The sequence below is a fragment of the Zwartia hollandica genome (genome assembly GCF_019923725.1).
Classification (GTDB): Bacteria; Pseudomonadota; Gammaproteobacteria; order Burkholderiales; family Burkholderiaceae_B; genus Zwartia; species Zwartia hollandica.
Map to the genome: position 1 here is coordinate 664,109 of NZ_JAHXRI010000010.1, position 83,118 is coordinate 747,226.

An 83,118-nucleotide genomic window follows, 5' to 3' on the forward strand; every position below is an offset into this window, starting at 1 on the left:
CCGGTTGGCAACCCAAACACGTTGTCTTGCGCGACGAGTCGGGAGCACTAATTGCCGCAATACCTCTTTATGCGAAAAGCCACTCGTATGGTGAGTTCGTCTTTGACTGGGCATGGGCAGAGGCTTACGAGCGCCACGGCCTCGCCTACTATCCAAAGTGGCTAAGTGCGATCCCGTTTACACCAGTACCAGGTGCAAGGCTACTCTGTGCCCCAAAGAACCGAGCGCTTGCGGCACGCGCGTTGGTGCAATGGGCTAAAGAAAGCAAACTCTCCTCCCTGCATGTCCTCTACACCTCGCCAGAGGACCAAGAGGCGCTTTGTGCAGCAGGGTGCATGCCTCGCACGCATACCCAGTTCCACTGGCTAAACAAGGGCTGGGAGAGTTTCGACGACTTTCTCTCGAGCCTAACCCAGAGCAAGCGTAAAAAAATTCGTGCTGAGCGTCGTAAAGTAAAAGACGCTGGGGTCACCACCCGCGTGTTGACCGGCAGCGAGATCCAAGCAGCCGACTGGGAGTTTTTTTATCAGTGCTACGCAAACACGTATGCTCTACGAGGCAACCCTCCGTATTTAACACCCGCTTTTTTTACTTGGGTCGGACATACACTTTCCGAGCATTGTGTCGTGACCCTCGCCTACCGAGACAACAAACCCATCGCCGCCTCACTGCTCTGGCTAGATACCGTCAACGGACAGCGCAAACTGTATGGACGATACTGGGGGGCAGTCGAGCATGTCGACTGCCTCCACTTTGAACTGGCCTACTACACCCCCCTTGAGTGGGCGCTCTCGCACGACATCGCAGTGATAGAAGGTGGGGCCCAAGGCGAGCACAAACTTGCGCGAGGGTTCGAGCCCGTACAGACTTTGTCGGCGCACTGGTTGGCCCACTCAGGATTCGCCGATGCGGTCGAAAAGTTCCTGGAGAAAGAGCGTACGGGGGTCAATCAATATATCGGCGCCCTAAAATCGCCTTTTCGGGCGGAAATCGGCGACTGATCAAGGCTTTACAGAAGCCTCCCGACTTGCGCTAGAGCCAAAATTTGTGCATAATCCCGTTTCTTCGCTAACGACACACTGCGGGCTGTATGCCGAGTGCCAAAATCGAAGGCAGTCCCTCCAAAGCGCTATCAGTTCGGTTCTTTAGTGGTCTGTGCTGAAATTTTTGGGGGTATAGCTCAGCTGGGAGAGCGCTTGCATGGCATGCAAGAGGTCAGCGGTTCGATCCCGCTTACCTCCACCAGTTAAAGCGAAGAATGCATTAGTCCTGTCCCCTTCGTCTAGAGGCCTAGGACATCACCCTTTCACGGTGAGTACAGGGGTTCGAATCCCCTAGGGGACGCCAGTTTTCTGGTTCGTTTAGTAGGCAGTAACCGCTGCGGAGCGGTAGTTCAGTTGGTTAGAATACCGGCCTGTCACGCCGGGGGTCGCGGGTTCGAGTCCCGTCCGCTCCGCCACAAATCAATGAGAACCCTAGCCGATGCGCTGGGGTTTTTTCTTTTTCAGCGGCATATTCAAATGCTTGGCTTTAATATTGGGTCATCTATCGCGATTCGGGGGTTGTCTATCCCAGAGCCACGTAGTGGTAACCTAATAGCCGTTAACGATGTGCACACAACAGTGCACGACAGTCTTTATTTATAGGGTGGATGACATGCTACTGAAAAAACTACTAATAACAGCGCTGACCGGTCTAGTCTGCGTAATGGCAGGCGGGGTTCAGGCTCAGGGTGACTTTCCAAACAAGCCCGTCAAAATCATCGTCCCTTTTCCTCCTGGACAAGCGACTGATATCGTTGCACGCTTATTAGCAGACGGTCTGACAAAGGTTTGGGGCCAACAAGTCATCGTTGACAACCGCGCAAGCACCATCGCCGGTATGCTCGCTGGCAAAACTGCACCGAATGATGGCTACACACTAACGTTTGGTACAAGCGGTTCGATCGGAGTCAACCCAAGTCTGTATCCAAAATTGCCCTACGATCCACAAAAAGACTTTGTGATGGTTAACGGTGTGTTTATCGTGCCCTTAATGATCATTGCACACCCCTCGTCGCCCTTCAACACGCTAGGCGAATTAATCGCTGGTGCAAAGAAGAATCCGAACGCGTTAAACGTCGGCTATGCTGGTATCGGCACTTCGCAACACCTGACAGGCGAGCTTTTCAAGAGTACGGCTGGTATTGACTTTACCGGTGTGGCTTACAAAGGTAGCGGTCCTGCAATGACAGACCTGCTCGGTGGGCAAATTACGCTCTCCGTCGACAGCCTGGCCTCTGCCTTGCCACAAATCAAAGCTGGAAAAATCAAAGCGATTGCGATGACAAGCGAAAAGCGCGTCCCGCAGCTACCTGATGTCCCGACGGTCGCGGAGCTTGGCTTTCCTGGGTTTGAGGGTAGCGGCTGGGGCGGTTTGATTGCACCAGCAGGTACCCCACCCGCGATTGTGGAAAAGATTAGTGCTGATGTGCGCAAGCTCGTCAATGACCCTGACTTCCAGAAACGAATCATCGATCGCGGTGCAATCCCTGATCCGCGTGATGCGAAAGAGTGGACAAAGTTTGTCAATGCCGAAATCGTGAAGTGGGCTGGTGTTATTAAGCAGGCCAACATTAAGGTCGACTAAATAGATGAACACTCAGCGCACAAACTACTGCCTGCGCCCGCTTTGGACGACGGCATGTGCGTTAGCTGCGCTGACACTCACACCACTTTCGCATGCGTACGCTCCACTCAATACAGACGATGCAGGTACCGTCGGACACAAGACGAACCAAGTCGAACTGTACGGCAGCTTTGCCAAAGAGTACGGTGCGGGGGGTGAGCAAATCGATCCAACGAGCGCAACTGTCGATTACGAAGGGGGAGGTGCCGTACGCGCTGCACCGTTTACCTACACGCGAGGCATCACCGATGAGCTTGATGCATTTGTTGGTGCAACTTACTACGGCAGCCCCAAAGGCAGTTTCTCTTCCATCACCAATTACTCTTTTGGCCTGAAATGGCGGTTTTACGGCGATGGGGAGACTGGGCTAAATCTCGCGATCAAGCCACAAGTGATTCTTCCCGCGACAAGCGCGCAGCAAAACTATGGGGTAGGGAACGCAGCACTTAACTACGGCGTGATTGCGATTGCCTCGTATTTTTGGGAAGAGGCGGAGTTGCACGCCAACGTTGCGTACCTGCGTGCCCCTTACAACACAAGTCAATCGGTTGGTTTTAGTAACGATCCGAATCGAACAAATCTCTATTCGGTTTCGCTCGCGCCGGTATGGCGTGTTACACCGCAGTTCAAACTGGCTTTAGATGCGGGCATCAACACGAATCCCGTCGTTGCAGATCAGTCCTTCATCAATTACGGTATGGTCGCAGCGATTTATTCGCCTACAAAAACGCTCGATCTCGGTTTGTCATTTCAGCGCTACGCAGCTAATTTTGGTAGCGTATTTTCTGGGTCGGGAGCGTATACAAATCGCATTCAAGCAGGCGTCACCTGGCGCTTTGACTAACGACACCATCGCAATTCTTTGGGCCAATAAAAAATGCCACATCGAGCTTACTCGTGTGGCATTTTTTACAGCCTAACTATTTAGATCGCTTTGAGCATTGAAGCAGCGTCACTGACTTCGTACTTGCCAGCCGCTTCGATATGCAGAACCTTGACTACGCCGTCAACAATGTACGCAGCATAACGTTGCGAACGAACTCCCATGCCACGGGCAGTGAGGTCAAGCTCAAGACCGAGCGCTTTTGTCCACTGTGCAGCACCGTCACCCATCATGCGGACTTTGCTACCCACTTTCTGGTCACGTCCCCAAGCACCCATGACGAACGCATCGTTCACAGCAACGCACCACACTTCATCAACGCCTTTTGCTTTGATAGCGGCGTTATGCTCGACATAGCTAGGCACATGCTTGGCGGAGCACGTTGGTGTAAAGGCGCCTGGCAAGGCGAACATTAAGATCTTTTTGCCTTTGACCAAATCAGCAACTTGGAAGTTGTTTGGGCCAAGAGTGCAACCTGCTGTTTCTGTTTCAATGAATTCTGTGAGTGTTGCGTCGGGCACTCGGTCGCCAACTTTGATTGTCATGAGCTCTCTCCTCGGGCATCACGGGCAGCGATGGCTGCCACACTTGAACCCAGCTAGACCGCTATCATAAGCCAGTCAGGCAAGAAATGAGTCTGCTCCCGCTGCTCATTCCCACATGAGTAGCGGGGTTATATTTGATGACGAAGAACTACTTGGTAGGCTTAGGCTCGTCTTTCACCCGGTACACCAACACTGGCATATGCGTCAAAGCTAAAACCTTGGTTGTCACACTACCTAGAAGCAGTCGCGACAAGCCACTACGACCATGGCTACCGATAAAGATCATGTCACAACCGTAGTCCTGTGCCGCTTGCACAATCCCATCAGCAATATTGAAGTTCGAGACAGCGTGCACAGTCGCTTTGACATTCGCCGTGTCCGCTCGATCTAGAATCGACTTTAGATACTTTTTAGCTTGCTCGGCATTGGCTTGCTCGTAATCAGTATCTGAGACTGCATACGCTGCTGACATCCCATCGAAACCAATCGTCGCAGCAAAAGGCTGCGTGACGTAGAGCGCTACAACTTCGGCGCCAGTCGCCCGGGCGTAGCTAATCCCAGCATTCGCCGACTGCACAGATAAAGGTGAGCCGTCGGTAGGAATCAATACTTTTTTAAACATGGCCAGACCCCTTTAAATAGAAATTAACAGTTTCATACTAAACGGGTCGCTACAACAATTCCAGCAACATTTGCGCTGGAGTTGACGCAAATCAACCGTTTCCGGTTGCGGCCCGATACAACACCGTACAGCGGGTGCCCGAACGGCAATAAGCCAGCACAGGCGCAGGCATTGTGTGCAATAGCTCAGCAAAACGAGCCACATCATCTTGGGTCATCGCACCGCTGACCACTGGCTGATACTCCACCCGCAAACCTGCTTCGCGCGCAGCTGCTGAAACCTGCTCAGCCGTTGGCTGATCCGGGCCCGCTTCATAGTCCGGGCGGTTAATGATGACGCTTTTAAACCCAGCGGCCGCAACCGCTGCCATATCAGAGGGCTGCAACTGCGGCGCTACAGCGAAATCAGGGGTGATGGAATTAATGGGCGTCGACACGAAACAGCTCCGAGAGAAATAGGCTAGATCAAGCTAGCGTTGTAAGTGAGCATTAAAGATAAGACTGAGCAATACTTACTAGTATACGCAGCGAAAGCCAATATAGACGACATAGACGTCTATATGCTTGTACTGCATGCCCTCCAACCGCATTTGCGAGGGACCATACCACCAAGAACCGCCTCCAGTCAGGCGGCTATCACCTTGTGCATCTGCTAGCCATTCCCAGGCGTTGGCTCCCATATCAAACAGTCCGTTGACGCCCCTACGCGTTTTACCAACCGGCGCGTGACGCTCCCAGCCGTCACCGGCACCTTGCGTATTCGCTCCCTCGGGCGAATCGCCCGTTGGGTAGGGATACGTTTTGCCACGCACAAAAGGGGCGGGGGGATTCAAGCGTTGTTCGGTATAGGCTGCGCGCATCCACTCCTGTTTGGTCGGTAGCCGCCCACCCGCATCTTGGCAGAAGGCCTGCGCTTCGTCCCATTTGATGTGTACGGCCGGCTCGTCGGGTGCACCGGGGCTGCCAAAGGGCGCACGCCAGTTCCAGCCGGTTCGCTTTTGCCAACCCATCACATATTCAAAGCCACCGCCGCTGCGCTCAGCCTCGGTCACCACGGCTTTGCGTTTGGCATATTCGGCAAAGCGCCCAATACTGACTTCAGTTTCGTCAATCTTATAGTCGCCCATCTCCACGCGGACATTGGTTGGCTGTGCCGCAACGGCAGGCCACACAAAGCAAACCGACACAACAGTTACGCCACACCAAGAGTATAGGGATCGAAGTAATTTCATGGTCAAGATCAGATAAGTTGGTGACAGCTCGAATTTGAGCGATACTTTGCGAAACACATTGCAACATCAGTACAAATGTATCTCAAAACACCCTGGAGACAAAAATGATTTTGGTTGGCCGCTATGCATCCCCTTTTGTTCGACGCGTTGGCGTCGTTCTGCAAACCCTTGGAACCCCTTACGAGCATAAGGTTTTGTCGACAGCCAAAGACGTTGAAGCAATCAAAAGCTACAACCCCATCGCCAAAGTACCCGTACTGGTTCTTGAGAATGGCGAGCACCTCATTGAAAGCGCGGCGATTATCGAAGCGATTCTGGAGATGACACCCAACCAAAAATTGTTGGCACCAAGTGGCGCCGCGCGTCGTCACACCCTGCAGCACTGCGCGATTATGACGAGCGGTTTGGATAAATCTATTCAAATTATTTATGAACCACTTAAGCGACCCGCAGAAAAAGTCCATGAACCCTTCTTGGATGGCCTGCGTGCACAGGTCCGTGCCAGCCTAGAAATTCTAGAAGGGCTTGCAGCCAAGGGAACATTCCCGGGCGGTGCTCAAGCGAATCTCGCCGACATCACTGTTGCGGTGGGTTGGTTCTTCCTAAACAAAATGATGCCCAAGGTTGCTGCACCAGAGCAGTTCCCAAATCTGGTGGCGCTCTCTGCGCGCTGCGAAGCCTTACCGGCCTTTAAAGCGTGCCAATTAGAGGGCTAGAAACGTCTCTGACGATGCCCCAGTCATGACAAGTAAAACATTCCATGGCTGGTGGATGGTGGCGGGCTGCATGGCTGTTGCCATCGTGGCCTGGTCATTCGCCCTATATGGCCCAAGCGTCTACCTACACACGATCAGTCAAACGCATGACTGGTCCATCGGGTTGGTGTCGTCCGCACTTACGCTTTCATTTTTAGTCAATGCCTCGGTGTTGAGCTTTGTCGGCAGCGCGATCGCCAAGCACGGTCCGCGCATTGTCATGGCGCTCGGAGCTGCGATTATGGCCTCGGGCTTTATCGCGATGAGTCAGATTTCCAAGATCTGGCACGTCTATGCCTCTTTTGCTCTGATGGGTCTAGGCTGGTCCTGTCTCTCCACCACCGCGATCACTTCCTCGCTCGCCCCATGGTTCGAAAGGCACCAAGGTCGTGCAGTCTCTACCGCAATGCTAGGAGCCAGCATTGGGGGCATGGTGGGCGTACCAACCCTTCTCGCCCTGATCACCTGGCTGGGCTTCAATGCCGCAATACTCGTTGTTGCTCTGATTGTGCTCACGACCGTTTGGTCTGTCAGCTTCTTCATTCTGCGTCACCGCCCACAAGATCTAGGCCTATATCCAGACGGTGAAACACCCGCCCCACAGGCGGGTAAGCCGGCCGCGCGGACCTGGTCACGCACCGAGGCGCTTCGGACACTGGCGCTCCGCAGCGTCGCCCTCACCTTCGGCTTAGCTCTGATGGTGCAAATAGGCTTTCTGACACACCAAGTGTCACTGCTCTTGCCTGCGCTTGGCCAAGCTGCTACAGCAGTCTGCATCACTGCGGCAGCCATGCTTGCCTTCGTCGGTAGAATTCTCTTAGCTAAATTTTCTGATCGTCTCGATGTGCGTCAGATCGCCTTTGCGGTCTTACTGACCGCCGGTGCGAGCCTTGGCCTAGGATTCCTTTTTACAGAGCAGGTATGGGCACTTATCCTATGCGTACTTGGCTACGGCTTCACGGCGGGTAACATCACGACACTCTCTCCTGTCATCGTGCGACGTGAATTTGGTGCAGCTTCCTTTGGTGCCATCTTCGGAATCACGGCAATGTTGACGCAACTCATGTCAGCGATGGGACCGGCTTTTTTTGGATTACTGTATGACCTTAGCGGGAGCTATCGTTTACCTCTAGGTCTTGCCGCTTTACTTAATATTGTTGCGGCAATTGTCATTATGATTGGCCGTCAATCGTTGCCAGTAATCAGTAAAGAGGTCTCTGCTGCACCGTGAAACTAAACGCGTCGCTCGTACCAAGGTTTAGTCTGATTGACTACTTTTACGACGACGAGCATCAGCGGCACTTCAATCAACACACCCACAACCGTGGCAAGTGCTGCCCCCGACTGAAAACCAAACAAACTGATCGCCGCTGCCACAGCAAGCTCAAAAAAATTAGAGGCACCGATGAGTGCCGAGGGACAAGCCACACTATGTTGCTCGCCTAACCTACGATTCAACCAATAGGCTAGACCTGCATTCAATACAACTTGGAGCAGAATCGGGACAGCCAACAAGGCAATAATGAGCGGCTGTTCAACAATCGATTGCCCCTGAAAAGCGAAGAGTAAGACAAGTGTCGCGAGCAGTGCGACCACGGACCACTTACCCAATGCCGTCATCGTTCGGTCAAACGCCGCCTCTCCCTTAGAGACAAGCCATCGACGCCAAAGCTGCGCTAACAAAACAGGTACCACGATATAAAGTACAACAGAGATAATCAACGTATCCCAGGGCGCCGTGATTGCAGAGATTCCGAGCAACAGCGCGACCAAGGGAGCAAAAGCAAACACCATGATCGTGTCGTTCAAGGCCACTTGAGACAAGGTGAATATTGGATCCCCGCCTGTCAGCCGACTCCAGACAAACACCATTGCTGTACAAGGTGCGGCGGCCAATAAAATGAGCCCTGCAATGTAACTATCGATTTGCTCTGCTGGTAGCCACGGTGCAAAAGCGTGCCGAATAAAGAGCCAGGCAAGTAACGCCATTGAAAACGGCTTGACTAGCCAATTCACAAATAGGGTGACACCGATCCCTTTGACATGCTGACGCACCTGACCGAGCGCTGCAAAATCAATCTTGATCAGCATGGGAATAATCATGACCCAAATCAAGAAGCCAACCGGCAGATTGACTTGTGCGAGTTCCAGTGCCGCAATCGCCTGAAATACACTTGGAGCTAACTGCCCCAGGGCAATACCGACAACGATACAAAGAAATACCCACAGGGTCAGGTATCGCTCAAATACATTCATGCAGAACCTTTCAGGCGCGCGTAGTTGGTAAAAATAGGGTGATTAGCCAGCATAGTACTAGCATCACCGCAGAACCCACCAAAGCCGCCAAAAGCCCTCCCCATTGATACAGCAAGCCCGACAAGAGTGTCCCGATTAAACGCCCTGCTGCATTCGCAGCGTAGTAAAACCCTACGTCCTCGGCCGCCTTCTCGGACCCGGCATAGGCCAAAATCAGATACGAGTGCACAGACGAATTGACCGCAAAGGCAAAACCGAAGATACCAAGACCCACCACAACGACCCAGGTAAGATGCGGCACCGCGAATGCAACGGCGAGCGCCAACGCGATTGGCACCACAGCCAGGAGTCCTGACCATAATCTGGCTGCAGGAACTTCCGCGGTCAGCCCATCAGCGCTGCGCTTAACGAGTGATGGTGCGATGGCCTGAACCAAACCATAACCAATCGTCCACAGGGCCAGAAAGCCGCCAACCATGGTGAACGTCCATCCGGACGCATAAAGGAACACGGGCACACCGACAACAAACCAGACGTCTCGCGCACCAAACAACACGACGCGTGCAGCGGCCAGTAAATTGATAGCTCGGTTTTTTGCAAACAGCTCACGCGCAGACTTTGACGCACGACTCTTGCCCATCATCGGAGGTAAGGATAAGAGCACAGCGACTAATACGATTGCCAGCATCGCGGCCATGGCCCACAGTGCACCACGAAAGCCAAGCAGATCAAGTAACAAACCACCAAGAAAGAATCCGACACCCTTCATCGCATTCTTACTGCCGGTGAACCAGGCAACCCACTTGAATAACTGTCCCGACGCCTCGCCTGCTGTAATTTTGATTGCTGACTTACTTGCTGTTTTAGTTAGGTCTTTGGCGACGCCACAAACGCCTTGCGCCAGCACCACCCAGGCGACCGATAGGCCGGCTGCCCAATCGGGCGATAATATCGACAACAGTAGGAAGCCAATAATTTGCGTCGAGAGACCGACACTTAGCATCCGTGTGATGCCAAACCTTGCGGCAAGCCAACCTCCAATCAGATTCGCTAAAACGCCGGCAGCCTCGTACAACAAAAATAAGAAAGCAAGGGTAAAAGGCGAATAACCCAAGCGATAGAAATGCAGCAGTACCAGCATGCGCAACGCGCCATCGGTCAGCGTAAAGCCCCAGTACGCTGCCGTCACAATCCCATAATTACGTGCCCCAGCTGAAGACATCGCTTACAAACCCTTGCTATCAAGGATACACGCCAGATCTACCATCCGACAGGCATAGCCCATTTCATTGTCGTACCAGGCGTAAATCTTCAACAGCGTGCCGTCGGTGACCATTGTCGACAAAGCATCCACAATTGAGCTGCGTGTATCCCGTGCGTAATCCGCACTCACCAGAGGGCGCGTCTCAAACCCCAAGATACCAGCTAAGGGCCCAGCAGCAGCTTTAGCGAACAAAGCGTTGACCTCTTCTGCCGTGGTTTCGCGCTTGAGTTCAAAGACGCAATCCGTCAACGAAGCATTCAATACTGGAGCCCGAACCGCGTGGCCGTTCAGCTTTCCTTTCAGCTCAGGGTAAATCAACGCGATGGCTGTCGCGCTCCCTGTTGTCGTCGGCGCCAGACTCAACATTGCACTGCGCGCGCGGCGCAAATCTTTATGGGGCGCGTCAACGACCTGGTTCGTATTGGTGGGGTCATGAATGGTCGTGATCTGTCCGTGCCGAATGCCGATCGACTCATGAATCACTTTGACCACGGGTGCGAGGCAGTTCGTCGTGCACGACGCAGCCGTCACAATTTTGTATTGCGCGGGATCGTACAAATGGTCGTTCACACCCACCACAATATTCAAGACCTTACCAACCTTGACGGGCGCCGCAACGATCACGCGCTTGGCACCACGCTCGAGGTGTCCTTGAATCGTCTCGGGCGTTAAAAACTTTCCCGTGCATTCCAGCACCACGTCGACGCCATAATCCCCCCAAGGGATTTCTGCTGACGTCGCGTAGGAAGAGAATCCAAGCTTCTTGTCGTTGATTCGAATCGTTTGGGCATCGTCGGCTTGTATCTCTGCGCGCCAACGGCCCTGTACGCTATCAAATTCAAGCAAATGGGCAGTCGCCGCTGCGCCGCCCTTGATTTCATTTAAATGAACGACTTCCAGACGATTGCCCGACCGAGGATCATCAGACTGCCGTTCAGCAGCCCCAAAGGCCGACCGCAAAGCAAGGCGTCCAATCCGTCCAAGTCCGTTAATACCGACTTTCATTCTGACTCTCCCATGCTTTCGCTACGTGTTGAACGGTAGGTAACACTATTTCAGACTGAACTCTAGCAAGAGCATATGACGATTATGTGACAATACTCATTCTTAGTCTTTGATACCGAGTCCCGTCATGGTGCTACCCAGCGATCAAGTCGATCGACTTAACGAACTAGAAATGAAAATCGTCCTTGCGGACGATATGCTCGATCAACTTAATCAGACCATTTTTCGGCAACAGCAACAGATTGATGCCCTAGCTCAGGAAGTACGCACACTAAGGCAACAGCTTCCTCAGGATCGAAACACTTCGGGGACAACGCTCTTGGATGAGCTTCCCCCACACTACTAGCTTGGCTTGACAGGCTTGGCCATGACGCTCATGAACAAGTCGCTTTCTAACCAACCATTTAACCAGCGGCGCACCGCAGGAAACTCGGCGGTACTAAACCAGTTGGCATCGACCGCTGCGAATTGGCGAACGAATGGAAAAATTGCCACGTCACTCAAGCACGGATCTTGTCCACCAAGATATGGAAAGCGCACCAACCTAACTTCAAGATCATTAAGCAGCGCGAACCCAGCTTGTTCACGGTAATGCAATGACGAAAATTCTGGATAGCGTTCGGCATACTTATAGCGATCTAGCCAATGCTTGAAGTCTGTGTCGTTACGCTGAACTAAACCGAGCTGCTCTGTCTCTTCGGCTCGTTGCAGCCACCTCTGCGGATCGTTCTGCTTCAGGGCCCAGCGCATGATGTCTAGACTCTGCTCGATGACCAGACCGTCTGCGCACTGCAGGACCGGAACCGTGCCTTTGGGTGAAATAGCCAGCATCGCTTGAGGCTTGTCTCGCAAACTAATTTCAATTTGCTCGACCTCGATGTCAGCAACGCGCAACGCCATCCGCGCGCGCATGGCGTAAGGGCAACGACGATAAGAATAGAGAATCGCTTTAGACATCTAAACGATAGACCTTCGCCGCGGTTGCAAAAAATAACTGATGCTTCTGCGCCTCAGTATATGAGGCCGCAATGCGCTTGAACGCATTCCAAACCACATGGTAGTCGACAGACTCTCTATCAGGCGGGAAGTTGCTCTCAAACATACAGCGCTCAGGACCAAACTGCTCAATGCAATACTCGAAGAAGGGACCCCACGCTTGCGCCAGCACCTCAGACCCTGCGGGTCGTTCAAGCTTATTAAAGCCAAATCCAAGGTAACCCATACCCAGACCACCAAGCTTCACAAAAACATTCGGGCACTGAGCGAGGTCACGTAGTGCACTTCTCCATTGCTCATTGGTCTGTGCCTCATCGGCAAGGTAGGTCCGAGTCTTAGACAGCAAACCACCGATGTGATTCAGAATGATCGGGGTATTAGGAAACGCGCGCGCTAAATTACTAAGCTCTGGTATTTGGTGGTGATAAATCATCGCATCAAAACTCAGACCCCGTGATGCCAATTCAGCAAATCCGGCCCGAAAGTCCACATCAGCAAGTAAGCCCGGTGGAATTGCATAACGACCGTTATTTAGAGGCGGATCTGCATCCCATTTTGTAATGAGACGTACGCCGCGAAACCGCTCTGAAGCAGTGGCTATCTGAGCGTCTAACAATTCAGCAATGGCAGAACCATACGTTAAATCTGCTGTGCCGACGATGCCTGCTGCAACCTGCGCCACTCCGTAGGCCTGACTGGCTCCAATCGCTGCCATGCCATTTGCAAACTCGACCTCGCCAAGTCTGCTCATCATCTCAGGTCCATTCTTTCGATAATACGCACCACACTCAACAAACACCGACGCAAGAATGTTGTGACCCGCTTTTGTATCAGCGATGAACTCCGGGAATAAATACGTTTGGCCCGGCCGCTCCCACAGATGGTGGTGCGCATCGATAATCGGACGTTGCGGGTCAATAATGTCTTCGCGTAATAAGGCACGCCAAGCGGAATTATCTTTGAGGACGTGGGGCGCAGCAGGCGTGCCATCCGGATTAAGGCTTACACGCAAAGGCAATTTACTTGGCATCAAGATCCCCTTTATATTTTTTGAGTCGAGATAAAAATTGATATTGCTAAATTTATCAGGAATTTGACCTGCGCAAGAGACCAATGATCTATCGCACGCCCGCTCGCCAAGGGTCACTATGCCGAGGATTCGACACAAAGGCAAAGTCAGTAAGGCTTTCTAGAAATGCAACCAGGTCAACGACCTCCTCCTCGGTGACGTTAAAGCCTTGCAAAAACTCGCTGCGCAAAGGATTGGGCTGACCCTTGTCTGCTGAGGCGCGGCCTGCACGGGCATAATGACCACGGATCACTTCAGCCAAGCTTGGAATCGAACCATCGTGCATATAAGGTGCGGTCAACGCAATGTTGCGCAAGGTCGGAGTACGAAACTTACCGGTATCACCTGCGATACCGGTAATCTCGATAATTCCAGGGTTCGTCTGCGGATAGCCACCTTTACCGTCGACGTCATACAAGCCCGTATTGTGAAACCCAAGCTCAGGAAAGGGCATCCGACTATGCTGAATATTGTCATTGAAGTTCAACCCGCCATGACAGTGGTAGCACTCCATTTTTTCACCAAAAAATAGCGACTCGCCGCGCTTTGCGGAGGGACTCAAGGCATCTGCCTTGCCCTCATACCGGTAGTGATCGAAGGCGCTACTAAACGATACAAGGCTGCGTTGGAACGCGGCCAAGGCCTTCGTGACGGTTGATAGCGAGTAGAGCCCTGCATCCCCGAGGGTTGCCTCTTTTGGGAAAGCCTCGATAAACATTTTTTTGTAGCGCGGCTCTGACTTGAGTCTTTCGAATAGCAGTTCCTCGCGCCCAGCCATTCCCATTTCAACGGGGTGCTCACCAAAAATTGGAATGAGTGCTTGTATTTCCAAACTATTCAGATTTGGGTTCATCCAAGTCAGGACGGGCAAATAACCCGCATTCGCCAGCGACATTGCACTGCGTCCCCCAAGCTTACCGTCTACACCTTCGGACCGCGCCTTACCGTCAGTGAATGCTTTCTCTTGTCGATGACATGTCGCGCAAGACATCGACTCATCTGCAGACAATCGCTTGTCATAGAACAAATGTCTGCCTAGCTCAACTTTACCGAGCGACATCGGATTGTCTGGCGGCACAACAGGCTCTGGCGCCCAGGGGGCTAGGCCCCACTGGTATGCCACCTCGTGCCGGGATGAGGAGTCGGCTTGCGTGGTGCTTTGAGCAAATACAGACCAAACAAGCAAAATCACCGTTGCACAAGCGAGCAACACGCTTAATAGTCTCAGGTGAAACGATCCCGGCACTCTCATCACAATATCCCCAAGTTACTTTGCGCTAAAGAAGCGCTGGAGACCAGCGGCATGATTCTCGTAGGGAAGTCCCAGAGCCGCCATGATGGGTGGGCAATCCGCGTCTTTCAGAAAGCTCATGCAGCCTGGCGAAGTACCTGGGGTATTTACATCAACATTGGCACCTGCAAGTACTGCACCAATGTCTGCAACGATCGTTTGCTTGCTTAGGTCAAACTGTGGCAAGCTCACCGTGAGTCGATTAGGATTTGCGCAAGCGGTAGGTGCTGCAGTCTTTGATGGGGATGCGCACATTGTGCTTCCCAAGTGGACCGAGAACCCGGATGCAGCTCCACCTCCATGACCAGCGCCGTGCGCTGCGCCATGCCCGTGCGCAGCCGTGGTGCCAGCACTGGCCATATCCACCTTCAAAAACTTGTAGCCTCCCTGCCATGTCCAGAACATGGCTGTGCTACTCAGGGGTGCGGGGGCAGTCGTAGGATCGACATGGTTAAGCTTGAACGGCACGCCGAGGGTAAAGCGCACACCAGTATATTTACCGGGTGGAACCGTGCCACGCACAGAGGTGTTCGTGGGGACTGTGCCATTACGGCAAGGGCCTGTTGCATTTTCAAAGTCTAATAAAGCAACATTTTCTACCTGCCATGTCTTATCTTGCGTCAAGGTGAGAGCTGTTGCGCGACCTTGTGCGTCAAGAAGCTCTACCTCGCTCACGAAGAAGCGAAAATCGCTTGGTGTGATTGTCGACTTTGTGCTGCCAATATCTTTATAGCTCTGGCCACAAGAAAACGGTTGACCATTTACTTGCGCAGTGAACTTAATTTCAACGGGCTGCTGCTGCGCATGTGCCGTCGGCAAGCCAAGCCCACAACCCAATCCCAACATCACTGCGAGTGTATTTACGTATTTCATCATTATTCCTTAATGTTTATGTGTCTTTTCACCGGGGCGTGGTCTTTGCACCCAGACAACCACCTTGACCTTTCCGGCTTTTTCGAACGTCAGCGTCATATCAAAGCGATCACCCACTTTTAAGGGGCGCTTTAACTGACGCAATAGCACTTGGTAGCCCTCTTCAGCATCATGTCGAAATACGATCGACTGCCCAGGGGCAACCTGAATCGACTTCACATCGACCCAGGTAATTTCGTGATCGACTGAGTGTGTTTCGGTTCTGAACACGGACTCGGTTGCAACAGCTGTATCTGCCTTCTGCAACAAATCGGGTGTCGTGCCAGTGTTTTTTAATTCCTTGAAATACACGGCATATTCACCGAGTTTTTCAGGATTCTCCACTGCATAGGGATGATCGATCACGAGTGCGCCCACTTTATTTCCATGGGCATAGGCAGCACCCAGAAAGAAAAAGCAGGAACACAAGCAACCTAGCGAAACAAAGAAACGTCGTAGACGCATGATTCTCTCCAATCAAGCTCACCGCATCATCGCGCCTCGGTGAGGCGACGTGCGAGTTCAGACCGCTATCGCGGCAACGTATGAGGGCTTAGAGAGAAATGGGAGGTGCGCGTGGCGCATTGACGACCCAACGTGCCTGCGTATTCGGCAACGGTGAATCTGGATGAAGCGAAGGAAGTGCAGAGGAAGATGCCACTACACCCAAAAAATGTGCAGGCGGACGATCTAGAGAATGTACATTCAAGGCGCAGTATGCGCACTCTGATGACGATTGATCGCTAGAATGATTCGTCGACTCTGAGTCGACCCTGTCTAGCTTGATGAACTTCGTACCTGTCGTCGTACAAACTTCTACCAAGAAATCTTGGCCGGACGACTCAGACAACACCACATGGCTGAGGGCTGGCGCGCATAGATTAAACAGCATCACCAGCAAGGCAATGCTACTTAAAATACGTTTATGCGTGCGCAGCACCAAGTTCATAACCGAAGTATAGATCAGGATTTCTAGTCAGACTGGATTGGCTCAAGCGGACTATTTTTTTAGAATCATGGCCTTGATTTGGTCCAAGGTGACGTAGCCCTTCTTTTCGACATCAATTTTGCTGAACGACGAAGCAATACGAGGCATGCCGGCCTTCGCCTCTTCAAGCGTCAGTTTGCCATCCGCATTTTTGTCAGCTGCCGCAAAGCGTTCTTCTGCTTGCTTGACCTCATTTGCCTGACTAGTAGTCATTGTCTGGGCAACACTAGCGGCACCCAACGAAATGCCCATCAGGACGACTAGACTAGCTAAAGCAAGACGCATCTTCACAGTAGAACTCCAAGTGACAAAACAGAAGGATTGGACTGTAGCACTAGTCGCCCAGCGATCTCCGCCAAACTCCTCACTAAAACTACACTCAAATTTATTGAGCCATAGTTGCGGGTATATTAGGCAACGAGACAAACATACGTCAAACCCTTCTTGACCATTCACACTGGGCAACTGACCATCATGAAAATCACAAAAATCGAACCCTTGCACATCGGGCAATTCATGTTCGCCCGCATCAGTACCGACGCAGGCATCACCGGCTTTGGGGAAGCGGGCACCTGGGGCCATATCGAGGCCGCTGGTATCTGTATGAAGCGCTTCGCGGAATATCTTGAAGGTAAAGATCCCTTCCCAATCGAACACCACTGGAACGTGATGCATCGCTTTAGCTACTTCCAGGGCATGGCTGAAAATGCAGCCATTTCTGCCATCGACATGGCCTTGTGGGATATCAAGGGCAAGGCGCTTGGCGTACCGATTTACGAACTACTAGGTGGCGCCGCGCGGACCAAGGCGCGCATTTACGGTCATATCTACGAAAACACGATTGAGAAGATGTTGGTTGAATGCGAAGTCAAAATGAACGCGGGCTTTACGGCCTTTGGGCACCTCAATCCTTTTCTCGATGAAGGCAACGATAAGGTTTACTTCAAGACCCACATCAAGAAGATGCGCGATGCCATTGAAAATACCGAACGTATGCGAGCAGTCGTTGGCGATCGCGTCGATCTCTTGATAGAAATTCATCGTCGCCTCACACCGGCTGAAGCGATTGTCTTCGCGCACGGCATTGAGCATACGCACCCAATGTTTATCGAAGATCCCATTCGACCAGAAAGCAATGATGCGATGGCCCGCGTAGCAGAGAAAATTAATATCCCGATTGCTACAGGCGAACGCTTTTCAACAATCTATGAATTCCAAGCGCTCATGGCGCGAGGCGGTGTGGAATATGCACGCGTCGATCTGTGTTTATGCGGAGGCATTACGGGCGCTAAAAAAGTTGCTGCAATCGCCGAAGCGTATCAAGTCCAAATCGTGCCGCACAATCCGCTCTCACCTATCGGTCTTGCCGCCTGCCTACAAGTTGCCGCAGCCATTCCAAACTTTGCGATTCAAGAGTACGCAACAGGCTTCGAGGCGGGCACCTTCGAATCGCGCCCTGAACACTTGGGGAGCAATATCGTCGATAAAGTTCCATTACCAAAGGATGGCTTCGTCGATATTCCGACTGGCCCAGGGCTAGGCATGAATCTTTTGTCTGACGCGCAAAAGATTCGGCCACCCTTGTTAAAACCAATTTCGATGCGCCCGCACTTCGATGGGTTTATTGTCGATCAGTGATCCTTTAGACAGATAGAAAAATACCCGCTTATGCGGGTATTTTTCTACTTGCGGTGGTAGAAAGCAAATCCCTCTCGTACACGCTTGTCCGTTTTCCGAACGACCTTGCCATCTGAGTCGGTGTACTCGTACGTATTCTGCTGATCGTCCAACGTAATAATGCGAAACTGATCGGTTTTCCCAATGTAACTAGTTTTGTCTGATACACCTGCGATTGAATCGCATATCGTATTCAATCGAGAAGGATCATCGACATTGACGTTATCTTCTTTTAGATAGTCAGGCGTTAGTTTCTTGTTTCTTAAGGTCTGAAACTGAAGATTGCCTTGCATTGACCAATCAAATGCACTGCGTGCAACACAGGATACAACAGTCGAACCCATTGTCACCAGGTATTGTGTCTCCTGATTCATCGCACCGTTCGCGATGTAGTCTTGAACAGTAATGATTTCTATTTTTATGTTCTGCGCAGTCTGCGACTGCTGTATCAACCAGCGTCCCAGCATCTTGTTGAAGTACGGATTGTTATTTTGCGCCAAACTTGGCAGTGCCAGTAACGACAGTAGAACAAATGCAAGGACTGAGTGCATGCGATTCATTTAGAGTACTCCCAAGTCAAGAGAAGAGTGACGGCTAGTTAGAAACGCAAACACCACCAGACTTGCCGTACCCTGCCGGGCAACTCCCGCTTCCACCGTAGTATGCATAGCATGCGTTACTGTTGGCCACACATACACGTCCGCTTTGCCCATAATTGCTTGGACAACTTTGTCCCGACGGCACCACGAAGGCGTACCCTGCACCAGGGTTTGGTACACAGGTCGTGCCGCTCTGACCGTAGTTACTTGGGCAGCTCTGTCCGGAGGGTACTATCAAAGGCTGTGCCCTGGGCGCAGGATTTTTGCATGATGCATGGGCGGCAAAAGACAACACCAGTATCGAAACTGCCAATAGAGCTTTTTTCATTTAAATATCCCTTATTCAAAGTACGACACCCAGTCCTGTTGGGATCGTGTCCCCCACCTTCAACTGCAAATACGCAAGATCAAGCCACCGACCGAACTTTACACCAACCTCTGGCATCAGCCCCGTTTGCACAAAACCAAGTTTTAAATGTAACGCGATCGATTCTCGATTGCCCGCCTCAATTGCCGCGACCATCACGTGCTTCTTTAATTTTCGAGCACGTTCAATCAGTGCCGTCATCAACAAAAAACCGACTCCTGCCCCACGTCGATCGTGCCGCACATAAACCGAATGTTCGACGGTGTGTCGGTACCCGTCGAATGCTCGCCAATCGCCAAAACTTGCGTACCCAATCACCTTATCAGAGCCGTCAACGGCGACTAACACTGGATAGCCCTTGCCTTGACGCTCTAGTAGCCATGACTGGCGATTCGCTTCATCAACAAGCGTTTCATTCCAGATCGCCGTGGTGTGCTCCACCGCATCGTTATAAATAAGCATGATGCCCTGCGCATCATCGATGGTTGCATCACGAATATGCATTCCTTTTCCCCACATTTAATTGCCGAACTCGCGATTACGAAATAACGTAGAATTCTACTTGTATCGTTAGTAGCGGGAGAGCACACAGGCCTCATGAGCACTGCTGTCGCCGAAGGAGCAACCGCCCCGGAAACTCTCAGGCACAAGGAACCGCTACTTCTTTGACACTCTGAAGAGTTGCCCAGCCGCACAGCCCGGCACACCGAAGGAGCAAGCGTTAATCGAGGCTTAGCTTCCGAGACGCGAATCTCTCAGGTCCTGCACAGAGGGGGCGCACACTTGAATCGCAAGTGCGCTCACCTTTATTCGTGCGCAAGGACTATTCCCATGCTTAACAAGATCGCTGTCATTGGTGGCGGCATCACTGGTGTCACCACAGCTTACGCGCTCGTCAAAAGAGGCTTTGATGTCACACTCTACGAAAGCCATCGCTACGCCGGGATGGAGACCTCGTTTGCGAACGGAGGCCAACTGTCTGCCTCTAACGCCGAGGTCTGGAACCACTGGTCCACAGTCCTAAAGGGGCTTAAGTGGATGTTCAACCGCAGCGCTCCGCTGTTAGTTAATCCTAACCCGAGTTGGCACAAACTCAGCTGGTTTACGGAATTCTTGGCAGCCATCCCACAGTACAAACAGAACACCATCAAAACCACGCAACTAGCCATCGCCGCGCGCAAGTACCTGTTTGACTGGGCTACCCAAGAGAACATCTCTTTCAATCACCAAACAAAAGGGATCTTGCACATCTATCGTGACAAACATAGCTTTGATCACGCGCAGTCCGTTAATTGCTTACTCCAGCAGGGTGGACTCGAGCGCCGCGCGGTCACCCCGCTCGAAATGCGTAGCATCGAGCCCACACTTGCGGGAAAGTACTACGGGGGGTTCTTCACAGCAGACGACTCAACTGGCGACATTCACAAATTTACGACTGGACTGGCCGCAGCGATTGAACGCTTAGGCGTCAAATGTAACTATAGCCATGAGGTCATACGCCTTGTGCATGTTGATTCAGGCGTTCTGGTGCGCGCAAAGGCCGAGGCAGGAGATACAACTAATCGCTTTGATGGCGTCGTCTTATGTGGTGGAACCGCGAGCCGAGCGCTAGGCGCACAACTGGGCGACCGAATCAATATCTACCCAGTCAAGGGATACTCGATCACCGTGAATCTCAATGATCCCGCGAGCCAGAGCGGTGCGCCACAGGTTAGTTTGCTAGACGACGAAACAAAACTCGTCACGAGCCGTTTAGGCAGCGATCGCTTTCGGGTGGCAGGTACCGCTGAGTTTAACGGCACCAACCGCGACATCCGTGCGGATCGCATTGAGCCACTTGTTCGCTGGGTACACCAGTGCTTTCCGCGCATCAACACCCGCCATGTCATACCTTGGGCCGGTTTACGTCCGATGCTACCCAACATGCTTCCCAAAGTGGGGCCAGGCAAAAAACCTAATGTTTTTTACAATACCGGGCACGGTCATCTAGGCTGGACGCTCTCGGCAATCACCGCCGAGGCGATCGCGTCTTGCATCCAACAGGCAAAGGGCTTAGATAGCTCGCGTTACTGCTGAACAATCCCCGCCTGCGCAATCGTATCAGCATACTTCTTGCGTAAGTCCCGGAGCATGACTTGCATCTCTGGGACTGTATTGGTTGAAACGCTGAATCCCAGCGCCTCAATCTGCTTGATATTCGCAGGGTCGCGAACAATCTCCGTCACATCCTTATTGATTTTGTCCAGGATCGCAGTTGGTGTGCCCTTAGGCGCCAGTATTCCTTGCCAGCTTTCGATATTAACGGCTGGGTACCCTGACTCCGCCATCGTTGGCACCTCAGGGAAAACAGGTGAGCGATAGTTGGTCGTCACCGCCAAGGCACGCAACTTGCCAGCCTTAATTTGCTCAGTGACAGCAGCCAAGGTGATGATTGTGGCATTCACGTGTCCGGCCATCGTATCCAAGGCAGCAGGCGCGCCACCTTTGTATGGGATGTAGTTGACTTTAATATCCGCTGCGCTGGCGAGCACCTCGTGCGCGATATGGGCAATGCCACCACTTGTCGGCAATGCCAGCGTAAGCTTGCCGGGATTTGCTTTGGCGAAGTCAACATAGTCTTTAAATGTTTGCGCCTGAAAGCCCGGATTAGACACAAGCACCTGCGGATTGACGACCAAGCGCATCACGCCGCTCAGGTCTTCTGCGGTGTAGGGCGGGTTTTTGAGCAGAATGGTATTGAGCACGATCGCATCGCTGTGGAGCACGAGCGTGTAACCATCAGGCTTTGCACGAGCGACTTGTGCCGCACCAATCGCACCACCTGCACCCGTAATATTCTCAACTATTACCGTTTGACCCCAAGCGCTACTAAGTTTTTCTGCGATCAGGCGGGCAATCTTATCCGTACTACCGCCCGCAGAGACAGGAACGATAATTCGCACGGAACGCTGTGGGTAGGATTCCGTTTGCGCAACGACAGCGCCGCAAAAACCTACCGACAAAAAACAAGCAAATAACACTCCGTATGCTTTCTTTAAAAACAGGCTACTCAACATGACCTCTCCCGAGCGTTCAATTATTTCGACTAGAGCACGTTTCTAAAACACATACCGCTTACCCACGGCAGTTGGCGCTAAGACTTTATCCCCAAAAACATTTGCCATTGCAGCAATCGCGCGCCAACCCGTGCAGTGACCTGCACCGATTAACTTCAAGCCAAATTGTTTTAAACCCTCTACCGTTTCAGGAATGATCGCTTCGTTTGCTCCTGACAAATGAAAGCCACCGAAGACAGCATGGATCGGAATGTCAGGAAAGCGATCTCTCGCATCATGCAGTACGTTAATGATGCCTGCATGTGAACATGCAGAAAAAATAACAAGTCCTTTGTCTTTAACTTTTACTCCCAACCAACGCTCATCGACGAGCATCTCGTCCTTCTCCCACTGGCCATCTGCATTTTTACGTACTTGACCAGGAAGTCCACGCTCAAACGCAGTGCGTCGCGGGATTTCACCGCTAACCGCGAACATATCATTGAGTAGCGATACCGGCTCGCGATACAAAGCAACCTCTGCTCCAGCGGCTGTAAGCTGCTCGACACTAGGAACATCGATCATTTCGCGGTACTTACCGTTAGGCAAAGTCGCTGCGCGTTTATGAAACATGTCTGGGTGCCCGTAAAACGGTACGGTTTTACTCCCATTTCGCTGTCGAATGGCGTTCAATGCCAACAACAGTGCGCCCGCATGATCCCAGTGACCATGGGACAGCACGACCGACTGAACCTTACCGAGGTCAACACCCAAACGACTCACATTTCGCTCAAAGGCGTACTCTTCAGGGCCTGTGTCGAACAAGACTGTTCGCTCTGTATCGCCTTTACGAGCAGTGATCAAACAAGATAGACCATGGGCTGCGCAACATAGACAGAGGCCGGCCATCATTTGTCCGCCTCGACTAAATAGTCCCATCGCTTCGCTAGTCACGCCGGCCGGCGTAGTTGAGAGCATATCTGTCGTGTTATCCACAAGGATATGTATTTCTAACGCATCCACCGCATCTAGCATCATGTCGACAGCCCCAGCTTGTATTGAGCGAATATCTTTTTTACCGCAGATTTTCTACATTCAGGGAATGTTTTTGATGCTCGACGAAGCAATGCGTTTTTTTGAGCAAAAAAAATGACTTACTCTTGAAAGAGTAAGTCACTGTTTTACTTGGTGGGTCGGGGGAGACTCGAACTCCCGACCAACGGATTAAAAGTCCGCTGCTCTAACCAACTGAGCTACCGACCCCAAGCCCTACATTATGACTTTTTCATTATTGGCTGTCAAACCGAGGGGTGTGCAGCAAAAATTGACTCAAACTTAGTACCTAGTGTCAGCAAAAGGCTGTCCTCATTCAGAGCAGAAACAAACTGCACGCCTAAGGGCATGCCTGCATCGCCTTTAGCGAAAGGCAATGTTAAGCAAGGAACCCCAAGCGTTGTCCAGGCCCGGTTAAACGTCGACATACCAGTGCCAGTTGATTTAAGAGGCGCTTGCCCGGGGGCACCAAGCGTCAACACCGCATCAACATCTAACATCGCCCGCGCAAACAACGCTTTGCACTTCTCCACGTGTAATAGTTCTTTTTTGAACTGCTCATCCGTAATCAGCAAACCGGTTTCAATTAACTTAACAGTCGAGGCACCTAAGTTTGCAGCCTGAGTGCGATAGACCACCTCGTAAGACCGCGCCGCATCGTAGGCCATGATGAGGCGATTCGATTGACCAAGCGCAAGAAAGTCCTTCGCTGGCAAGTCGATGTCGACGATTTGCACGCCAGCGGCTTGAAGTACGTCTCGCGCACGCTCGAGCGCGCGTAACGCATCGGGATCGGCTTGAGGAGCTTCAGGGGAGGGGTACCAGGCAACACGAGGCTTGGCGGGGGCTTGAGCCCGTGCATCTTGTTCAAGTAGCACGGATGACAACAACCGAATGTCGGTCATTGAGCGAGCCATCAACCCGATGGTGTCCATCGTAACGGACAGCGGACCAACGCCCTCTAGCGAAACCTTGCCGTGTGTGGGTTTGAAGCCAACGATGCCGCAGTAGGTGGCAGGACGAATCGTCGATCCGCCTGTTTGCGAACCCAGCGCCATCGTCACCATATCGTCTGCAACGGCTGCCGCCGAACCACTCGAGGAGCCACCCGGTGTGCGGTCAATGCAGTGGGGGTTGGTCGTGGGGCCCGCGTGCTGGTGAGCAAACTCTGTTGTCACCGTCTTACCTATAATCAACGCCCCCGCAGCTCGCAGCTTTGCAACAGCGTACGCATCATGCTGCGGCCTGTGGTTGGCAAAGGCCGCAGAGCCGTAGGTTGTGGGCATATCATATGTATCAAAGATATCTTTGATACCAACAGTGACTCCTGCCAACGGCAGGGCAGACGTATCTGCCGGCAATGCGGCGAACTGCTCGCGAACCTGCTGCGCATCATGCCAAGACCAGGCGCGTACCTGCGGTTCGCGCGAGGCGATCCGGGCAAGTTGTTCTTCTAAAATCTGCGATCTAGTGAGCGCTGTCACTTAGCGTGCTCGCGAGATGCGCACCTCAGCGCCGCGTCGCTTGACTTCCAAGCCCTCAGAGGGAAGGATACGCAAGCCTTCAAGGCCCTTGATGTAGCTTGAGCCCTGCATCTGCATGACACGAATCTTATTGCGCATCACAACGGGGTTGTGCACCGGCATACCAAACATCCAGACCTCGTCCAGAATGCGTGCCGAATTAAATTCGCCCGTGTGGCTGGCAGTCGGACCCAAGCAGAGCATGTGTCCTTCTCGGCCAAATACAGGCAAAGCGTCTAACGCACAGGAGACCGTCCACGTGGTGCCGCCCTCATAGCGCCAGCCTGTGTTTAGATCCCACCACGCATCGCCTTGCGGCAAATACACTTGAATTTCCTTACCTGGCTTCATCGCCGGCGCAACCAGCAGTGCTGGACCAAGCATATATTGTGTATCCCAGCGCTGTGCCTCAGCATCTGCGGGGAACGAGAGCGCCATGGAACGCTGCACTGGCAGGCCTGTGCGTGCTGAATCTTCAATCGCACCAAGAACGTACGGAATCAAGCGATAGCGCCATTGCAACCAAGACTGCACGTGCGCACGCGTTGCTTCGTCAAACGCAGTAGGCAATAAATCGGGATGCGCTTGAAAAGCCAGATTGGCAGAAAATACCGCCATGCCTAGCCACCGCAGATACAGCTCTGGCGTCATATCCGCCGTTGGCATTGCTGCGTTGCCCAAGGCATGCATTTGAACTGGGATACCGCTTGCGCCAATCGATAAGGCAGTGCGCAGCGTATGCTGCAAACCACCCCATGTGTTAGGTACACGGGGTGCGCTTTGCCACAACAGGCGCTGCGCACCCGCAAACAAATCAGAACTAAAAACAACACCCTCTGGCGGCACTTTATGACCAGCTGCCGCATCAAACAATGCACGACGCGCTAATGCTGGGTAGAGCGAACGCAACACCGCACCACTTTCGCCACCGCGCGCAACAATATGATCCGGGAAATCAAACTGCACATCACAGGCCGTTGCCCCGACACCCTCTTCAGCAAGATGACGGTGGCGCTCTGACCAAGTCTTCATTGCATCGCGATGAGTTAAATCCAAGAGACCAAACGGCTTTCCCTGCGTCGCAGGAACGCCCGCAAAAACATGCGCCTCCCCGCTTTCACCCACAAGTAACCAGCCTCGGTCTTCTAGCTCGGCAAAGATCGTCGATTCAACCAGCGCTGCTGGGATTGTATGCATACACAAATGGGTCGCATGCTTGCCAAATTGTGCCAATAATTGTTTCGGACTCGGGAAACGCTCGGCATCCCACTCGGGCAGCAACTTCGAATCCTGATAAGTCCAGGCGGCTGGCGGCAACAGCAACACACCATCGACTGCCAGACTTAAGCGTCGAAATTCTGCAATGAGCTCAGCCGTCTGAGAAGCGTTATGGCTCGTGTGCTGCTCAACCCAGACACCCATCGACCACAAAACGGGCTGACCAGCACGACCCGTGAGCTGCGTGTACTGGTTCAAAATTTCAGTGGGCTCGCCAGCAAAGATGAACACATCAAGCGTTTCATCTTCCACGGCGATCATGTACTGTGCCGCGGACTCGGCGCCTAAATCATGCTCTACGCGGCCGAGGGTGTTGACATAAACACCCCAGCCATTAGGGCTCCAAGCCAGGGGCAAAGCGCGATGGTCTGGCGCATCAGACACAATCGTTTCACCACGCCGATCGAGATCCCCTGGAGTCTCGCCTAAACCAAATATCTTGTCAGTACGCTTGAGATCAAAGCCCAGCGACCAAAGCTCTTCCGAGCGAGCAACGCCAGACTCGCAAAGCGTTAAGGCTGTTTTGCCAAGTCGGTGCAAATGCAGTTTGAATGGATTCACAGAGATATCTAGACTCACATCTCCTTGCACAAGCCGCCAACCCTTCAGTGCGCCTTTGAGCGGCTCGAGAATAGCTTCGCCTATCGCCTCTGGCCGAGCAAGCAACACTTCTGCATGCGCACGCGCTCGTGCGCCGGGCAGAATATCTGCGGCGACAGCGTCGGGGCGACCGCAGCGAATCCGGAACACGCCAGGCGCATGCGGTTCAACCACGAGTCTCATTCCCGCACCTGCATCGAATACGAGCTTGGTAGGCAAAGTATCGACTAGTTTGAGTGAATCTAGGTGCATGTTTAGCGCGTGGGTATAAAAGCGACCAAAGGCGCTATTTTGACGGATTTAAGTATTTTAAATTGTGAAACTGGCTTAAATCTGACTAATTTTGTCAATTATATCGGTTTCCAATGGCAGAGGTTCAGCATTTAGGGTTGCTGCGACCAAATCTCCCGCCAGACTTGACCAGGTTAGCCCGCGAGATGCAAGCCCTGTAATGGCCCAAAGGCCCGTATGTTGGCCTATAGCACCCACCGCAGGGAGGCGTCCGGGCAACACGGCTCGCCAGCCCGCCCATCCTAAGATTGCGCCATGACCAGCCTGCTCTTGCAATAGCGGCGTACCAACTAGACCCTCAGTTCGCTTTAAATTTTCTCTCGCCCCAGCGTCAGTCACAGAGACCACCTCGGCCCCGTGCAAATAGCTACTTCCCGTGACGCAATATCCATCCACAGCCGGAAGTACATATCCGTCACCGGAAACAATACAACGCGGCCCACCCGCGAGCAGCCCCTCCGGAACATAGGTCACCTCGCCCCCCAGCCGATGCATCATGCGTAAGCGCGCATGCTCAGACAGCAGCCCGCTGGCACTCAAAATATCTTGTGTCGCATGCGCTGCAGCGACCACCACCACACGGGACTCATCGAACACCTCACCCGCTGCATCTAACACTTGCCAAACCTCGCCGCGCCGCACGATACGTTGAACGCGCCTCTTGCGTCGCAAAATGTTGGGGCCGTTGAGCAGCTGGTCGAGGAACAATTCGGGCTGTACACGTACGGCCATAGGAAAATAAATGCCGCCTCGCTGCAAATGGATGCCTGCGATCGCACTTGCCTGGCTTGCATCGACGAATTTTGCCCAAGCCTCGGGTAGGTTCAAGCCTGCAACCACAGATTCTAAGTCCACAATTCGCCCGGACCTTCGAGATAACTGCAAAGCACCACAGCAATCAAACGCCTCTCCCGTCAAATGACCCCAGCGCCGATGGCCGAGCAAGGTCCCCGCCCGTGACAACCGCGCGCGGATATCATCTTCACGGGTAAGCATCGGAGTCAGTGCCGCCGCGAGATGTCCTCGGTGTGGCGCTTGTTCGGCTCCGCTGGCCTCATACACGGTCACAGCCCAGCCCCGCAGAGATAGCGCGTGCGCAACACTCGCACCAGCAAACCCTCCACCCACGACAACGACGTGCTGGTGGCCTTCATGAAGCCCCGACGAAACAGCCGATTGCGCGCCCTCACCGCGTGACCACACGCCTCCTCGAGCTGTGCCCTGTCCCCAGAGCGCTGAGGCTTGCTCACTAAAATTTTCGCGTAGCTTAGTCGCTGACATCAATAGCCTGACAAGCTTACCTCCCGGCGCTAACAGTCGTGTCGCCGCAGCAAGCAATGGCTCAAGCTTTACATCAGGGTAGTCACGCGCTTCGGGAGGAAACACTACAGCGTCCGCACGGGCCGACACGCGTCCCAACATGATCGAGGCATCACCGACAGCCAGGGTTAGCGTCACGCGCAGCCGCTCAAACTCCAGACGGTGCACACCCAAGAGATTCAACGGCCATGCCTCGACCAGCTCTTGTACAAACGGCTGTATGTCTGCAGGGCACGTTTGCAGTAAGCGCGCTTGAAGCTCTTGAGCCGGGCAAAGTTCAGGTAGCAGGCCAACAACGTGGAGACGTCGACTCCTCTGCGGTTCTAGACGCCATGCATGCCAAAGGTGTAAAAACAGATGCCCTTCGCCAAAGGCAGTGTCAATAATGGTGTAGTCGCTGCGGCCAACCCAAACTTGAGGCACTCCAAGCCCAGCAAATACAGCAGCAAAGGACGTCATCAGGATCGCAGGGCACGACGCAAAATTTTCCCAACATTGCTTTTGGGAAGCTCTGTCCGAAACTCAATCGTACGCGGACACTTATAGCGACTAAGGTCGCGCGCGCACCATTCTTCTACAGCGTCTTCGCTCAACAACGGATCCGAGGGGACGACGAACAGCTTCACCGCCTCACCCGTTGAGCTGTCAGGCACACCGACTGCCGCACATTCCAACACACCAGGATGGCTAGACACGACGGCCTCTACCTCACTGGGGTACACATTAAAACCAGACACAACAATCAAATCTTTTTTTCGATCAACCAAGAACACATAACCTTGAGCATCTATATAGCCAATGTCCCCTGTCAGGAAAAATCCATCTGGAGTCCTCGCTGCGTCTGTCTCTTCTTGTGCGTTCCAGTAGCCTCGCATGACTTGGGGTCCTCGCACAGCGATTTCACCACGCTCACCCGTCGCGACCGGCACGCCTTGCTCGTCAACAATACAGATCTCTGTGGATGGCAATGGCAATCCGATACTGCCAGAGTAAGCTGACGCATTCGTCGGATTGGCTGAGACCACCGGAGAGGTCTCGGATAACCCGTATCCTTCAATTAAGGGGCGCCCCGTCACAGCGACCCAGCGCTCTGCGACAGCCTGGTGAATCGCCATGCCACCCCCAAAAGCTAGGCGTAAGTGCCGGAAATCAAGCTTCGCGAATTGTGCTTCATTGAGCAAGGCATTGAACAAAGTGTTCACGCCAGGCAACACGTGTGGCGGGTCTTTGCGCCAGGCATACAACAATGACGCACGATCACGCGGGTTAATCACCAAGACGCTTTTCATGCCCGCGTGCAGCGCATACAAACCACACACCGTCATCGCAAACACGTGATAAAGCGGCAAAGCCGTGAGCATGGTCAGCGGCCGAGGCAATAGATCGCCGAGTGCGGGTTGCGCCACTGCCTGGACTTGCAAAACATTCGTCACTAGATTGCGATGCGTGAGCATGGCCGCGCGGGGTGAGCCCGTGGTGCCTCCCGTGTATTGCAAAGCCGCGAGATCATCCATCGAAAGATCAGGCGCCTGCCAGGACAAATCCCTACCTAGCCTCAGCACAAACCGCCACGGCCAAGCCCCAACCATCGGCTTTTTAGGTCCCAGCTTCTTAATGTGCCGCGCACCAAAATTAATGACACTGGATTTAAATGGTCCCAGCATGTCCCCGGGGGACACGACTACGCGATGCAGTAGCCCTTCACAATCCGTCACTTGCTCCAGCGTATCAGCCACGCTTTCAAACACCACGATGACGCTCGCCCCACTGTCGCGCAACTGCACGCCCAACTCTCGGGGTGTGCACAGTGGGTTCACATTAACCACGACGCAGCCCGCTTTGAGCGTACCCAACAAGGCAACGGGATAGGCCAAGACGTTAGGCATCATTAGCGCCACGCGTGCGCCCGATTCCAACTTCAGCGATTGCAACCATTTGGCAAAGGATGTTGCCTCTTCGTCAAGTTTTGCATAGGTCAGAGGCACACCAAAGGACTGCACCGCAGTGCGGGGACCGTACCGCTCACAGGCCTGCTCCAGCAAATCCACCAGAGAGACATAGCCGTCTGTTGAAATCGTCGCTGGGACACCTTCCGGATAACTGTTAATCCATGCTGACTTCATGGTCTATCGCCAATTCAAGTTATGGGTTTAAAACGTTATTTTCATCGATAATACTGGTAGACATCGTTGATTAAAGTGAATTGCATGAAACTTCTTGAGCCCTTTTTGAGCTGGCAGTCCGAAATGCAGGCAATTCGGCGCGATATCCACGCCCACCCAGAGCTCTGCTACGAAGAACAGCGCACAGCAGATTTAGTCGCGGAAACGCTACAAAAGTGGGGAATCCCCATTCACCGTGGCCTCGGTGGAACGGGCGTGGTGGGCATCATCACCGGACGCACGCCGGGAAAGAATGCAATCGGTTTGCGAGCCGACATCGATGCGCTCCCCATGCAGGAGCTCAACACCTTCGAACATGCCAGTCGCCACGCCGGGAAAATGCATGGATGCGGCCACGATGGTCACACTGCGATGTTACTCAACGCGGCACGTTACTTGGCCGAAACCAAAAACTTTGACGGAACGGTCTACGCTATTTTCCAGCCTGCTGAGGAAGGTGGTGCCGGCGCCAAGCGCATGATGGACGATGGGCTATTTACTAAATTTCCCATGCAAGCGGTTTTCGGGATGCATAACTGGCCTGGCCTCCCCGTCGGAGAGTTCGGCGTTACCGCGGGCCCCATCATGGGCTCGAGTAACCGCTTCTCGATTAAAGTCCGAGGCAAAGGCGGCCACGGCGCCATGCCTCACTTAGGGGTCGATCCCGTCATGACTGCAGTGCAAATTGCCCAAGCGCTTCAGACCATCATCACACGTAACCGACATCCCCTAGAGGCGGCTGTGTTGAGCATTACGCAGATTCATGCTGGCAGCGCAGACAACGTCATCCCGACTGACGCAGTGATGGCCGGTACCGTGCGGACCTTTACCCTAGAGACACTAGATCTCATCGAAAGACGTATGCGTGAGGTGGCACAGCACACGGCAGCAGCGATGGGTGCCGAAGTGGATTTCACCTTTCACCGGGTGTATCCCCCAACCATTAATCACCCGGCTGAAACTGCATTTTGCGTAGACGTCATGAGAGAAATCGTTGGCGATGCGCAAGTGAACGATCATGTCGTACCAACGATGGGTGCAGAGGACTTCGCTTTCATGCTGCAAGAGGTGCCTGGCTGCTATGTTTGGATCGGTAACGGCATGGGGGAACATCGGGACGCAGGTCACGGTCTGGGTCCATGCATGCTGCACAACGGCTCCTACGACTTCAATGACGACTTGTTGCCCTTAGGGGCAACCTACTGGGTCAAGCTCGCCGAAAACTGGTTCAAGCGATAAGGCGCAGATCGGAGTAGTATCTCGGTCAATTCTTAAACAGCCGGCCTCTCTCGCATGTCCCAACCTGCCCTCGCAAGCGCATCCCCTTGGCGCGACAAACTCAACGGTATGCTTTTTGTTGGGCTTTTAGCCGCTGCTGTTGTTCAGCTGGCCGGCATCCCCTTCGTGAAGACACTTGGTTTTAGTCCTTTGGTCATAGGGATCGTCTGCGGCATGTTGTATGGCAATTTTTTACGTGGAACCATGCCGGCCGAATGGGGTGCTGGCGTCCACTTCACTGCCCGCAGATTATTGCGGGTAGCCGTGGCGTTTTACGGCCTAAATATCAGCGTTCAGCAAATCATCGAGGTTGGGTTGCCCGGGCTGATCGTATCGGTTGGAATCGTGGTGGGCATTCTGGTTCTGGGCACCTGGATCGGCACCCGCGTGCTCAAACTCGATCGGGATACTGCCATGTTAACTGCCTCGGGCAGTGCCGTCTGCGGAGCAGCCGCAGTCTTGGCTTTTGAGTCCACGCTCAAATCTGACCCACACAAAAGTGCCGTTGCTGTGGCCACCGTGGTTCTGTTTGGCACGATCTCTATGTTCTTGTACCCCTTGCTATACCAAGCTGGCTGGATCGACATGGATACGCGGGCCTTTGGTATTTTCTTGGGAGGCGCAGTGCATGAGGTCGCGCAAGTCGTAGCTTCTGCCAGCAATATTGATCCAGCCACCACAGAGATTGCGACAATCGTCAAGATGACGCGTGTGGCGCTGTTAATCCCTATTTTGCTTTTAGTGGGGCTATGGCTCCAACGCACAGCGATCGCTGCAGCAGCACCGGGCGAAAAGAAACCGAGTCTACCCATCCCATGGTTCGCTATCGGCTTTCTGGTGCTTGCGTTGATCCATTCCGCAGGGGTCATCCCCCAGAATGTTCTGGAAGTACTCCGCGCGCTCGATATTTTCGTTCTGACCATGGCCATGACAGCGCTCGGAATCGAGACGCGCTTTGCCAAAATGCGCCAAGCCGGACCCCGTGTCATGGCACTGGGTGCGATCTTGTTTATACTGCTCGCATGCGGCGGCTATGCATTGGTCAAAATCGTGACCTGAGTCGGCATAGCTTGAGCCACACGCAGTTATTGACCCCCTCGTTGGCACGGGCTCCCCATGACGCAAATAACTCCTGACGTGCCCGTCACTGCTCGGCGACTTGACCCCGAGGACGCTCAGCTCGCACTCGCGAAAGTGCAAGAGCTATTGCAACGCCATGAACTCGTTGAAAACCTCGTCCACCGTCAAGAGGAAAACGATCAGCGCGCTAATTTAGTCGAAGGCTTACTGCAACGGCAGCACGATGCAGAGCTCACTGCGCTGGTCAACGACCTACACCCGGCGGACATCGCTTTCATCTTAAGCTCTGTTCCCAACCTAGAGCGCCAAATGATTTGGCGGTTGGTGAGCGCCGAACATGATGCGGACGTTTTGCTTGAGGTCGATGACTGGGTACGTGAGTCGCTCATCGAAGCGATGGATCGTAAAGATCTCGTCGCGGCGACCGGCAACATGGATGCCGATGAACTCGCGGACCTAGCGCCCGACTTACCCGCCGACGTGGTGGCGGAAGTACAAAAGGGTCTGACGATCGAAGAGCGGGCACGTTTGATTGAAGCCATGGGTTACCCAGAAGATAGCGTGGGTGGCATCATGGACTTCGAGATGGTGCGCGTCCGTGAAGACGTCACTCTTGAAGTAGTGCTGCGCTATCTCAGACGCCTACCCGAACTACCTGACCATACTGACCAGATTTTTGTTGTAAATCGCTCGGACAAACTGTTGGGTACGCTCACCCTATCTGCACTCCTCGTCAACGAGCCCGAAGTTGATGTCAGTCAGGTAATGAGTACGGAATACCTGTCGCTCAGCCCCCTGGATTCCGACTCCGACGCCGCTGGTGCGTTCGAACGCTACGATCTGGTCTCGGCACCTGTTGTCGACGACCTAGGGCGTCTCGTTGGCCGCGTGACAATCGCCGAAGTGGTGGACGTGATCCGAGAAGACTCGGACGAACAAGCGCTGTCTCGCGCTGGTATGCAAGAGGAAGATATTTTTGCGCCAGTCACCATGGCACTGCGTAACCGAGCGCCCTGGCTTATCCTGAATTTATGTACCGCAGCGACTGCCTCTTTTGTGGCCTCGCTGTTTGAGGCTACCGTCAGCACGATCGTTGTACTGGCATTTTTAATGTCGATTGTGGCCGGTATTGGCGGGAACTCCGGCAATCAAACAATGACTTTGATCATCCGTGCTCTTGCTGTTGGTCGTATCACACCGAAAAATGTTTGGCCTTTGGTCAAGCGCGAGATGCTGGTCACCTTTTTAGTGGGACTGCTGGGTAGCACCATTGCTGCGGTCTTTGCTTGGCTTATTTCACATTCGGTTTCAATCGCACTCGTCATGATGGGTGCCATGATCTGCAATATGCTTGTAGGTGCCAGTATCGGGGTCCTGGTGCCGGTGGTGCGAGCGCGTTTAGGTAAAGATCCCGCCATGGGCTCGTCTGTACTGCTAACTTTTGCCACAGACTCCTTAGGCTTCTTTATCTTTTTAGGCTTAGCGACGTTGTTTTTGATCTAGCCGAGTCAGGCTTAATTCAATGTTTGCGCGGAAGCCAACACGCGATTGACGTGGGTGCCGATACGACCTACATCCATGCCATAGACGTGTATCGACACAGCAGGTTCTGCAGCCTGATTGCCCAAACGATGAATAAACTCAAGCCCAGCGTGCCCGCAAGCGCTATAGCCTGGCTCGCGAGTGAATTGACTGATCAAGTAGGCATGCCGTTGCGAGCTATCCCACTGATAAAAGCCTTCCGTTAACTCGCCAGCCAAAATACGGTAAGCGCACCAAGCGTAGTGTGCATGAATCGGACTACATTGCTTGGAGCCCCACACAAGACCCACTGCAGTGAAGCGCCCCAAAGGATCTGCATGCAATATGTGACGCGTGTAACTCTGCGTCGATCTGGGGAGCGCTAGAACTGCCGCACAAAGGTCTACCGCCGCCCTTCGTTCAAGCTGCTGGCCTATCGCTTGTCGCATTCGGTAAGGAACGAGATCAGGCTCACTCAAACAAGCGGCCTCGAGGTCCGCCGACAACCCAGGCACTACGCGATCAAGGAAAGAAATCGGCAAGTCAGCTTCCGGGGTTAATTCCAGGTTGACTTGCCGGTCAGCACGCAGCTGAGGGAGGAGACTAGACATGGCAATATGATAAATAGCCTTCTTAAGAAATAATTTGCTAATTTTGTTGTTTTTATTATTTAATTAGAAAATTTTTCTTAATTTAATAAAAAAATAAGATTAAAAATGCAAATAGATAAAAAAGACAGGGAAATACTGCGTTTAATGCAAGAAGATGCGAGTTTGTCTCTCGCCGACTTGGCCGCGGCGGTGAACCTAACTCCTACGCCTTGCTGGAGACGCATCCAAAAACTGCAAGCTGAGGGTGTCATTCAAAAGCAAGTCGCGATTTGTGATGCGCGCAAGCTAAACCTCGGGCTCACGACATTTGTGACGATCCGAACTAGCCAACATAACGAACAGTGGATGCAACGTTTTGTCGACGGCGCAACGAGCATCCCAGAAATTGTTGAAATCTATCGCTTGAGTGGCGATGCCGACTATTTGCTAAAAATTGTCGTGCCAGATATCGATCGCTATGACAGCGTCTACAAAAGACTGATTCGCTCTGTTGACCTCTTAGATGTGAGCTCAGCCTTTGCGATGGAGACCATCAAGTGCACCACTGCACTGCCGCTGGATTACGTGCAGTGAGTTTAGTCCCGAGTCTCCTGCGGAGACGGTTCGGCCATCCATGCCCGCATCAGTGTGTATGTGACAGCAAGAGCCACGGGACCAACGAAAATCCCAATCAAACCAAACCCAATCAAGCCGCCAATCACCCCTGCAAAAATCAATAACAAGGGGAGATCTGCTCCTCGCTTGATCAACATCGGTCGCAGAAAATTATCCAGACTCACCACAACCAAGCTCCAGACTAACAAAAATGTAGCCCAGCCCATGTTCCCTTCCCAGTACATCCAGGCGACTGCAGGAAACAACACAAGACTAGGACCCGCCTGGGCGATACAAAGCATCAACATCGCTGCCGACAAGACTGCAGCAAAGGGCACTCCCGCGATCACAAGCCCCAACCCGCCAAGCACAGTCTGGACGAGAGCGGTCACGCCTACTCCCAACGCCACCGCGCGAATCGCCTGACCGGCCAAGACAATCGCGTCTTCGCCTCTCTCGCCAGCCAAACGCTTACCAAAACCTCGCGCCATCGCTGCACCAGCCTCACCCGAGGCATACAAGATCGTAGCAATAACAACTACCAACAGAAACTGAATCAGCATTCCGCCCAAACCACCAAATTGCGACAGCAACCACTTTCCAGTCGAGCTTGCATAGGGCGTAATGTGGTCAAGTGCGCCCGAAGCTCCCCCATCAATGAAACCCTGCCAAGCCGTTGCAATTTTTTCACCAACATAAGGAATAGCCTCTACCCAATCAGGCGGGGGAGGTATTCCATTGTCCATCAACGTCTTCCAGAACGAAGTCAGTTGTTCAGAACGATCCGCGATTGTCGTAATGGCCCACCAAAGTGGGCCAACCAGCAGAAGCAGCATTCCAATTGACATGACGGCAACGGCAGGGGTACGACGTCCACCAAAAAGCCGCTCGAGTGCAATGAGCCAAGGCCAAGTAGCCACAACAACCATCGTGGCCCAAACCGTTGCAGCAAGGAAGGGACTAAGCACCCAAAGCGAGAGTGCGAGTAAACCGACGATAAAGAAAATTGCTAGGGTGCTGCGTGTCAAGTCATGTTGCATTGTCTGGATTCACCCTAGCTAACATCGCGTTATTTAAGCTGCCCGTGGCAGTGTTTGTATTTCTTACCACTACCGCAAGGACATGCGTCGTTGCGCCCAACCTTGGGAAGAATGTTTCGGACAGTCCCTGGGTGGTCCGAAGCCGGTGCTGCAGCCTGTTGCGCTAGCTGCTCAGCCTCTTGATACTCAGTGTGCTGGTATTGCACATTCTGCATTTGCACGGCTTGGGCCGCCTCTTGCTCTGCCTGTTGGATTTCTTCTTGTGTCTGAATCCGTACCGTCATTAGTAAGCGAATGACATCATCACGGATTCGATCCAACATGTTAGAGAACAACTCGAAGGCTTCGCGCTTGTATTCCTGCTTAGGATTCTTTTGCGCATAACCACGCAGGTGAATACCTTGACGCAAGTGATCCAGCGCCGACAGGTGCTCACGCCACTGCGTATCAATCACCTGCAGCATGACTGACCGCTCAAAACCCGCCCAAGACTCAGCACCCACCGTGTCAACTTTCTGACGGTAGGCTAAACGTGCAGCCTCAAGGACTTTTTCCAAGACGTCTTCATCATTAATGCTCTTGGTATCTTGGACCATCTGCGCGATTGGCAATGCAATTTGCCAGTCAGCTTCGAGCGCCATCTGTAAGGCATTGATATCCCACTGCTCTTCGACTGAACCTGGGGGTACATGCTTTGTCACCAAATCAGTAAACGTGCCATCACGTAGATTATCAACTGTCTCGGTGATTGCTTGCGCCTCGAGCACTTCGTTGCGCTGCGCATACAGCACTTTGCGCTGATCATTGGCAACATCGTCGTATTCGAGCAGTTGCTTACGCACATCAAAGTTACGACCTTCAACTTTTCGTTGGGCTGTCTCGATTGAACGAGACACCATACCGGCTTCGATCGGCTCGCCTTCCGGCAACTTCAATCGCTCCATAATTGCGCGCACGCGATCGCCAGCAAAAATACGCATCAGCGGATCTTCTAGCGACAAATAGAAACGCGACGAGCCTGGGTCGCCTTGTCGTCCAGCACGACCACGGAGCTGATTATCAATCCGGCGCGATTCGTGACGCTCGGTACCTATGATGCGCAGACCACCAGCGGCTTTAACGCTATCGTTCAGCGGTTGCCACTCCTGACGGATCGCATCAACCTGTAATTGCTTATCGGCGTCTGACAGAGACTCGTTGGCGCGTACTGTTTCAATCAGCTTTTCAATGCTACCGCCCAACACGATGTCAGTGCCACGACCCGCCATGTTCGTCGCAATCGTAATGTTTCCGGGCTTGCCCGCCTGCGCGACGATCTCAGCTTCGCGTGCGTGTTGCTTAGCGTTGAGCACTTCATGCCGCAGACCGGATGCCGTCAACATACCCGACAGCAATTCCGAGTTTTCGATACTCGTCGTTCCTACCAAGACCGGTTGCCCGCGCTCTTGGCAGTCGCGTATGTCTGCCTCAATCGCCTTGAACTTTTCTAATGCGGTTTTAAAGATTTGATCATTTTGATCGGCGCGCACCATTGGACGATTCGTGGGCACAATCACTGTTTCGAGACTGTAAATTTCTTGGAACTCATAAGCTTCTGTATCGGCCGTTCCGGTCATACCCGACAGCTTTTCGTACATCCGGAAGAAGTTCTGGAAGGTAATTGAAGCAAGCGTCTGGTTCTCAAGCTGAATCTTCGCACCTTCTTTTGCCTCGACGGCCTGATGCAAGCCATCAGACCAACGACGTCCGACCATCAAACGACCCGTGAACTCATCAACGATAACAACTTCGCCTTCTTGCACAACATAATGTTGATCACGATGGAATAAATTGTGTGCGCGCAACGATGCCATCAAATGGTGCATCAAACTAATATTACGTGGCTCATACAGTGACTGGCCCTCCGGCAACAACCCGAGGCGTGTCAGAATACCTTCCGCTTGCTCGTGCCCCGACTCGGACAAAAACACCTGGTGGTTTTTTTCATCGACCCAGTAATGTCCCTCTGGTTCTGGCTCTTGAGGCTTCGGCTCCGTGGCCATGCGAGTAAGCAACGGTGGCACTGCGTTCATGCGAACGTATAGTTCCGTGTGATCCTCTGCCTGACCAGAAATAATCAAAGGCGTACGGGCCTCATCGATCAGGATCGAATCCACCTCATCGACGATTGCGTAGACAAGCGAGCGCTGGCGTCGATCTTCGACACGGTACTCCATGTTGTCTCGCAGATAATCAAATCCAAATTCATTATTCGTGCCGTAAGTGATATCAGCACGGTAGGCTGCAATTTTTTCTTCGTTAGTCTGTTGAGGCACTACCACACCAACTGTCAGACCCAAGAAGTTATAGAGCCGGCCCATCCATTGCGCATCCCGCCTGGCCAAATAGTCGTTGACGGTGACCACATGCACGCCACGTCCACCTAGAGCATTCAAATAGACGGGCAAGGTTGCCATCAGCGTCTTACCTTCGCCTGTCCGCATTTCAGCGATCTTGCCCGAGTGTAAAACCATGCCGCCAATTAACTGCACATCGAAGTGACGCATCCCAAAGACACGCACACCGGCCTCCCGCACGACAGCAAAGGCCTCGGGTAGTATCGAGTCTAACGTGCTACCTGCTTCAATCCGTGATCGAAAGTCATCTGTTTTCGCCCGCAACTCCGCATCAGATAAGCCCTGCATCTGAGGTTCAAGCGCACTGATCTGATTGGCCTGGCGGCGCAATTGCTTCAGCAAGCGATCATTTCGTGTACCGAATATTTTTTTAAGCAGAGAAAGCATGCGTATGAGACCCGGGCAATTTTGCGTGACAAGCACACAAACTAAACTAAGAAAATATTAGCAAAACACCAAAAAAGACTGGCGGTAAGGTAGTCAGTTTAACGCAGGCGTGGTCGCCATGTAACACCGGAGGTTCCGACCGACACTGGCTGGGCTAGTGATTGCTCAGCAACCATCGGCTGCCCCGCTAGAAATACCCGCGGATCAAGAGGACGATCGTCTTGTCTGACCTCGAAGTGCAGATGTGGCCCCGTCGATAGCCCCGTTGAGCCAACTCGCGCGATCAACTGTCCACGCGTGACAAGCTGGCCCTCTTTCACCAGAACGACCTTGGCATGCGCATAGCGGGTGATCAAGCCTTCTCCATGATCAATTTCAACCATATTTCCAAAACCACGATGCTGCGCCACCGTGCGAACAACGCCACCCGATGCTGCACGGATCGGGGTGCCCTCAGGTGCGCTAAAGTCCAAGCCCTCGTGCATACTCATTTGTCCGTTAAACGGATTGCGTCGCCACCCGTAAGACGAGCTTAAATAGGGATAAGACTCAATTGGCATGGCCGTTGGCAGACGCGCGACCGTGGCCGCGCGCTCGGTGACAGCCAGATCAAGCATCGAGAAATAGTCACTTTGACGCGTCAACCGCGCTTGCACAGCGTTAATTTGGCTCTCAAGCTCTGACAATGGACGCACGTGCGGCCCCGGTGGCAATGGAACCCACAAATCGTCCAACACAACTGCCGCCTCAGGCGTCTCAGAGGCAACACTCACATCACCGTCGGGCAAACCTGCTACCTTGGCGACCCGCCGCCCCAGGCCGTCCAGACGCTTGATGGTCGCTTGTAACTCACCCACCTTTGTTGCCAGTAGGTGTACCGTCTGGTTATCCGCCGCAACACTCGCCGACGGGCTAGGCGCCATCGCTGCCACTACGAGTGCGGATGGCTGGGTCTCCGGCTGTAACTTCCAGACCAGGCGCTGCAAAACTGCGCCTGCGATCATTGCAGCAACCAGCAAGAGGGCAACAAGCACCACCAATCTACTTACGCTCAGCGTAATTGGTGCATACTGCCCTTGTCGAGACGGCATAATTATTAACTTCATTAACTTCCTTAACTTATGGCAAGTCCACCACCCCGCAAGACGCGCTCTGCATCCCCTTCAGGAAGCGCTCATTTGATCGGCTGGTTGGGCCATGACTCTCAAGCAGCGAGCGTTCTCGCAACTGCGCAAGCGCACCTAAAACTTCGAGCGGCAATCAGAGAAGCGATTCCTCCCGCAATGCGAGGCGCATTTGAAGTGATCAAACTCGAGCCGCACTGCTTGACACTCATGGTTTCGAGTGCCGCCTTCGCCGCAAAGTTCCGCCAAATTGCACCGAGAGTGACTGCTCACTTGCAATCGGCTGGCTGGAACGTAAATGAGATCAAACTACGCGTTCAAGGAGGGCTGGGGCTACCTGAAATCAAAAAACCAGAAAAAGAAGCCCGTGCGTTGGATCAAAAAGACCTGCAAGCGTTTGAAGAATTGAATAAAAATCTAAGACCGGGCCCACTCGCTGATGCGGTGGCTAGATTGCTAGCTCATCATCAGCCGAATCAACCGGAGGTTAAGCCAGCTTCCACTCTTGTCGAAACGCCGCAGGCGCCTCTGATACCGAAGAGTAAGTAACCAACTCCCAAGCATCTTGCTGAGCCAACAAGGCCCGAACAAGTTGATTATTAATTGCATGCCCGGATTTACACGCCACATAACGTGCAACAAGTGGCTTCCCGATTAGATACAAGTCACCGACCGCATCTAGGATTTTATGCTTGACGAACTCGTCGTCATAACGAAGCCCGTCGACATTCAAGACGCGATACTCGTCCATCACAATTGCATTGTCGAGACTGCCACCACGCGCCAAGCCCGCGGAGCGCAAAGCTTCGACTTCGTTTACAAAACCAAAGGTTCGAGCACGAGCAATTTCTTTCACATATGAGTGCGTCGCAAAATCAATCTCGGCGAAGCTCGCCGTTGAGTCGATTGCGGGATGCTGAAAGTCGATCGAGAACGCGAGGGAGAACCCTTCATGCGGCTCCAGACGCGCCCATTTCGCTTGATCTCCTTCGCCTTCGCGAATCTCCACAGGTTTGAGCACCCTTAAAAACTGCTTGGGTACAGCCTGCTCTTCAATACCGGCTGAGCGCAAGAGATATACAAAAGTCGCTGCGCTGCCATCCATGATGGGGACTTCTTCGGCGGTCAGATCGACATGCAGATTGTCGATTCCTAAGCCGGCTAACGCAGACATCAAGTGCTCGACCGTCGATACGCGCGCTGCACCCTGCCCAAGAACGGAAGCCATGCGTGTGTCTTTCACCATGCCCGCTTGAGCAGGTAAGTCCACGACTTCCGGTAAATCGATGCGGTGAAACACAATACCCGTGTTAGGCGCCGCTGGACGCAGGGTCAATTCAACCCGTCGGCCGGAATGAAGGCCAACGCCAGTGGTTTTTACGAGCTGTTTGATCGTGCGCTGGCGAAACATATAAGCAGGCTAGTCTCTTGAAATCTTAATGAATTGTACTTTTTTTTCACGGACATTGCACCGCACAATGCGCAAAATCCCTCCTCGAATACTCAGCCAAAACCACGCCCGAGCCTGGGGAGGGCCCGTGCGTGATGCCAACGCCCAACTAGGGCGCCGGCAAAGGGAGCAATCGATACTACTTAATCGGCTTGGCGACGCAGAAACGCAGGGATGTCGTAATGCTCCATCCCCGCAGTTTCCAATGCGCGAACCTGGGCCGAGGCTTGAGTACGCGGGTTACGCAATACCGATGGGACGGCAAAGTCCTGCTGCTGACCACCAACCGGCATATTGTCCGTGCCTGTGCGCTGGACTTCAAACGTTTCCACCCCCGGCACTATGTGCGGGCGACTTTGCGCACGACCCAAGCCCGTTGCCACAACCGTCACACGCAAGTTGTCTCCCATCGAATCATCGTAGGCCGTACCAAAAATGACTGTCGCCTCTGGCGAAGCAAAGCCACTGATGTGATCCATGATGGCCCGAGTTTCTCTCATCTTGAGCGTGGAGCTGGCGGTGATGTTCACCAACACACCGCGTGCGCCATTCAAATCGACACCTTCGAGTAACGGACATGCAACGGCTTGCTCTGCAGCAAGTTTTGCGCGATCTGGTCCAGACGCAACGGCTGTTCCCAACATCGCCTGACCCTGTTCGCCCATAATCGTCTTCACGTCTTCAAAGTCGACGTTCACGTTACCTTCAACGTTGATGATCTCAGCGATGCCAGCGCAAGCATTGTGCAATACATCGTCCGCTGCCTTGAAACAATCTGACTGCGTTGCATCCTCGTCCATCAAGTCATAGAGGTTCTCGTTGAGGACCACGATCAACGAATGCACATATTTGGACAACTCGGAAATACCTTCTTCGGACATCTTCATCCGCTTATGGCCTTCGAAAGAGAAGGGTTTGGTGACTACACCAACGGTCAGAATGCCCAACTCTTTGGCAACCTCGGCAACTACAGGACCCGCACCTGTTCCCGTACCGCCACCCATACCGGCTGTAATGAAGACCATATTGGCTCCGCTTAACGCCGAGCGAATTTCTTCGCGCGCCAGTTCAGCTGCAGCACGGCCTTGATCAGGCTTAGCACCTGCGCCTAAGCCTGTACGGCCCAGACGAATTTGCACCGGTGCATTCGTTGCGGCCAACGCTTGCGCATCGGTGTTGCAGCAAATGAAATCCACACCTTGTACGCCAGACTTAATCATATGGGCCACAGCGTTTCCGCCTGCACCACCGACACCGACCACCTTGATGACCGTGCCTTTATTTGCGTTATCTAACATTTCAAACATCATGATTGACTCCCTCAAGTCTAAATAAGTAAACGTTTCTAAAATCCCCAAACTACTTTTTAGAAATCGCTTCAAACTCGCCGCCGACTGCGTCCGCGCCGGGTTTGAAACGTCTCTCCAACAGACTGGGCCAACATCAAATATGCCCAATCCTTTCGGTGCCCGAAGGCTCCAAAATCAATGCATGAACCACTCTTTCATACGTGCCAAAATCGCCTTGAAGCTCCCTGCCTGCTGCGTGACCTTACGACCACGCAATCTCTGCATACGCGCCTCACCTAACAAACCCATCACGGTCGAGAAACGCGGATTACGCATCACATCGGCCAAGCTTCCGTCGTAATCCGGCACCGCAACTCGCACAGGCTTCAAGAACACGTCTTCTGCTAGCTCGACCATGCCTGGCAGCATCGAGGTCCCTCCTGTCAACACCACACCGGAAGACAGCAAGTCCTCATAGCCCGACTCACGAATCACTTGCTGCACCAAACCAAAGAGTTCCTCTGCCCGCGGTTCAATGACAGCCCCTAGCGCCTGTCGCTTAACGAGCCTCGGGCCTCGATCACCCAAGCCGGGCACTTCAACCGTCTCGTCGGGATCCGCCAACACTTGTTTAGCAATACCAAACCGCAACTTGATGTCCTCTGCATCAGGTGTCGGGGTACGGAGCATTTGCGCGATGTCGCTTGTGATCTGATCACCTGCGATAGGCAAAACGGCCGTATGCCGGATCGCTCCGCCGGTATAGATCGCCACATCCGTGGTTCCGCCACCGATATCCACCAAGACCACTCCAAGCTCTTTCTCATCGGCGGTTAAACACGCCAAGCTCGAGGCCAGAGGCTGCAGAATCAAATCTTGAACCTCTAGCCCACAACGACGCACACACTTGACGATATTCTGGGCAGCACTCACTGCGCCAGTCACAATGTGTACCTTCACTTCCAAACGCAAGCCGCTCATACCAATCGGTTCGCGGATATCTTCTTGCCCATCAACAATGAACTCTTGCGTCAATACATGCAAGACCTGTTGGTCGGTTGGAATATTGACGGCCTTTGCCGTTTCAATGACACGGGCAACATCCGTCGCCGTCACTTCTTTATCTTTAACTGCCACCATACCGCTCGAATTGAAACTGCGGATATGGCTACCAGCGATTCCGGTATACACGTCACGGATCTTGCAGTCGGCCATTAGTTCGGCCTCTTCCAACGCACGCTGGATTGAGTTGACCGTCGTTTCGATGTTGACAACGACACCTTTACGCATGCCGCGCGACTCGTGCTGGCCGAGACCGAGCACTTCAAAACGGCCCTCCGGCAAAATCTCGGCGACCACAGCAACGACCTTGCTGGTGCCGATGTCGAGGGCGACGATTAGATCCTTGATGTCACGGGTCATGGCGTTATCGTTTCTTTTGAGGTTGAGTGGGTTCTGGCAATGCAGCTAGCGTTAATGCAAAGCCGTTGGGGTAACGAAGGTCGACGTGCGTCACCGCACGACCACCCGTTTTCTGACTGGCCTCCGGCCAGGCTTGTACAAAACGACGAATGCGCGCGGCAAATGGCAAAGCGCCCGGTATGCCGGCCTGCGTGTTCGGGGCGTCGGCACCTGGGTCTCGTCCTAGGGCAAGCGTCATGTCGTTTGACAGTGTCGCCTCCCATGCCAGTCGATCGCTTAAGGACAGCTTGCGGACATCTAGGCCCAACGGAGCAAACCAGCTCGTCATTTCGGCGTAGCGATTTACGACGAGTAGCTCTTGACCTTCTGGCCCTTCGAACTGAGGTAACTGCGTATCGTCGTCTAACTCGCCCTGATTCGCGGTAAACGCTTGCCCCCAAGTGTTGATCATTTGGTTGTCGTTCCACAAAGCCAACGGCTGTTGCTCTTCGATGGAGACCCGCAACATGTTGGGCCAGATTCGACGAACCGTCGCAGAGCGCACCCACGGAGCCTCTTCGAAGACACTTTGTGTCTCGAGCAAATTGATTGTAAAAAAATTGCCAATCAGATTTCCGGCGACAGTTGACTGAAGGTTCTCTGGCGTAACGTACTTCAACGTACTGTTCGGAGCTGGCTCGATCTCGATCGCCGTCAACGCGAAAATCGGCCGTTGAATCAGCCAGTACACACCACCCGCAAGCATAGCTAGCACAGCCAACACCATGAAGGTGTTGGCAAGGCGATTGATCGTACGAGCTTCGTTCCACACAACTGGCTCCGTTACTCTTGCTTGAGACGACCCACTTTGCAGCGGGCCTCACTCAAGATATGCATACACAAACTGGGATAATCCATTCCAACTGCTTTAGCTGCCATCGGCACGAGCGAGTGTCCTGTCATGCCAGGGGACGTATTCATCTCGATTAGCCACGCTTTGCCCGCCGCATCGAGGATGACATCTGCACGCCCCCACCCTTCACACCCAAGCGCCCGATAAGCCTGAACGCTAATTTGAGCAATGTGTGCAGCAAGGGCCGGTTCGATCGGCGCGGGACACAAGTAGCGTGTGTCATCAGAAAAATATTTATTTTGGTAATCGTAATTACCGTCTGGCGCCACAATCTCAATGAGCGGTAAGGCGCGCGCGGAGTCGCCGCCGCCCAGAATCGCTACCGTTAACTCGCGACCAGAAATAAACTGCTCCGCTAACACGACATCGTCATACTGAGCGGCATGACGGTAGGCGCCAACCGCATCGCTTGCCTGCACCGCCTTGACGATACCGAGCGTCGAACCCTCATGCGGTGGTTTCATCATCAGAGGTAGACCTAAACGATCAACGGCGCTCTTCACACTTTGCTCATCAAGCAAAGCTGCGTAACCTGGCGTAGGCAAATCAGCCTCGATCCAGATTCGCTTGGTCATAATCTTGTCCATTGCAAGACTGGATGCCATCGGACCGCTACCGGTATAAGGAATCCCCAATAGCTCCAACGCACCCTGTATCGTTCCATCTTCACCAAAGCGACCGTGGAGCGCGATAAAGACGCGATCAAACTTTGCGTCTGCCAGTTCGCTCAAACTATGTATGCCCGTATCAAACAAGTGTGCATCCACTCCCTGACTCACAAGCGCTGCATGCACGCCGGTGCCAGACATGATCGAGACCTCGCGCTCAGCCGACTTACCACCGTAAAGGACTCCCACACGACCCATTGGATAAGTCATCGCAACCCCCCAAGTTGATCCGGTACTTTGCTGATGGATCCCGCACCCATAACGATCACGACATCACCATCTTGCGCAAAATTTTTGATTGCTTCTGGCATGGCAGAAACGTCTTCGACGAATACAGGCTCGACCTTACCGGCCACGCGAACACCGCGTGCGAGCGCTCTCCCATCTGCAGCAACCAAGGCAGGCTCGCCCGCGGCGTATACCTCGGTAAGCAACACAGCGTCCGCCGAGCTCAGGACTTTGACAAAATCTTCAAAGCAATCGCGCGTCCGCGTGTAGCGGTGAGGCTGAAAGGCCAAGACGATGCGGCGCTGCGGCCACGCACCGCGTGCCGCAGCTAACGTCGCAGCCATTTCAACCGGATGGTGACCATAGTCATCAATCACGCTGAAGGTGCCGCCTTTTGATGCGGCAAAATCACCAACTTGGGTGAAGCGCCGGCCCACTCCTCGGAATTCTGACAGGCCTTTCGCAATTGCAAGGTCATCCACCCCGAGCTCAGTCGCGACAGCGATCGTAGCCAACGCATTCAATACGTTATGTTTGCCTGGCAAACTCAAATCTATCGACAACAAGGGCATCGTGCCTTGTCGCGTAGTTCGTAAGACATCAAACTGCATGCGCGTGCCGGTTGCACGTACGTTAGTGGCCCGAAACTGTGCTTCTGCATTTAAACCATAGGTAATAAGCGGTCTTGATACAAAGGGAATGATGTCGCGTACATTGGGGTCATCCGAACAAACAATTGCACTTCCATAGAATGGCAAACGCTGCGTGAATTCGACAAACGCACTCTTGAGTTTCGCAATATCGTGCCCGTATGTATCCATATGATCGGCATCAATATTCGTAATGATGGCCATCACAGGCAGTAGGTTCAAGAAGGAAGCGTCCGACTCATCTGCCTCGACAACAATATAGTCACCTGCGCCCAAGCCAGCATTAGCGCCTGCAGAGTTCAAACGGCCACCAATTACGAAGGTGGGGTCTAACCCACCAGACGCCAGCACGCTCGCGACCAAACTCGTCGTTGTCGTTTTTCCGTGTGTACCGGCCACTGCGATCCCGCGCTTGAGACGCATCAATTCTGCAAGCATGACAGCGCGCGGAACGACGGGAATCCGAGCTTCACGCGCAGCGATCACCTCCGGATTGTTATTTGCCACAGCAGTCGAGGTCACGATCGCATCTGCTCCGAGGACATTCTCCTTCTGATGACCAAGCGCAATCGTCGCACCGAGCGTCTGCAGTCGTTGCGTAACAGACGAATGCGCGAGATCCGACCCTGAAATTCGATAGCCTAAGTTCAGCAACACTTCTGCGATTCCACTCATGCCAGAACCACCGATTCCGACAAAATGAATATGCTGAAGACGATGTTTCATGCTTTGCCTCCGGCCAATTCTTCGCAAATATCTGCAATCCGCTGCGCGGCGTGGGGTTGAGCGTGTGCGCGTGCGCGTTGCGCTACAGCATTCAACTCATCACGTGTGCGAAGTGATAACCATTGCGCGACACCCTCTGCGGTCATATCTTTTTGTTGCAACACCCAGCCTGCTCCCGCATCAGTCAAAAATTTTGCATTCGCGGTCTGATGGTCATCGACAGCAAACGGGAATGGCACAAAAAGAGCGGCAACACCTGCTGCGGATACCTCAGCGACAGTCATCGCACCAGCCCGACAAATCAGCAGATCGGTTTGACCTAACGCAGTCGCCATATCGTCAATAAACGCAACACATTGAGCCTGCACTCCCGCATCGGCATAGGCACGCTCCAACGCCTCGATATGCTGCGCACCTGCCTGATGAGTCACGATGGGTTGCGCCTGCGGTTGCATTTGAGCAAATGCCTGAGGTAGGACTGTGTTTAACGCGGTTGCACCAAGGCTGCCACCCACGACCAATACCCGCAATGGACCACTGCGCTGGCCGTATCTTTCACTAGGATCTGGAAGGCGCACAACTTCTTTGCGTACTGGGTTACCGACCACCTCAGCACCGGGAATCGCTCCCGGAAAGCCGCTTAAGACACGCCGAGCGAGGTGCGACAGATAGCGATTCGTCATGCCAGCAATTGCATTTTGTTCGTGCAGCACCAACGGCTTTGCGCGCAAAGCACTGACAACGCCGCCAGGGAATGCAACGTAGCCACCCATACCTAGGACTACGTTGGGCTTGATGCGTGTGAAGTGCCCCCACGCTTGAACCAGTGCACGCATGAATCGGAATGGTGCTTTAAGTTGATCGACGAAACCCTTGCCCCGTAGCCCAGCAAAACGCAAGGGACAAAGTTCATAACCACGGGCGGGAACCAGTTTGCCCTCCATCTTTTCTGGGTGCCCTAACCAACGCACTGTCCAGCCACGGTCACGCAAAACATCAGCAACCGCCAGACCCGGCATAATGTGTCCGCCGGTTCCGCCTGCCATGATAAGAACCACGGGAGAGGTCGAACTCATGCTCTTCCTCCCCGCATTAAATTACGATTCTCAAAGTCGACTCGAAGCACGACTGCAATCGCGATCAAGTTCATCAAGATGCCCGAACCGCCATAACTGACTAGAGGCAGAGTTAGGCCCTTGGTGGGTAATAGACCAAGGCAAACGCCTATATTGATAAACGCCTGCACCCCAAACCAAATTCCGACACCCTGCGCAACCAAGCCTCCAAATACGCGTTCCATCGCGATCGCTTGCCTGCCGATTTCAAAGCAGCGATAGATAATGACCGAGAACAAGGTCACGACCAGCAATATGCCAAGAAAACCAAGCTCCTCACCTATTACTGCAACAATAAAGTCAGTATGCGCCTCGGGTAAATAATGTAATTTCTCTACGCTGCCGCCAAGGCCGACGCCCGTCCACTCGCCACGACCGATTGCCATTAATGAGTGCGACAGTTGGTAGGCCGTAGACTGTGCATAGTCTGGATTCCACGGGTTCAGGTAGGCGAAGACGCGTTGTAGCCGCCAAGGCGTGAGCCAGATTGTGAGGGCGAATCCAGACACAATGACGCCAACGAGCCCCGAAAATATCACTGCATTGATCCCACCAACAAACAAAATTCCAAGCGCAATACAGACGACCACAACCAGTGCACCCAAATCTGGCTCGCGCATTAACAAAAATGCAACGATGCCTAAGATCACGGCCATGGGAAGAAAACCCCGTCGCAAGCTTTGAATAAATTGCTGCTTGCGAATCACGTAGTCCGCCGTAAAGATGATGATTGCCAGCTTCATCATCTCAGAAGGCTGAAATGTTAATGGTCCGATGGGTAGCCAGCGCCAAGCGTTATTCGCTTTTCGTCCAATCCCTGGGATGAGCACCAACACTAGCAACAAGACACTAAACCCAAAAAACCAAAGCGATGTGCGGCGCCACGATTCGATTGGCACAGTAAGCACGAGTGTTGCTAAGAACGTACCGATTACAGCGAAAACCGATTGCCGGAGCACAAACGAATAGCGGCTAAAGTTTTGTCCGCGAGGACCGTCAGCGAGCGCAATAGCAGCCGAATAGACCATCAGAATGCCGATGCCGACCAAGATCGCCGTCGCAACGATCAATGTCAAATCATAATTGCGCATCGTCGTGCGTCCAGGCGGGACGGCATTCACACTCGAGGTCAACTCAGCAAAGAGGCTCACACCACCTCCCCTTGCTCAAGAGCTAGCTCTGCTACTGCTTCGGCGAATACCTGTCCACGATGCGGATAGTTTCTAAACATGTCGAAGCTGGCGCACGCCGGCGATAACACCACAGCATCACCCTCGCTCGCGTGGCCGAAAGCACGCGTGACGGCCTCCTGCATATTGGCGGCGAAGTCGATTGATACGTCATTCGTACTCAACACCTGTGCGATCAGGTTTGCATCCTGTCCGATCAAAATTACGGCGCGAGCCTGTTTGGTAATGACTGGGCCTAGGGGCGTAAAGTCCTGCCCCTTGCCCACGCCACCAGCAATCAATACAAAGCGGCGTCCCAACCCATCGAGGCCTGCAACCGTGGCACCAACGTTCGTTCCCTTACTATCGTTAAAGAAATCGACACCGCCGATCGTACGAACGAACTCCATCCGATGCGGCTCACCAACATATTCGGTCGCAGCGCGCAACATGGGCGCAAGCCCCGCGCCACACGCCCGAGCCAACGAAAGTGCAGCCAAGCAGTTCAGAACGTTATGCGTACCTTTAACACCCAGCGCATCGGCGGGCATCATACGCACCATGCGACCGGCCTGACGCTGCGGCTCCGGCGCATTTTTCTTACGCTTAACCGGTGCGGGTAAGTCATCGTCAAACTCGGTGGGCTCACTCATACACAGCCAAGTTACACCGTTATTAGTCTCAATCCCAACATCACCGGCAAGCATCGGTACGTCGCGGCCAAAGCTGCGAACATTTACGGCGCCTAAAGATTCAATCATTTGCATCACGCACCCATCATCTCGATTGACGAGCACGGTGTCGGACATCCCGAAGATACGCGCTTTCGCCGCCGCGTAAGCCTCCATCGTCCCATGCCAATCCAAATGATCCTGCGTGACATTCAATACGGTCGCCATCGTGCAGCGCAAACTTTGCGTCGTTTCGAGCTGAAAACTCGATAACTCAAGCACCCAGACATCAGGTAAGTCGTTGGCATCGAGACACTCACTCAACGCCTGTAGTGCTGCCGGGCTAATGTTGCCCGCAGCCCGCGCTTTTATTCCTGCGGCGGTCAACATGTGGCGGGCGAGCGCCGTCACCGTTGTTTTGCCATTTGTACCGGTGATACCCAACACTTTAGGGGCGTAACCCGTCTGTTGTTTTAGTTGTTCCAGTGCACGTGCGAACAATTCAATTTCACCGATGATTTCAATCGACCGCGACTGCGCAGCGTCAAGTAGCTCGCGGACAGGGGACATCCCTGGCGCGAGACCGGGGCTTAGCACCAACGCGTCGACTTCATCTAGCAAGGATTCAGCAAATACATCACAACCCAGGTGAAACTCAAGCAAAGTAGGATCGAGATCTTGACGAAGTGCCTCAAGACCGGAGGGGACTTCGCGAGTATCCGCCACACGAACGTTCGCCCCCTGCCGCGCGCACCAACGGGCAGCAGCAACGCCTGTCTCACCGAGTCCGACAATCAAGACACGGGAGGGGAAGGTGACAACGTTAAGCGTATCGTTCATCGAATTTTGAGTGAAGCTAAACCAACAAGTACCAGCATCATGCTGATAATCCAGAACCTAATCACCACTTGTGTCTCTTTCCAGCCACCAACCTCAAAATGATGATGCAAAGGAGCCATGCGAAGAATTCGACGTCCCGTCCCATACCTACGCTTGGTGTATTTGAACCAGGCAACCTGCAGCATCACAGAAAGTGTTTCAACAACAAATACTCCGCCCATAATGAACAAGACAATTTCCTGACGAACAATAATGGCGACCGTCCCCAACATACCCCCCAACGCTAGCGCACCCACATCACCCATGAATACCTGGGCAGGATGGGCGTTAAACCAAAGGAAGGCTAGCCCTGCACCAGCGAGTGCGGCACACAGGACCATCAATTCGCCAGCGCCTGGAATGTAGGGGAAGAGCAGGTAGCGCGAGTAATCGACGCGACCGACTACATACGCAAATACGCCCAAGGCAGAGCCAACCATGACAGTTGGCATGATTGCTAGACCATCCAAGCCATCGGTCAGGTTCACTGCATTACTTGTTCCAACAATGACGAACCAGCTCAAACATACAAAGCCAAAAACCCCAAGTGGATAGCTCACCGTTTTGAAAAATGGCACGATTAAGTCGGTCCGTGTTGGCAGTACTAAAGTAAAGCCACTATTAAACCAATCACGCATCAAAGGCCAGACGTTACTCGTGCCTGGTGCAGAAATTGCGAAGGTCAGATACACGGCGGCAATCAGTCCGATGAGCGCTTGCCAAAAAAACTTTTGACGAGCAGGCATGCCCTCAGGGTCACGATGCACCACTTTGCGGTAGTCATCTACCCAGCCGATCCAACCAAAGCCAAAGGTCACCAACAATACAACCCAAACAAACCGATTACTCCAGTCTGCCCAAAGGAGAGTACTCACCCCTATAGAGATCAAAATCAGTGCGCCACCCATCGTTGGCGTGCCAGTTTTAACGAGATGACTCTCTGGGCCATAGCTACGAACAGCTTGACCAATTTTTAATTCAGTCAGCTTACGGATAACCCAAGGGCCCGCAATCAGACCGATTAACAAAGACGTCGCACACGCAAGTACCGCACGCAAGGTGATGTACTCAAACACACCAAAACCGCGTACGTGGTTATCTGCCAACCAACCGAACAACTCATACAGCATGCTTCACCAGCCCCTCGGGAGTTGTCCCATATTTTTCCTCATACCCGCGCACTACGCGCTCCATGCGCATAAACCGCGAACCCTTTACGAGCAAACTAGCGACGGCCAGGTTGCCAAGCATCTCGCACACTTGCTCGGGCGACTCACAATGATGCGCTCCCGGACCAAACGCCTGGACACTGTCGCGCGTCGCCTGACCCAAGGTCAGCAGCACGTCGATACCTCGTGAGCGGGCATACTCGCCCACTTCCGTGTGCATGGCGGGTCCGTTGTTTCCAACCTCACCCATATCACCCAGCACCAAGACACGAGGCGATGGCAAGCTTGCCAAGACATCAATCGCGGCACGTACTGAATCTGGATTCGCGTTATAGGTGTCGTCAATCAGTACACGACCATTGCTAAGTCGATGCGGTTGCATCCGGCCATTGGCGGCGCGAAACCCCTGTAACCCTTGGATCACAGCGGCCAATGGAGCGCCACTCGCCAGTGCACACGCTGTTGCCGCGAGGGCGTTACGTACGTTATGGATTCCAGGCACAGGCAATACCACTTCGCCCTGCCCAAGAGGTGTGTGCAACACGAAACTAGAGCCCAATACGTCCGATTCAATATCACTTGCCCAAATACGAGCTGGTGCGGTTAAGCCAAACGTACTAGATGCGTGCTGGCCCGCCAAATCAGCCCACAAAGAGGCGAATGTATCGTCCGCCGGATAGACCTTAGTGCCACCAGGCATCAGCGCGTCAAATACGGCAGCGTTCTCAAGGGCAACAGCCTCGACGCTCACCATGAATTCCTGGTGTTCACGCTGCGCATTGTTGACCAAAGCGACCGTTGGTTGGGTGACGCCACCCAAGACTGCGATCTCACCCGGATGATTCATTCCCAACTCGATCACAGCAACTTGATGTTGTGCGCGAAGTCTGAGCAATGTCAACGGCACGCCCAACTCATTGTTCAAATTGCCTGTCGTCGCTAAGCGATTAGCCTCACCCACCCATGCGGCCAGAACCGACGCAATCATTTCCTTCGTCGTTGTTTTACCGTTACTACCTGTCACCGCAATAATTGGCACAGCAAACTGCTTACGCCATGCATGGCCAAGTATCAGTAGCGCTGCGCGTGTGTCTCCCAACGCTATTTGTGGAAGCGCCACCCCGGCAACAGGCTGATCAACAAACGCCGCGACTGCCCCGGCAGCAGCAACTTGCTCAAGATAATCGTGTCCATCAAAATTTTCGCCACGTAGCGCTAAAAATACGGCACCCGCTTCCAGTTTTCTGGAATCAGTCTGAACGCTGCACTCCTGGCGCAATACCAAGCCAGCCTGCGCCCAGTGCCCATCATCGAAGAAGGTTCGCAGACCCTTCGTTTCTTGATAGGCCTCATGACCCTTGCCAGCAAGCAACACAATATCTTCGGGCTCAGCGTTCAGCACAGCATGCAGAATTGCCTGCGCCCGATCCGCCTCAATCAACACATTCGCTGCACCGCTCGCCAAGCCCGAAATAATATCGGCAATAATTGCTTGAGGCGTCTCATTACGCGGGTTATCACTGGTCACAACCACACGGTCTGCTAGCTTTTGCGCCACTGCGCCCATAAGCGAACGCTTGCCGGTATCACGATTCCCGCCACACCCAAATACGCACCATAATTTTGCACCACGGCTTTGGGCAACGATATGCAGAGTGCGCAATACGCGCTCTAACGCGTCCGGTGTGTGGGCATAATCCACCACAACCGTTGGGCTTGGCGCATGCGAAACAATTGGCTCAATCCGTTGTAGTCGGCCACTTACTGGTTTAATTTTCTCAAAGGCCACGCCGATCCGAGAGAGAGTCCAGCCAAGTTGACGCAACAAACCAGCGACACAAAGGAGATTTGCGACATTGTGCGCACCCAGCACCTGTGTCTGTACTTCGACACACTCTGTACGTTCGCATAAGACAAAGGATGCACCACGCAGATTGGTAGAGAGATCTCGTGCCGTGAGATTTGCTGAATCGGCCTGGCGCGACAAGCTAAATGTGAAAGTCGGCACTGCTACGGTTCGAGCTAATTTCACCCCAACTGGATCATCGACATTAAGCACGACCCCCTGCAAACCGGGATGCACAAACAAACGGAGCTTGGCCGCCTCGTACGCCTGCATCGTTAGGTGGTAATCCAGGTGATCACGCGACAAATTCGTAAACGCGGCATGGGCGATGCGCACACCGTCGAGTCGACCTTGATCTAAGCCGATTGAGGAAGCCTCAAGAGCCACAATTGCAGCACCGCGTGTGCGCATCTCAGCCAGCGTACGGTGCACGGAAACCACATCCGGCGTGGTTAGCTGTCCGCTCGCGGTCGAGCCTTCAGGGTAATGCACCCCCAAAGTACCGATGACGCCAACTGCGACACCCTCGCTCCGAAGTGCTTGGGCCAACCACTGAACACAACTTGTTTTGCCATTCGTACCTGTAACCGCGACCACGCGAAGCTGACTCGACGGCTGCCCATACCAAAGATCTGCAAATTCTCCGGCGCGTGACTTCAAGTTCTCGACGCCAAAAATTGGAATACTCGCGGACCGGTCTTGCCATTCTTTTGCGTTCTCAACATGCACCACAATCGCGGCGGCACCTGCTTGAATTGCGGCATCAAGGAAGGCTCGTGCGTCGCCAACTACGCCGGGACATGCAACAAAAACATCGCCCGCCCTCAAAGCGCGAGAGTCCATATGCAACTGTGCGCCAAACTGAACTGCTGCCCTGATCTTTTCAACAAGCGCGGGGATCGATATATTTTTAGCGAGTAGTTCTGCACGGATCATCGCGTAGCCCCCTGCGTCGCCGCAACAGTCGAGGCAAAAGGCGCGTCAGGCTGAACACCCAAAATCCGCAAGGTGCTGCCGACGATACTGGCATAAACGGGTGCAGCGACACGGCCGCCGTAATACACCCCCGAGCTTGGCTCATCTATCGTGACCGCAACCACAATCTGTGGATTCGACACCGGAGCAAAGCCCACAAAGGAGCCGCGATAACGACTCGTGCTGTATTTACGATCAACAATCTTGCGCGCAGTACCGCTCTTGCCAGCAACGCGATATCCCTGCACCTGTGCCGCTTTCGCACCTTCCGGACCCGCTGACGCTTCTAGCCACAAACGCACTCGTCGAGCGACTTCAGGAGGATAAACTTGGGTCGTCGCAGGCGGCTGATCGCGCTTGATCAGACTCAGGCTCACCATATCACCATCACGGGCAAAGACGGAGTAGGCGCGCGCCATCTGCAATAACGACACAGACAACCCGTAGCCATAGGACATAGTCGCCTTTTCGATCAGACGCCAGCGCTCCCAAGGCCGCAAACGACCTGGTACCTCACCCGGAAAACCCGTCTGAGGCATTTGACCCAAGCCAAGTTCATTAAAGCGCGTCCACATTTCACGAGACTCAAGCTTTTCTGAAATTAAGGTCATGCCGATATTGCTGGATTTGAGCAAAATGCCCGCCGGATCCAGCGTGCCATTCGCACTGACATCACTGATCGTTGCACCCTGGTAGGCGAACTTGCCATTTCCAGTGCGAAATTGTGTCGACGGCGTAATACGATTGAGTTCCAGCGCCAAGGCAACCGTAAAAGGCTTCATGATCGAACCCGGCTCAAAGGTATCGGTTAACGCTTGATTGCGCATATTGCCACTGCGAAATGTTTCGCGCTTGTTCGGATCGTAAGTCGGCATGTTTCCGAGGGCCAAGATTTCACCCGACTTCACATCGATCACGACCGCTGCGGCGCCTTTAGCCTTATTCGTTACCATGGCCTCTTGTAACGCGCGATACACCTGATACTGTATCCGCGTGTCGATGGACAACTGAATATCGCGCCCATCCACCGGGCTATCGACGTCTTTCACGTCGTCGATCTTACGTCCCATCCGGTCACGCAAGATTCTTCGGCTTCCGCCCTTGCCGGCCAACTGATCATTAAAGGCAAGTTCGACGCCCTCCTGTCCATGATCATCCAGAGTGTTGAGGCCAACAATATTGCCCGCTACCTCACCTTCCGGGTAGTAGCGACGATTGTCTCTGTGAAGACTCACACCTGGGATCCGCATTTTTTGTATCTGCTGAGCCACCTCGATAGGCACCTGGCGTTTCAAATAAATGAACGTCTTTTTTTCCGGATCGATCTTTGTTTTCAGATCAGCCTCAGGCACTTCAAGCAGCTCGGCTAGTTTTTTTAAACGCTCGTCGCTAAGTGTTTTGGCGTGCTTTGGAGTAAACCCTATCGCACGGGCAGGTATGCTGGCAGCCAACACTACTCCATTGCGATCCAGTATCTTGCCGCGACTTGCATACAGCGGCTGCGTCACTTCGTAGCGTTTTTCACCTTGCTGTTGCAAAAACTCGGTGGTGAATCCCTGCAAGTAGATGGCTCGTGCGATCAAAGCCAAGAAGGCCAAACCAATCAACGACAACACCAATCGTCCACGCCACAATGGATAAGGCGCTTTGAGCATCGGATTGCTGAAGAATGGCATATGCTTCATCGGCGGCTCCCAGACTCAGGAGCGGACTGACTCGTGGGTGGCTGGTTAGCCAATGGCTGACTGACGTAGATTGTGCGATCTGGCGCAATCACGTTCATGCGAAGCTCTTCACGCGCGACCTTGTCGACGTGTGCATTCCGAGAGGCCTGTGCACGATCCAACTGCAACTTACGCCAATCAATCTCTAGGTCTTCGGCTTGCGTCGTGTATTTATCGAGTTGGTTGTACAACTGTCGAGCCTGATACCGTGCCGTCACCAAAGAGATCGCCGAGAACATCAACACAATCGCGGCCAGCACGGAGAGACGCCCCATCAACGCGCCCCTTTTTTGGAGCGCGCGGCATCACGCCGTGCGGGGGGCATAAAGGCCTGAGCACCCTCAGGACCGAATGGCGTATACGTACGCTCCGCAACGCGCAGCACGGCAGAGCGAGACCGCGGGTTCTCGGATATTTCGCTATGACTTGGCAAGATGCGCGCGAGCCCCAGCAGAACAGGCTGTGGCATTTCGCTTTCGCGCAGAGGGAGGCGGGCATACGCAGCTTCCGGTCGGGATGCTGCGGTAATGAACTGCTTGACGACGCGATCTTCCAGCGAGTGGAAGCTAATCACGGCCATACGTCCGCCTGTTTTTAATAAACCTAGAGCTGCCGGGAGGGCGCTCTCGAGCTCTTCGAGTTCATGATTGATGTAAATCCGTAAAGCCTGAAAGGTGCGTGTAGCCGGATGCTGGCCCTTTTCGCGCGTACGGACGGTGCCTGACACGAGCTCGGCGAGCTCGAGCGTGGTTGCCACCGGACTTGTTGCGCGGCGAGTAGCAATCGCCTTTGCAATCTGAAAAGCAAACCGTTCTTCGCCATAACGTCCTATGACCTCCCGCATGTCATCAACACTTGCCAGCGCCAACCATTGCGCCACTGTCTCACCGCGCGTCGTATCCATTCGCATATCTAGCGGACCATCCCGCATGAATGAAAAACCACGTCCCGCCTCGTCGATCTGAGGTGAAGACACCCCGAGATCCAACATCACGCCATCTACCTCTCGCACGCCTAACGCAGACAACGCATCAACCATGCTTGAAAACCCATCATGGACAACAGTTACCCTGGCGTCCTGTCCTGCTAACTCCTGCGCCGCGGCGATCGCCTGCGGATCCTTATCAAAGACCACGAGTCGAGCGTCAGCATTCAAGCGCGCTAACAACGCACGCGAATGCCCTCCACGACCAAACGTTCCATCTACATACACACCCGACAATCTCGCCTGCTGATCAGGCAATTCATCTAACGCATGCGAACCACGACGACCGTACTGCGCACCCACCAGCGACTCGACTGTCGGCTCGAGCAACACGGGCCGATGGACAAACTGCGTCACGGCTTAAAACGAAAACTGGTTCAACACATCACCCATGCCTTGCGACAAATCAGCAGCCTCTCGGCGCGCCAAGGCAGCGGCATCCCACAATTCAAAGTGCTCGCCCATCCCAAGCAGCATCACGTCACGTGTGAAGCCGGCAGCAGAGCGCAACTCAGGCGCAATCAAAATGCGTCCCGACCCATCAATTTCGACATCTTGGGCACTACCAAGCAACAACCGCTGTAGCGCGCGGGCCTGCATTGGGAAGGCCACAATTTGTTCGCGCTTAATTTCCCACTGCGCCCGGGGATAGACCAACAAGCAGCCATCGGGGTGCCGCGTAAGCGTTAGACAGCCTTGCGCCTGCTCGACCAGAGCATCGCGATGCCGGGTCGGGACATTGATCCGACCTTTCGCATCAAGCGTCAGCGCACTACTTCCTTGAAACACCCCATTTACCCCACTTAAATACACAAAAACCTACTTTTCACCACTCTAAGTGAATGATTGAGCTTGGTCAAGCGCAGAATGCATTTTTTTCAATAGGATCAAGGACTTAGATAGTTTTTTTGAAATATTTCAGAACTGAAATAATCAAATAAATCAACATATTGCATAATCAATTAAATGTTGATTATGAAGTGCAGGCATAGGGATAACCCGCATAAAATAGTTTGCAGTTAGGTGCAAGGCGAATCTATAGGCCGGATTCTGTAAACCCACTTGCGTGGGCTGGCAATCATTCCTCTGGGCAAATCATTGCTGAAGTGCTCTAGCCACCTACCCGCATACTCGGGCGAGCCGCCCAACGTGACACAAGGCCACACGTATGCCTATTTGGTGTTGCTCCGGATAGAGGTTGCCGCGTTTCACCCTGCAAAATTCAAGGCGCAAGCGCCTCGTGCACCACGGGAACACCGTGGAAGAGTACGCCTTTCAGCGCACCCCCCTTGCAGACTCGTCTCTGTGGCCCTAGTCCTCAAGCGTGAGTGGATTCGCATCCACCCACACTCGGACGGTCGTTAACCGTTATCCCGCTCTACGGAGTCCGGACCTTCCTCGATGCGATTAAGCACCGCGATTGCCCAATTCGCCTTGCATCGACATTGTACGGCGCATTACCTCATACCTTCCCACTGCGGACCGCGAAAACGTTAAGCACGCCGTCCTGCGACAATAGCGGTCTAACAACCCACTTCGTGCCTCGCACGCGCAACTTACATGTCGATTGCTCTGATTACGCTAAATGGCGTGCACCTCGCTTATGGCCATCACCCTCTTCTGGATGGTGCCGACCTCGCGATTCAAGCGAATGAACGGATTGGACTGATCGGGCGCAATGGTGCGGGGAAATCTTCACTGCTACGTTTGCTTGATGGTCGCAACCAACCAGATGACGGCGCGATCAATATCGCGGGTCATGTCCGTGTTGCAACGGTTGAGCAAGAACCCACTCTCGATGAAGCGCTCTCCATCGAGGAAACCGTCATGGGCGAATACGATCCAGACAGTGAAGACTGGGGTCGCGCCTCACGCGTGCGTGCGTTGATCGATAAGCTTGAGCTTGCGCCGGACGCACTAGTCGGCACCTTATCGGGCGGCATGCGTAAGCGCGTTGCACTTATCAGTGCCATCGCCAATGACCCAACGCTTCTGCTGCTAGACGAACCAACTAACCACTTAGATCTGGATGGTATCGCGTGGCTTGAAGCAACACTTAAGCAGTGGCCAGGCAGTGCCATCATCATCACACACGACCGGCGATTTCTGGATGCTGTGGCTACTCGTATCGTCGAGCTCGATCGCGGCCAGCTGTTGAGCTTCCCCGGAAACTTCACCGATTGGCAAGGACACAAAGCGCAATGGCTGGAGTCGCAGCGCCTCGAGAATGCACGTTTCGATAAGCTATTAGCGCAAGAAGAAGTGTGGATTCGCAAAGGGGTCGAAGCACGCAGAACACGCAATGAGGGTCGCGTCCGTCGTCTTGAGCGCCTGCGGGTAGAACGCGCAGATCGTCGCGAACGCCAAGGCAACGTTCAACTCGCTCTCGACGCAGGGCAGCGCTCTGGAAAACTTGTCGCCGAACTTGTCGACGTTAGCAAATCCTTTGGTGACCTCTGCGTTGTCAATCATTATTCGACCACAATTATGCGAGGTGATCGCATCGGGTTGATCGGCCCTAATGGCGCAGGCAAATCGACTCTGCTCAAACTCATCCTCGGCACAATCGAGCCAGATAGTGGCACAGTGAAACTCGGCACTAACCTGAGCGTCGCGTACTTCGATCAGATGCGCAGTCAGCTCGACGAAAACGCGACACTTGCCGAGGTGATTAACCCCGGAAGCGAATGGATTGAAATCGGCGGAACGCGCAAACATGTCATGAGTTACCTCGGTGATTTTTTATTTGCGCCTGCACGTGCCCAGTCGCCCGTTAAAAGTCTCTCTGGTGGCGAGCGCGCTCGCTTGTTGCTCGCACGATTATTCGCGCGGCCAGCAAATATTCTTGTGCTCGACGAACCAACCAATGATCTGGATATTGAAACACTCGAGCTCCTCGAAGAACTACTTCAAGACTATCCAGGAACAGTACTCCTCGTCAGCCACGATCGAACCTTTCTCGACAACGTCGTCACGCAAACGATCGCTAGCGAAGGGGATGGGAAATGGATGGATTATGTGGGAGGCTTTGTCGACTGGGAACGCCAACGCAAAGCACGCAAGCCTCGCCCGGCGATCGATCAAGTAAAAGCAGCGATAGACACGACGACGCCCAACACCAACAAGCCGAGCAGCGCGAGCCCAACAGCAAACAGCGCATCGGCTCGGCAACGGCCGAATAAACTAGCCCCCTGGGAAGCCAAGGAGCTCCAGGAGCTTCCGGCACTCATTCAAAGTCTCGAGGCCGAACAAGAGTCCTTGGTCGCGCAGCTCGGTGACAGCACGCTCTACAAAAACGACCCGGGTAAGTTCTCGGCCATCCAGGAGCAGCTCGCGCAGCTCGAAAGCGAGCTCGCCAAAAAATTCGAGCGCTGGGAAGCGCTCGAGGCGAAATCATTGGCGTGATGAGCACAGGCTGGCCTAAGCGCCTACCTGTCGACCATAGACCAAGGTAGGGACTCTCCGGCGGCGAGCGGCACAATGCTCTCATCACCGAAGGATAACTCTTGCGGAATAGCGAAAGGCTCTCGACGTAACGTGATCGTGCCTTGGTTGCGGGGCAAACCATAGAAATCTGGTCCACGTAGGCTCGCAAACGCCTCGAGCTTGTCAAGTTTGCCGACACGGTCGAAAGCTGTCGCGTACAACTCCATGGCGTGCAATGCCGTGTAGCAGCCTGCACAGCCACAGGCGTGCTCTTTTAAACCCTTGGCATGGGGTGCACTATCTGTCCCCAAGAAAAACCGCGGGCTATCGCTGGTGGCGGCTTCGACGAGGGCCAAACGATGCACTTCCCGCTTCAAAATAGGCAAGCAGTAATAATGCGGTCGCACCCCACCCTGAAAAATTGCATTACGGTTGTACAGCAGATGTTGTGCGGTGATCGTCGCAGCCACGGGTCCCTCTGCATCGCGCACGTACTCTGCACCGTCCTTGGTGGTGATGTGCTCAAACACAACAGGTAATGCAGGCAAGGCCTTGCGCAAGGGGATCATGACGCGGTCGATGAACAAGGCCTCACGATCAAAGACATCGACGAACGGATCCGTAACCTCCCCGTGCACCAACAAAGGCATCCCAACCCGCTGCATCGCCTCTAAGGCTGGTATGCAACGCCCGAGCAAATCCGTCACACCTGCGTCAGAATTGGTCGTCGCACCCGCGGGATACAGCTTGACCGCAAGCGCAGCCCCTGTCTCCTTGGCGCGCAATATTTCATCGGGAGTCGTATTGTCAGTCAAATACAACGTCATCAAAGGGGTGAAATCCTCTTTGGATACTCCAACCTCGGCCATCGCTTGCTCAATACGGGAGCGATAGGCTTGAGCCAACGCGACCGTGGTGACGGGAGGCTTGAGGTTAGGCATAACGATTGCACGTGCAAATTGCCGCGCTGTCGCACCGACGACAGAGGCGAGAACTGCGCCATCCCTCAGGTGCACATGCCAATCATCAGGCCTGACCATGGTTAATGTCTGTTGAGTCATGATTAATTTTCCAAAGGCATCGCGCGTTCAATAATCGAAGCAAACATAGCACTGCCGGCGGGGATCACCTCATCATTGAAGTCAAACCGTGAATTATGGAGCACACGACCTTGCTCTGCCCCGCCTTGCCCGAGGCGAAAGTATGCTCCGGGCACTTTTTTGAGCATAAACGAGAAATCCTCAGCACCCATCGAGGGGATGAGGTTCGCCACCACCTTATCTGCGCCAAACAAGTCCGTCGCCACCTGAGCCACAAATGCTGCATGCTCAGCGATGTTGATCGTCGCCGGGTAGTAGCGTCCGTAGGTAAATTCGGCTGTCGCACCAAACCCTTCGGCGATCGAATGAATCAAGCTACGCATCCGCGACTCGACCAAGGCTTGAACCGTATCACTAAAGGTGCGTACGGTCCCAACCAACCTGGCGGTGCCGGGGATCACGCTGGCAGCACCAGCATTACCAGCTTGAATATGGCCGAAAGAAATGACCGCAGACTCAACTGGGTGCACATTGCGCGACACGACCGTTTGTAGCGCCGTGACCATTTGCGCTGCCACAACGATCGGATCAATCGTTTGGTAGGGATGCGCGCCATGCCCGCCGCGCCCATTGATCACGATCTCAAACCGATCCGATGCCGCCATCATCGGGCCGGGATTTAGACCAATCACTCCTGCGGGTAAGGCCGGCCAATTGTGCAATGCATAGATCGCATCACAAGGGAAGCGCTCAAACAAGCCGTCGTCGACCATGGCTTGCGCTCCGCCCAAGCCCTCCTCGGCTGGTTGGAAAATCAGCACGGCAGTGCCATTGAAATTCCGGTTCTGCATCAAGTACTTTGCTGCACCAAGCAGAACAGTTGTGTGGCCGTCGTGGCCACAAGCATGCATCATTCCCGGAACGGTAGAGCAATACTCTGAGTTGCTGTCCTCGGCAATGGGGAGGGCATCCATGTCCGCACGCAGCCCAATCATCTTGCCCGAGTCAGTCTTTTGGCCGCGAATGACCCCAACAACCCCTGTTTTACCTATGCCACGATGCACCTCAATGCCCAGGGCCTCAAGCGCGCCGGCAACGATGCCGGAGGTCCGCACTTCCTGAAATCCTAGCTCGGGATTGGCATGCAAATCACGCCGCAGCGCTACAAGTTCTTGGTGGAATTTTTGTATCGAGGCTAGTGGTGAGCGTGGGTACATAGCGAAAACAATCCCGTTTGTCCTAGGAGAAATGAGTTTACATCGTAGACAAATTTGCGACATTTAGTATTATTTCGTCTAGGTTTCGACAAAATCTTTGTCTTTCCTGCGCAGAAGTATTATGCTGCGCCTGTTGTGCACATTAATCTGCCTCACTAGGAGAGCCCACATGGCCACCGCCAAAAAACCTGCTGCTAAGAAAGTTGCTGCTAAAAAACCAGCTGCCAAAAAAGTTGCTGCTAAAAAACCAGTCGCTAAAAAAGCTGCTGTGAAAAAAGTTGCCGCTAAGAAGCCAGTTGCTAAAAAAGCTGCTGTGAAGAAGGTTGCTGCGAAGAAAGTTGCTGCAAAGAAAGTTGCTGCGAAGAAGCCAGCTGCGAAGAAAGTTGCTCGCAAGCCTAACGCTGCTTTCATGAAAGCATTGACTCCTAGCGCAGTATTGGCCGCCGTCATTGGTGCAGCTGCAGTGCCACGCACAGAAGTCACAAAGAAGATTTGGGACTACATCAAGAAGCATGATCTGCAAGACGCCAAGAACCGTCGCAACATCAATGCCGATGACAAGCTCAAGCCTTTGTTCGGTAAGAATCAGGTTTCGATGTTTGAGTTGACCAAAATCGTTAGCGGTCACCTGAAATAAATCGATGCATGAATAAAAACGGCACCGTATTTACGGTGCCGTTTTTTTTATTTTCAAATGCCTTGTAATAAGACTCGCAAAGTCAGTGCATCAGACGGGGATGCGCCCTTCCAGCAAGGCCAGCCAACCCTTGATTAAACGGAAAACCGCCCAGATACCGGTGGCAATCACACCGACCCAACCAATGTAAATATAGGTGGCTAGACCGCTGACAGCTAATGCCAAGAGACCCCACCAAAATGTTTGCATCATCCAATCAAAGTGCGCTGCGTACACGGTACCAGCAGCGTCGGCACGCTTGATATACAACAACACGATTGCTGCGACAGTCGCTGCACCAAGCACACCTGCGCTCAGCAGCCCAATCGCGAACAAGCCGTACGCAACTTGTGTAATTACCCGCAAGTCAATCGGGGTAGGCTCTTGAGGAATGGGATTTGTCATGCTGTTTACTCCGTGAGGTACATAAAAGAATCTTACCCTAGGCAAGCCATGCCGACTAGCTTCGGGTTAGCGGCACTAGGCTAAAAAACTCGCACAAACCTGTCGCACAAAGACAAACCCCCAGACGCTTTAGCGACTGGGGGTTTGAGGGGTAAGAGCTTGACGATGTCCTACTTTCACAGACGTTAATCAACTATCATCGGCGCTAAGGTGTTTCACGGTCCTGTTCGGGATGGGAAGGGGTGGGACCACCTCGCTATGGTCATCAAGCGTAGCTTGTTGAACGCTCACGGCCCTGATGGGGCAGTGCTCGTTCCAATCTGGGAAGAAGCGCAACTGTGTTGCTGACCACTAGGACGAACCTAGGGGTGTTTTTGGTGTGTTTGTTTTTGAATACGGGTTGGATGTTTTGACTGCTCTGCGGCAATAACAATTTGTTATTGCGGCACTTCATTTATTTGAACGGCACTTAAACTCTACAACAATCAGGTCTTTAACCTGTAGGGTTATAGGATCAAGCCGCACGGGCAATTAGTATCAGTTAGCTTAACGCATTACTGCGCTTCCACACCTGACCTATCAACGTCCTGGTCTTGAACGACCCTTCAGGGGGCTCTAGGCCCCGGGATACCTAATCTTCAGACGAGTTTCCCGCTTAGATGCCTTCAGCGGTTATCTCTTCCGTACATAGCTACCCGGCAATGCCATTGGCATGACAACCGGTACACCAGAGGTACGTCCACTCCGGTCCTCTCGTACTAGGAGCAGGCTCCGTCAAGTATCCAACGCCCACGGCAGATAGGGACCAAACTGTCTCACGACGTTTTAAACCCAGCTCACGTACCTCTTTAAATGGCGAACAGCCATACCCTTGGGACCGGCTACAGCCCCAGGATGAGATGAGCCGACATCGAGGTGCCAAACACCGCCGTCGATATGAACTCTTGGGCGGTATCAGCCTGTTATCCCCAGAGTACCTTTTATCCGTTGAGCGATGGCCCTTCCATACAGAACCACCGGATCACTATGTCCTGCTTTCGCACCTGTTCGACTTGTCAGTCTCACAGTCAAGCACGCTTATGCCATTGCACTATCAGCACGATTTCCGACCGTACCTAGCGTACCTTCGAACTCCTCCGTTACACTTTGGGAGGAGACCGCCCCAGTCAAACTGCCCACCATGCACTGTCCCCGACCCGGATAACGGGCCAAGGTTAGAACCGCAAACAAACCAGGGTGGTATTTCAAGGTTGACTCCACGCGATCTGGCGACCACGCTTCAACGTCTCCCACCTATCCTACACAGGCCGGTTCACAGTCCAATGCAAAGCTACAGTAAAGGTTCATGGGGTCTTTCCGTCTAGCCGCGGGTAGATTGCATCATCACAAACACTTCAACTTCGCTGAGTCTCAGGAGGAGACAGTGTGGCCATCGTTACGCCATTCGTGCAGGTCGGAACTTACCCGACAAGGAATTTCGCTACCTTAGGACCGTTATAGTTACGGCCGCCGTTTACCGGGGCTTCGATCAAGAGCTTGCACCCCATCAATTAACCTTCCGGCACCGGGCAGGCGTCACACCCTATACGTCGACTTTCGTCTTAGCAGAGTGCTGTGTTTTTAATAAACAGTCGCAGCCACCGATTCTCTGCGGCCTCATCATGCTCCGGGCGCGAGCCCTTCACACTACCGAGGCATACCTTCTCCCGAAGTTACGGTATCAATTTGCCGAGTTCCTTCTCCTGAGTTCTCTCAAGCGCCTTGGAATATTCATCCCGTCCACCTGTGTCGGTTTGCGGTACGGTCTTGTATGGCTGAAGCTTAGAGGCTTTTCTTGGAACCACTTCCAGTTACTACGCGAACAAGTTCGCTCGTGCCACACCCTTGAATTACGCGCCCGGATTTACCTAAACGCCTTCTCCAATGCAGCAACAGGGACATCCAACACCCTGATAACCTTCCGCAATCCGTCCCCCCATCGCACCATACAATGGTGCTGGAATATTAACCAGCTTCCCATCAGCTACGCATCTCTGCCTCACCTTAGGGGCCGACTCACCCTGCGCCGATGAACGTTGCGCAGGAAACCTTGGACTTACGGCGAGGGGGCTTTTCACCCCCTTTATCGCTACTCATGTCAGCATTCGCACTTCCGATACCTCCAGCAGCCTTTACAAGCTACCTTCGCAGGCTTACGGAACGCTCTCCTACCGCGTGCAATAAATTGCACACCCGCAGCTTCGGTCTATCGCTTAGCCCCGTTACATCTTCCGCGCAGGACGACTCGATCAGTGAGCTATTACGCTTTCTTTAAAGGATGGCTGCTTCTAAGCCAACCTCCTGACTGTCTATGCCTTCCCACTTCGTTTCCCACTTAGCGATAGTTTGGGACCTTAGCTGGCGGTCTGGGTTGTTTCCCTCTTGAGTCCGGACGTTAGCACCCGGTGCTCTGTCTCCCACGCTGTACTTGCCGGTATTCGGAGTTTGCCATGGTTTGGTAAGTCGCCATGACCCCCTAGCCATAACAGTGCTCTACCCCCGGCAGTAATACGTGAGGCGCTACCTAAATAGCTTTCGGAGAGAACCAGCTATCTCCAGGTTTGTTTAGCCTTTCACCCCTATCCACAGCTCATCCCCTAATTTTTCAACATTAGTGGGTTCGGTCCTTCAGCACGTGTTACCGTGCCTTCAACCTGGCCATGGATAGATCACCTGGTTTCGGGTCTACACCCAGCGACTAGACGCCCTATTCGGACTCGCTTTCGCTACGCCTTCCCTATTCGGTTAAGCTTGCCACTGAATGTAAGTCGCTGACCCATTATACAAAAGGTACGCAGTCACCCCTTGCGAGGCTCCTACTGTTTGTATGCATACGGTTTCAGGATCTATTTCACTCCCCTTCCGGGGTTCTTTTCGCCTTTCCCTCACGGTACTTGTTCACTATCGGTCGATCACGAGTATTTAGCCTTGGAGGATGGTCCCCCCATCTTCAGACAGGATTACACGTGTCCCGCCCTACTTATCGTACGCTTAGTTCCACCGCCGCAATTTCGTCTACAGGGCTATCACCTGCTATGGCTGGGCTTTCCATCCCATTCAACTATTGCAACAGCTAAAACGTACAGGCTCTTCCGATTTCGCTCGCCACTACTTTCGGAATCTCGGTTGATTTCTTTTCCTCGAGCTACTGAGATGTTTCAGTTCGCTCGGTTCGCCTCCTCAGACCTATGTATTCAGTCTGGGATACCGCTTGCGCGGTGGGTTTCCCCATTCGGACATCTACGGATCAATGCTTGTTTGCCAGCTCCCCGTAGCTTTTCGCAGGCTACCACGCCCTTCTTCGCCTGTGATCGCCAAGGCATCCACCATATGCACTTAGTCGCTTGATCCTATAACCATATAGGCTATAAGACGCTGATTTACTTGTAGCGTTTGTGCCGTTCTTCATCTTTGGCACCCTATCTCATCAACCACCAGGCTCTTACACCCAACAGCCAACTCAATAGAGCTTGAGAATTGAACAAATTACTATGCAATCACAACCCGTTATTCGTGACACACAACACTTTTACATGCCGCGCACCACCAAAAACTTTTCGTTGTGCTTCTTCCAGATTGTTAAAGAACAAGGTAAATCTATTAGGCACAAGGCCTAACTCTTAATACACACTACCTTCTCGTCAATCACCTCAACTCCCTAGGTGTCTGCACGTGTGCACTAAGAGTTAGACTCTATCCGCTCTCTGTCTTTTCTTCCCACCAGTCGTTGGTGGAGGATGACGGGATCGAACCGACGACCCCCTGCTTGCAAAGCAGGTGCTCTCCCAGCTGAGCTAATCCCCCAGATACCCCATGTTGTGGTGGGTCTGGTTGGACTCGAACCAACGACCCCCGCCTTATCAAGACGGTGCTCTAACCAGCTGAGCTACAGACCCGGCCGACTCGGCGAGCGTAGCAGTTACCCGTAAACAGGCCTCCACTACTCCACTACTGCTGCACTACCACTGCTCATGCGCAAGCTTCTCACGCACGACCTAATACCCTTGCTTCTTCATTCAAACAACCGATAAGTGTGAGCGCTACGACACGCCTAGACGCTGCTCTGAAAGGAGGTGATCCAGCCGCACCTTCCGATACGGCTACCTTGTTACGACTTCACCCCAGTCATGAACCCCACCGTGGTAATCGCCCCCCTTGCGGTTAGGCTAACTACTTCTGGTGAAACCCACTCCCATGGTGTGACGGGCGGTGTGTACAAGACCCGGGAACGTATTCACCGCGACATGCTGATCCGCGATTACTAGCGATTCCGACTTCACGTAGTCGAGTTGCAGACTACGATCCGGACTACGATCGGGTTTCTGGGATTGGCTCCCCCTCGCGGGTTGGCGACCCTCTGTCCCGACCATTGTATGACGTGTGAAGCCCTACCCATAAGGGCCATGAGGACTTGACGTCATCCCCACCTTCCTCCGGTTTGTCACCGGCAGTCTCATTAGAGTGCCCTTTCGTAGCAACTAATGACAAGGGTTGCGCTCGTTGCGGGACTTAACCCAACATCTCACGACACGAGCTGACGACAGCCATGCAGCACCTGTGTTCCGGTTCTCTTGCGAGCACTCCCAAATCTCTTCGGGATTCCAGACATGTCAAGGGTAGGTAAGGTTTTTCGCGTTGCATCGAATTAATCCACATCATCCACCGCTTGTGCGGGTCCCCGTCAATTCCTTTGAGTTTTAATCTTGCGACCGTACTCCCCAGGCGGTCAACTTCACGCGTTAGCTGCGCTACTAAGGCCCGAAGGCCCCAACAGCTAGTTGACATCGTTTAGGGCGTGGACTACCAGGGTATCTAATCCTGTTTGCTCCCCACGCTTTCGTGCATGAGCGTCAGTATTATCCCAGGGGGCTGCCTTCGCCATCGGTGTTCCTCCGCATATCTACGCATTTCACTGCTACACGCGGAATTCCACCCCCCTCTGACATACTCTAGCTCGGTAGTTAAAAGTGCAGTTCCAAGGTTAAGCCCTGGGATTTCACACCTTTCTTTCCGAACCGCCTGCGCACGCTTTACGCCCAGTAATTCCGATTAACGCTTGCACCCTACGTATTACCGCGGCTGCTGGCACGTAGTTAGCCGGTGCTTATTCTGCAGGTACCGTCATCCACACAGAGTGTTAATCCATGCGATTTCTTTCCTGCCAAAAGTGCTTTACAACCCGAAGGCCTTCATCGCACACGCGGAATGGCTGGATCAGGGTTTCCCCCATTGTCCAAAATTCCCCACTGCTGCCTCCCGTAGGAGTCTGGGCCGTGTCTCAGTCCCAGTGTGGCTGGTCGTCCTCTCAAACCAGCTACGGATCGTCGCCTTGGTGAGCCTTTACCTCACCAACTAGCTAATCCGATATCGGCCGCTCCAATAGTGAGAGGTCTTTCGATCCCCCCCTTTCCCCCGTAGGGCGTATGCGGTATTAGCTACTCTTTCGAGTAGTTATCCCCCGCTACTGGGCACGTTCCGATACATTACTCACCCGTTCGCCACTCGCCGCCAGACCGAAGTCCGCGCTGCCGTTCGACTTGCATGTGTAAGGCATCCCGCTAGCGTTCAATCTGAGCCAGGATCAAACTCTTCAGTTTAATCTCTGTATAAATCGTATTTCCATGACCCAAGCCAAAGCTCGGGCCGGTTATACGTCGCTGCTCAAAGGAAGTGACTTCGTTTTATCTCCAGGCTTTAACACCCAGAGACATTACTATTTCACTTCAAGTGAGCACTTGATTTCGTTTGCAATCACAGCAGCCTGTTACAGCTGTGTGACCTGCGCTACGCGTATCAAGCGCCCACACTTATCGGTTGTCAAATTTTTAAAGAACAAGGTACCGCTTGCATAAAGCTGAAGATCAGCTAAATGCAGCAAATCTGTAGGTATTCGGGAATTAAATGGTCTTAAAAGACCAGATCACCACGGCTGCTACTGACTGCTTTTACTTACTTTCTTTGCTTTGTTAGAAGCAGAGAAACGAGATTATGAAGGGATTTTTTTGCCCTGTCAAGTTTAGCGACCGAATTAACTGCAAGAGCCCCTAGGATTTGAGGCGAGCCGCAAACCGCTTACGAAATTTTTGAACTTTGGGTGCCACTACCATCTGACAGTAGCCCTGCTCCGGATGCAGTGCGAAGTAATTGTCGTGATAAGCCTCGGCAGGCCAGAAGGTGGCAGCGGGCCTGAGTTCAGTGCAGATTGGAGCGGCGAACTCACCCGAAACATTCAGCTCGCTAATTACTGCAGCTGCCATTTCGCGCTGAGCAACATCCTGCCAGAAAATAGCAGACTGATACTGGGGCCCAACGTCATTGCCTTGGCGGCCAGGTGTTGTGGGATCGTGAATGGCAAACAGCACTTCAAGCAAATCCTTGTAACTGATTTGCGTCGGGTCAAAGTCGATTTTCACCACCTCGATATGACCTGTTTGCTTGGTGCAAACCTGCTCATAACTTGGATTATCCACAGCGCCGCCACAATAGCCCGACTGCGCGCTGTGCACACCATGTAGCGCAGCGAAGACCGCCTCGACACACCAAAAACAGCCCCCACCAAACACGGCACTTTGCATTTCAACAGGAGTTGAGCTCATCTAATTCGCCTATGACTGATATGTTGTGTGCGACTAAGGCCGCAAAGAAATAATCCACTGCGCTAACCGCTGGGCATCCTGCTCATTGACCTGAGACTGAGCAGGCATCGGGACCGCACCCCAGCGCCCTTTCCCGCCTTTCCTAATCGCTGTGCTGAGATACTCCTCTGCGTTGGCCTGTCCAGCGTATCGTTGCGCAATCGCCGTAAAGGAAGGGCCTACGCGCTTAGCATCTACTTGATGACAACCCATACAGGTCTTGGCCTTCGCAAGCGCCAAGCCATCAGGCGTAGCCTGTGCGTGGGCAAAGCCTGCGTAAAGCAAACCCAAACCGAGACTGGCGCAAATGGCGCGCCAGCCTCTTCGCTGGGCAGCCATTCGCATCACTTATCGAACGCGTCCGTCACAGCGCCGCGACTTGCGGTGCTGGCAAGATGACCGAACTTGGCAAGTACGCCGCGTGTATAGCGGGGAGCGGGTTGCTTCCACAACTTGCGACGCTGCTCGATCTCCGCATCCGCGACGTTGAGTTGCAACAGCTGTTTGTGTGCATCAATCGTGATGGAGTCACCCTCTTTAATCAGGCCAATGAGGCCTCCGACATAAGCCTCGGGAGCAACGTGCCCAACCACCATGCCCCATGTACCGCCCGAGAATCGGCCATCCGTAATCAAACCTACCGTCTCGCCCAAACCCTGCCCCACGAGCGCCGAGGTGGGCGCAAGCATCTCGCGCATTCCAGGTCCACCCTTGGGGCCCTCGTAACGAATCACAACGATATCGCCATGCGTGATCTTACGGTCCATGATCGCTGTCATCGCATCATCTTCCGAATCAAAGACGCGCGCCGGTCCAGTGATAACCGGATTCTTAAGCCCGGTAATTTTGGCTACAGAGCCTTCAGGCGATAGATTGCCCTTCAGGATGGCGAGGTGGCCTTGCTCGTACATCGCATTTTTGATCGTGCGAATCACGTGCTGGCCCGCTGGCGGCTCATTCGGAACGTCTTTGAGCGTCTCGGCAATCGTTTTGCCGGTAATCGTCATGCAGTCGCCATGTAACAGACCTGCATTCAACAAAATCTTCATGACCTGCGGAATTCCGCCTGCGCGATGCAGATCCACAGTCAGGAACTGGCCTGATGGTTTTAAATCGCACAGGACTGGCACACGCTTGCGAACGGTCTCGAAGTCGTCAATCGTCCAGGGCACCTCTGCAGCGTGCGCAATAGCCAAGAAGTGCAGAACGGCGTTGGTAGATCCACCAATCGCCATAATGACCGACACCGCATTCTCGATGGACTTGCGCGTAATAATGTCGCGTGGCTTACGCCCCTTGCGCACGGCGTCGACCAACACGCGCGCAGCTTCAGCAGCATTGGCAATTGCCTCTTGATCTTCATTGGCTAAGGTGCTGGAGTAAGGCAACGCCATGCCCATCGCTTCGAATGACGAGCTCATCGTGTTGGCCGTGTACATTCCACCGCAAGAGCCCGAACCAGGAATTGCCTTTTGTTCGATCGCTTTGAAATCCTCGGTACTCATGCGCCCCATCGTGAACTCACCCACGGCTTCGAACACCGAAACGATATTCAAGTCGCGACCTTTATGTGAGCCTGGCTTGATTGTGCCGCCGTAAACATAGATCCCGGGCACATTTATGCGCGCAATACCGATCATCCCGCCTGGCATGTTTTTGTCGCAACCGCCGACTACAACAACACCATCCATCCATTGGCCCTGCACTGCCGTCTCGATACAGTCGGCAATAACTTCCCGCGAAACGAGCGAGTACTTCATGCCCTCGGTTCCCATGGACATCCCATCAGAGATCGTGGGCGTGCCGAAAACCTGCGGGTTCGCTTTAGCCTCGCGCACCGCGGCAATCGCGGCATCAACAAGCGGCTGCAAGCCACTATTACAAGGTGTGATGGTGGAATGTCCGTTCGCCACACCAATCATGGGGTTGGCGAAATCAGTTTCTTTGTAGCCCATGCCGTAGTACATCGAGCGGTTGGGCGCGCGCGTCACGCCTTCAGTAATGTGCTTAGAACGTTCGTTATTTGCCATGTGTAAATACCTGTTAGTGAAGATTTCAGCGGTTATTATCGGACATCTTTTACTTGGTGGGGCGCCATGCTGCAATTCCCAACGATCGACCCCGTAGCAATTCGCCTCGGGCCACTCGCCATACACTGGTATGGCTTGATGTACCTAGTCGCGTTTGGATCTGCCTGGCTGCTTGGACGCTGGCGTATATCTCACCACAAAACCACGCTCAACGCTCGCGACCTTGAAGACATTATTTTTTATGGGGTATTGTCAGTCGTTCTAGGCGGGCGCCTAGGATATGTCCTGTTTTACAAGCCCGTCTACTACCTTTCCCATCCGCTTGAAGTTTTCTACGTCTGGGAAGGCGGGATGTCTTTTCATGGCGGCCTTCTTGGCGTGCTGGTCATGATGTTTCTGCTGGCTCGAGCACGTGGCTACACGTTTTTTTTAGTGGCGGACTTTGTCGCGACCCTCATCCCACTTGGTTTAGCCGTTGGAAGGCTTGGAAATTTCATCAATGGGGAACTGTGGGGAAGGCCAAGTGAGGTGCCTTGGGCAATGGTGTTTCCACAGAGTGGCGACGGCTTGGCCAGACACCCCTCTCAACTTTATCAATTTGGCTTAGAAGGCCTCGCTTTATTTGCCCTCGTGTGGTGGTTTGCCAACAAAACTCGCCCCACTGGCCAAATCAGCGCTGTATTTCTGATTGGCTACGGGACATTGCGATTTGCCGCTGAATTTGCGCGTGAGCCGGACAGTTTTTTGGGGCTGCTCAGCCTTGGACTAAGTATGGGGCAGTGGCTATGTCTGCCAATGATCGGCGCCGGGGTTCTTTTGTTTTTTTGGACTCGACGCAAGCAGTCACGCTAGCAAACAAGTAAGGATTGCGACAAGCCGCGAAAATAAACAAAAGGGCCTGCCAAATTGGGCAGACCCTTTTACTGTAGATGCCCCGCTCGTGCCGTTCAGGCCGGCATCTCGAACCTAGGGTTCAAGTTGGCCGCGATCTGCCTGACTTCGAGCGCATCTGACTAGAGACGCGCATTCCCGTCGGGCTATCCCACAACCTATGTATGCCAAAGCATTGGTTCAGAGAATATATGACCTGGTCACGAACACAGCAGGGACAAACTGGAAATAATTGGCGTTTACTTTACTTTGCCGGGGCCGGAGGCAGCCAAGGCCGCATCAAGCATTAAGTTCATGTCATCAATTCTACGCTTGAAGTCTCCTACCGCCAAGCCACCGAGCGGACCATCTGGCGCGCGCACGGACAAGAGCTCGACCGCAACCTGTATTGCAGCCATGACGGCGATTCGCTCATTTCCTGAAACCTTTCCCGTTCCTTGAATACGCCCAGCCAACTGGCTGATGTGCTGCGCAGCAGCAGTAAGCGAAGCTTTTTCTTCCGCCGGGCACGCCAAGGAATACTCTCGGCCAAGAATAGAAATATCAACGCGCTCCATTAACGTGGCTCCTCAGGTTGCGCGGCGCCTGGTAAGCGCTCGAGCACCGCCTCAATACGCTGACGCGCCTCGACCGTTGCCTCGCGCAAGGTATTAACCTCTTGATCGCGCGACTCCAATTGCGCCTGTAAGGCAGTGTGCTCTTGCTTGAACAAATCGAGAGACCCTTGCAGCGAAGCCTTCTCACTGGCAAACGAGTCCACTTTTTTGTGGAGGACCTTGGCCTCCGTTCCCTCTAGATCCAGCTTCGCTTTTAATGCGTCGCGTTCAGACTGAACCTGCGCCAATTGAGATTGAAGGTTTTTTTGGTCAGCGACGAGCTGCTGCGTCAGGGCAACAAGCTTCGTTAAGCGTGCGGATAGGTTATCGAGATCGTCAAGCATATCGCTATCGTAAAGCAAATTTACGATTCTCAAAATCTGAATCTGACAAATTCACTTAAAAATGTAAGCTAGCATTCAGAAAACTATGCTACGCAATAAAAACCTTTCAATCTGATTACGAAAAAGTAGGGAATTAAGTGCTTTTTCTTTAAGAAGAGCTCGTTCCGGGGTCCGTCTAGGGAAAACCCCATCGCATAAACCTCCTTTTTTGATTTGCTTTGCGCAGACAGTCCATTACCATGCACTCCGTACTAGCAGCGTGCAAGAAAATTAATCGCAACGCTAGTGGGCTTAACGTGCGCCCAGCGCACCCATCGTTTCAACAAAATAATTATTAGCAGCGCAGTCAAGGAGCTACTTACCATGCAGCTTAGAAATAAACAGGATTTTTGGTCGGGGGTGATGTTTATCATCCTAGGCCTCGCCTTCGCCTGGAAAGCGACCAGTTACTCAATGGGCACAGCCGCTCGAATGGGGCCAGGTTACTTCCCCTACTGGCTTGGCGTCATTATGGCTGGCTTAGGCGCAATTGTTTTGCTCAACTCGTTGCGCAAAAAGGCTGAGAAAACTGAAATCGCCAAATTTGATTTCAAAATTCTCGCCATCATCTGCGTCTCCGTTCTGGCCTTTGCCGTGATGCTCCGCCCGTTAGGACTGTTGCTTTCAATCATGGCCGTGGTGCTGATCAGCAGTACCGCAGGCCACGACCACAACTGGAAGACCACCATCATCAACGCTGTGTGTTTGACCGTGATGTGCTGGGCTGCCTTTGTGAAAGGCCTCAAGCTGGTATTCCCCATTTGGCCCGCCTTTCTCGGTATGAACTAAGGAGCACCTGTTCATGGACTTACTTAACAACTTAATGATCGGTTTCGGTGTGGCATTCACACCAGAAAACCTGACATACGCACTAGTCGGCTGTTTACTCGGCACGCTGGTGGGCGTTCTTCCTGGTCTCGGCCCGGTTCCGACTATCGCGATGCTGTTGCCAATTACTTATGTGCTGCCACCGATCGCTGGTCTGATCATGTTGGCTGGTATTTACTACGGTACGCAGTACGGCGGTTCAACAACAGCCATTCTGGTGAACCTGCCAGGAGAAACCTCTTCTGTTGTGACCGTGCTTGACGGCCATGCCATGGCGAAGAATGGCCGCGCTGGCGCAGCGCTCGCGATCGCCGGCATGGGCTCCTTCTTTGCCGGATCCGTTGCCACAATGCTCATCGCAGCATTTGCTCCCCCGCTTGCAGAGTTGGCGTTCAAGTTTGGCCCTGCCGAGTACTTCTCACTGATGGTTCTAGGCTTGGTCGGCGCTGTCGTGCTCGCTTCGGGCTCACTGCTCAAAGCAATTTGCATGATCTTGTTGGGTCTGCTGCTAGGGATGGTCGGCACAGACGTGAACTCAGGCGTTGCCCGCTATGACTTCGGCATCCCTGAACTGCAAGACGGTATTGGCTTTGCGATCGTGGCCATGGGCGTATTCGGTTTTGCCGAAATCATGACCAACCTCGAGCTCAAAGAGAATCGGGTTGAACTTGATGCCAAGATCGGCTCACTCTATCCAAACAAGCAAGAGTTCCAAGAATCGTGGCCTGCCGTTGTACGTGGTACAGCCATCGGCTCCTTGCTTGGCATTTTGCCTGGCGGCGGCGCTGTGCTGTCATCGTTTGCTGCGTACACGGTAGAAAAGAAGCTCTCGAAGAATCCCGAGCGTTTTGGCAAAGGCCACCCTGCTGGTTTGGCTGGTCCTGAAGCCGCGAACAACGCTGGCGCACAGACATCGTTCATCCCATTGCTGACACTAGGTATTCCTAGCAACGCCGTGATGGCGCTGATGGTCGGTGCAATGACCATTCACAATATTCAGCCTGGTCCTCAGGTGATGACAAGCCACCCACAGCTGTTCTGGGGTCTGATCGCCTCGATGTGGATTGGTAACCTGATGCTGATCGTGCTGAACCTGCCCCTGATCGGGATCTGGGTAAAGCTGCTGAAAGTGCCTTACCGCATTTTGTTCCCGGCTATTTTGGTGTTTTGTACGATTGGTGTCTATTCGCTGAGCTACAACACGTTCGATATTGTCGTGACGGTAATCTTCGGCATCATTGGTTATCTGTGGTCCAAACTGAAATGCGAAGGTGCACCACTGTTGCTCGGTTTGGTTCTAGGCCCACTGATGGAAGAAAACTTCCGTCGCGCCTTGCTCTTGTCACGCGGTAACTTCATGACCTTCCTGGATCGTCCGCTGTCCGCATCGCTGTTGGGTGTTGCCGCCCTGTTGGTCGTGATCGTGGCCCTGCCATCGATCAAGAAGAAGCGCGAAGAAGCCTTCGTGGAAGACTGATCCATGCCTAGCATCAACAGCAAAACGTACGAAGCCTCATCCCCCCGCAAAGTCGCGTTTCTGGGCTTAGGGGTGATGGGACTGCCGATGGCTGGTCATCTGGCCAAGGCAGGGCATCACGTGACGGTCTATAACCGAAATGCACAAAAGGCCCAGGCTTGGGTAGCTGAGTTTGGTGGGCGCGCTTGCGCGACACCTCGCGAAGCTGCCTCGGGGGCCGAGATTGTGTTTTCGTGCGTTGGGAACGATGACGATCTGCGTAGCGTCGTGCTCGGCGAAAACGGTGCGTTTGCCGGCATGCAGGCAGGCGCCACTTACGTTGACCACACGACAGCTTCCGCTTCTGTGGCGCGCGAGCTACATGCCATCGCCAAACAGAAGTCGGTGCGCTTCATTGATGCCCCAGTTTCTGGTGGACAGGCTGGTGCAATCAATGGCATGTTGACTGTGATGTGCGGTGGTGATGCAGCAGAGTTTGCCGCAGTTCGCGATGTCATTGCAACGATGGCACGAGCTGTCACACTCGTGGGGCCAGTGGGTGCAGGTCAGCTCGCCAAAATGGTGAATCAGATCTGTATCGCCGGCGTGGTGCAAGGTTTAGCCGAGGGTGTTGCCTTTGGGGAAGCTGCCGGTTTAGATATGAAACAAGTCCTGGACGTCATCAGCAAAGGTGCCGCTCAGAGCTGGCAGATGGAAAATCGGGGCAGTACCATGGTGGATGATAAATTCGACTTTGGTTTCGCGGTTGACTGGATGCGCAAGGACCTGAACTTGGCGATGGACGAAGCCCGTCGTAATGGTGCGCGCCTGCCTGTCACCGCTTTAGTGGACCAGTTTTACGCGGATGTTCAAAAGATGGGTGGTAATCGCTGGGATACCTCAAGCTTGCTGAAGCGGCTTCGGTAATTCAGTTGATTGTCATGAAAAACGGCGCTTCAAAGCGCCGTTTTTATTTCCAAGACTACTCCCTCAGCTTCTGGCCGCGTATCTTGCCCGCGTTTAAAAATGAAAGTAGCCAACTCATTAAGCGCAAGCGTGTAGACATCTCGTTTAAATTCAATGACATCATCGAGCGATACCCAGTAATGGCTCCAGCGCCAAGCGTCGAACTCTGGATGCGGGGTGGCGCGCAATTGAACATCATGGTCGCGCCCAAGCATTCGCAGCAAAAACCAGATCTGTTTTTGCCCTCGATAATGCCCCCGCGATTCGCGCCGAATAAAGGTATCCGGCACGTCGTAGCGCAACCACTCACGTGTGCGTCCCAAAATTCGGACCTGGTCAGGTTTTAAGCCGACCTCTTCATGCAGTTCGCGAAACATGGCTTGTACCGGGCTCTCGCCCTGCTTAATGCCACCTTGGGGGAACTGCCAAGCATGTTCCCGAATGCGCTTACCCCAGAAGACCTCGTTTTTTTGATTAACAAGGATGATTCCAACATTAGGACGGTAGCCTTCGCGATCAAGCATGGCCACTCCCAACGAATTCAATACAATTGCATTTGATTATACGTATCTGTCGGCAATTTTGCCCCAATAAAATTTATCGGTCTTTCATGCGCGCCTCAGCCTTTCATATCACCACCCTCAAAGAAGCCCCAAACGATGCAGAGATCACAAGCCATCGCCTCATGATGCGCTCGGGCATGATCCGCAAACTTGCAGGGGGCATCTACAACTACATGCCGCTAGGTCTGAGGGTGATCCGCAAGGTCGAGCACATCATCCGTCAAGAAATGGATGCGGCTGGCGCCCTTGAATTGCTGATGCCCGTGGTACAGCCCGCTGAGTTGTGGATGGAGTCAGGGCGCTGGGAACAATACGGGCCGGAGCTGTTGCGCATGAAAGATCGCCATGGTCGCGACTTTGTCCTGCAGCCAACCTCAGAAGAGGTCATCACCGACATCGCCCGCAACGAGATACAAAGCTGGCGCCAACTCCCGGTCAACTTCTACCATATCCAAACAAAATTTCGCGACGAACGACGCCCACGCTTTGGCGTGATGCGCGGCCGCGAATTCACGATGAAGGACGCCTATTCCTTTGATCGCGATGTGGCCAGCGCCCAAAAAAGTTATCAAGTCATGTTCGATGCGTACATGAAGATCTTCTCACGCATGGGCTTAACGTTCAGGGCCGTCTCGGCCGACACCGGCTCGATCGGCGGCTCGCAAAGCCATGAGTTTCAAGTGATTGCCGATATTGGTGAAGATTTGATCGTGTACGACCCTGCCTCGAGCTACGCGGCCAATATCGAACTGGCACCAGCGCCCTGCCTGCTGACCCAGCGTCAAGCCGCCTCGGCACCCCTAACCCCAACGCCCACGCCAGGGGCTGCAAAATGTGAGGCCGTGGCAGAACTCCTAGGCACCCCACTTTCCCAGACCGTCAAATCTATCGTGCTGGCCACCGATCCAGAAAAAGGCCCTGCTCAAGTCTGGCTCCTGCTACTGCGCGGTGATCACGAGCTCAATGAAATCAAAACAGGTAAGGTTCCTGGCTTGAATAAGGGCTTTCGCTTTGCGACTGAAGCGGAAATTATTGAACACTTCGGCTGCAAACCGGGCTATCTTGGCCCAGTAAAAATGGTCAAACCTGTCAAAGTCATCGCCGACTTAACTGTCGCGAATATGCACAACTTTATTTGCGGCGCCAACCAGGAAGATTTCCACCTCACAGGCGTCAATTGGGCACGCGATCTCCCCGAACCCGACCTCATTACAGACCTGCGTAACGTGGTCGAAGGCGACCAAGCGCCAGACGGCAAAGGCACCCTAGCCATTCAACGTGGCATCGAAGTGGGCCATGTCTTTTACCTCGGCACAAAGTACTCAGAGGCCTTGAAGGCTACCTTCCTCGACGAAGGTGGCAAGCCCGCTCTGATGGAGATGGGCTGTTACGGGATTGGTGTTACCCGCATTGTGGGAGCTGCAATCGAACAGAACCATGACGCCAAAGGTATTGTCTGGCCGCGTGCCATTGCGCCTTTTGAGGTTGCGATCTGCGCGGTCGGTTGGGGCAAGAGCCAGGCGGTACGTGACGCTGCAGAAGCCCTTTATGCCGAACTGAAGGCCAAAGGGGTGGACGTCATCCTAGACGATCGCGACCTTCGTCCGGGCATTATGTTTGCCGAATGGGAACTGATTGGCCCGCCCGTGCGTATCACCGTTGGCGAGCGCGGACTCAACGACGGCGTGATCGAGCTGCTTGGCCGCAAACAAACGGAGGCCGCACGGGTCCCGTTGTCGGACTGTTGCACCCAAACGCTTGCCTTGCTTGAGACCTATTGATGCAACACAGCTTTGACGTGCGGGTTTACTACGAAGACACAGACATGGGCGGTGTCGTGTTTTACGCCAACTACCTCAAGTTTATGGAGCGCGGGCGCACTGAATGGCTACGAGCTCTTGGTGTCAATCAATTTGAGCTAGCGCAGACTGAACAGCGAATGTTCATGGTAGCCAAGCTTGATATCAAGTATCTTTTACCGGCTAAGCTCGACGATTTGCTACAAATTGAAAGCGAAGTGACACGACTAGGCCGTGCTTCGTTACACTTCAGGCAATCGATTCGTAGGCAAGGGGAACTCTTGACGCAAGGGAACATCCAAGTTTGCTGTGTAGAAACAGTTAACATGCGAATCGCTGCGATTCCGGAATCGATTCACACAAAATTTGCTGCAATTACTCGGGACTAAGTGATGCCAACACCTTCAGATATGTCAATGCTCTCGCTGGTACTGAACGCCAGTATTCCCGTTCAGTTCATCATGTTATTGCTCATTGTCATCTCGATCGCCTCTTGGACATTTATTTTTGCCAAGCGCTCCACCATCAAAAAGGCATTAATACAAACGCGTCGCTTTGAAGACGACTTCTGGTCCGGTGGCGATTTAGCCTTGCTGCACCAGTCCATTTCCACCCGCCGTGCAGAGCAAGGCGCACTGGCACGCATCTTTGACAGTGGCATGACCGAATTCCTCAAAGGACGTCGTGCAGGCGCTGGTGCCGAAAACACTGCCAGCCTTGATGGTGCCCGACGCGCAATGCGTGCCGCTTTCCAGCGCGAAATGGATGAACTCGAGTCGCACCTGAACTTTCTAGCCTCTGCTGGCTCGGTTAGCCCCTATATCGGTCTGCTCGGTACAGTTTGGGGCATCATGCACGCCTTTGTTGGTCTTGCAAACGTACAACAAGCCACTCTCGCTTCCGTCGCGCCAGGTATTGCCGAGGCCCTGATTGCCACGGCTATCGGTCTCTTCGCAGCAATTCCAGCGGTCGTTGCGTACAACCGCTATACCCACGACATCGATCGCCTGTCGATCCGCTTCGAGACCTTTGTCGATGAGTTCTTGAACATCTTGCAACGACAGGTGCGCTAATGTCCTCCGTCCGCTCAAGCTCTGGGCGCCCAGGCCGACGTCTGAAAAACGAAATCAACGTCGTGCCATACATCGATGTGATGTTGGTACTACTCGTGATTTTTATGGTGACTGCACCGCTTATTACACCTGGGGTGATTGAATTGCCCTCGGTGGGACAAGCCGCCAACGTGCCAGTCACTCCAATTGAAATCCAAATCACCGAGGACGGGAAGCTATCTTGGCGCAAACGTGAACCGGGCGCCGTCAATGTGCCCGTAGAGCGCAGCGCGCTCGCACAGACAATTTTGTCTGAGCTCAAACCCGATCAACCTGTTGTGATCGCAGCCGATGGCAAAGTGCCCTACGAATCCGTCATGAAAGTCATGGACGATTTGCGTAAAAATGGCGTGACTAAGCTCGGCTTGCTTGTCGACCAAAAAAGTGACGCGCCCGCACCAAACGCAAAGCCAACAGGCAAACCCGCCAACAGACGATGAAAAGGACTCTCGCACACAAGCCTCGAGCCTGTTGCACCACCCATGACGCCACGTAAAGCTTCGCCTGTTAGCGGCCCCATGTTGCCGCCCAAACAAACGCTGGATATACGCGCGTTTGGCTGGGCTTTGCTTGCGCACCTCGTGCTTGTTTTGTTGCTCGTAGTTGGCCTTAATTGGAAGACAGAAGCTGAGGGCCCGATGCAAATTCAGTTATGGGCCGACGGCAATAGCCCAGTGAACCCTCCCCCCCAACCACCCGCTAAATCTGAGCCCAAGCCAGAACCAACGCCGGCGCCTGAGCCCACTCCTGCGCCCCCGCCGCCCCCCCCGCCCCCTAC

73 protein-coding genes, 6 tRNA genes, 3 rRNA genes, 2 other RNA genes, 1 pseudogene and 1 riboswitch (1 of these 86 running past the window's edge) are annotated in these 83,118 nt (G+C 53.4%); of the genes and pseudogenes, 27 read left to right on the top strand and 58 right to left on the bottom strand.

What is annotated here, in order from left to right; genetic code table 11:
• The 6 genes from KZZ10_RS13920 to KZZ10_RS13945 form a co-directional block, all read left to right on the top strand.
• On the top strand, positions 1-1,001 hold the 3' portion of the coding sequence (locus tag KZZ10_RS13920) for a GNAT family N-acetyltransferase (protein WP_259662122.1). 151 nt of this gene lie to the left of the window's left edge; the window shows 1,001 of its 1,152 coding nt (coding positions 152-1,152); its start codon lies off the left edge, out of view; the stop codon is at positions 999-1,001.
• Between the two features lie 168 nt (positions 1,002-1,169).
• A tRNA-Ala gene (locus tag KZZ10_RS13925) sits at positions 1,170-1,245 on the top strand.
• Between the two features lie 26 nt (positions 1,246-1,271).
• Positions 1,272-1,347, top strand: a tRNA-Glu gene (locus tag KZZ10_RS13930).
• A 35-nt stretch (positions 1,348-1,382) separates the two neighbouring features.
• A tRNA-Asp gene (locus KZZ10_RS13935) sits at positions 1,383-1,459 on the top strand.
• 197 nt (positions 1,460-1,656) lie between these two features.
• A complete protein-coding gene (locus KZZ10_RS13940; RefSeq protein ID WP_259662123.1) occupies positions 1,657-2,628 on the top strand; it encodes a Bug family tripartite tricarboxylate transporter substrate binding protein in 972 nt (323 codons plus the stop codon).
• Positions 2,629-2,632: 4 nt separating this feature from the next.
• Positions 2,633-3,511, top strand: a complete 879-nt coding sequence (locus KZZ10_RS13945; RefSeq protein ID WP_259662124.1) for a hypothetical protein — start codon at positions 2,633-2,635, stop codon at positions 3,509-3,511.
• An 80-nt stretch (positions 3,512-3,591) separates the two neighbouring features.
• Here KZZ10_RS13945 and KZZ10_RS13950 read toward each other — a convergent pair whose 3' ends face one another.
• The 4 genes from KZZ10_RS13950 to KZZ10_RS13965 form a co-directional block, all read right to left on the bottom strand.
• A complete protein-coding gene (locus tag KZZ10_RS13950) occupies positions 3,592-4,095 on the bottom strand; it encodes a peroxiredoxin (RefSeq protein WP_259662125.1) in 504 nt (167 codons plus the stop codon).
• Positions 4,096-4,243: 148 nt separating this feature from the next.
• Entirely contained in the window at positions 4,244-4,717 is a 474-nt protein-coding gene (locus KZZ10_RS13955) for a universal stress protein (protein ID WP_259662126.1), read from the bottom strand.
• Between the two features lie 91 nt (positions 4,718-4,808).
• Positions 4,809-5,153, bottom strand: coding sequence for a protein tyrosine phosphatase family protein (locus tag KZZ10_RS13960; RefSeq protein WP_259662127.1), 345 nt, complete (start codon positions 5,151-5,153; stop codon positions 4,809-4,811).
• 78 nt (positions 5,154-5,231) lie between these two features.
• Positions 5,232-5,948, bottom strand: a complete 717-nt coding sequence (locus tag KZZ10_RS13965) for a formylglycine-generating enzyme family protein (protein WP_259662128.1) — start codon at positions 5,946-5,948, stop codon at positions 5,232-5,234.
• A 104-nt stretch (positions 5,949-6,052) separates the two neighbouring features.
• Between KZZ10_RS13965 and KZZ10_RS13970 the strand changes: the two genes are divergently transcribed.
• A complete protein-coding gene (locus KZZ10_RS13970) occupies positions 6,053-6,664 on the top strand; it encodes a glutathione S-transferase family protein (protein ID WP_259662129.1) in 612 nt (203 codons plus the stop codon).
• 25 nt (positions 6,665-6,689) lie between these two features.
• Positions 6,690-7,934 carry an MFS transporter gene (locus tag KZZ10_RS13975; protein ID WP_259662130.1) on the top strand — a complete coding sequence of 415 codons (1,245 nt, stop codon included), beginning with the start codon at positions 6,690-6,692 and terminating at the stop codon, positions 7,932-7,934.
• Between the two features lie 2 nt (positions 7,935-7,936).
• Here the strand turns inward: KZZ10_RS13975 and arsB are convergent, their stop codons facing one another.
• From arsB to KZZ10_RS13990, 3 genes are read right to left on the bottom strand one after another with little or no spacing between them, the layout of a single operon-like run.
• On the bottom strand, positions 7,937-8,959 hold the full coding sequence (arsB, locus tag KZZ10_RS13980) for an ACR3 family arsenite efflux transporter (protein ID WP_259662131.1): 1,023 nt from the start codon (positions 8,957-8,959) through the stop codon (positions 7,937-7,939).
• A gap of 10 nt (positions 8,960-8,969) precedes the next feature.
• Complete coding sequence (arsJ, locus tag KZZ10_RS13985) at positions 8,970-10,181, bottom strand: organoarsenical effux MFS transporter ArsJ (protein ID WP_259662132.1); 1,212 nt, start codon at positions 10,179-10,181, stop codon at positions 8,970-8,972.
• A gap of 3 nt (positions 10,182-10,184) precedes the next feature.
• Entirely contained in the window at positions 10,185-11,228 is a 1,044-nt protein-coding gene (locus KZZ10_RS13990; RefSeq protein ID WP_259662133.1) for an ArsJ-associated glyceraldehyde-3-phosphate dehydrogenase, read from the bottom strand.
• A 127-nt stretch (positions 11,229-11,355) separates the two neighbouring features.
• Between KZZ10_RS13990 and KZZ10_RS13995 the strand changes: the two genes are divergently transcribed.
• Positions 11,356-11,574, top strand: a complete 219-nt coding sequence (locus KZZ10_RS13995; protein ID WP_259662134.1) for a SlyX family protein — start codon at positions 11,356-11,358, stop codon at positions 11,572-11,574.
• Here KZZ10_RS13995 and KZZ10_RS14000 read toward each other — a convergent pair.
• The 7 genes from KZZ10_RS14000 to KZZ10_RS14030 all read right to left on the bottom strand — a co-directional run bounded on the left by KZZ10_RS14000 (position 11,571) and on the right by KZZ10_RS14030 (position 16,775).
• Complete coding sequence (locus KZZ10_RS14000; protein WP_259662135.1) at positions 11,571-12,185, bottom strand: glutathione S-transferase; 615 nt, start codon at positions 12,183-12,185, stop codon at positions 11,571-11,573. The genes KZZ10_RS13995 and KZZ10_RS14000 overlap by 4 nt on opposite strands.
• Entirely contained in the window at positions 12,178-13,254 is a 1,077-nt protein-coding gene (locus KZZ10_RS14005; RefSeq protein ID WP_259662136.1) for an amidohydrolase family protein, read from the bottom strand. The genes KZZ10_RS14000 and KZZ10_RS14005 overlap by 8 nt, the downstream gene beginning before the upstream one ends.
• 88 nt (positions 13,255-13,342) lie before the next feature.
• Entirely contained in the window at positions 13,343-14,545 is a 1,203-nt protein-coding gene (locus tag KZZ10_RS14010; protein ID WP_259662137.1) for a methanobactin export MATE transporter MbnM, read from the bottom strand.
• 15 nt (positions 14,546-14,560) lie between these two features.
• Positions 14,561-15,460: an MbnP family copper-binding protein gene (locus KZZ10_RS14015; RefSeq protein ID WP_259662138.1), complete on the bottom strand. Its 900-nt coding sequence runs from the start codon at positions 15,458-15,460 to the stop codon at positions 14,561-14,563.
• A 6-nt stretch (positions 15,461-15,466) separates the two neighbouring features.
• Entirely contained in the window at positions 15,467-15,961 is a 495-nt protein-coding gene (locus tag KZZ10_RS14020; RefSeq protein WP_259662139.1) for a copper chaperone PCu(A)C, read from the bottom strand.
• 88 nt (positions 15,962-16,049) lie between these two features.
• Positions 16,050-16,445, bottom strand: coding sequence for a DUF2946 domain-containing protein (locus tag KZZ10_RS14025; RefSeq protein ID WP_259662140.1), 396 nt, complete (start codon positions 16,443-16,445; stop codon positions 16,050-16,052).
• A gap of 51 nt (positions 16,446-16,496) precedes the next feature.
• Positions 16,497-16,775 carry an EF-hand domain-containing protein gene (locus KZZ10_RS14030; RefSeq protein WP_446001719.1) on the bottom strand — a complete coding sequence of 93 codons (279 nt, stop codon included), beginning with the start codon at positions 16,773-16,775 and terminating at the stop codon, positions 16,497-16,499.
• Positions 16,776-16,958: 183 nt separating this feature from the next.
• Between KZZ10_RS14030 and KZZ10_RS14035 the strand changes: the two genes are divergently transcribed.
• Positions 16,959-18,122, top strand: a complete 1,164-nt coding sequence (locus KZZ10_RS14035; RefSeq protein ID WP_259662141.1) for a mandelate racemase/muconate lactonizing enzyme family protein — start codon at positions 16,959-16,961, stop codon at positions 18,120-18,122.
• Positions 18,123-18,166: 44 nt separating this feature from the next.
• On the opposite strand, the gene KZZ10_RS14040 is transcribed toward KZZ10_RS14035, so the two are convergent.
• Together KZZ10_RS14040 and KZZ10_RS14045 are read right to left on the bottom strand one after the other, a co-directional pair.
• Entirely contained in the window at positions 18,167-18,721 is a 555-nt protein-coding gene (locus tag KZZ10_RS14040) for a hypothetical protein (RefSeq protein ID WP_259662142.1), read from the bottom strand.
• Positions 18,722-19,103: 382 nt separating this feature from the next.
• On the bottom strand, positions 19,104-19,631 hold the full coding sequence (locus KZZ10_RS14045; RefSeq protein WP_259662143.1) for a GNAT family N-acetyltransferase: 528 nt from the start codon (positions 19,629-19,631) through the stop codon (positions 19,104-19,106).
• 63 nt (positions 19,632-19,694) lie between these two features.
• A riboswitch (glycine riboswitch) is annotated at positions 19,695-19,794 on the top strand.
• A gap of 164 nt (positions 19,795-19,958) precedes the next feature.
• Here KZZ10_RS14045 and KZZ10_RS14050 point away from each other — a divergent pair.
• Positions 19,959-21,203 carry a D-amino acid dehydrogenase gene (locus KZZ10_RS14050; RefSeq protein ID WP_259662144.1) on the top strand — a complete coding sequence of 415 codons (1,245 nt, stop codon included), beginning with the start codon at positions 19,959-19,961 and terminating at the stop codon, positions 21,201-21,203.
• Here KZZ10_RS14050 and KZZ10_RS14055 read toward each other — a convergent pair.
• The 7 genes from KZZ10_RS14055 to KZZ10_RS14085 all read right to left on the bottom strand — a co-directional run bounded on the left by KZZ10_RS14055 (position 21,194) and on the right by KZZ10_RS14085 (position 30,350).
• Positions 21,194-22,183, bottom strand: a complete 990-nt coding sequence (locus KZZ10_RS14055; protein ID WP_259662145.1) for a Bug family tripartite tricarboxylate transporter substrate binding protein — start codon at positions 22,181-22,183, stop codon at positions 21,194-21,196. The two genes, KZZ10_RS14050 and KZZ10_RS14055, sit on opposite strands and share 10 nt — an antisense overlap.
• 42 nt (positions 22,184-22,225) lie before the next feature.
• Positions 22,226-23,200 carry an MBL fold metallo-hydrolase gene (locus KZZ10_RS14060; RefSeq protein WP_259662146.1) on the bottom strand — a complete coding sequence of 325 codons (975 nt, stop codon included), beginning with the start codon at positions 23,198-23,200 and terminating at the stop codon, positions 22,226-22,228.
• 148 nt (positions 23,201-23,348) lie between these two features.
• Positions 23,349-23,425, bottom strand: a tRNA-Lys gene (locus KZZ10_RS14065).
• Positions 23,426-23,460: 35 nt separating this feature from the next.
• The gene (locus KZZ10_RS14070; protein ID WP_259662147.1) at positions 23,461-24,699 is read right to left on the bottom strand and encodes an amidase; all 1,239 of its coding nucleotides are present in this window, start codon (positions 24,697-24,699) and stop codon (positions 23,461-23,463) included.
• Positions 24,700-26,868 (bottom strand): glycoside hydrolase family 31 protein, encoded by a 2,169-nt coding sequence (locus KZZ10_RS14075; protein WP_259662148.1) that lies wholly within the window; start codon positions 26,866-26,868, stop codon positions 24,700-24,702. It lies immediately after the preceding gene.
• A gap of 75 nt (positions 26,869-26,943) precedes the next feature.
• Positions 26,944-28,686, bottom strand: coding sequence for an FAD-dependent 5-carboxymethylaminomethyl-2-thiouridine(34) oxidoreductase MnmC1 (gene mnmC1 / locus KZZ10_RS14080; protein ID WP_259662149.1), 1,743 nt, complete (start codon positions 28,684-28,686; stop codon positions 26,944-26,946).
• On the bottom strand, positions 28,686-30,350 hold the full coding sequence (locus KZZ10_RS14085; RefSeq protein ID WP_259662150.1) for an AMP-binding protein: 1,665 nt from the start codon (positions 30,348-30,350) through the stop codon (positions 28,686-28,688). Before KZZ10_RS14085 ends, mnmC1 begins: the two co-directional genes overlap by 1 nt.
• Positions 30,351-30,434: 84 nt before the next feature.
• Here KZZ10_RS14085 and KZZ10_RS14090 point away from each other — a divergent pair, with 84 nt between their 5' ends.
• Genes KZZ10_RS14090 through mgtE form a run of 3 tightly spaced genes read left to right on the top strand, consistent with a single transcriptional unit; the run spans position 30,435 to position 34,250 of the window.
• Positions 30,435-31,628 carry a M20 aminoacylase family protein gene (locus KZZ10_RS14090; RefSeq protein ID WP_259662151.1) on the top strand — a complete coding sequence of 398 codons (1,194 nt, stop codon included), beginning with the start codon at positions 30,435-30,437 and terminating at the stop codon, positions 31,626-31,628.
• A 54-nt stretch (positions 31,629-31,682) separates the two neighbouring features.
• The gene (locus KZZ10_RS14095) at positions 31,683-32,726 is read left to right on the top strand and encodes a YeiH family protein (RefSeq protein WP_259662152.1); all 1,044 of its coding nucleotides are present in this window, start codon (positions 31,683-31,685) and stop codon (positions 32,724-32,726) included.
• A 57-nt stretch (positions 32,727-32,783) separates the two neighbouring features.
• Positions 32,784-34,250, top strand: a complete 1,467-nt coding sequence (mgtE, locus tag KZZ10_RS14100) for a magnesium transporter (protein ID WP_259662153.1) — start codon at positions 32,784-32,786, stop codon at positions 34,248-34,250.
• Between the two features lie 11 nt (positions 34,251-34,261).
• On the opposite strand, the gene KZZ10_RS14105 is transcribed toward mgtE, so the two are convergent.
• Entirely contained in the window at positions 34,262-34,879 is a 618-nt protein-coding gene (locus KZZ10_RS14105; protein ID WP_259662154.1) for a cysteine dioxygenase family protein, read from the bottom strand.
• A gap of 111 nt (positions 34,880-34,990) precedes the next feature.
• Here KZZ10_RS14105 and KZZ10_RS14110 point away from each other — a divergent pair, with 111 nt between their 5' ends.
• The gene (locus KZZ10_RS14110; RefSeq protein WP_259662227.1) at positions 34,991-35,452 is read left to right on the top strand and encodes an Lrp/AsnC family transcriptional regulator; all 462 of its coding nucleotides are present in this window, start codon (positions 34,991-34,993) and stop codon (positions 35,450-35,452) included.
• Positions 35,453-35,454: 2 nt separating this feature from the next.
• Here the strand turns inward: KZZ10_RS14110 and ydiK are convergent, their stop codons facing one another.
• The 3 genes from ydiK to KZZ10_RS14125 all read right to left on the bottom strand — a co-directional run bounded on the left by ydiK (position 35,455) and on the right by KZZ10_RS14125 (position 40,387).
• Positions 35,455-36,513 (bottom strand): AI-2E family transporter YdiK, encoded by a 1,059-nt coding sequence (gene ydiK, locus KZZ10_RS14115; protein ID WP_259662155.1) that lies wholly within the window; start codon positions 36,511-36,513, stop codon positions 35,455-35,457.
• A 29-nt stretch (positions 36,514-36,542) separates the two neighbouring features.
• Positions 36,543-39,296 (bottom strand): preprotein translocase subunit SecA, encoded by a 2,754-nt coding sequence (gene secA, locus KZZ10_RS14120; RefSeq protein ID WP_259662156.1) that lies wholly within the window; start codon positions 39,294-39,296, stop codon positions 36,543-36,545.
• 98 nt (positions 39,297-39,394) lie between these two features.
• A complete protein-coding gene (locus KZZ10_RS14125) occupies positions 39,395-40,387 on the bottom strand; it encodes a M23 family metallopeptidase (protein ID WP_375372580.1) in 993 nt (330 codons plus the stop codon).
• Positions 40,388-40,417: 30 nt separating this feature from the next.
• Between KZZ10_RS14125 and KZZ10_RS14130 the strand changes: the two genes are divergently transcribed.
• Positions 40,418-40,969, top strand: a complete 552-nt coding sequence (locus KZZ10_RS14130) for a DciA family protein (protein ID WP_259662158.1) — start codon at positions 40,418-40,420, stop codon at positions 40,967-40,969.
• Here KZZ10_RS14130 and lpxC read toward each other — a convergent pair.
• The 16 genes from lpxC to rnpB form a co-directional block, all read right to left on the bottom strand.
• Complete coding sequence (lpxC, locus tag KZZ10_RS14135; RefSeq protein WP_259662159.1) at positions 40,908-41,831, bottom strand: UDP-3-O-acyl-N-acetylglucosamine deacetylase; 924 nt, start codon at positions 41,829-41,831, stop codon at positions 40,908-40,910. The two genes, KZZ10_RS14130 and lpxC, sit on opposite strands and share 62 nt — an antisense overlap.
• Before the next feature lie 182 nt (positions 41,832-42,013).
• Complete coding sequence (gene ftsZ, locus KZZ10_RS14140; RefSeq protein WP_259662228.1) at positions 42,014-43,183, bottom strand: cell division protein FtsZ; 1,170 nt, start codon at positions 43,181-43,183, stop codon at positions 42,014-42,016.
• Between the two features lie 171 nt (positions 43,184-43,354).
• A complete protein-coding gene (ftsA, locus tag KZZ10_RS14145) occupies positions 43,355-44,581 on the bottom strand; it encodes a cell division protein FtsA (RefSeq protein WP_259662160.1) in 1,227 nt (408 codons plus the stop codon).
• 4 nt (positions 44,582-44,585) lie between these two features.
• A complete protein-coding gene (locus KZZ10_RS14150) occupies positions 44,586-45,392 on the bottom strand; it encodes a cell division protein FtsQ/DivIB (RefSeq protein ID WP_259662161.1) in 807 nt (268 codons plus the stop codon).
• A gap of 11 nt (positions 45,393-45,403) precedes the next feature.
• Entirely contained in the window at positions 45,404-46,351 is a 948-nt protein-coding gene (locus KZZ10_RS14155) for a D-alanine--D-alanine ligase (protein WP_259662162.1), read from the bottom strand.
• Entirely contained in the window at positions 46,348-47,745 is a 1,398-nt protein-coding gene (gene murC / locus KZZ10_RS14160) for a UDP-N-acetylmuramate--L-alanine ligase (RefSeq protein WP_259662163.1), read from the bottom strand. Before murC ends, KZZ10_RS14155 begins: the two co-directional genes overlap by 4 nt.
• The gene (gene murG, locus KZZ10_RS14165; RefSeq protein ID WP_259662164.1) at positions 47,742-48,821 is read right to left on the bottom strand and encodes an undecaprenyldiphospho-muramoylpentapeptide beta-N-acetylglucosaminyltransferase; all 1,080 of its coding nucleotides are present in this window, start codon (positions 48,819-48,821) and stop codon (positions 47,742-47,744) included. The genes murC and murG overlap by 4 nt, the downstream gene beginning before the upstream one ends.
• Positions 48,818-50,011, bottom strand: coding sequence for a putative lipid II flippase FtsW (gene ftsW, locus KZZ10_RS14170; RefSeq protein WP_259662165.1), 1,194 nt, complete (start codon positions 50,009-50,011; stop codon positions 48,818-48,820). Before ftsW ends, murG begins: the two co-directional genes overlap by 4 nt.
• Positions 50,008-51,540: a UDP-N-acetylmuramoyl-L-alanine--D-glutamate ligase gene (murD, locus tag KZZ10_RS14175; RefSeq protein ID WP_259662166.1), complete on the bottom strand. Its 1,533-nt coding sequence runs from the start codon at positions 51,538-51,540 to the stop codon at positions 50,008-50,010. Before murD ends, ftsW begins: the two co-directional genes overlap by 4 nt.
• Positions 51,537-52,709 (bottom strand): phospho-N-acetylmuramoyl-pentapeptide-transferase, encoded by a 1,173-nt coding sequence (gene mraY / locus KZZ10_RS14180; RefSeq protein ID WP_259662167.1) that lies wholly within the window; start codon positions 52,707-52,709, stop codon positions 51,537-51,539. Before mraY ends, murD begins: the two co-directional genes overlap by 4 nt.
• On the bottom strand, positions 52,699-55,530 hold the full coding sequence (gene murF / locus KZZ10_RS14185; protein ID WP_259662168.1) for a bifunctional UDP-N-acetylmuramoyl-L-alanyl-D-glutamate--2,6-diaminopimelate ligase MurE/UDP-N-acetylmuramoyl-tripeptide--D-alanyl-D-alanine ligase MurF: 2,832 nt from the start codon (positions 55,528-55,530) through the stop codon (positions 52,699-52,701). The genes mraY and murF overlap by 11 nt, the downstream gene beginning before the upstream one ends.
• The gene (locus tag KZZ10_RS14190) at positions 55,527-57,254 is read right to left on the bottom strand and encodes a peptidoglycan D,D-transpeptidase FtsI family protein (RefSeq protein WP_259662169.1); all 1,728 of its coding nucleotides are present in this window, start codon (positions 57,252-57,254) and stop codon (positions 55,527-55,529) included. The genes murF and KZZ10_RS14190 overlap by 4 nt, the downstream gene beginning before the upstream one ends.
• A complete protein-coding gene (ftsL, locus tag KZZ10_RS14195) occupies positions 57,251-57,568 on the bottom strand; it encodes a cell division protein FtsL (RefSeq protein WP_259662170.1) in 318 nt (105 codons plus the stop codon). Before ftsL ends, KZZ10_RS14190 begins: the two co-directional genes overlap by 4 nt.
• Positions 57,568-58,635: a 16S rRNA (cytosine(1402)-N(4))-methyltransferase RsmH gene (gene rsmH, locus KZZ10_RS14200; protein ID WP_259662171.1), complete on the bottom strand. Its 1,068-nt coding sequence runs from the start codon at positions 58,633-58,635 to the stop codon at positions 57,568-57,570. Before rsmH ends, ftsL begins: the two co-directional genes overlap by 1 nt.
• Positions 58,636-58,638: 3 nt before the next feature.
• Complete coding sequence (gene mraZ, locus KZZ10_RS14205) at positions 58,639-59,067, bottom strand: division/cell wall cluster transcriptional repressor MraZ (protein ID WP_259662172.1); 429 nt, start codon at positions 59,065-59,067, stop codon at positions 58,639-58,641.
• A gap of 234 nt (positions 59,068-59,301) precedes the next feature.
• Positions 59,302-59,714, bottom strand: an RNA gene (gene rnpB, locus KZZ10_RS14210) — RNase P RNA component class A.
• Between the two features lie 124 nt (positions 59,715-59,838).
• Here rnpB and KZZ10_RS14215 point away from each other — a divergent pair.
• On the top strand, positions 59,839-61,683 hold the full coding sequence (locus tag KZZ10_RS14215) for an ATP-binding cassette domain-containing protein (protein WP_259662173.1): 1,845 nt from the start codon (positions 59,839-59,841) through the stop codon (positions 61,681-61,683).
• Between the two features lie 23 nt (positions 61,684-61,706).
• Here the strand turns inward: KZZ10_RS14215 and pyrC are convergent, their stop codons facing one another.
• Both pyrC and KZZ10_RS14225 read right to left on the bottom strand, forming a co-directional pair.
• Positions 61,707-62,765 (bottom strand): dihydroorotase, encoded by a 1,059-nt coding sequence (gene pyrC / locus KZZ10_RS14220; protein ID WP_259662174.1) that lies wholly within the window; start codon positions 62,763-62,765, stop codon positions 61,707-61,709.
• Positions 62,766-62,767: 2 nt separating this feature from the next.
• Positions 62,768-63,961: a M20 aminoacylase family protein gene (locus KZZ10_RS14225; RefSeq protein ID WP_259662175.1), complete on the bottom strand. Its 1,194-nt coding sequence runs from the start codon at positions 63,959-63,961 to the stop codon at positions 62,768-62,770.
• Between the two features lie 169 nt (positions 63,962-64,130).
• Here KZZ10_RS14225 and KZZ10_RS14230 point away from each other — a divergent pair, with 169 nt between their 5' ends.
• Positions 64,131-64,598: an SWIB/MDM2 domain-containing protein gene (locus KZZ10_RS14230; protein WP_259662176.1), complete on the top strand. Its 468-nt coding sequence runs from the start codon at positions 64,131-64,133 to the stop codon at positions 64,596-64,598.
• Between the two features lie 90 nt (positions 64,599-64,688).
• Here the strand turns inward: KZZ10_RS14230 and KZZ10_RS14235 are convergent, their stop codons facing one another.
• From KZZ10_RS14235 to ilvD, 9 genes are all read right to left on the bottom strand, one after another.
• Complete coding sequence (locus tag KZZ10_RS14235; protein ID WP_259662177.1) at positions 64,689-65,042, bottom strand: DUF4870 family protein; 354 nt, start codon at positions 65,040-65,042, stop codon at positions 64,689-64,691.
• A gap of 157 nt (positions 65,043-65,199) precedes the next feature.
• Positions 65,200-65,312 (bottom strand): 5S ribosomal RNA (gene rrf, locus KZZ10_RS14240).
• A 240-nt stretch (positions 65,313-65,552) separates the two neighbouring features.
• Positions 65,553-68,431: ribosomal RNA gene (locus KZZ10_RS14245) — 23S ribosomal RNA — on the bottom strand.
• A gap of 378 nt (positions 68,432-68,809) precedes the next feature.
• Positions 68,810-68,885, bottom strand: a tRNA-Ala gene (locus KZZ10_RS14250).
• Positions 68,886-68,900: 15 nt separating this feature from the next.
• Positions 68,901-68,977: transfer RNA gene (locus KZZ10_RS14255), tRNA-Ile, on the bottom strand.
• A gap of 170 nt (positions 68,978-69,147) precedes the next feature.
• Positions 69,148-70,678, bottom strand: a 16S ribosomal RNA gene (locus tag KZZ10_RS14260).
• The 16S, 23S and 5S rRNA genes sit together here with 2 tRNA genes alongside, the layout of an rRNA operon.
• A 447-nt stretch (positions 70,679-71,125) precedes the next feature.
• Positions 71,126-71,677: a peptide-methionine (S)-S-oxide reductase MsrA gene (gene msrA / locus KZZ10_RS14265; protein ID WP_259662178.1), complete on the bottom strand. Its 552-nt coding sequence runs from the start codon at positions 71,675-71,677 to the stop codon at positions 71,126-71,128.
• A 33-nt stretch (positions 71,678-71,710) separates the two neighbouring features.
• Positions 71,711-72,055, bottom strand: a complete 345-nt coding sequence (locus KZZ10_RS14270; protein ID WP_259662179.1) for a c-type cytochrome — start codon at positions 72,053-72,055, stop codon at positions 71,711-71,713.
• A gap of 5 nt (positions 72,056-72,060) precedes the next feature.
• On the bottom strand, positions 72,061-73,746 hold the full coding sequence (gene ilvD, locus KZZ10_RS14275) for a dihydroxy-acid dehydratase (protein WP_259662180.1): 1,686 nt from the start codon (positions 73,744-73,746) through the stop codon (positions 72,061-72,063).
• 66 nt (positions 73,747-73,812) lie between these two features.
• On the opposite strand from ilvD, the gene lgt reads away from it, so the two are divergent.
• On the top strand, positions 73,813-74,598 hold the full coding sequence (gene lgt / locus KZZ10_RS14280; RefSeq protein WP_259662181.1) for a prolipoprotein diacylglyceryl transferase: 786 nt from the start codon (positions 73,813-73,815) through the stop codon (positions 74,596-74,598).
• 75 nt (positions 74,599-74,673) lie between these two features.
• Here the strand turns inward: lgt and ssrS are convergent.
• The 3 genes from ssrS to KZZ10_RS14295 form a co-directional block, all read right to left on the bottom strand.
• Positions 74,674-74,858: non-coding RNA, 6S RNA (gene ssrS, locus KZZ10_RS14285), on the bottom strand.
• An 18-nt stretch (positions 74,859-74,876) separates the two neighbouring features.
• Complete coding sequence (locus KZZ10_RS14290) at positions 74,877-75,194, bottom strand: cell division protein ZapA (RefSeq protein WP_259662182.1); 318 nt, start codon at positions 75,192-75,194, stop codon at positions 74,877-74,879.
• Entirely contained in the window at positions 75,194-75,577 is a 384-nt protein-coding gene (locus KZZ10_RS14295; protein ID WP_259662183.1) for a hypothetical protein, read from the bottom strand. The genes KZZ10_RS14290 and KZZ10_RS14295 overlap by 1 nt, the downstream gene beginning before the upstream one ends.
• A gap of 363 nt (positions 75,578-75,940) precedes the next feature.
• Between KZZ10_RS14295 and KZZ10_RS14300 the strand changes: the two genes are divergently transcribed.
• From KZZ10_RS14300 to KZZ10_RS14310, 3 genes are read left to right on the top strand one after another with little or no spacing between them, the layout of a single operon-like run.
• On the top strand, positions 75,941-76,405 hold the full coding sequence (locus KZZ10_RS14300) for a tripartite tricarboxylate transporter TctB family protein (protein ID WP_259662184.1): 465 nt from the start codon (positions 75,941-75,943) through the stop codon (positions 76,403-76,405).
• Positions 76,406-76,418: 13 nt separating this feature from the next.
• On the top strand, positions 76,419-77,921 hold the full coding sequence (locus KZZ10_RS14305) for a tripartite tricarboxylate transporter permease (protein ID WP_259662185.1): 1,503 nt from the start codon (positions 76,419-76,421) through the stop codon (positions 77,919-77,921).
• A 3-nt stretch (positions 77,922-77,924) separates the two neighbouring features.
• Positions 77,925-78,827 carry an NAD(P)-dependent oxidoreductase gene (locus KZZ10_RS14310; protein ID WP_259662186.1) on the top strand — a complete coding sequence of 301 codons (903 nt, stop codon included), beginning with the start codon at positions 77,925-77,927 and terminating at the stop codon, positions 78,825-78,827.
• A 29-nt stretch (positions 78,828-78,856) separates the two neighbouring features.
• Here the strand turns inward: KZZ10_RS14310 and KZZ10_RS14315 are convergent, their stop codons facing one another.
• Complete coding sequence (locus KZZ10_RS14315; RefSeq protein WP_311133558.1) at positions 78,857-79,390, bottom strand: RNA pyrophosphohydrolase; 534 nt, start codon at positions 79,388-79,390, stop codon at positions 78,857-78,859.
• An 86-nt stretch (positions 79,391-79,476) separates the two neighbouring features.
• Between KZZ10_RS14315 and KZZ10_RS14320 the strand changes: the two genes are divergently transcribed.
• The 5 genes and pseudogenes from KZZ10_RS14320 to KZZ10_RS14340 all read left to right on the top strand — a co-directional run.
• Positions 79,477-81,210, top strand: a complete 1,734-nt coding sequence (locus tag KZZ10_RS14320) for a proline--tRNA ligase (protein WP_259662187.1) — start codon at positions 79,477-79,479, stop codon at positions 81,208-81,210.
• Positions 81,210-81,617, top strand: coding sequence for a tol-pal system-associated acyl-CoA thioesterase (gene ybgC / locus KZZ10_RS14325; protein ID WP_259662188.1), 408 nt, complete (start codon positions 81,210-81,212; stop codon positions 81,615-81,617). The genes KZZ10_RS14320 and ybgC overlap by 1 nt, the downstream gene beginning before the upstream one ends.
• 3 nt (positions 81,618-81,620) lie before the next feature.
• On the top strand, positions 81,621-82,301 hold the full coding sequence (tolQ, locus tag KZZ10_RS14330; protein ID WP_259662189.1) for a protein TolQ: 681 nt from the start codon (positions 81,621-81,623) through the stop codon (positions 82,299-82,301).
• Positions 82,301-82,780, top strand: coding sequence for a protein TolR (gene tolR, locus KZZ10_RS14335; RefSeq protein WP_259662190.1), 480 nt, complete (start codon positions 82,301-82,303; stop codon positions 82,778-82,780). The genes tolQ and tolR overlap by 1 nt, the downstream gene beginning before the upstream one ends.
• 42 nt (positions 82,781-82,822) lie before the next feature.
• A pseudogene (locus KZZ10_RS14340) lies at positions 82,823-83,118 on the top strand (cell envelope integrity protein TolA); the annotation flags it as partial.

What these genes read in the sequence shown, in the direction of transcription:
- KZZ10_RS13940 (WP_259662123.1), top strand. Translation starts at nt 1,657, where the DNA reads ATGCTACTGAAAAAACTACTAATAACAGCGCTGACCGGTCTAGTCTGC.
- KZZ10_RS13945 (WP_259662124.1), top strand. Translation starts at nt 2,633, where the DNA reads ATGAACACTCAGCGCACAAACTACTGCCTGCGCCCGCTTTGGACGACG.
- KZZ10_RS13950 (WP_259662125.1), bottom strand. Translation starts at nt 4,095, where the DNA reads ATGACAATCAAAGTTGGCGACCGAGTGCCCGACGCAACACTCACAGAA.
- KZZ10_RS13955 (WP_259662126.1), bottom strand. Translation starts at nt 4,717, where the DNA reads ATGTTTAAAAAAGTATTGATTCCTACCGACGGCTCACCTTTATCTGTG.
- KZZ10_RS13965 (WP_259662128.1), bottom strand. Translation starts at nt 5,948, where the DNA reads ATGAAATTACTTCGATCCCTATACTCTTGGTGTGGCGTAACTGTTGTG.
- KZZ10_RS13970 (WP_259662129.1), top strand. Translation starts at nt 6,053, where the DNA reads ATGATTTTGGTTGGCCGCTATGCATCCCCTTTTGTTCGACGCGTTGGC.
- KZZ10_RS13975 (WP_259662130.1), top strand. Translation starts at nt 6,690, where the DNA reads ATGACAAGTAAAACATTCCATGGCTGGTGGATGGTGGCGGGCTGCATG.
- arsB (WP_259662131.1), bottom strand. Translation starts at nt 8,959, where the DNA reads ATGAATGTATTTGAGCGATACCTGACCCTGTGGGTATTTCTTTGTATC.
- arsJ (WP_259662132.1), bottom strand. Translation starts at nt 10,181, where the DNA reads ATGTCTTCAGCTGGGGCACGTAATTATGGGATTGTGACGGCAGCGTAC.
- KZZ10_RS13990 (WP_259662133.1), bottom strand. Translation starts at nt 11,228, where the DNA reads ATGAAAGTCGGTATTAACGGACTTGGACGGATTGGACGCCTTGCTTTG.
- KZZ10_RS13995 (WP_259662134.1), top strand. Translation starts at nt 11,356, where the DNA reads ATGGTGCTACCCAGCGATCAAGTCGATCGACTTAACGAACTAGAAATG.
- KZZ10_RS14000 (WP_259662135.1), bottom strand. Translation starts at nt 12,185, where the DNA reads ATGTCTAAAGCGATTCTCTATTCTTATCGTCGTTGCCCTTACGCCATG.
- KZZ10_RS14005 (WP_259662136.1), bottom strand. Translation starts at nt 13,254, where the DNA reads ATGCCAAGTAAATTGCCTTTGCGTGTAAGCCTTAATCCGGATGGCACG.
- KZZ10_RS14010 (WP_259662137.1), bottom strand. Translation starts at nt 14,545, where the DNA reads ATGAGAGTGCCGGGATCGTTTCACCTGAGACTATTAAGCGTGTTGCTC.
- KZZ10_RS14015 (WP_259662138.1), bottom strand. Translation starts at nt 15,460, where the DNA reads ATGATGAAATACGTAAATACACTCGCAGTGATGTTGGGATTGGGTTGT.
- KZZ10_RS14020 (WP_259662139.1), bottom strand. Translation starts at nt 15,961, where the DNA reads ATGCGTCTACGACGTTTCTTTGTTTCGCTAGGTTGCTTGTGTTCCTGC.
- KZZ10_RS14025 (WP_259662140.1), bottom strand. Translation starts at nt 16,445, where the DNA reads ATGAACTTGGTGCTGCGCACGCATAAACGTATTTTAAGTAGCATTGCC.
- KZZ10_RS14035 (WP_259662141.1), top strand. Translation starts at nt 16,959, where the DNA reads ATGAAAATCACAAAAATCGAACCCTTGCACATCGGGCAATTCATGTTC.
- KZZ10_RS14040 (WP_259662142.1), bottom strand. Translation starts at nt 18,721, where the DNA reads ATGAATCGCATGCACTCAGTCCTTGCATTTGTTCTACTGTCGTTACTG.
- KZZ10_RS14045 (WP_259662143.1), bottom strand. Translation starts at nt 19,631, where the DNA reads ATGCATATTCGTGATGCAACCATCGATGATGCGCAGGGCATCATGCTT.
- KZZ10_RS14050 (WP_259662144.1), top strand. Translation starts at nt 19,959, where the DNA reads ATGCTTAACAAGATCGCTGTCATTGGTGGCGGCATCACTGGTGTCACC.
- KZZ10_RS14055 (WP_259662145.1), bottom strand. Translation starts at nt 22,183, where the DNA reads ATGTTGAGTAGCCTGTTTTTAAAGAAAGCATACGGAGTGTTATTTGCT.
- KZZ10_RS14060 (WP_259662146.1), bottom strand. Translation starts at nt 23,200, where the DNA reads ATGATGCTAGATGCGGTGGATGCGTTAGAAATACATATCCTTGTGGAT.
- KZZ10_RS14075 (WP_259662148.1), bottom strand. Translation starts at nt 26,868, where the DNA reads ATGCACCTAGATTCACTCAAACTAGTCGATACTTTGCCTACCAAGCTC.
- mnmC1 (WP_259662149.1), bottom strand. Translation starts at nt 28,686, where the DNA reads ATGACGTCCTTTGCTGCTGTATTTGCTGGGCTTGGAGTGCCTCAAGTT.
- KZZ10_RS14085 (WP_259662150.1), bottom strand. Translation starts at nt 30,350, where the DNA reads ATGAAGTCAGCATGGATTAACAGTTATCCGGAAGGTGTCCCAGCGACG.
- KZZ10_RS14090 (WP_259662151.1), top strand. Translation starts at nt 30,435, where the DNA reads ATGAAACTTCTTGAGCCCTTTTTGAGCTGGCAGTCCGAAATGCAGGCA.
- KZZ10_RS14095 (WP_259662152.1), top strand. Translation starts at nt 31,683, where the DNA reads ATGTCCCAACCTGCCCTCGCAAGCGCATCCCCTTGGCGCGACAAACTC.
- mgtE (WP_259662153.1), top strand. Translation starts at nt 32,784, where the DNA reads ATGACGCAAATAACTCCTGACGTGCCCGTCACTGCTCGGCGACTTGAC.
- KZZ10_RS14105 (WP_259662154.1), bottom strand. Translation starts at nt 34,879, where the DNA reads ATGTCTAGTCTCCTCCCTCAGCTGCGTGCTGACCGGCAAGTCAACCTG.
- ydiK (WP_259662155.1), bottom strand. Translation starts at nt 36,513, where the DNA reads ATGCAACATGACTTGACACGCAGCACCCTAGCAATTTTCTTTATCGTC.
- secA (WP_259662156.1), bottom strand. Translation starts at nt 39,296, where the DNA reads ATGCTTTCTCTGCTTAAAAAAATATTCGGTACACGAAATGATCGCTTG.
- KZZ10_RS14125 (WP_375372580.1), bottom strand. Translation starts at nt 40,387, where the DNA reads ATGCCGTCTCGACAAGGGCAGTATGCACCAATTACGCTGAGCGTAAGT.
- KZZ10_RS14130 (WP_259662158.1), top strand. Translation starts at nt 40,418, where the DNA reads ATGGCAAGTCCACCACCCCGCAAGACGCGCTCTGCATCCCCTTCAGGA.
- lpxC (WP_259662159.1), bottom strand. Translation starts at nt 41,831, where the DNA reads ATGTTTCGCCAGCGCACGATCAAACAGCTCGTAAAAACCACTGGCGTT.
- ftsA (WP_259662160.1), bottom strand. Translation starts at nt 44,581, where the DNA reads ATGACCCGTGACATCAAGGATCTAATCGTCGCCCTCGACATCGGCACC.
- KZZ10_RS14155 (WP_259662162.1), bottom strand. Translation starts at nt 46,351, where the DNA reads ATGACTTATCCAATGGGTCGTGTGGGAGTCCTTTACGGTGGTAAGTCG.
- murC (WP_259662163.1), bottom strand. Translation starts at nt 47,745, where the DNA reads ATGAAACATCGTCTTCAGCATATTCATTTTGTCGGAATCGGTGGTTCT.
- murG (WP_259662164.1), bottom strand. Translation starts at nt 48,821, where the DNA reads ATGAGTTCGACCTCTCCCGTGGTTCTTATCATGGCAGGCGGAACCGGC.
- murD (WP_259662166.1), bottom strand. Translation starts at nt 51,540, where the DNA reads ATGAACGATACGCTTAACGTTGTCACCTTCCCCTCCCGTGTCTTGATT.
- mraY (WP_259662167.1), bottom strand. Translation starts at nt 52,709, where the DNA reads ATGCTGTATGAGTTGTTCGGTTGGTTGGCAGATAACCACGTACGCGGT.
- murF (WP_259662168.1), bottom strand. Translation starts at nt 55,530, where the DNA reads ATGATCCGTGCAGAACTACTCGCTAAAAATATATCGATCCCCGCGCTT.
- KZZ10_RS14190 (WP_259662169.1), bottom strand. Translation starts at nt 57,254, where the DNA reads ATGAAGCATATGCCATTCTTCAGCAATCCGATGCTCAAAGCGCCTTAT.
- ftsL (WP_259662170.1), bottom strand. Translation starts at nt 57,568, where the DNA reads ATGGGGCGTCTCTCCGTGCTGGCCGCGATTGTGTTGATGTTCTCGGCG.
- KZZ10_RS14215 (WP_259662173.1), top strand. Translation starts at nt 59,839, where the DNA reads ATGTCGATTGCTCTGATTACGCTAAATGGCGTGCACCTCGCTTATGGC.
- pyrC (WP_259662174.1), bottom strand. Translation starts at nt 62,765, where the DNA reads ATGACTCAACAGACATTAACCATGGTCAGGCCTGATGATTGGCATGTG.
- KZZ10_RS14225 (WP_259662175.1), bottom strand. Translation starts at nt 63,961, where the DNA reads ATGTACCCACGCTCACCACTAGCCTCGATACAAAAATTCCACCAAGAA.
- KZZ10_RS14230 (WP_259662176.1), top strand. Translation starts at nt 64,131, where the DNA reads ATGGCCACCGCCAAAAAACCTGCTGCTAAGAAAGTTGCTGCTAAAAAA.
- KZZ10_RS14235 (WP_259662177.1), bottom strand. Translation starts at nt 65,042, where the DNA reads ATGACAAATCCCATTCCTCAAGAGCCTACCCCGATTGACTTGCGGGTA.
- msrA (WP_259662178.1), bottom strand. Translation starts at nt 71,677, where the DNA reads ATGAGCTCAACTCCTGTTGAAATGCAAAGTGCCGTGTTTGGTGGGGGC.
- KZZ10_RS14270 (WP_259662179.1), bottom strand. Translation starts at nt 72,055, where the DNA reads ATGGCTGCCCAGCGAAGAGGCTGGCGCGCCATTTGCGCCAGTCTCGGT.
- ilvD (WP_259662180.1), bottom strand. Translation starts at nt 73,746, where the DNA reads ATGGCAAATAACGAACGTTCTAAGCACATTACTGAAGGCGTGACGCGC.
- lgt (WP_259662181.1), top strand. Translation starts at nt 73,813, where the DNA reads ATGCTGCAATTCCCAACGATCGACCCCGTAGCAATTCGCCTCGGGCCA.
- KZZ10_RS14290 (WP_259662182.1), bottom strand. Translation starts at nt 75,194, where the DNA reads ATGGAGCGCGTTGATATTTCTATTCTTGGCCGAGAGTATTCCTTGGCG.
- KZZ10_RS14295 (WP_259662183.1), bottom strand. Translation starts at nt 75,577, where the DNA reads ATGCTTGACGATCTCGATAACCTATCCGCACGCTTAACGAAGCTTGTT.
- KZZ10_RS14300 (WP_259662184.1), top strand. Translation starts at nt 75,941, where the DNA reads ATGCAGCTTAGAAATAAACAGGATTTTTGGTCGGGGGTGATGTTTATC.
- KZZ10_RS14305 (WP_259662185.1), top strand. Translation starts at nt 76,419, where the DNA reads ATGGACTTACTTAACAACTTAATGATCGGTTTCGGTGTGGCATTCACA.
- KZZ10_RS14310 (WP_259662186.1), top strand. Translation starts at nt 77,925, where the DNA reads ATGCCTAGCATCAACAGCAAAACGTACGAAGCCTCATCCCCCCGCAAA.
- KZZ10_RS14315 (WP_311133558.1), bottom strand. Translation starts at nt 79,390, where the DNA reads ATGCTTGATCGCGAAGGCTACCGTCCTAATGTTGGAATCATCCTTGTT.
- KZZ10_RS14320 (WP_259662187.1), top strand. Translation starts at nt 79,477, where the DNA reads ATGCGCGCCTCAGCCTTTCATATCACCACCCTCAAAGAAGCCCCAAAC.
- ybgC (WP_259662188.1), top strand. Translation starts at nt 81,210, where the DNA reads ATGCAACACAGCTTTGACGTGCGGGTTTACTACGAAGACACAGACATG.
- tolQ (WP_259662189.1), top strand. Translation starts at nt 81,621, where the DNA reads ATGCCAACACCTTCAGATATGTCAATGCTCTCGCTGGTACTGAACGCC.
- tolR (WP_259662190.1), top strand. Translation starts at nt 82,301, where the DNA reads ATGTCCTCCGTCCGCTCAAGCTCTGGGCGCCCAGGCCGACGTCTGAAA.